The 115,343-nt window shown below is 42.4% G+C and carries 93 protein-coding genes, 1 tRNA gene and 4 pseudogenes (1 of these 98 cut by a window edge); 49 read left to right on the top strand and 49 right to left on the bottom strand.

Features of this window, described 5'->3' with window-relative positions; genetic code table 11:
* Positions 1-747: 747 nt before the first annotated feature.
* The 4 genes from OIM59_RS17810 to OIM59_RS17795 all read right to left on the bottom strand — a co-directional run bounded on the left by OIM59_RS17810 (position 748) and on the right by OIM59_RS17795 (position 3,354).
* Positions 748-1,749 (bottom strand): BF3164 family lipoprotein, encoded by a 1,002-nt coding sequence (locus OIM59_RS17810; protein WP_288854396.1) that lies wholly within the window; start codon positions 1,747-1,749, stop codon positions 748-750.
* A 71-nt stretch (positions 1,750-1,820) separates the two neighbouring features.
* Positions 1,821-2,039: an NVEALA domain-containing protein gene (locus tag OIM59_RS17805; protein WP_303897981.1), complete on the bottom strand. Its 219-nt coding sequence runs from the start codon at positions 2,037-2,039 to the stop codon at positions 1,821-1,823.
* 196 nt (positions 2,040-2,235) lie between these two features.
* The gene (locus OIM59_RS17800) at positions 2,236-3,018 is read right to left on the bottom strand and encodes a DUF1573 domain-containing protein (protein WP_288854398.1); all 783 of its coding nucleotides are present in this window, start codon (positions 3,016-3,018) and stop codon (positions 2,236-2,238) included.
* A 111-nt stretch (positions 3,019-3,129) separates the two neighbouring features.
* Entirely contained in the window at positions 3,130-3,354 is a 225-nt protein-coding gene (locus tag OIM59_RS17795) for an NVEALA domain-containing protein (protein WP_303897979.1), read from the bottom strand.
* Positions 3,355-3,528: 174 nt separating this feature from the next.
* On the opposite strand from OIM59_RS17795, the gene OIM59_RS17790 reads away from it, so the two are divergent.
* Positions 3,529-4,491, top strand: coding sequence for a hypothetical protein (locus OIM59_RS17790; RefSeq protein ID WP_303897978.1), 963 nt, complete (start codon positions 3,529-3,531; stop codon positions 4,489-4,491).
* Between the two features lie 194 nt (positions 4,492-4,685).
* On the opposite strand, the gene OIM59_RS17785 is transcribed toward OIM59_RS17790, so the two are convergent.
* Positions 4,686-5,741, bottom strand: a complete 1,056-nt coding sequence (locus tag OIM59_RS17785) for a BF3164 family lipoprotein (protein WP_303897977.1) — start codon at positions 5,739-5,741, stop codon at positions 4,686-4,688.
* Between the two features lie 299 nt (positions 5,742-6,040).
* Between OIM59_RS17785 and OIM59_RS17780 the strand changes: the two genes are divergently transcribed.
* Positions 6,041-6,733: a hypothetical protein gene (locus OIM59_RS17780; protein WP_072541448.1), complete on the top strand. Its 693-nt coding sequence runs from the start codon at positions 6,041-6,043 to the stop codon at positions 6,731-6,733.
* On the opposite strand, the gene OIM59_RS17775 is transcribed toward OIM59_RS17780, so the two are convergent.
* The 5 genes from OIM59_RS17775 to aroQ all read right to left on the bottom strand — a co-directional run bounded on the left by OIM59_RS17775 (position 6,657) and on the right by aroQ (position 10,880).
* The gene (locus OIM59_RS17775) at positions 6,657-7,886 is read right to left on the bottom strand and encodes an FtsX-like permease family protein (RefSeq protein ID WP_072541447.1); all 1,230 of its coding nucleotides are present in this window, start codon (positions 7,884-7,886) and stop codon (positions 6,657-6,659) included. The two genes, OIM59_RS17780 and OIM59_RS17775, sit on opposite strands and share 77 nt — an antisense overlap.
* Before the next feature lie 105 nt (positions 7,887-7,991).
* Positions 7,992-8,327: a 30S ribosome-binding factor RbfA gene (rbfA, locus tag OIM59_RS17770; protein WP_022053011.1), complete on the bottom strand. Its 336-nt coding sequence runs from the start codon at positions 8,325-8,327 to the stop codon at positions 7,992-7,994.
* Between the two features lie 9 nt (positions 8,328-8,336).
* Entirely contained in the window at positions 8,337-8,975 is a 639-nt protein-coding gene (locus tag OIM59_RS17765; protein WP_072541446.1) for an O-methyltransferase, read from the bottom strand.
* A gap of 2 nt (positions 8,976-8,977) precedes the next feature.
* Complete coding sequence (gene pyk / locus OIM59_RS17760; RefSeq protein WP_072541445.1) at positions 8,978-10,438, bottom strand: pyruvate kinase; 1,461 nt, start codon at positions 10,436-10,438, stop codon at positions 8,978-8,980.
* Between the two features lie 10 nt (positions 10,439-10,448).
* Positions 10,449-10,880 carry a type II 3-dehydroquinate dehydratase gene (aroQ, locus tag OIM59_RS17755; RefSeq protein WP_072541444.1) on the bottom strand — a complete coding sequence of 144 codons (432 nt, stop codon included), beginning with the start codon at positions 10,878-10,880 and terminating at the stop codon, positions 10,449-10,451.
* A 66-nt stretch (positions 10,881-10,946) separates the two neighbouring features.
* On the opposite strand from aroQ, the gene xerD reads away from it, so the two are divergent.
* The 8 genes from xerD to ndk all read left to right on the top strand — a co-directional run bounded on the left by xerD (position 10,947) and on the right by ndk (position 20,331).
* On the top strand, positions 10,947-11,861 hold the full coding sequence (gene xerD, locus OIM59_RS17750) for a site-specific tyrosine recombinase XerD (RefSeq protein WP_303897972.1): 915 nt from the start codon (positions 10,947-10,949) through the stop codon (positions 11,859-11,861).
* A 140-nt stretch (positions 11,862-12,001) separates the two neighbouring features.
* Entirely contained in the window at positions 12,002-13,678 is a 1,677-nt protein-coding gene (locus OIM59_RS17745; RefSeq protein WP_303897971.1) for a tetratricopeptide repeat protein, read from the top strand.
* 135 nt (positions 13,679-13,813) lie between these two features.
* Positions 13,814-14,833, top strand: a complete 1,020-nt coding sequence (locus tag OIM59_RS17740; protein ID WP_303897969.1) for a thioredoxin-like domain-containing protein — start codon at positions 13,814-13,816, stop codon at positions 14,831-14,833.
* A gap of 25 nt (positions 14,834-14,858) precedes the next feature.
* On the top strand, positions 14,859-16,397 hold the full coding sequence (locus tag OIM59_RS17735) for a YifB family Mg chelatase-like AAA ATPase (protein ID WP_303897967.1): 1,539 nt from the start codon (positions 14,859-14,861) through the stop codon (positions 16,395-16,397).
* A gap of 193 nt (positions 16,398-16,590) precedes the next feature.
* Positions 16,591-17,001, top strand: a complete 411-nt coding sequence (locus OIM59_RS18725) for a LytTR family transcriptional regulator DNA-binding domain-containing protein (protein WP_369695926.1) — start codon at positions 16,591-16,593, stop codon at positions 16,999-17,001.
* Positions 17,002-17,127: 126 nt separating this feature from the next.
* Positions 17,128-19,056, top strand: a complete 1,929-nt coding sequence (locus tag OIM59_RS17730; protein ID WP_303897965.1) for a tetratricopeptide repeat protein — start codon at positions 17,128-17,130, stop codon at positions 19,054-19,056.
* A gap of 51 nt (positions 19,057-19,107) precedes the next feature.
* Complete coding sequence (locus tag OIM59_RS17725) at positions 19,108-19,755, top strand: response regulator transcription factor (protein ID WP_299170829.1); 648 nt, start codon at positions 19,108-19,110, stop codon at positions 19,753-19,755.
* A gap of 99 nt (positions 19,756-19,854) precedes the next feature.
* Positions 19,855-20,331 carry a nucleoside-diphosphate kinase gene (gene ndk / locus OIM59_RS17720; RefSeq protein WP_299170828.1) on the top strand — a complete coding sequence of 159 codons (477 nt, stop codon included), beginning with the start codon at positions 19,855-19,857 and terminating at the stop codon, positions 20,329-20,331.
* Positions 20,332-20,402: 71 nt separating this feature from the next.
* Here the strand turns inward: ndk and OIM59_RS17715 are convergent, their stop codons facing one another.
* Positions 20,403-21,005 carry an SIS domain-containing protein gene (locus OIM59_RS17715; protein ID WP_072541435.1) on the bottom strand — a complete coding sequence of 201 codons (603 nt, stop codon included), beginning with the start codon at positions 21,003-21,005 and terminating at the stop codon, positions 20,403-20,405.
* 24 nt (positions 21,006-21,029) lie between these two features.
* Positions 21,030-21,563, bottom strand: a complete 534-nt coding sequence (locus tag OIM59_RS17710; RefSeq protein WP_303897962.1) for a TIGR00730 family Rossman fold protein — start codon at positions 21,561-21,563, stop codon at positions 21,030-21,032.
* A 107-nt stretch (positions 21,564-21,670) separates the two neighbouring features.
* Between OIM59_RS17710 and OIM59_RS17705 the strand changes: the two genes are divergently transcribed.
* The 6 genes from OIM59_RS17705 (at position 21,671) to OIM59_RS17680 (ending at position 29,213) form a co-directional block, all read left to right on the top strand.
* The gene (locus OIM59_RS17705) at positions 21,671-22,894 is read left to right on the top strand and encodes a pitrilysin family protein (RefSeq protein WP_303897961.1); all 1,224 of its coding nucleotides are present in this window, start codon (positions 21,671-21,673) and stop codon (positions 22,892-22,894) included.
* Positions 22,895-23,021: 127 nt separating this feature from the next.
* The gene (locus OIM59_RS17700; RefSeq protein ID WP_299170820.1) at positions 23,022-23,360 is read left to right on the top strand and encodes an AraC family transcriptional regulator; all 339 of its coding nucleotides are present in this window, start codon (positions 23,022-23,024) and stop codon (positions 23,358-23,360) included.
* Positions 23,361-23,628: 268 nt separating this feature from the next.
* Positions 23,629-24,762, top strand: a complete 1,134-nt coding sequence (locus OIM59_RS17695) for an AraC family transcriptional regulator (RefSeq protein ID WP_303897958.1) — start codon at positions 23,629-23,631, stop codon at positions 24,760-24,762.
* Positions 24,763-24,859: 97 nt separating this feature from the next.
* Positions 24,860-26,677 carry an arginine--tRNA ligase gene (gene argS / locus OIM59_RS17690; protein WP_303897956.1) on the top strand — a complete coding sequence of 606 codons (1,818 nt, stop codon included), beginning with the start codon at positions 24,860-24,862 and terminating at the stop codon, positions 26,675-26,677.
* 62 nt (positions 26,678-26,739) lie between these two features.
* Entirely contained in the window at positions 26,740-27,369 is a 630-nt protein-coding gene (locus OIM59_RS17685) for a viroplasmin family protein (protein ID WP_072541430.1), read from the top strand.
* Between the two features lie 14 nt (positions 27,370-27,383).
* Positions 27,384-29,213 carry an LTA synthase family protein gene (locus OIM59_RS17680; RefSeq protein ID WP_303897953.1) on the top strand — a complete coding sequence of 610 codons (1,830 nt, stop codon included), beginning with the start codon at positions 27,384-27,386 and terminating at the stop codon, positions 29,211-29,213.
* Between the two features lie 4 nt (positions 29,214-29,217).
* On the opposite strand, the gene OIM59_RS17675 is transcribed toward OIM59_RS17680, so the two are convergent.
* A complete protein-coding gene (locus tag OIM59_RS17675; RefSeq protein WP_303897951.1) occupies positions 29,218-29,865 on the bottom strand; it encodes a nitroreductase in 648 nt (215 codons plus the stop codon).
* 194 nt (positions 29,866-30,059) lie between these two features.
* A complete protein-coding gene (pckA, locus tag OIM59_RS17670; RefSeq protein WP_072541427.1) occupies positions 30,060-31,664 on the bottom strand; it encodes a phosphoenolpyruvate carboxykinase (ATP) in 1,605 nt (534 codons plus the stop codon).
* A gap of 290 nt (positions 31,665-31,954) precedes the next feature.
* Here pckA and upp point away from each other — a divergent pair, with 290 nt between their 5' ends.
* Together upp and OIM59_RS17660 are read left to right on the top strand one after the other, a co-directional pair.
* Positions 31,955-32,608 (top strand): uracil phosphoribosyltransferase, encoded by a 654-nt coding sequence (gene upp / locus OIM59_RS17665; RefSeq protein ID WP_072543846.1) that lies wholly within the window; start codon positions 31,955-31,957, stop codon positions 32,606-32,608.
* Between the two features lie 75 nt (positions 32,609-32,683).
* On the top strand, positions 32,684-33,484 hold the full coding sequence (locus tag OIM59_RS17660) for a hypothetical protein (RefSeq protein WP_303897948.1): 801 nt from the start codon (positions 32,684-32,686) through the stop codon (positions 33,482-33,484).
* A 127-nt stretch (positions 33,485-33,611) separates the two neighbouring features.
* Here OIM59_RS17660 and OIM59_RS17655 read toward each other — a convergent pair whose 3' ends face one another.
* Positions 33,612-34,622 (bottom strand): 2-oxoacid:ferredoxin oxidoreductase subunit beta, encoded by a 1,011-nt coding sequence (locus OIM59_RS17655; protein ID WP_288354703.1) that lies wholly within the window; start codon positions 34,620-34,622, stop codon positions 33,612-33,614.
* 33 nt (positions 34,623-34,655) lie between these two features.
* Positions 34,656-36,503, bottom strand: a complete 1,848-nt coding sequence (locus OIM59_RS17650; protein ID WP_303897946.1) for a 2-oxoacid:acceptor oxidoreductase subunit alpha — start codon at positions 36,501-36,503, stop codon at positions 34,656-34,658.
* A 512-nt stretch (positions 36,504-37,015) separates the two neighbouring features.
* Between OIM59_RS17650 and sppA the strand changes: the two genes are divergently transcribed.
* The 10 genes from sppA (at position 37,016) to OIM59_RS17600 (ending at position 46,296) form a co-directional block, all read left to right on the top strand.
* Positions 37,016-38,776 (top strand): signal peptide peptidase SppA, encoded by a 1,761-nt coding sequence (gene sppA, locus OIM59_RS17645; RefSeq protein WP_299170804.1) that lies wholly within the window; start codon positions 37,016-37,018, stop codon positions 38,774-38,776.
* A gap of 14 nt (positions 38,777-38,790) precedes the next feature.
* Positions 38,791-39,954: a tetraacyldisaccharide 4'-kinase gene (gene lpxK / locus OIM59_RS17640; RefSeq protein WP_303897943.1), complete on the top strand. Its 1,164-nt coding sequence runs from the start codon at positions 38,791-38,793 to the stop codon at positions 39,952-39,954.
* Positions 39,848-40,657 (top strand): purine-nucleoside phosphorylase, encoded by an 810-nt coding sequence (locus OIM59_RS17635; RefSeq protein ID WP_299170801.1) that lies wholly within the window; start codon positions 39,848-39,850, stop codon positions 40,655-40,657. Before lpxK ends, OIM59_RS17635 begins: the two co-directional genes overlap by 107 nt.
* Positions 40,658-40,664: 7 nt before the next feature.
* Complete coding sequence (gene thiL / locus OIM59_RS17630) at positions 40,665-41,702, top strand: thiamine-phosphate kinase (RefSeq protein ID WP_303897941.1); 1,038 nt, start codon at positions 40,665-40,667, stop codon at positions 41,700-41,702.
* Between the two features lie 201 nt (positions 41,703-41,903).
* Positions 41,904-41,976 (top strand) — tRNA-Phe (locus tag OIM59_RS17625).
* Positions 41,977-42,421: 445 nt separating this feature from the next.
* Positions 42,422-43,657, top strand: a complete 1,236-nt coding sequence (locus OIM59_RS17620) for a site-specific integrase (protein WP_303897939.1) — start codon at positions 42,422-42,424, stop codon at positions 43,655-43,657.
* A gap of 300 nt (positions 43,658-43,957) precedes the next feature.
* On the top strand, positions 43,958-44,512 hold the full coding sequence (locus tag OIM59_RS17615; protein ID WP_009037016.1) for a sigma-70 family RNA polymerase sigma factor: 555 nt from the start codon (positions 43,958-43,960) through the stop codon (positions 44,510-44,512).
* Positions 44,513-44,551: 39 nt separating this feature from the next.
* Positions 44,552-44,944 carry a hypothetical protein gene (locus OIM59_RS17610; protein WP_021929898.1) on the top strand — a complete coding sequence of 131 codons (393 nt, stop codon included), beginning with the start codon at positions 44,552-44,554 and terminating at the stop codon, positions 44,942-44,944.
* A gap of 373 nt (positions 44,945-45,317) precedes the next feature.
* A complete protein-coding gene (locus tag OIM59_RS17605; protein WP_303897936.1) occupies positions 45,318-45,935 on the top strand; it encodes a flavodoxin family protein in 618 nt (205 codons plus the stop codon).
* Positions 45,936-45,942: 7 nt separating this feature from the next.
* On the top strand, positions 45,943-46,296 hold the full coding sequence (locus OIM59_RS17600) for a winged helix-turn-helix transcriptional regulator (protein ID WP_369695925.1): 354 nt from the start codon (positions 45,943-45,945) through the stop codon (positions 46,294-46,296).
* A 75-nt stretch (positions 46,297-46,371) separates the two neighbouring features.
* Here OIM59_RS17600 and OIM59_RS17595 read toward each other — a convergent pair whose 3' ends face one another.
* From OIM59_RS17595 to OIM59_RS17575, 5 genes are all read right to left on the bottom strand, one after another.
* The gene (locus OIM59_RS17595; protein ID WP_303897934.1) at positions 46,372-47,904 is read right to left on the bottom strand and encodes an arylsulfatase; all 1,533 of its coding nucleotides are present in this window, start codon (positions 47,902-47,904) and stop codon (positions 46,372-46,374) included.
* A 3-nt stretch (positions 47,905-47,907) separates the two neighbouring features.
* The gene (locus OIM59_RS17590) at positions 47,908-48,918 is read right to left on the bottom strand and encodes a glycoside hydrolase family 43 protein (RefSeq protein WP_303898299.1); all 1,011 of its coding nucleotides are present in this window, start codon (positions 48,916-48,918) and stop codon (positions 47,908-47,910) included.
* A 157-nt stretch (positions 48,919-49,075) separates the two neighbouring features.
* Positions 49,076-50,113 carry a family 43 glycosylhydrolase gene (locus tag OIM59_RS17585; protein ID WP_303897932.1) on the bottom strand — a complete coding sequence of 346 codons (1,038 nt, stop codon included), beginning with the start codon at positions 50,111-50,113 and terminating at the stop codon, positions 49,076-49,078.
* A gap of 366 nt (positions 50,114-50,479) precedes the next feature.
* Complete coding sequence (locus tag OIM59_RS17580) at positions 50,480-51,844, bottom strand: alkyl/aryl-sulfatase (RefSeq protein WP_303897930.1); 1,365 nt, start codon at positions 51,842-51,844, stop codon at positions 50,480-50,482.
* 27 nt (positions 51,845-51,871) lie between these two features.
* Positions 51,872-52,321: a cupin domain-containing protein gene (locus OIM59_RS17575; RefSeq protein ID WP_303897928.1), complete on the bottom strand. Its 450-nt coding sequence runs from the start codon at positions 52,319-52,321 to the stop codon at positions 51,872-51,874.
* Between the two features lie 231 nt (positions 52,322-52,552).
* On the opposite strand from OIM59_RS17575, the gene OIM59_RS17570 reads away from it, so the two are divergent.
* Positions 52,553-52,915: a helix-turn-helix domain-containing protein gene (locus tag OIM59_RS17570; RefSeq protein WP_303897927.1), complete on the top strand. Its 363-nt coding sequence runs from the start codon at positions 52,553-52,555 to the stop codon at positions 52,913-52,915.
* A gap of 327 nt (positions 52,916-53,242) precedes the next feature.
* Here the strand turns inward: OIM59_RS17570 and xyl3A are convergent, their stop codons facing one another.
* The 7 genes from xyl3A to OIM59_RS17535 all read right to left on the bottom strand — a co-directional run bounded on the left by xyl3A (position 53,243) and on the right by OIM59_RS17535 (position 67,330).
* Positions 53,243-55,846, bottom strand: coding sequence for a xylan 1,4-beta-xylosidase (gene xyl3A, locus OIM59_RS17565; protein ID WP_303897926.1), 2,604 nt, complete (start codon positions 55,844-55,846; stop codon positions 53,243-53,245).
* 9 nt (positions 55,847-55,855) lie between these two features.
* Positions 55,856-58,189 (bottom strand): glycoside hydrolase family 3 N-terminal domain-containing protein, encoded by a 2,334-nt coding sequence (locus tag OIM59_RS17560; RefSeq protein ID WP_303897925.1) that lies wholly within the window; start codon positions 58,187-58,189, stop codon positions 55,856-55,858.
* 89 nt (positions 58,190-58,278) lie between these two features.
* Complete coding sequence (locus OIM59_RS17555; RefSeq protein ID WP_303897924.1) at positions 58,279-59,232, bottom strand: glycoside hydrolase family 5 protein; 954 nt, start codon at positions 59,230-59,232, stop codon at positions 58,279-58,281.
* Positions 59,233-59,401: 169 nt separating this feature from the next.
* Positions 59,402-61,030, bottom strand: a complete 1,629-nt coding sequence (locus tag OIM59_RS17550) for a cellulase family glycosylhydrolase (protein WP_303897922.1) — start codon at positions 61,028-61,030, stop codon at positions 59,402-59,404.
* A 12-nt stretch (positions 61,031-61,042) separates the two neighbouring features.
* Positions 61,043-62,389, bottom strand: coding sequence for a hypothetical protein (locus tag OIM59_RS17545; protein WP_303897921.1), 1,347 nt, complete (start codon positions 62,387-62,389; stop codon positions 61,043-61,045).
* Between the two features lie 18 nt (positions 62,390-62,407).
* On the bottom strand, positions 62,408-64,111 hold the full coding sequence (locus tag OIM59_RS17540) for a SusD/RagB family nutrient-binding outer membrane lipoprotein (protein WP_303897920.1): 1,704 nt from the start codon (positions 64,109-64,111) through the stop codon (positions 62,408-62,410).
* Between the two features lie 33 nt (positions 64,112-64,144).
* Positions 64,145-67,330, bottom strand: coding sequence for a SusC/RagA family TonB-linked outer membrane protein (locus OIM59_RS17535; protein WP_303897918.1), 3,186 nt, complete (start codon positions 67,328-67,330; stop codon positions 64,145-64,147).
* A gap of 352 nt (positions 67,331-67,682) precedes the next feature.
* Here OIM59_RS17535 and OIM59_RS17530 point away from each other — a divergent pair, with 352 nt between their 5' ends.
* From OIM59_RS17530 to OIM59_RS17495, 8 genes and pseudogenes are all read left to right on the top strand, one after another.
* Complete coding sequence (locus OIM59_RS17530) at positions 67,683-71,696, top strand: two-component regulator propeller domain-containing protein (RefSeq protein ID WP_303897916.1); 4,014 nt, start codon at positions 67,683-67,685, stop codon at positions 71,694-71,696.
* Between the two features lie 304 nt (positions 71,697-72,000).
* Positions 72,001-72,369, top strand: a complete 369-nt coding sequence (locus OIM59_RS17525; RefSeq protein WP_303895024.1) for a hypothetical protein — start codon at positions 72,001-72,003, stop codon at positions 72,367-72,369.
* A gap of 1 nt (position 72,370) precedes the next feature.
* Positions 72,371-72,715 (top strand): IS66 family insertion sequence element accessory protein TnpB, encoded by a 345-nt coding sequence (gene tnpB / locus OIM59_RS17520; protein WP_303895021.1) that lies wholly within the window; start codon positions 72,371-72,373, stop codon positions 72,713-72,715.
* An 87-nt stretch (positions 72,716-72,802) separates the two neighbouring features.
* Positions 72,803-74,560 (top strand): IS66 family transposase, encoded by a 1,758-nt coding sequence (locus OIM59_RS17515; RefSeq protein WP_303895019.1) that lies wholly within the window; start codon positions 72,803-72,805, stop codon positions 74,558-74,560.
* A 436-nt stretch (positions 74,561-74,996) separates the two neighbouring features.
* Positions 74,997-76,508 (top strand): IS1182 family transposase, encoded by a 1,512-nt coding sequence (locus OIM59_RS17510; protein ID WP_303897914.1) that lies wholly within the window; start codon positions 74,997-74,999, stop codon positions 76,506-76,508.
* Positions 76,509-76,993: 485 nt separating this feature from the next.
* Positions 76,994-77,294, top strand: a pseudogene (locus OIM59_RS17505) (IS4 family transposase); the annotation flags it as partial.
* A gap of 176 nt (positions 77,295-77,470) precedes the next feature.
* Positions 77,471-78,220 carry a TSUP family transporter gene (locus OIM59_RS17500; RefSeq protein ID WP_303897912.1) on the top strand — a complete coding sequence of 250 codons (750 nt, stop codon included), beginning with the start codon at positions 77,471-77,473 and terminating at the stop codon, positions 78,218-78,220.
* A 276-nt stretch (positions 78,221-78,496) separates the two neighbouring features.
* A complete protein-coding gene (locus tag OIM59_RS17495) occupies positions 78,497-79,714 on the top strand; it encodes an MFS transporter (RefSeq protein WP_303897911.1) in 1,218 nt (405 codons plus the stop codon).
* Positions 79,715-81,004: 1,290 nt separating this feature from the next.
* Here OIM59_RS17495 and OIM59_RS17490 read toward each other — a convergent pair.
* From OIM59_RS17490 to OIM59_RS17470, 5 genes are all read right to left on the bottom strand, one after another.
* On the bottom strand, positions 81,005-81,268 hold the full coding sequence (locus OIM59_RS17490) for a LytTR family DNA-binding domain-containing protein (RefSeq protein ID WP_303897909.1): 264 nt from the start codon (positions 81,266-81,268) through the stop codon (positions 81,005-81,007).
* A gap of 47 nt (positions 81,269-81,315) precedes the next feature.
* On the bottom strand, positions 81,316-81,723 hold the full coding sequence (locus OIM59_RS17485) for a LytTR family DNA-binding domain-containing protein (protein ID WP_303897906.1): 408 nt from the start codon (positions 81,721-81,723) through the stop codon (positions 81,316-81,318).
* Complete coding sequence (locus OIM59_RS17480; RefSeq protein ID WP_303897904.1) at positions 81,720-82,376, bottom strand: sensor histidine kinase; 657 nt, start codon at positions 82,374-82,376, stop codon at positions 81,720-81,722. The genes OIM59_RS17485 and OIM59_RS17480 overlap by 4 nt, the downstream gene beginning before the upstream one ends.
* Before the next feature lie 484 nt (positions 82,377-82,860).
* Positions 82,861-85,785 (bottom strand): TonB-dependent receptor, encoded by a 2,925-nt coding sequence (locus tag OIM59_RS17475; RefSeq protein ID WP_303897903.1) that lies wholly within the window; start codon positions 85,783-85,785, stop codon positions 82,861-82,863.
* A gap of 228 nt (positions 85,786-86,013) precedes the next feature.
* Positions 86,014-86,400: a VOC family protein gene (locus OIM59_RS17470; protein ID WP_303897901.1), complete on the bottom strand. Its 387-nt coding sequence runs from the start codon at positions 86,398-86,400 to the stop codon at positions 86,014-86,016.
* 175 nt (positions 86,401-86,575) lie between these two features.
* Here OIM59_RS17470 and OIM59_RS17465 point away from each other — a divergent pair, with 175 nt between their 5' ends.
* Positions 86,576-87,745 (top strand): IS4 family transposase, encoded by a 1,170-nt coding sequence (locus OIM59_RS17465; protein WP_303897900.1) that lies wholly within the window; start codon positions 86,576-86,578, stop codon positions 87,743-87,745.
* A 23-nt stretch (positions 87,746-87,768) separates the two neighbouring features.
* Here the strand turns inward: OIM59_RS17465 and OIM59_RS17460 are convergent.
* From OIM59_RS17460 to OIM59_RS17445, 4 genes and pseudogenes are all read right to left on the bottom strand, one after another.
* A pseudogene (locus tag OIM59_RS17460) lies at positions 87,769-88,041 on the bottom strand (polysaccharide biosynthesis C-terminal domain-containing protein); the annotation flags it as partial.
* 56 nt (positions 88,042-88,097) lie between these two features.
* Positions 88,098-88,970 (bottom strand): bifunctional hydroxymethylpyrimidine kinase/phosphomethylpyrimidine kinase, encoded by an 873-nt coding sequence (thiD, locus tag OIM59_RS17455; protein ID WP_303897899.1) that lies wholly within the window; start codon positions 88,968-88,970, stop codon positions 88,098-88,100.
* Positions 88,963-90,111, bottom strand: coding sequence for an aspartate aminotransferase family protein (locus OIM59_RS17450; RefSeq protein ID WP_303897897.1), 1,149 nt, complete (start codon positions 90,109-90,111; stop codon positions 88,963-88,965). The genes thiD and OIM59_RS17450 overlap by 8 nt, the downstream gene beginning before the upstream one ends.
* Before the next feature lie 14 nt (positions 90,112-90,125).
* The gene (locus tag OIM59_RS17445; protein WP_303897895.1) at positions 90,126-90,641 is read right to left on the bottom strand and encodes a pyridoxamine 5'-phosphate oxidase family protein; all 516 of its coding nucleotides are present in this window, start codon (positions 90,639-90,641) and stop codon (positions 90,126-90,128) included.
* 408 nt (positions 90,642-91,049) lie between these two features.
* Between OIM59_RS17445 and OIM59_RS17440 the strand changes: the two genes are divergently transcribed.
* On the top strand, positions 91,050-91,739 hold the full coding sequence (locus tag OIM59_RS17440) for a Crp/Fnr family transcriptional regulator (protein WP_303897893.1): 690 nt from the start codon (positions 91,050-91,052) through the stop codon (positions 91,737-91,739).
* 191 nt (positions 91,740-91,930) lie between these two features.
* On the opposite strand, the gene OIM59_RS17435 is transcribed toward OIM59_RS17440, so the two are convergent.
* From OIM59_RS17435 to nrfH, 5 genes and pseudogenes are all read right to left on the bottom strand, one after another.
* Positions 91,931-93,196 carry an alginate export family protein gene (locus OIM59_RS17435; protein WP_303898296.1) on the bottom strand — a complete coding sequence of 422 codons (1,266 nt, stop codon included), beginning with the start codon at positions 93,194-93,196 and terminating at the stop codon, positions 91,931-91,933.
* A 37-nt stretch (positions 93,197-93,233) separates the two neighbouring features.
* Positions 93,234-94,020: pseudogene (locus tag OIM59_RS17430) on the bottom strand (cytochrome c biogenesis protein).
* 16 nt (positions 94,021-94,036) lie between these two features.
* Positions 94,037-95,260: a cytochrome c biogenesis protein ResB gene (locus OIM59_RS17425; RefSeq protein WP_303897891.1), complete on the bottom strand. Its 1,224-nt coding sequence runs from the start codon at positions 95,258-95,260 to the stop codon at positions 94,037-94,039.
* A 5-nt stretch (positions 95,261-95,265) separates the two neighbouring features.
* A pseudogene (gene nrfA, locus OIM59_RS17420) lies at positions 95,266-96,689 on the bottom strand (ammonia-forming cytochrome c nitrite reductase).
* A gap of 66 nt (positions 96,690-96,755) precedes the next feature.
* Entirely contained in the window at positions 96,756-97,316 is a 561-nt protein-coding gene (gene nrfH, locus OIM59_RS17415) for a cytochrome c nitrite reductase small subunit (protein WP_303897890.1), read from the bottom strand.
* A 517-nt stretch (positions 97,317-97,833) separates the two neighbouring features.
* Here nrfH and OIM59_RS17410 point away from each other — a divergent pair.
* From OIM59_RS17410 to OIM59_RS17400, 3 genes are all read left to right on the top strand, one after another.
* Positions 97,834-98,142 carry a helix-turn-helix domain-containing protein gene (locus tag OIM59_RS17410; protein WP_303897888.1) on the top strand — a complete coding sequence of 103 codons (309 nt, stop codon included), beginning with the start codon at positions 97,834-97,836 and terminating at the stop codon, positions 98,140-98,142.
* Positions 98,120-98,416, top strand: coding sequence for a helix-turn-helix domain-containing protein (locus tag OIM59_RS17405; protein WP_303898293.1), 297 nt, complete (start codon positions 98,120-98,122; stop codon positions 98,414-98,416). The genes OIM59_RS17410 and OIM59_RS17405 overlap by 23 nt, the downstream gene beginning before the upstream one ends.
* Positions 98,417-98,917: 501 nt before the next feature.
* Positions 98,918-100,156, top strand: a complete 1,239-nt coding sequence (locus tag OIM59_RS17400; protein ID WP_303897886.1) for a site-specific integrase — start codon at positions 98,918-98,920, stop codon at positions 100,154-100,156.
* A gap of 467 nt (positions 100,157-100,623) precedes the next feature.
* Here OIM59_RS17400 and OIM59_RS17395 read toward each other — a convergent pair whose 3' ends face one another.
* From OIM59_RS17395 to OIM59_RS17385, 3 genes are all read right to left on the bottom strand, one after another.
* Positions 100,624-101,646: a Fic family protein gene (locus OIM59_RS17395; RefSeq protein WP_303897884.1), complete on the bottom strand. Its 1,023-nt coding sequence runs from the start codon at positions 101,644-101,646 to the stop codon at positions 100,624-100,626.
* A gap of 163 nt (positions 101,647-101,809) precedes the next feature.
* Complete coding sequence (locus OIM59_RS17390) at positions 101,810-102,115, bottom strand: helix-turn-helix domain-containing protein (RefSeq protein WP_303897882.1); 306 nt, start codon at positions 102,113-102,115, stop codon at positions 101,810-101,812.
* 40 nt (positions 102,116-102,155) lie between these two features.
* A complete protein-coding gene (locus tag OIM59_RS17385) occupies positions 102,156-102,467 on the bottom strand; it encodes a helix-turn-helix domain-containing protein (RefSeq protein WP_013618156.1) in 312 nt (103 codons plus the stop codon).
* Positions 102,468-102,929: 462 nt separating this feature from the next.
* Here OIM59_RS17385 and OIM59_RS17380 point away from each other — a divergent pair, with 462 nt between their 5' ends.
* The 7 genes from OIM59_RS17380 to OIM59_RS17350 all read left to right on the top strand — a co-directional run bounded on the left by OIM59_RS17380 (position 102,930) and on the right by OIM59_RS17350 (position 112,158).
* Positions 102,930-103,394 carry a DUF3408 domain-containing protein gene (locus OIM59_RS17380; protein ID WP_303897878.1) on the top strand — a complete coding sequence of 155 codons (465 nt, stop codon included), beginning with the start codon at positions 102,930-102,932 and terminating at the stop codon, positions 103,392-103,394.
* 229 nt (positions 103,395-103,623) lie between these two features.
* On the top strand, positions 103,624-103,998 hold the full coding sequence (gene mobC, locus OIM59_RS17375) for a plasmid mobilization relaxosome protein MobC (protein ID WP_303898290.1): 375 nt from the start codon (positions 103,624-103,626) through the stop codon (positions 103,996-103,998).
* Positions 103,995-104,924: a relaxase/mobilization nuclease domain-containing protein gene (locus OIM59_RS17370; RefSeq protein ID WP_303897876.1), complete on the top strand. Its 930-nt coding sequence runs from the start codon at positions 103,995-103,997 to the stop codon at positions 104,922-104,924. Before mobC ends, OIM59_RS17370 begins: the two co-directional genes overlap by 4 nt.
* A gap of 49 nt (positions 104,925-104,973) precedes the next feature.
* Positions 104,974-105,741 carry a hypothetical protein gene (locus tag OIM59_RS17365; RefSeq protein ID WP_303897874.1) on the top strand — a complete coding sequence of 256 codons (768 nt, stop codon included), beginning with the start codon at positions 104,974-104,976 and terminating at the stop codon, positions 105,739-105,741.
* Positions 105,742-105,745: 4 nt separating this feature from the next.
* A complete protein-coding gene (locus tag OIM59_RS17360; RefSeq protein ID WP_303897873.1) occupies positions 105,746-106,948 on the top strand; it encodes a site-specific integrase in 1,203 nt (400 codons plus the stop codon).
* Positions 106,949-107,203: 255 nt separating this feature from the next.
* Positions 107,204-108,238: a restriction endonuclease subunit M gene (locus OIM59_RS17355; protein WP_303897871.1), complete on the top strand. Its 1,035-nt coding sequence runs from the start codon at positions 107,204-107,206 to the stop codon at positions 108,236-108,238.
* Positions 108,235-112,158, top strand: coding sequence for an Eco57I restriction-modification methylase domain-containing protein (locus OIM59_RS17350; RefSeq protein WP_303897869.1), 3,924 nt, complete (start codon positions 108,235-108,237; stop codon positions 112,156-112,158). Before OIM59_RS17355 ends, OIM59_RS17350 begins: the two co-directional genes overlap by 4 nt.
* Positions 112,159-112,328: 170 nt before the next feature.
* On the opposite strand, the gene OIM59_RS17345 is transcribed toward OIM59_RS17350, so the two are convergent.
* The 4 genes from OIM59_RS17345 to OIM59_RS17330 form a co-directional block, all read right to left on the bottom strand.
* The gene (locus tag OIM59_RS17345) at positions 112,329-114,086 is read right to left on the bottom strand and encodes an IS66 family transposase (RefSeq protein ID WP_303895019.1); all 1,758 of its coding nucleotides are present in this window, start codon (positions 114,084-114,086) and stop codon (positions 112,329-112,331) included.
* Positions 114,087-114,173: 87 nt separating this feature from the next.
* Entirely contained in the window at positions 114,174-114,518 is a 345-nt protein-coding gene (gene tnpB, locus OIM59_RS17340) for an IS66 family insertion sequence element accessory protein TnpB (RefSeq protein WP_303895021.1), read from the bottom strand.
* 1 nt (position 114,519) lies between these two features.
* A complete protein-coding gene (locus tag OIM59_RS17335) occupies positions 114,520-114,888 on the bottom strand; it encodes a hypothetical protein (protein WP_303895024.1) in 369 nt (122 codons plus the stop codon).
* 178 nt (positions 114,889-115,066) lie between these two features.
* A protein-coding gene (locus OIM59_RS17330) for a bacteriophage abortive infection AbiH family protein (protein WP_303897868.1) crosses the window boundary here: on the bottom strand, positions 115,067-115,343 show its end. The gene runs 686 nt beyond the window's last position; only the last 277 of its 963 coding nucleotides appear in the window; its start codon lies off the right edge, out of view; it ends in the stop codon at positions 115,067-115,069.

Raw genomic sequence — 115,343 nt, 5'->3', positions numbered from 1 at the left:
CTTTTCTTATTTCTTAAGGTTAGTTTCTGTTATTTTAAGCGTTTTTTCTATCCACCATTCTTTTGTTGTCCAAGCAGATATATAAAATATCCAAAACACATAAACCCCCAAAATCATCTTATGTAAATATGCAGTATTGAATCATTCCGATTTCTCTTGATGTAGAAAACTATGTCTTAGGTTTTGTCCATAGCCAGTTTCATAATGAGAGAGGAGCAATCAAGATGCATACCTTTATGGATCTTAGGGGGGCATCTCGACATTTGAGAGATAGATCAATCAGCCGGACTTTTCTCTGATGAAACCATCAAGCTGACTGGGCCACTTACTTCTTAGAAGTATCCTGATTCTCTTAGACTTATTGTATATGAAGGCTTCAATACAAATACGGTTTACCGTTTTCTCGCCAACAACTTCAAGCTTGATGACTTGACCATTGCCGAATTGTAAAGGAAGATATGGCAAATTAAATTGTTCTTTAAATGGATGAGCAGCATCTGCACATAAAGACATTCTATGAAACCACCCAGAATGCGTGCACACACAGATATGGATAGCTATCTGTGACTATCTTCTGCTTATCATTACGAAGAAACACTATATGTTGAAGCCAAATCTTCATTTCATTTCAAAATAGGCGACATCAAGTATATATTTAATCAAACAGACCTCACAGCTAATACTCCGGAGGGTGATGGCCTTAGGCAGCTTAAGCTGTGGTAAAACTTCTCCGGAAGCAGTGAATTACTAAAGTTTATAAATAATAATCTTTGGATCATTCTCATAGGATATAGCATAAATCAGACCGTCTTTTTCTGAGATACAGAAGTTATACAGCTGGGATGATATCTTGTATTTGTTCAGCAGTTCTCCTTGTGTACTGAAAATATGAAATTCATTTCCATAGTTTGTCTTTCCATTTTTTTCTTCTCCTGAATAGAGACCTACTACTTTTTCCTTTGTAAATCCTGCAGCCAGATATCCGGTGGGACTAAGTTGTTTTAAATTACGTCCGTTTACAGCGTACTCGAATCCTGAAGCTTCATAACTCCATGCAGGGGTAAGTTGCTGATTGTGCAGGGTGAGAACGGATAAGGTTCCAGACATGAAGACAACACTGGCTACTGAGGTCTTGTCGCTTGACAAATATAGACGTCCGTAATTGGCTTTTGATAGGGACATGTAATCCGTGTCTTTGTTGTCACAAGTTAGATAGTTTCCAAAAGTGCTGAGACATTTCATATCCTTATCTAGTAAGGTATATTTTCTTTCGGTCCTTCCAGTAGCTATATATCCGTTCTGTATTTTGTATATTTCCAAAAAACGACTGTTTACAGGTAATTCTTTTTCGCACACTGGTGGGCATTGCCCTTTGTGATAATTTAAACTATCAATAGAGTAGACTACAAGTTTTCGCAGGAGATTATCAAATAATGCAATATACCAGTTTTGGTTTTCTCTAAAAATATCCATACTGGTTATTTGTAGGAACTCATTGGGCCCTTGTCCTTTTTTGGCAAATGAATACATTATGGAATCATGTTCTATGTCTATAACATCTATGTTAAAAGAATCAGCAAAAGATTTGTCTGTGAATAGTTGATTGCCTGCTATTTTTATTAATGAAGGTGAACCTACTTCTACTTGCAAGCTGTCTGTTGGGTATAAATATTTGGCACTTGAATATTTTTTTTTCTCTACGCATGATATGGTTAGAAATAAAACAAAAATGAAAAAAATAGGCTTCATAAATAATCAAAATATTGTTTTTATTCCCCTTTTTCCTCCTAAGAGAAAAAGGGGAATGTGGAATTTAATGTTTAATTATTTCTGTATTCAGGATAATCATTATGACTTGTTTCACAGATAGCATTTCGGTCAGCTGTACACCCTCTATTGCTTTCTCTAACAGCTAATGCTTCTACATTTTCCATGGCAATGTCTGACAGAGCGACCTCTTTCTGTGAATTATATACAGTATATCCTGCAATCAATGCAAATGCGGCTACAATGCCGGCTTTTATAGTTTTTGTTCTCATTGTTTTAACGTTTAGAATTAACATAATGATTGTTTGATTTCATGTCCAAACCTTTGATTTGTAAGTCTGTTTGATTATTAGTACCTTTGCATCGGTAACACCTCCTTTCTTCGATCGGATGGGTTTAACATGGAGTGGAATATGATATTCATTGTTTGTAGACAGGTAATTCATATCTCCACTCTTTTTTTATCTCTCACTTCCTAACAGTACCCCAAAAGTCCAAAGTAAAGGATTTCTCGGGGATATTGCCATATATCGTTATGGTTCGCCAGAAATCACCCGGTTCTTCTGCCTTGTATTCAACCGTCATCGCAGCTTTTCCTCCGGGTGGAATCTCATCCCAGTCGTATTCCGCAGTCATGCAGTCGCATGATGTTGTTGTTCCCTTTATTCTGAACACTTCATTTCCTGTGTTCTTCAGGATAATCTTCCTGCTTACAGTCATGTTTTCTCCTACCACACCATAGTGATATTCCGTAGAATCTGCCTGAATCGTGGTGACCGGCATTGAAACTGCTTCAATTCCCGCTATTTCCTTGAAGTAAAGGTCCTTTACAGGCAGATTGTGGATGGGGTTCCCTATTACCTTCACACGGTTTTCAGAGTCAACCAGAAATGTCTGGAACATTATTTCCCCGGGAAACCGGTTCAGTTTATAGAAACTGTCTTCCGTATCTATACATACAGGATGCGAAAAATTGTCGCGCCTCAAGATGTATCTCAATTCACGTACATTCTTTGTCTGGAAGAAGAATATAAATGGGACATTTCCGCCACTAAGTGAATCCACCTCATGCATGAACTCCTTCCATCTTGGTAGTTGAAGCTTGCAACTGATACATCCTACAGAGTCAACAAAAACCACTACCTTGTAGTCGGTCCTGGGAATCCTATAAGGAATCGTATCTGTTACGTAGCGCGTAAATACAGGATTTTCGGGGAAACGAATTTCCTTGCTATTCCATTCCTTAACCAAAACTTCAATATCATGTTTCTTATCATCTGTGCAAGAAAAAAGAAACAAAGAAGAAAATATGATAAAAATAAGATTTCTCATTTACAGTTTGAAATTATGATTTTAGTACGGTTAATAATCTAAACTCAAACCTTCTACTTTAAATTCAACTTTCATACCATGACAATCAATGTCACCTTCACCATAACAAAAATAATTAACCCCTTCATCATTAGCCAATGCTTCTACATTATTCAATAAAAGTTGGTCCATTTCTAATGACTTCAATTCATTACCTTGCTGCGAATCAAAACAGGCACATAATACTACTAAAATTAAAAATAATAATGCTTTCATAACTTTTCAGTTTTTTTTATTTTTGCGATAAAGTTAGGTAATAAATAATAAAAAAACGCTGAAAATTTTCTGAAGAAAATCACATTATTCTGTTTATCAGGCATTTAACTATATATAATTTCAGGAAGATTTCTAATTTGTTTCAGATTATTTTCAGAAAACAAGACTCAAATCATGAAATGGACTAAACCAAAACGTATCTTTGCATATATTATATACGCACTAATAACAATTATTGTAATCTGCGTAAATTTCAATACAAAAAAGATAAATATTACCGAAAGCGCTAAAAATGCTTTCGCAAATGCCATCAACAAGGAGAAGGATCTGTATATCTCACAGATTAACGTACAGTATCATCAAAAGAATTCTCCAAATGAAATAAGAGGTGAAGAAAAGAAAAACTGGAGTGATCAGGCCTATTTTATTGCAAAAGACTCAGAAAGAAATCATTTAGACAGTTTGTTCAGAGATGAAATGCATAAAATAAACAAATACACTAATACAGCCATTGGATATTCATACAACGGGAAAAAGTATAATTCACGCGATGAAAAGTTTATCAGTAAAGCTACACTTGTACAGGAATATAAATTTAGAAAAGACTATAACAACAAATCTGATATAATATTACAGGCTTATATATATACCCCAGCGTATGTACTTTTACTGAATAATATAAATACATATATTCTATTTGCTGTAATGCTCATTCCGATAACCTGCTACATAATCTATAATAATAGAAACAAAAAAGAAAATCTCTCAAAAGGGATAAATAATGAGGATGGAAACCTTATAAAACAAAGAAAATACCAATCAACTAAATGGATTGAGATTCATGAAGGATATTACTGGGACAATAATCACAATACTTTAAGATACAACAACACACAAGTTATTCTAAGCGGCTATAATATAAAAATTTTCCGTAAGTTTATTTCAAAGGAGGATTTCTTCTTATCACATGCTGACATATCCAAACTATATGAAAAAGTAGAAAGTGTAGAAACAAAAGATCGGGCTTATCACTTAATTAAATCACTAAAAGAATGTATCGCAATTTTGGACATCAATGTTGTATCCATTAGAGGAAAAGGTTACAAATTAGTCTTTAATTATGATTCATGCCAATAAAAGTCAGGATAACTCTATCCAACTCAGTAAATTTTCATACGAATTACAGAGCCTTATCTGATATTCTTAGAAATATCAGATAAGGCTCTTAATAAATGTTCTCCCTATGAATTGTAACAGTATACATCAAAAACTCTTATTGTAAGAAAGGCCGAAGAGAAGTTATTTATGTCTCTTTATCTTCATCTGCAATTTTATGGACATTTATATGAATACAAAGGAATATCTTTATCATTGCCTACAATATAGATATTACCTCTTATAAACTCAATACCAAAAGCTGAACATTCTGTTGACATTTTTTTCAGTGGATAGCCATCAAGGCCGAATACATAAATATTATTACCTCCGGCTGAAAGTTTCCTGCCTGATCGCAACGAATTGATACGGTCTTTGAATGGTGTACCATCAAAAATAGCATATATACATGAATCTGAAACCACCACATCATTAAAGCCTTTAATACCTTTTGGCATGGCTTCACTAGCTAAGACGGAAAACACTGGCTCACCTCCCGGACCATAATAGACCTTGTGCTCTCCGGTCTTTAGATTAAACAACTCGACAACCTCACCAAGTTGTGTTACAATTGCTAGCACACCATTCTTCGGATTATAATCCATAAAACTGCGCCATGCCTGAGATAGAGCTGGCTTATCGGAATCATCAACATCCTTTTCACTCGGTACATGGCCAACACTTTGAATGATTTTCCCATGTTGGTCAAGTACATGATAACGGTAATTGCCAGTATAATCTGTTACCAGAAATCCATCAGCAGTCTTGCAGAAGTCCAAAGTACGTATGAGTCTGTCATCCAAAGATATTTCTTCCGCGCGTTCCGCATTACAATTTGATATTCGCCAGCGTGTTATCTGACGACGGTTAGAGTCAAGAACCCAAACGGAGTCAGGAGAACAGATTCTAACGCGTTCGGCAGAAAGTATCTCTTCCGGTCCTTCTCCGCGCCTACCAAATGAAGTGACATATCTCCACTCCGGATAGGTGAATGCATGGAGAAAGCAACTGTCAGGATGCAGGTCGAGAACAACCGCAAGACTATCCATTATTTCCACCCGGTAAGGATAGCGCAAAAAAATATCGTCGCAATCTATCTCTTCTGCCACTACAAGCTTCCTATTCACTGGAAAGTCAGCATAACGCTGATACTTGTTTCCAACACTGAAACTACAATCATAAAATAAGACCGATAAAACAGCAAGAACAATATAAATAAATATGCTTTTCATAAATCCTGACATTTTTTGATATGACAAAGATAACTGTTTATTAAACCAGCCTACCTCGTCCTGCTTCAAAATCTCACCAGTTCTGCATAAAATTACAACATTAAGTCTACATAAGTCTACAGAGGTCTACATAAGTCTACAAAGCCCCGGCACATCTTCTTATATTCGCACTGGAAATTTTGATGTTTCCCACCAAGGAAACGTACGTTTTCCACAAGAGAAACGTATGTCTTCCGTGCGGGAACCATACGTTTCCGCCTGCGAAAACATAAAAAACAATTATACATATCATCAAAACCATGGAAGCACAATATGATTTTCTTCCCGTACCGGGAACAAAAAACGAAGACAAGAACCCGAAGCTTTATCCGAAACTCGTGACCAGAGGGGCTGTACCCTTCAGTGAAATCATCCGGCAGATAGCCCGTTCTTCCGGATTCAAGGAAGGCACGGTCATCGGGGTGATGGAGGAAGTGGAAAAATGGACGGCTTACTACATCGCCCGTGGGGAGTCCGTGGAAATAGGACACATGGCCTACGCCGTAGCCAACCTGAAAGCGGAAAAGGAAGTGACAGATGAAAACGGAATACACGCGCAGAACATCTGCTTCGACAAGGTGAGGTTCCGCACGGCCAAGAGTTTCAACCAGCGATGCCGCGGACAACAGCTCTCACGGGCCAAAGCCGAATGGAAGTTTCAGCAAAGTTCTGCACGCTACACGGAACAGGAACGACTGGACCTGGTCATGGAATACCTGACACAATACCCGTTCATCACACGTACAAAATACGGAGAACTGACCGGGCTACAGAAGTCGAAGGCCTGGAAAGACCTGAGCAAATGGGTAAAGGAAAAGAAACTGGACACCCAGGGAAGAGCACCCCACAAAATCTACGTGCTCCCCACCGGACAACTTATTTCGACAGCAGACGGCGGCTCAGGTAGCGCACCGGATACCACACCGACAGAAAACCTACCGCCAGCACGGTGACAAACACCAGCACCACGTCCTGCCAGTGCACGCTGACCGGATAGGCATCGACAATGAAACTGCCGGAAGCCCCCAGTGAAATCAACCCGAAGGTCTCTTGCAACCAGCAGAGCAATACGCCCAGCACGATACCTGCCACTGCACCAATGAACGATATCAGGCGCCCCTCGAAGAGAAAGATACGCACAATCTGCCGGTCGTTGGCTCCCAGATTGCGTAAGGTAGTCACATCGTCACGCTTGTCGATGATGAGCATGGACAGGGAACCGATGACATTGAAACAGGCAATCATCAGGATAAAGGTGAGAAAGAGATAGGAAATGAACTTCTCGATTTTCATGATGCGGAACGTATCGGCCTGCTGTTCGTAGCGGTCGAGCACGCGGAAACGTTCACCCAACTGTGTTCCCAGCTTACGCTTGAAGGCATCCACGTCGGTGCCCGGCTTCAGCTTCAGGTTGACGGCACTGACCTCGGTGGTGTACTGAAACAGCTTGCGGGCAAACTTCAGCGAGGTTAGGATGTAGGAACCGTCGTATTTCTCCTGATTGACGGCAAACACCAGTCCGGAAGAAAACAGGTTGCCCCCGGTGAAGGAGGCAGCCGGATTGGCCATGTTCACCTTGGCCCCACGCTTGGGGGCATACACCTCCAGCGGGTCGAGGAAACGGATACCGGTACCCAGATTGGCCAGCAACTGCACGCCGGGAATGGCATAGTCTGCCACCTCGTCGTGAAGCAGCAGGTCTCCTTTTCCAAAAAGGATGGTATCAATCGGAGTCAGCTCGGTGAAATTGTCTTCCACTCCCTTGACCACGGCCATGGCCTGCCGCCCCTGATACTGCACCAGGGCATTGTCTTCCAGCGACTCGCACACCAAGGCCACTTCGGGCATTTTCCGGATGGCCATAATGGACTTGTCCTGCCCGTCGAACACCTTTCCGGCAGCCGGCACCACCTTCAGCTCCGGGTCGAAAGCCGTAAACAGATTGGAAACCAGGTCCTGAAAACCGTTGAACACGGACAAGGTACACACCAAGGCCAGAGTGGCAAGCGCCACTCCGCATACCGAAATACCGGAAATCACATTGATGGCATTGTGTGACTTCTTGGAAAACAAATAGCGCCGGGCTATGTAAAAAGGGAAATTCACCGTTATACCTTATTTATATATTCAGATAGATAAATAAAAACCCACAGAAGCCCCGGGAACAAAGCCCTCCTCTTCTGTGAGTTCTTACTGGTCTTTTACATGTGGTTATTTCTTCAACAATTCGTCAATCTTCTCCGCGTAATCCAGCGAATCGTCCACAAAGAACTTCAGTTCCGGAATGATACGCAGCTGATGGCGCACCCGGTTGCCGAGTTCAAAGCGGATGGACTTCATGTTGGCATTGATGTTCTTCACGATTTCTTCACTTCTCTCCGAAGGGAAGACGCTCAGATATACACGCGCGTAACTCATATCGGGACTGATGCGGACAATGCTGACCGAAACCAGCACGCCCGGCATGGACTTGGTCTGCAAAAGGAAAATCTCGCTCAGTTCCTTCTGAATGAGGCGGGCAATCTTGTTTTGTCTGGTTGTTTCCATATTACTTCTTTATTTTTTACGTATGATAGTCAGACCGTCGCGCAAGGGCAGGATGACTTTCTCCACCCGTGGGTCGGCAGCCACCAGGTCGTTGAATTTCTTGATGCCGATGGTCTGCGTGTCGGTGTGGTGCGGTTCTTCGAGCACATGCCCGTCCCACAGGGTGTTGTCGGCAATGATGTAGCCGCCGGAATGCATCTTCTGCAGAATCATCTCGTAGTATTCCACATAGAAACGCTTGTTTCCGTCGACAAAGGCCAAGTCGAACACAACGTCCATATCGGGCACCATCTGCAAGGCATCTCCGATATAAAACCGGATTTTATCGGCATACGGAGAATTTTCCAGCCATGGACGGGTGAAGTCTTCCTGCTCGTCGTTGATCTCGAAAGTGTGGAGCATTGCTCCGTCTTCCAGACCTTCTGCCAGACAAAGCGCAGAATATCCGCTGTAAGTACCTATCTCAAGCACCTGCTTCGGACGTATCATCTGCACGAACATCTTCAGCATTCTTCCCTGCAAGTGGCCCGAAGCCATACGGGGACGCAGGAGTTTCACGTGCGTCGCCCGGTACAGCGCTTTCAGGTAGTCACTTTCTTCGTCGATATGCTGAAGAATGTATTCATCGAGCGCGTCTGTCTCTTTCATGATTACAAGTAACGGTTACGGTTGGGCAACACGTATTCTTCTTCGCTTTTCAGCACGTCGCCCACCTGATTGATTTCCAGGAAAGAAGTATGAGTTCCCTGTTTGCCACCGCTCAAGTAAGCCACCATTTCATTTTCGGCCAGCACACCGTCGTTAATCAGCTTGCGCAGGGCAGTGAAGTAGTATTCCTGTCCGTTGGCCTTTTCCGGCATATAGATTGCTTCCACACCGTATGACAGCGCCAGGTGACGCATGGTCTTTTCTTTGTAGCAGATGGCCAGCACCGGATATTTGCCGCGGAACGCAGCCAGGTTGCGGGCAGTCAGACCGCTGAAGCTGTCGGTAATGATGGCACGAATCGGCATCAGGTTCGTAGCACGTACCGCCTGCTTGGCCAGGAAGCTCGTCACATCGGTATTGGCCGGAGTCAAAGGAATAGGAATATCGTTTTCTTCCATCTTGTCCTTTTCTGCCTGAGCCGCAATCTTCGCCATGGTCTTCACGGCTTCTACCGGATACTTACCGTAAGCTGTTTCACCACTCAGCATCAGGGCATCGGTACGGTAGTAGATGGCATTGGCGATATCGGTTACCTCGGCACGGGTCGGACGCGGGTTGTTAATCATCGTGTGCAGCATCTGCGTAGCCACGATAACCGGCTTCTTGGCCAGGATACATTTCTTAATCAGGATACGCTGGATACCCGGGATACGTTCCTGCGGCACTTCGATACCCAGGTCGCCACGGGCTACCATCACACCGTCGGCCACTTCCAGGATTTCGTCGATGTTGTCCACACCTTCCTGGTTCTCAATCTTGGCGATAATCTTGATGTCGCTGTGGTGTGCATCCAGAATCTCACGGATGTCCAATACATCCTGACGGTTGCGCACGAAAGAGTGAGCGATGAAGTCGATGTCCTTTTCGATGGCATAAAGGATATTGTTGCGGTCTTTTTCTGTCAGAGAAGGCAGGTTGATGCGCACGCCCGGCACATTCACACTCTTGCGGCTTCCCAAAGTCGCGTCGTTGCAGACTTCACAGAAAAGCGTATCTTCGTTTTTGTCGATGACCTTCAGTTCCAGTTCGCCGTCGTCCATCAGCACGTCAGCGCCCACAGACAAATCGTGTACAAATCCCGGATAAGTCACCGAAATGCACTCATGAGTGGTTTCCTGTTCCGGATTGCCTACAATACGTACTTTTTCACCGGTCTTGAAATCAATCGGGCCTTCTGCACTGGCCGTAGTACGTACTTCCGGTCCCTTTGTATCCATCAGGATACCGATACGGTTGGAAACGGTACGCACATTATTAATCAACTTTTCGAAACCTTCACGGCTGGCATGTGCGGTGTTCATACGTACCACGTTCATACCTGCATTAAAAAGGTCTCTGATAAAATCTACTTCGCAGCGCAAGTCCGAGATGGACGCAACGATCTTTGTTTGTTTAAGCATCATAATAAATATACTATAATTTGTTGTTGTCTACTAAAAAGGATTCTACGGCCAGACGATAGGAATCCAGGCCGAATCCGCAGATAACGCCTACACAGGCACAGGAAATCATGGATTTATGACGAAACTCTTCCCGTTTGTGCACATTCGAGATGTGAACCTCCACGACTGGAGTGGTCACGGCACGGATGGCATCCTGCAAAGCGATGGAAGTATGGGTGTAGGCACCTGCATTCAGCACTATACCGTCGTATGAAAAGCCTACTTCATGAATTTTGTTGATCAGTTCCCCTTCTACATTCGACTGGTAATACGCAAACTCAATCGACGGATACCGTTCTTTCAATTTTTCCAAATAACTTTCAAAAGATTCGGCTCCATAAATGGAAGGTTCCCGTTTGCCTAACAGATTAATGTTCGGGCCATTGATTATTTGTATTTTCATCTGTTTACTTCTGCTGAACTTTTAATACTTTTGTAGAAGAATTTGGCGCAAAGATACGAAAAAGAAATGAAAAAGGCCGATAAAAAAAACATAATAATAAAGTATAAGCAATACTTGAAGCTGGAAAAGTCGCTCTCTGCCAACACCGTAGAAGCTTACCTCACGGATTTGGACAAACTGCTGGCCTTTCTGGAGCTGGAAGGCATCGACTTCACCGACGTGACACTGGAAAACCTGGAAACCTTTTCGGCCGGACTTCGCGACATCGGCATCCACCCCCGCTCGCAAGCCCGAATCCTGTCGGGCATCCGCTCTTTTTTCCGTTTTCTGGTGCTCGACGATTACATCGCACAAGACCCTTCCGAGTTATTGGAATCACCACAGATTGGCAAGCATCTGCCCGACGTGCTGAGCGTGGAAGAAATTGACAGCCTGATCGGGGCTATCGACCGCAGCTCACGCGAAGGACAGCGCAACCGGGCCATTTTGGAAACGCTCTACAGCTGCGGACTGCGTGTATCGGAACTGTGCAACCTCAGGCTTTCGGACCTGTACTTGAAAGAAAAGTTTATCCGGGTGGAAGGAAAGGGAAGCAAGCAACGGCTGGTACCGATTTCCCCACGGGCCATCCACGAACTGCAGCTCTATTTTGCCGACCGGAACCAAGGACTGATCAAACCGGGATACGAGGACTTTGTGTTCATCAGCCGGTTCGGGAAGAACATCTCGCGCATCATGGTGTTTCATATCATCAAGGAACTGGCCGCACAAACCGGCCTGAAAAAGGCCATCAGCCCCCACACTTTCCGACATTCGTTTGCCACCCATCTGCTGGAGGGAGGAGCCAACCTGCGGGCCATACAATGCATGCTCGGACATGAGAGCATCGGCACCACGGAAATCTACACCCACCTTGACCGTAGCCGCCTGCGGCAGGAAATCCTGGAACATCACCCGCGTAATTTACACAAAAATGAATAAAATCCCCATTTTTTAAGCTTTTTTCCCAATGATTCCTCAAAAAAAAGCGGACAATGATTAACACATAATAGAGTTTTTCTTATCTTTGCCCCCAAATATGAATAGAATTATTCATTTATACAAACTAAATATTTAACATCATGATTAAGAAGTTGTATTTGCCGTTAGTGGCATTGTTAGTCCTTGCTTTCTCTTCATGTAGCAAGATGGGCGAATTGTCTCCTGACTACTTCACAACCAACCCTGAAGTGTTGGAAGCTATTGGTGGTAAGGTGCCTGTAACCATTACAGGTAAATTCCCGGAAAAATACTTCAAGAAAAACGCAACCGTTGAAGTTACCCCGGTTTTGAGATGGGAAGGCGGCGAAGCTAAAGGCCAGCCGGCTACATTCCAGGGCGAAAAAGTACAAGGTAACGACCAGACTATCTCTTACAAGACTGGTGGTACTTATACTATGAAAGCCGTTTTCGACTATGTTCCTGAAATGGCTAAGTCTGAACTTTACCTGGATTTCAAAATTAAGAAAGGTAAAAAAGAATACACTATTCCTTCTGTAAAGATTGCCGACGGTGTAATCGCTACTTCAGAACTTCCGACTGTAAACTCAGCTAACGCTGCTTACGCTCCGGATGCATTCCAGCGTATCATCAAACAGGCTAAGGAAGCTCAAATCATGTTCTTGATTCAGCAAGCTAACCTGCGTGCCAGCGAACTGAAGTCAGACAGCTTGAAAGCATTCCACAAACAGGTGGTTGCTGTAGCCGGTGACACTAAGAACTACAAACTGAACAACATCGAAATTTCTGCTTACGCTTCACCTGATGGTGGTGTAGAACTGAACACTACACTGGCTGAAAACCGTCAGAACAATACTGAAAAGTATATGAACCAGCAGCTGAAGAAAGGTAAAATTGAAACTGAAGTAGATGCTAAATACACAGCTCAGGACTGGGACGGATTCCAGGAATTGGTTTCTAAATCAAACATCCAGGATAAAGACCTGATCTTGCGTGTGCTTTCTATGTACAGCGATCCTGAACAGCGCGAAACTGAAATCAAGAACATTTCTTCAGTTTACAAAACTTTGGCTGACGAAATCCTGCCGCAGTTGCGTCGTGCTCGCTTGACTGCCAACTACGATGTAATCGGACGTAGCGACGAAGAAATCAACGCTGCATTCGATACTGACGCAAAAGTATTGAGCAACGATGAATTGCTGTATGCTGCTACTCTGACTAACGATAACGCACGTAAGGAAGCTATCTACAAGAAAACTGTAGAACTGTATCCGAACGACTATCGTGCTTACAACAACCTGGGTATGATGGCTTATGCTAACGGCGACTTGGCTGCTGCTGAAAACTACTTCAAACAGGCTGCCAGCAAGAACGCTAACGCTGCTGAAGTGAACACCAACCTTGGTTTGATTGCACTGACTAAGGGTAACGTAGCTGACGCTGAAACTTACTTGAGCAAATCAACAGGTGCAAACACTGCAAACGAAGCTCTGGGTAACTTGTACATCAAACAAGGCCAGTATGACCGTGCCGTACAGGCATTCGGTGACACGAAGACAAACTCAGCTGCTTTGGCTCAGATCCTGGCTAAGGATTACAACAAAGCTAAATCTACTCTGTCTGCAGTGAAGAATCCGGACGCTTACACTAACTACCTGATGGCAATTGTAGGCGCTAGAACCAACAACGCTGACTTGGTTAAGAGCAGCATGGACAAAGTAAAACAGCAGGATGCTACTTTGGCTGCTAAAGCTCAGAACGACCGTGAATTTGCAAAATATGCAAACGAAATAAAGTAATCCGATAAATTACTGATTAAAACCGGAGTCACCCCGCGTGATTCCGGTTTTTTTATGCCTTCCCCGGAAAGAATGCGACGAACGTGCAAGATTATAAAATGAAAATTGTATTTTCGCAAAAATAAAATTCAGTTTATGAAAAAGTTATACCTGCTTCTCTTTTCCGCGTACCTCCTGTTCTGCTTGGACTCCTGCCAACAAAGCAAGGAATTTGAACTGAAAGGCGAACTAAACGGTTTTACCTCCGACATGATACTGGTCGTATTCGACGATCCAGAAGCCCGACTGGACACCATCTATCCAAGAGATGGCAAGTTCACTTATACGTTTACCCCCGATACGCTGAACCTGTTCCGTCTGGTCAATGATTCAGGAAAATCTATTCCCGTATTTGCCGACAAAGGATGGGAAGTTTCCATAAAGGGCAGCTTTGCCCGTCCGGAAATCAAAGGGAACGGTCCCAACGATGAATATCAGGAGTTCCGGCAGGCGATTCAGACACTCACCAACCCTACACAAATCAGACAACAGGCGGAAACATTTATTCAAAGCCATCCGCAATCCTACGCTTCTGCCTATATCTTGTGGCAGTATTTCAGCCAGACTGAAAATCCGGACCTGACTCTTCTGGCAAAACTCTCAGAGCCGCTCACCGGGAAAATAAAGGATTGCCGGATATTAAGTGAAGTGCTGCAAAAGATACCCGACAAAGAGAAAAGCAATCCGACCTACCTGAACTATATCTCCATAAAGAAAAGAGACGGTGAATACCTGTCATGGAGCGGCAGCAATCAGAAACAATATTCACTCCTCAACTTTTGGGCGAGCTGGAATCCGGAAAGCCTGAACCGTAAAGATTCTTTGTACGCTTTATGTCAAACCACGCTGAAAAAAAACCTCAGGGTTGTCAATTTCTCCTTGGATTACCAGAAAACGGAATGGCTGGACCATACGGAAAAAGACAGCGAACAATGGATTGAAGTCTGCGACTACAAAGGATGGGATAATCCGATTATCAAACAGCTACAAGTGCATGACCTTCCTTTCAACGTCCTGATAGACCGGAACCGGAAAATCCTAGGATGCAACCTCTATGGAAATGAGCTCAGGGATAAACTGGAAGCCTTGGCGGCGGAAGATAAGAAAACAAAATAAAACATCCTTTAAAAACCGACCTTAAATGCTAGTCAAACTCTTCGGCGCCGCAGTGCAAGGCATCGACGCCACCATTGTCACCATTGAAGTGAACTGCTCACGCGGCATAAAGTTTTATCTGGTGGGACTCCCCGATTCAGCCGTAAAGGAAAGCCATGAACGGATTGTCTCGGCCCTGCAAGTAAACGGATACAAATTCCCGACCCGCCAGATTGTGGTCAATATGGCACCGGCAGACATCCGGAAAGAAGGAGCCTCTTACGACCTGCCCTTGGCCATCGGAATCCTGGCGGCCAACGAAACCATAGCGACTGAACACCTGGCAGATTATCTGATTATTGGAGAACTGAGTCTGGACGGAAGCCTGCAACCGATTAAAGGTGCTCTTCCCATCGCTATCGCCGCACGCCAGCAAGGATTCAAAGGCCTCATTCTCCCGCAACAGAACGCATCGGAAGCAGCTGTGGTAAACAATCTGGACGTGTACGGTGCAGAAAAAATTACGGAAGTCATCGATTTTCTGAACGGCGGCCATACACTACAACCCACAGTCGTCCACACACGCGAAGAGTTTTATAAGCATCAATCCACATTCCCCTTCGACTTTGCAGAAGTGAAAGGACAGGAAAACGTGAAACGGGCTCTCGAGGTAGCCGCTGCCGGAGGCCACAACGTACTGCTCATCGGCGCCCCTGGCAGTGGAAAATCCATGATGGCCAAACGCCTGCCCAGCATCCTTCCGCCCCTTTCACTGGGAGAAAGTCTGGAAACCACCAAAATCCATTCGGTGGCCGGGAAACTGAAGAAAGGCTCCTCCCTCATTGCCACCCGCCCGTTCCGCAGTCCGCACCACACTATCTCGCAGGTAGCCATGGTAGGCGGAGGCGCCACGCCTCAGCCTGGTGAAATCAGCTTGGCCCACAACGGAGTGTTATTCCTCGATGAACTTCCCGAATTCAGCCGAAGTGTGCTGGAAGTGCTCCGTCAGCCACTCGAAGACCATCGAATCACCATCTCCCGGGCGAAATACGCCCTGGAATATCCTGCCAATTTCCAGCTGATAGCCTCTATGAATCCTTGTCCCTGCGGCTATTACAACCATCCGACACGCCCCTGTGTGTGCAGTCCGGGACAGGTGCAACGCTACTTAAACAAGATTTCAGGCCCCCTGCTCGACCGTATTGACATACAGGTAGAGATTGTCCCCGTCCCTTTCGAGGAAATAGCCAGAAACACGCCGGGAGAAAGCAGTGCCGCCATCCGCGAACGGGTAATCCGTGCCCGGCAGATACAGGCCCAACGCTTTGCCGACCAGCCCGGTATCTACAGCAACGCCCAGATGACACCGGGACTCCTGCACCGTTACGCCCAGCCTGACACTGCCGGTTTGGAACTCTTACGAAATGCCATGCACCGACTGAACCTGTCTGCCCGGGCCTACGACCGCATTCTGAAAGTATCGCGTACCATCGCCGACCTGGAAGGCTGTGCCACTATCCGCCCGGAACACTTGGCCGAAGCCATCAGCTATCGTAACCTGGACCGTGAGAACTGGGCTGGATAAACCTCCGCCAACTGCTGCCCCTCGCCCATATCCCCCAATAAGAGAAAGGACAACGGTACTACCCGAATCCTTATCAGTAGCTTCCCTATCGAGGGGGGGGACTCCTTCGTACCTCAAAATACAAATCACGGTTTCCCGTGTTTTTTCCTCTTGTCAAACCCGCTATATTTGGTGAACATACAAATCATAGCGAATGGAATCCACCCACATCCAACGATACAAAACAGCTTTGGAGCATTTAAGAAAACTGTCCGACCTGAGACTTAGAAAGCCTCTGCTCATTCACACCGTTACAGGCAACCTGCGTGTGTTACGTCCGAACGACATTGGCTACTTCCGGTATAATTCTACCCAAAAAAGTTGGGAAGTGGCACTGAGGGACGGCTCTTTCGTACGCCTCAGAGGAAATTTGCGCGCCGAAAACTTATGCAGTTACAGTGAGACCTTTGTCCAGATTCACCAATCTTATGTGATAAACTTACACTATCTACAAATAATTCAAGACCGGCACTGCCTGCTGGCTGCCCCTTTTCATTCCGTAGAAGAGCTGCAAGTCTCCCTAAAGCACAAGAAAAAGCTGCTATCGCGGTTCCACTCATTTTAATTAAAACCCTACAGCTCCCTTTTCTCCACCCCAAACAAACCTCTCCCACTTTGTCTATTTTTTATTGGCAATTTGTATATTCCCACAAAAAACCTTACTTTAGGGACATCACCAATACACAGCCCCATGAAAAAGACATTTCTTCTATTCCTGATTCTGCTAGGAATCACCACGTATCCGTATGCACAATCTGAAACCGCTACCATTGACAGTCTGAAACGGGAAATACAATCGGCCGAAAAGCAGGCACCCTCACGAGAGAAACTCACCGAACTATACCAGTCTCTGGGAGCCGAATACGAGACCCTGAACCACGATTCATCCTACCGATACCTACAGAAAGGGCTTGCCCTCTACCCCCAGCCTGCTTTCGAGGAGGAAGGTTACCTGCAACTGGTCAACTCCCTGGCCAACTACTGGTTCATGGAAGGAAAAATGGAGCAGGCCAAAGAAACGTTCAAGACAGTAGCCACGCACGCCCGCAAACTCAAGAAAAGAGCATACGACCTGGAAGGTGTCGTGGAATCTTCCATCGGTGTCTGCTACCGCAAACTGGGGATGTTCGATTCTGCCGTATATCACTACAACCGTGCCATTGACCTCTGCAAGAAAGCCGGAAAGCCAGAAGACGTGTCGTCCACATACTACAACATTGGTGTGCTCTATCACCTCCACAAGCGATATGAAGAGGCGTTGACCCAAGGGCTCCTGTCGGCTGAATATGCCCGGAAGGCCCACGACGTGCTGATGGAACTCTATGCCAACAGCCTCGTCGGAGGCAGCTACAGCAGACTGGGAAAATACGCCGAAGCCTGCCAGATTCTCAAGGCCAACATCCGCAAGGCTTTGGAAATTCAGCAGCCCCTGCTGGCCATGGGCTCCCTCTGCCCCTTACTCAGCACCTATCAGTTATGGGACAAAAAGGATTCCGTCCGGACCGTTTTACGGAAAGGAGAGGAACTCATCCGAAAGATTCCCCGGAACAGCCCGACCGCCCTTGAATTCTACAGCATACAAGCCAGCCTCTACCAATGGATAGGGGAATATCAGAAAAGTCTCCAGATACTGACCGGCAACCCGCTGATTCAGACGCAGGTGCCCTATGACAAGTTCCACACCCTCCTGGCCCGAAACTACGAAGGGCTGGGTAACTACCAGAAAGCCTACCAGTACCTACAGGACGTATGTGTGTATCAGGATTCCATCTTCAATGGAAAAATCAAGGACGAACTGTCGGAACTGAACGAAAAACTCCGGGTCAGCGACAAAGAACTGAAAATAGCCCGGCTGGAAAAGGAACAGGCACAGGAAAAGGAAATCCGTCTGCGAAACACCGCTTCTTTCAGCAGCGTCATTCTCCTGTTGCTGGTGACCATCTCCATTCTCCTCTACAAACGGAGGTTGCAGAAAAAAGAAACGGAACTGATTGCCGCCCGGCAATACATCGAGGGACTGGAGAACGAGCGCAAACGGCTGGCCAAGGACTTGCACGACGGGGTGTGCAACGACCTGCTGGGAGCCATCCTGCAAATACAGCAACAAACCTCCCCCGAAACGTTGAAAGCATCCACCCTCCACACCCTGGAAGAAATACGGAGCGGCGTACGGGCCATTTCCCACGAACTGATGCCTCCCAACTTCCAGTTCACCAACCTGAACGAAATGCTGGCCGACTACTTCTCCAAGATGCAGGAGGTTTCAGGAGTCATCATACACTACGTACCGGGAAAACAAACGGAATGGACACAAGTCCCAGAACACATCGGATACGAAATCTACCGCATCATGCAAGAGGCAATCGGCAACATCCTGAAACATGCCCATGCAAGCCTCATTCACATAGCACTGGATGAGCATGACGGCGAGCTGACCATCGACGTACAGCACGACGGACAATGGAGCCCACAGACAGAATCTCCCAAAGGAATCGGCCTGCGCACCATTCACGACCGGCTGAAAACAATCGGAGGGGACTATGAACTGATGACCAGAGAAGAAAAAATAAGCATGCACATCCGTGTGCACCTTCCAAGGAAAAATCACGGTTTTCAGTGAGATTCTTTTCAATGAATATTTTTTTCTTTGCAGTATAAAAAAATGCCCCGCATGACAAGCTCAAAAGCAAACATACTATTGGTCGACGACCATACCCTGATACTGCAAGGCATCCGACACGTCATCTCGCAAATGCCCGAAATAGACAAAGTGTATGCCGCTTCTTCAGGCACGGAAGCCTTGCTCCTGATCAACACACAACCTTTCGACCTGTATGTACTCGATGTGGAACTACCCGATACCAACGGATTCGAACTGATAGAACAAATACGGCAGAAATATCCGGAAGCCCGTATCCTGATCAATACCATGCACGAAGAGATATGGATACTGAAAAGGCTTACCAGAACACCCATCAGCGGAGCCATACTTAAATCGGCCGACATCCACGAGCTGACACTGGCCATCCAAACCATCCTGAAAGGAGGGCAATACCTCTGCAGACGGTTCCGGACAATTCTGAACCGCCTGCAAGCAGAAGAACTGCTCAAGGAACAGCTCACACTGAGAGAAATGGAAGTGCTGCAGGCCATCGCCAGAGGATACAGCACCAGAGAAATCGCCGACCTTCTCCATGTGTCAGGCAACACCATCGAATCACACCGGAAAAGCCTCATGAGCAAACTGGAAGCTAAAAATGCTGTCGACCTCGTGCTGAAAGCCATCCATCTGGGCATCATCCCTTTAGACCATAAATGATTTCTCATAAAAAAACAGGAGTTTATGAGGACACCTGTCCATTTTTCGTTATATTTGGGGCGTAAAGAAATCTTTGTATCACCTTATAATAAACGAACTATGAGTCTGGAAAGAACATTAGTCATCCTGAAACCCAGTGCTGTACAGCGTGGGCTCATCGGAGAAATCACCCATCGGTTTGAACGGAAAGGCCTGCGGCTAGCCGGCATGAAAATGATGCAGCTCACGGAAGACCTGCTCAACGAACATTACGCCCATCTGGCTGGAAAACCTTTCTTCCCCCGCGTGAAAGCGTCCATGATGGCAAGTCCCGTCATCGTATGCTGCTATGAAGGGGTCGATGCCATCCAAGTGGTGCGTTCCATGACTGGAGCCACCAACGGACGGGTAGCCGTTCCGGGCACCATACGCGGAGATTACTGCGTCAGCTCGCAGGAAAATATCGTCCACACCTCCGATTCGCCTAAAACAGCCGCCGAAGAAATTGCCCGTTTCTTCAAACCCGATGAACTGTTTGAATACGAAAGAGCCATCGTTGACTTTATCTATTATCCGGAAGAATACAAGCTCACCTGAGAAACGAGGCGCAATAAAAAACGTGACAGCACCGCTGCCACGTTTTTTATCTGATGAATTAATTTTCTGGTCTATTTGCTCAATGCACGGGAACGCTCTCCCAGATAGCCTCCATGATGACGCTTGCTGTACTCCTCGATGGTAAAGCCTGTCTTGCGCATTGTTTCCACCACCAGAATATCTCCTATCACCGTCATGACAGTGGTCGAAGTGGTAGGCGTCATTCCCAACAGGCACACCTCGTCGGGATGCCCAGTAGCCAGACAAATGTCGGCTGCCTCCGCCAACGGGCTGTCCGGGTTTCCCGTAATGACGATTTTCTTCAGCGTAGGGTCCAGGCGTGCCGCCAGGTCGGTAAGCTCCACAATCTCGCGGGTCTTCCCCGAATTGGAAATCAGCAGCAGCAAGTCATTCTTCTGCAAAATTCCCAAGTCGCCATGCTGTGCCTCACTCGGATGCAGGAACACAGCCGGTATCCCCGTAGAACAAAAGGTCGTAGCGATGTTCATGGCTATCTGCCCTGCCTTTCCCATTCCACTTGTCACCAGCTTTCCTCCTTTCTCATGCACCTGTTCCACAATCAGCTGCACCGCCTTCTCGTATCCGTCGGTCACAGGGATATTCAATACAGCCTGAGCCTCACGCTGTAACAATTCTTTAATTGATGAATTCATATAGAGTATGATTAAATGATAATTTTATTCCAACAACCGAGTCAGCTCATCGAATGTGTTTGCCACCTCGAAATAATTCTTCAAAGGACGATGGGCAAAATGCTGTTCCTCCAGCCGCTTCATAAAGCCTGAGATGTCGTTCCAGAAACCATCGATATTATAAAAGATTACCCGCTTGTCATGATACCCGATACTGCACGACGCCATTACATGGAAGACCTCATCCAACGTACCTATTCCACCGGGCAAGGCCACCATAATCTCCGCTTCCTGCACCATGATGTCTTTCCGGTCGCTCAAATTCACTGAATGGAACGTCACATCGAGCAAGTCGCTTACTCTCCCGTTCTCTTCCAGCTTGGTAGGCACCACTCCCATAATCATGGCCCCGTTTTCCTTCGCACTTTTCGCCAGGACCTCCATCAGTCCCGTATTGGAACCTCCGTAAATCAGCCATTTACGGTGCTGTCCCAGCCATGTTCCCAGTTCCTCTGCCTTCTCTATAAACACGGGAGCAATGGCATCCGACGCTGAACAAAAGACTGCAATTTTATTCATATATTAGTTTTAAATATCCTTTGGTGCAAATATCTGTATTTTTTAAGGAAAGGCAATAAGTATTTATTGTAAATTTGCGGCAAAAATAAAAATTAGACCACAGATATATGGCATATTCAACTTTCACCCTTCCCAGCGGATTGCGGATTATCCACACCACAAGCCCTACCAATGTGGCTTATTGTGGTTTTGCTGTAGATACCGGCACCCGTGACGAACTTCCGCAAGAGCAAGGAATGGCCCATTTCGTGGAGCACCTCATTTTCAAAGGAACTCATAAACGGAAGGCTTGGCACATCCTGAACCGCATGGAAAATGTGGGAGGCGACCTGAACGCATATACCAACAAGGAGGAAACCGTCATCTACAGCGCCTTTCTGAAAGAACATTTCGACCGGGCAGCAGAACTGCTGGCCGACATCGTGTTTCACAGCCTGTTTCCTTCAAATGAAATAGAAAAAGAGGTAGAAGTCATCATTGACGAGATACAAAGCTACGAGGACAGTCCTGCCGAACTCATCTTCGACGATTTCGAGGAACTGATTTTCCCTGACCATCCGCTTGGACGGAACATCCTTGGCAATCCGGAACTGCTGCGGAAGTTCACCAGCGAGGACGCACAGCATTTTGTGCACAGACACTACCAGCCGCAAAACATGGTATTCTTTGTGCAAGGCAATATCCCCTTTTCTAAAGTCATTCGCACCTTGGAAAAGGTGACAGCTGAAATCCTTCCCTGGCATGGAGAAAAACAAGTGCGCACACAGCCTGCCGCCTACCAGCCACGTCAACTGACGCTCCATAAGGACACCCATCAGGCTCACGTCATGATAGGAGGAAGAGGCTACCATGCTTACGACGAACGCCGGACAGGGCTCTACCTGCTCAACAACATCCTGGGAGGACCCGGCATGAACAGCCGCCTCAACGTTTCCTTGCGTGAGAAAAAAGGTCTGGTCTACAATGTGGAATCAAACCTCACCTCCTATACGGATACCGGCACGTTTTGCATCTACTTTGGTTGCGACCCGCACGACACAGCACATTGCATTTCGTTGGTGCACAAGGAACTCAAGAAAATCCGCGACAAAGCGCTGACAAGCTTGCAGCTCCATGCAGCCAAAAAGCAAATTATCGGACAGATAGGAGTGGCCGGCGACAACTTTGAGAACAATGCCCTCAACATGGGAAAATGCTTCCTCCACTACCAGACCTACGAGGAAAAAGAGGAGGTATTTAAACGGATTGAGAGCCTTACCACCTCCCAACTGCTCGATATAGCCAACGAAGTACTGGCTGAAAGCTATCTTTCCACATTAATCTATCAGTAAATTAAAGACCGGATAGTATATATTTTTGACCACTTAATCACTGGATACAGACAAATATTCCCAAATTCAATATTTTGTCTTTCCATAAAATTTTAAAACTTCTTACTTTCGGGGAAAAATAGGAACTATGAAAAAGAATGAAGTAATTAAAGACAGACTTGCAGAATGGATTGAACAAAAGGGTTATTTAAATGCCCGGGTTACCATCATCCAGTTAAGCAAAATCATTGGAATCAACAGAACTTATCTGTCCAATCACATCAACACCACTTATGGATTAAACTTTAATTTATGGCTTAATCATTTACGTATAGAAGAGGCCAAGTTACTCATCAAGCAATCTCCCAAGCGCAACTTGTCGGAAATAGCCCAACAGGTAGGCTTTACTGACCTGGCGCATTTCAGCAAGCAATTCAAGCTTCTCGTAGGAGTATCTCCTTCTGTATGGAGAAAAGAAGTGGAATAAATTTATAGAATGACAAGCTACTGAGCCATAGTGAGGAACTATTTTTTGACTGAATAGTTACGAAAATCTATCTAATAACTATTCATTCTGTCCTCATAGTAAAGATTGACAGAAAAGCAGGAAAAAAAGAGTTGTCAATTTATTAAATTTACCTTTGCGAAAAGAAAAATAGAGCCTTTGTCTATTTTCTGATAAGTTTAGGTGAAGAAAAAGACAATTCGACAAAGGCTTCATTGATTTCGCTATTACAAACGAAAAACAACAAGTCATGGAAAAAATCTTTTTTACTATGGAAACATTCTCCGGCATCAGCAGCTTGCTACTGGCCCTCTTTCTCCACTTCGCTGAAGTACCGAAAGGAGAAATGAGCACACGCAGCAAACACAGTCGGGTTTATATAGAAGTGGCCTACATACTGGTAGGCCTTACCTCATTGGGCATCGCATTCTCTACAGAAAGCTATCATGAAACACTGAAAGCCTTCTTTATACAAAGTTTGGCCCCTATACAAACCCTCTTGTTTCTTTGGGCCATCACTTTCCCTATATATATAGGGCACAAGCTGGAAGGCTTCCTGCGACGACAGTTGATTTATACGCTTCTACTGGCTGCCGCCAATTTAATCTATTATTTCGGCATGGACGGGCGGACAGGCACTCTTTTCTACTATATCCTCATGACCTGCTACGCCTGCCTGCTGGTGCTCTATATACGTGTGTACCTCCGTATCTCCAGACGCTGGGTACAAGTACATCCTGAGCGTATACCCTACTTGAAAAAGCGAGTATATCCGCTGCTCATCGGATTGTGTGCCATATTCGCACTCTCTGTGGCTGTAAACATCTACCCACACCTCATCAGTCAGCTGATATTCACAGGAATTTACACCATATTCTACATCGTGTTCGCCCTTCAATATCACAACTATGGTATTTTCATCGCTGATTATCCACTGCTCAAAGAACAGGTGGAAACAGAAAAATCATCTCCTTATACTTCTACTTCCTCGCCTCAGGAGAAAAAGACCCACAAATGGAATTCTGAAAAAATTGAAGAGAAGCTGAACGAATGGATGTCCGAAAAAGGCTACCTTCATCCCAGTCTGACCATCCAGGACATGAGCAAAGAAATAGGTATCAATCGTACTTATCTGTCAAACTTCATCAATGAAACCTACCAGACTAACTTTAATGGATGGATAAACGGGCTACGGATTGAAGAAGCCAAACTCCGGATGCGCAACAATCCGGACATCAGTCTGGCCGAAGTAGCCGAACAAGTGGGTTTTGCAGATCTTGCCCACTTCAGCAAACAATTCAAGATGAAGGAAGGATGTTCTCCCTCCACTTGGAAAAAAGATTCACAGAACCTACCTTCAGCGGAAGAGCCCATCCACCAATAATACAAAATACAAATAGAAGAAACACCCTGTCGGAAGAACGAAATAAATTCACTATCTTTGCGCCATTGAACGGATTATCATAAAACTACATACACGCATGAAAATAGAAGATAAACTGACGGCGTCCGTAATCAACGGCGTGAAGGAGTTGTACGGGCAGGAAGTTCCCGCCAAGATGGTACAGCTGCAGAAGACCAAGAAAGAGTTTGAAGGCCACCTCACACTGGTTGTCTTCCCTTTCCTGAAAATGTCCAAGAAAGGTCCGGAACAGACCGCACAGGAAATTGGAGAGTATCTGAAGCAGCATGAGCCTGCCATTGCCAGCTACAACGTAATCAAGGGATTCCTGAACCTGACCATCGCTTCGAGCGTATGGATTGACTTGCTGAACCGCATCCAGGCAGACAGTCAATGGGGAATCCAGAAAGCTGCCGACAATGCGCCGCTGGTGATGATTGAATATTCTTCTCCGAACACCAACAAACCGCTCCACCTGGGACACGTGCGCAACAACCTACTGGGTAACGCCCTGGCCAACATCATGGCGGCCAACGGCAACAAGGTGGTGAAAACCAACATTGTCAACGACCGCGGTATCCATATCTGCAAGTCCATGCTGGCTTGGCTGAAATATGGCAACGGCGAGACTCCGGAATCCTCCGGAAAGAAGGGTGACCACCTGATTGGCGATTACTACGTGGCGTTCGACAAGCACTACAAGGCGGAAGTGAAAGAACTGATGGCAAAGTATGAAGCGGAAGGCATGAACGAGGAAGAAGCCAAGGCCCAGGCAGAAGCCAACTCTCCGCTGATGCTGGAAGCCCGCGAAATGCTCCGCAAATGGGAAGCCAACGACCCGGAAGTACGCGCGCTCTGGAAGAAGATGAACGACTGGGTATATGCCGGCTTCGACGAGACGTACAAGATGATGGGCGTCAGCTTCGACAAGATATATTACGAATCACAGACTTACCTGGAAGGAAAGGCCAAGGTATTGGAAGGACTGGAAAAAGGACTCTTCTACCGCAAGGAAGACGGTTCTGTATGGGCTGACCTGACTCCGGAAGGACTGGACCAGAAGCTGCTGCTCCGTGCAGACGGTACTTCGGTCTACATGACACAGGACATCGGTACAGCCAAGCTGCGCTTCCAGGATTATCCCATCAACAAGATGATTTATGTGGTGGGCAACGAACAGAACTATCACTTCCAGGTGTTGTCTATCCTGCTCGACAAGCTGGGCTTCGAATGGGGCAAGGATCTGGTTCACTTCTCCTACGGTATGGTGGAACTGCCGGAAGGTAAGATGAAGAGCCGCGAAGGTACCGTAGTCGATGCGGACGACCTGATGGAAGCCATGATTGAAACGGCCAAGGAAACCAGCAGCGAACTGGGCAAACTGGACGGACTGACGAAGGAAGAGGCCGATGACATCGCCCGTATCGTGGGACTGGGTGCCTTGAAGTATTTCATCCTGAAAGTGGATGCCCGCAAGAACATGACATTCAACCCGAAGGAATCCATCGACTTCAACGGAAATACGGGACCGTTCATCCAGTACACCTACGCACGTATCCAGTCTATCCTCCGCAAGGCAGCAGAAGCCGGTATCCAGATTCCGGCTGCGATTCCGGAAGGTATCGAACTGAGCACCAAGGAAGAAGCACTGATCCAGATGCTGGCCGACTTCCCCAACGTGGTAAAACAGGCGGGGACGGACTACAACCCGTCTATCCTGGCCAACTATGCCTACGACTTGGTGAAAGAATACAACCAGTTCTATCACGATTTCAGTATTCTGCGTGAAGAGAACGAGGCTGTGAAGATTTTCCGTCTGGCACTGAGTCGGAACGTAGGAAAGATTGTCAAGCTGGCCATGGGCTTGCTGGGCATCGAAGTGCCTGAACGCATGTAATTCATTTGAAAATAGCGGGTGGCGAGGGAGCCACCCACTTTTTTTAACCTCCTTATCTTTTTATGGCGAAACAAAAATTCTATGTAGTGTGGAAGGGTGTGAATCCGGGGGTGTATGCTTCCTGGACTGAATGCCGGCTGCAAATCCAAGGATACAAAGGAGCCATCTATAAATCATTCGACACAGAAGAGGAAGCCGCACAGGCTTTTGCCACTCCGGCACACGTGTACCTGCAACGCCACCGGACTTCGGCTCCCAAAGAACCTTCCGCCAAACAGCTTCCGGAAAATTTCGACCTGAACTGCCTGGCAGTAGATGCGGCCTGCAGTGGAAACCCCGGCCCCATGGAATACCGTGGAGTGTATCTGCTTACCGGACAGGAGATTTTCCATTTCGGACCGGTGTATGGCACCAACAACATAGGAGAGTTTCTGGCCATCGTACATGGGCTGGCCCTTCTTAAACAGAAGCAGCTGGACATGCCTCTCTACTCCGACAGCCGCAACGCCCTCCTGTGGGTGAAACAGAAGAAATGCAAGACCAAACTGGAGCGCAATGCCAAGACCGAAACCCTGTTCCAGCTGATTGAACGGGCAGAGAAATGGCTGAAGGAAAACACCTACACCACTCCCTTGCGCAAATGGGAAACAGAATCATGGGGAGAAGTCCCCGCCGATTTCGGACGTAAATAATCAGACCTAGACAGATGAAAAAGAGACTTGCTTACCTGGGATGTATTTTTGCCGCTATTTTAGGCTATTTCCTGCTTCAGAAACCAGTGTTCATGCTCTACAACGGAGCTTGCGAGAAAGGGATATCCTTCGTGGACTACCTGAAAGTGCTGTATCACGGCTTTACCCTCGATGCAGCCACCACAGGCTATCTCACCGCCCTCCCCTGGCTGATTATCCTGGTGAGTATCTGGTTCCGCCGTTTCCCGCTGCGAAAGCTCCTCGTGGGCTACTATGCGCTGATTGCGCTGGCTACCACCCTCGTCTTCATCGGCGACATGGCCCTGTATCCGTTCTGGGGATTCAAGCTCGATGCCTCCATCTTCCTCTACCTAGACTCTCCGAAAAATGCCATGGCCAGTGTGTCGGTCGGTTTCATCCTGATACGGGTGCTATGTATCCTAATATTGTCGGCCCTGCTCACGTGGGGACTGTATAAAATGACGCCTGCCCAACTTCCCCAAATACCGCAGGTCCGCAAACGTCTTACGGGCAGTCTGGTCACGATTCTGCTGGGGGGTATCCTCTTCATCATCATCCGAGGCGGTGTCACCGAATCAACCAGTAACGTAGGACAGGCGTATTTCTGCGACAACGAGTTCCTGAACCACTCGGCGGTCAACCCGGATTTCAGCCTGCTGTCGTCCATCAGCAAGACGACCGATTTCGCCCAGCAGTTCAATTTCTTTGACGAGGAAAAACGGGCCAGCCTGTTCGACGGATTGTATGCCGACACCGGAGAAAACACGGTATCCCTGCTGAACACGCAACGCCCCAACGTACTGATTGTCCTGATGGAGAGCTTCGGAGGGGTGTTTGTGGAATCGCTGGGAGGTCTCCCGGATGTCAGTCCCAACCTGGAAAGGCTGAGCAAGGAGGGAGTCTTTTTCACGAACTGTTACGCCAACAGTTTCCGCACCGACCGGGGCACGGTCTGCACCTTCAGCGGCTACCAGAGTTTCCCTACCGTGTCGGTCATGAAGTCACCGGCCAAGAGCCGTACGCTGCCTTCCATTGCCGGGAAGCTGCGGGAGCAAGGTTATGCCACCGACTTTCTGTACGGGGGTGACATCAACTTTACCAACATGAAGAGCTACCTGTTAAGCAGTGGTTACCAGCATCTCACGGCCGATGTGGATTTCAGCCTGGAGGAGCGACAGAATCCATGGGGAGTGAACGATGACATCACTTTTGAATATCTCTACCAGCAGATAAAGGCACGCACAGGCAACCAGCCTTGGCACACGGCCTTTCTGACTCTCAGCAGCCACGAACCTTTCGAGGTGCCTTACCATCGCCTGAACGAGAAGATTCCCAATGCCTTCGCCTTTACGGACGACTGCCTGGGAAAATTCATCGACAAGCTCAAGGCGCTTCCACAATGGAAGAACCTGCTCATTGTCTGCCTGCCGGACCATGGCTTCTATTATCCGGAAGAGGGACTGGTGCACGACCCTCGCATCCATCACATCCCGATGCTCTGGCTGGGCGGTGCCGTAAAGCAACCCATGGTCATCGACAAGCTGATGAACCAAAGCGACATGGCCGCTACCCTGCTGGCACAAATGGGACTCAGCCACAAAGAATTCAATTTCAGCCGCAACGTGCTGGGCAAGGATTACAAATACCCCTTTGCCTACTACACCTACAACAACGGCTTTGCCTTCTGCGACAGTACCGGCGTCACCCTGATAGACAACAACTCCGGCAAGGCATTAATAGAATCCCCAGCTCCGAACGCACGACGCACAGAACTGGGGAAAGCGATTCTACAATCTTCTTACGATGATTTGGGAGCGCGATAACACATTACTCCACAAACATCACTTTCGATGCATCACGAGGCTTGGCAGCCGGCGATTCATCCGGATATCCGAAGGCAATGCAATACAACAGGTCATATCCTTCGGGAATGTTCAGACGTTTCAGGTATTCTGCGGCTCCGGGGGCGGTCTTCATGAAACGTATGGGACCACCCAGGCAGCAGGAACCGATGCCCATAGACCAGGCAGAAAGAATCATGTTCTCACCCAACAGTCCACAATCCACTTGTGAGAAATCGTAGGCGGTGTCGTTGGCAATAAACACCACCGTCGGTGCATTGCGGAACATATTCCGGAAATCAGGGTCTTCAGCCGCTTTGGGATTAGCTTTCTTGTACACCTCCGTCAGACCATTGATAAATTCCGGATTGTCTACTACCCGGATTGCCCACGACTGTTTGTTCTGTCCGTTAGGCGCATTAATACCACAGTCCAGAATCACCTGCATCGTATCCCGATTTACCGGTTGTGGCAGATACTTCCGCACGCTGCGACGTGCCATGATGGTCTCTATAACCTGATTCGTACTGTCAGCCTCGTTCTCGGCAGCCGGCTGTGATTGCTGTGTCTGACCGCCACAGCTGGAAAGACAGAGCAAGCCTGCCCCCAGCATCGAATAAATCATCTTTTTCATACGCTTTATCTTTGATTAGCTCAATCTTCAATTTCTTTCGTTCTCTTCCCCACACCAGCTGTCAGAACAGCCGTTCTTCCTCTTCTCCCGACGACAAGTTTCCCGCTAGCCCTGCCGCCATCCGACCAAATATAACAAAAAAAGCGGTTCCCCGAAGGAAACCGCTTTCATATTTAAGAATTTGTAAGTCAGAATTACAATTTCGGACCAGCAGCAACCAAAGCTTTACCAGCTTCGTTACCAGTAAACTTAGCGAAGTTCTTGATGAAGCGAGCAGCCAAGTCTTTAGCTTTTTCTTCCCACTTGCAAGCGCAGTCGTAAGTGTCACGCGGATCCAAAATCTTCGGATCAACACCCGGCAATTCAGTCGGAACAACGAAGTCGAAGTAAGGAATAGTCTTAGTCGGAGCTTTTTCGATAGAACCATCCAGGATAGCGTCGATGATACCACGAGTATCACGGATAGAAATACGTTTGCCAGTTCCGTTCCAACCAGTGTTAACCAAGTATGCTTTTGCACCAGTCATCTTCATCTTCTTAACCAATTCTTCTGCATATTTAGTCGGGTGCAATGACAAGAAAGCAGCACCGAAGCAAGCTGAGAATGTCGGAGTCGGTTCAGTGATACCACGTTCTGTACCAGCCAACTTAGCAGTAAATCCTGACAGGAAGTAGTACTGAGCCTGTTCTTCGTTCAAGATAGATACTGGAGGCAATACACCGAATGCATCAGCAGACAAGAAGATAACTTGTTTTGCGTGAGGACCTTTAGAAACCGGTTTAACGATGTTGTTGATGTGGTAGATAGGATAAGAAACACGAGTGTTTTCAGTTACGCTCTTGTCAGCGAAGTCAATCTTACCGTTAGCATCTACAGTTACGTTTTCCAGCAAAGCGTCACGTTTGATGGCGTTGTAGATATCCGGTTCAGATTCCTTATCCAAGTTGATAACCTTAGCGTAGCAACCACCTTCGTAGTTGAATACACCTTCGTTATCCCATCCGTGTTCGTCATCACCGATCAACAGACGTTTCGGGTCAGTAGACAAAGTTGTCTTACCTGTACCAGACAAACCGAAGAAGATAGCTGAGCTCTTTCCTTCTTTGTCTGTGTTAGCAGAACAGTGCATAGAAGCGATACCACGCAACGGGTTGAAGTAGTTCATCATAGAGAACATACCTTTCTTCATTTCACCACCGTACCAAGTGTTCAGGATAACCTGTTCCTTAGTAGTCAAGTTGAAGACAACTGCAGTTTCTGAGTTCAGACCCAGTTCTTTGTAGTTTTCAACTTTAGCTTTAGAAGCGTTGTAAACAACGAAGTCAGGTTCGAATGATTCCAGTTCTTCTTTAGAAGGACGGATGAACATGTTAGTTACGAAGTGAGCCTGCCATGCAACTTCCATGATGAAACGAACTTTCAAGCGAGTAGCTTCGTTTGCACCGCAGTAACCATCAACTACATACAACTTCTTGTTTGACAATTCTTTTGAAGCCAAAGCTTTCAAAGCATTCCAAGTTTCAGTAGTAACAGGTTTGTTATCGTTTTTGTATTCTTCTGAAGTCCACCATACAGTGTTTTCACTTGTAGCGTCTTTTACCAAGAATTTATCTTTAGGAGAACGACCAGTGTAGATACCAGTCATTACGTTTACTGCACCCAGTTCAGTTACCTGACCTTTTTCATAACCTTCCAGACCAGCTTTTGTTTCTTCAGCGAACAATACGTCGTAAGAAGGATTGTGTACGATTTCTACGGTTCCAGTGATACCGTACTTAGTAAGATCTAAATTTGCCATTGTTCAAATGATTAATTTGGTTATTATATCAAATGTTTATTCTTTTCTCTACCTTAGCATAAGCCTAATTTCTCTCCATTTCTGCTCTTCAACATCTCTTTGTTTTAGGCGCTACAAAAGTAGTAGTTATTTTTTATTCAAAGAATTTATTACTGAAAAAAATCCGTAATCATTTAAAGATTTATACTTGTATAACAAATTTGCCAAATCTACATTACAAATCAATTTTATTTTGTTTCTTTGCAGCCCGAAAATTTAATTATATAACCCCTAAGCACCTGAAAATGTTTATGAAAATAATCAACTTTAACCAAACCAACACCCTCTTCAACCAGTTCCTGTCTGAAATCCGTAACGTACATGTACAGGGCGATTCGCTCCGCTTCCGTCGGAACATCGAACGGGTGGGCGAAATCATGGCCTATGAAATCAGCCGTACCCTTCCCTATCATCCGGTTTCAATACAAACTCCGCTGGCCACAGCGGTAGAGAACATTCCCGCCGAACAGCCGGTGGTGGCTACCATCCTCCGTGCCGGACTCCCGCTGCATCAGGGTTTTCTCAACTACTTTGACCATGCCGAAAACGCATTCGTGTCGGCCTATCGCAAATACATCGATGAAGATAATTTCGACATTCACATCGAATACATCGCTTCGCCCCGCCTGGACGGCAAGATTCTGATTCTCACCGACCCGATGCTGGCCACCGGCAGTTCCATGGAACTGGCCTACGAGGCACTGCTCACCAAAGGGGAACCGGCACACATACACATTGCTTCGGTCATTGCCAGCCGCCAGGCCATTGAACATATCAAAAAAGTATTCCCTGCAGAAAAGACTACAGTGTGGTGTGGTGCCATTGACCCGGAACTCAACGCCCATTCGTACATCGTACCGGGACTGGGAGACGCCGGCGATTTGTGCTATGGAGAGAAAGAATAAACCGGCAGGTCCCTCAAAGACCTGCCACGCCATGACTACCGACAACTATCTTTATCATCCTTAAGACTAACAACAATGACAAATTTCAAGAAAATGTTCCATCTTTCGGAATGGTGGATGAATGCTTTAGCTTCTACTTTCGGTACCATCCTAGGTATCGTGCTGACCGTAGGAATCACCTATTGGCAGCAAATGGAGAACCAAAAAGAGATGACACGTAAAATTGCGAAAATTACACTTCACAACATTGACGTGCGCTTAAACAGCATAACCAACTGCTGTAAACAACTGATGATGAAAGATTCCGTTTACGCGAAATTACAGACATACATGCCCGATAAACTTGACGAACTACCAGAAGATTCCTTAAGACAATGCATAAACCTGTTGCTTTATGAAAATTCCAGGGCACAGGATACAAAATCTGAAGAAATCTTTTCGAGCAGTTTTGAAGTCTGGCAATTTCTGGATGACGAGAAAGTAATAGGTCGAATCAGCAACTGCTATAGTTTTCTAGATATGAGTGAAAAGCGTATTACTGAGATAGAGCAAAAACTCTCACAATACAGTTTCAAAAATACAGCCGACATGATGGCTCAATACACTGAATATGATGGATACAAAGTTGCAAAATCCTATTTAAAGAATCCAGATATAATGGCCGTTTATCTTAAATTGAATCTTTTTGTACCAGTAATCTACAATATAATGGATGCAGTGGAGGAATTAAACGAAAAGAACAAGAAAGTGCTGGGTATCAGCCAAAAAGAGCTAGACGAGTTGAGCAATTTACTGGAAGACGATACAAAAGGAAGACTATACAGAACCCAAAAAGACTCCATACAAGTCACAAAAGATAGCATTGCAACTGAATAAACCACCCCAAAGAGACGTAATCTCAAAGAGGCCGTCTCAAACCACTTTGAAACGGCCTCTTTGAGATGCTACACTTCCAGACTAGAAGCAGTGCCTTATCGGCTCCTTTTATCTTATCTCATTTCGTTTATTTAATCTCCCACGTATCGTTCGTTTCGAGCAACTCGGCAAACGTGTGGTATTTTTTCTTAGCTGAAACCTCCTCTATCTGGGCCTCCACTGCTGCATCGTAGGTCGGTGCCTCCACGTCGCGGATTACCCCCAAAGCAATCGGGAAATCCGGGCCTTCCATCAAAGCCAGCTTCAGCTGCAAGGTGTGGTCCTCACAATGGGCATCGTGCACCAGGATGTCTTTTTCCGTCACCCCGTTTTCTCCCAGCTTCACCACCTTCAGACCGAAACCCTCCTGCATCAGACCGAATTCCTTGTTCGGGCCGAACAACATCGGCTTGCCGTGCTCCAGGTAAATGGCGTTGCGCTCACGGTCTTCCTTCTTGGCCACGGCATTGTGCGTACCGTCGTTGAAGATGACACAGTTCTGCAGCACTTCCACCACCGACGTACCTTTGTGGCGGGCAGCGGCTTTCAACACTTCAATGGAAGATCCTCCATCGACTGCCGCACAACGGGCAAAGAAACGTCCGCGGGCTCCGAAGCACAGTTCTGCCGGGCGGAAAGGATCTTCCACCGTCCCGTAAGGAGAAGATTTGCTCACGAAACCACGGGCCGAAGTCGGCGAATACTGTCCCTTGGTCAATCCGTAGATACGGTTGTTCAACAACACAATGTTGATATCCACATTACGACGGATGGCGTGGATGAAATGGTTACCGCCGATGGCCAGTCCGTCGCCGTCGCCGGAAATCTGCCAGATGGTCAGATTCGGGTTGGCCACCTTGGCTCCGGTGGCAATGGCCGCTGCACGTCCGTGGATGGTGTGCATGCCATACGTATTCATGTAATAAGGCAAACGCGAAGAACATCCGATGCCGGAAATCACCGCAATTTCATGGGGCGGCACCCCCAGTTCGGCCAGAGCCTTGTGAAAAGAATTCAAGAAAGCGTGGTCGCCGCAACCCGGACACCAGCGCGGCTGTCCGAACTTATAATCTGCTGCCGTATATTTTGTTTCACTCATGGTTATTCCTCCAGAACATTTATTGATGAATCATTAAAAAAGTTGGCTGAACGCCTCTACCAGTTCCTTCACGACGAACGGCTGGCCTTTCACCTGGTTGAACTGATGCAGATGGATACCCTCCACTTTCATGCGGAGATAGCCTGCCAGCTGTCCCATGTTTTGCTCGGCCACCACAATATTCTTGTACTTCCGCAGCACTTCCGCCGTGTTTTTCGGCAAGGGATTAATCACGCGGAAATGTGCCAGCGCCGTTTTCTTGCCCATGGCATTCAACTGGTCCATGGCGGAATGCAAGTGTCCGTAAGTTCCTCCAAATCCCACAATCAGTAAATCCGCATCGGGATCACCTTCAACGGTGAGAGGAGGAAGCGAATCGGCAATCTTTTCCACCTTCTCGGCACGCAACTTAGTCATCAGGAAATGGTTCTCCGGTTCGGTTGAGATGGCTCCGGTTTCATTGCTCTTCTCCAGTCCGCCAATGCGGTGCATGAAGCCCGGCATGCCCGGAGTCGCCCAGTAACGTACCCTCGTCTGCGGGTCACGCAAGAACGGTGTCCAGGAATCCGCCATCTCCGGTTTCACGTAAGGCGGACAGATGGAAGGATACTCTTTCAGGTCGGGCAGACGCCATGCCGCCGAGCCGTTGGCAATGTAGGCATCCGTCAGCAGTACCACCGGCGTCATGTGCTCCAAAGCAATCTTGCAAGCCCAATAAGCCGCGTCAAAGCAGTCGGTCGGCGAAGAAGCCGCGATGACCGGCATCGGACTTTCACCGTTACGCCCGAACAAAACCTGCAGCAAGTCGGTCTGTTCCGATTTTGTCGGCAGTCCGGTGGAAGGTCCGCCGCGCTGCACGTCCACAATCACCAGCGGCAGTTCCGTAATCACCGCCAGGTTCATGGCCTCACTCTTCAGGCAGATACCCGGTCCGGAAGTCGTGGTCACGGCCAAAGCTCCGGCAAACGAAGCGCCTACGGCAGAAGCACAGCCGGCAATCTCATCCTCACACTGCACGGTCTTCACGCCCAGCGATTTGTGCTTGGCCAGCTCATGCAGGATGTCTGTAGCCGGAGTAATCGGATAAGAACCCAGATAGAGCTGCAAGCCCGCCTTTTCAGCCGCCGCCATCAATCCATAGGCCGTGGCCTTGTTGCCGTTGATGTCCATGTAGCGTCCCGGCTGTTTCTGTGCCTTGCTCGGCACCGTGTAGCTGATAGAGACCGATGCATGGGTGTTTTCACCAAAGTGATAGCCATCGTACAGCACCTTCACGTTGGCTTCGGCGATTTCAGGTTTCTTGGCAAATTTCTCGCGCAGGATTTTCTCGCCCACTGCGATGTCGCGATGGAACAGCCAGCACACCAGTCCCAGAGCAAACATGTTCTTGGTGCGCAGGATGGACTTGTTGTCCAGACCGCTGTCTTTCAGGCTTTCCTTGCACATAGTCGTGATAGAAGCCGATACCACCTCGTTCTTGATGCCCAGTTCGGAGAACGGATTTTCGAGCGAGAATTTCGCTTTTTCCAAATCACGTTTGGTAAACGAGTCGGAATCGATGATAATTACTGCCTGCGGCTTGCAAAACTTATATTGTGTTTTCAAGGCGGCCGGATTCATGGCCACCAGTACATCGCACTTGTCACCGGGAGTATATACCTTTCCGGAGCCGATGTGTACCTGGAAGCCAGATACTCCTGTCAACGAGCCTTGCGGGGCGCGGATGTCTGCCGGATAGTCCGGAAAAGTACTGATATCATTTCCTTCGGTTGCCGAAATATTCGAAAACATATTGCCGGCCAACTGCATTCCGTCGCCGGAGTCACCCGAAAAACGGACAACCACATCGTCCAGCTCCTTGACAATCATTTCTTCTGCCATATCGTATTCATTTAAAGTTCACAAAATCAATTTTGGCAAAATTGGGGAAGTTCCGTAAAAAAACAAAATAAATCGGAAGTTATTTTAGTCCACTCCGCAAAAAACGCAAGGACGTTTTCCCTCAAACATAAGTGCGTTTGAACCGAAACGCAAGTGCGTTTAAAGGAAAACGTCGAAGAGTTTTGGAACAAACGCAAAGAGGTTTTCTCCCCCTTTCGACCCCATCCTACGACAAAAAAAATTTCTGCAAGGGTTCGCACACAGGTTAACACAACCTAACACACTGCAAAACAATTAGTTATAAAAATTTTCACATTTTTTATATCAGACTTCCCAAAAAAGTCCCTCCCGCCCACCTAGTATATATTAATTAACTCCTCCCTTTAAAAAGCTTCGAAATTTTAAAAAAACAAGATGCCGGTAAACCGGCAAAAAGAAATTTAAGCAGCCGCATCTTTGTTTTTCTCAGGCAAAAAGAATAACTTTGTTTATCAATCCTAAAACGACTTATCATGAAAGAATTTCTTCGAAGTACCCTGGCCACCATTACGGGTGTGCTGATTTGCGGGTTCATCTTTATCATCTTGGGAGTAAGCGTACTGGCCGGCATGCTGATTTCGTCTGATACCGAGACCATCGTCCCGGCAAATTCCGTATTTACCCTCGACTTGAAAGGAACCGTAGAGGAACGGTATCAACCCAGCCCCATCGACCAGTTCTTTGAAGACCAGATTTCCACCTACGGACTGGAGGATATCCTGAACTCTATCCAGAAGGCCAAGGAAAACGACCAGATTAAGGGAATTTACCTGCACACTGGAGCACTGGCCTGTTCGGCCGCTTCCTTGCAGGCCATTCACCGGGCACTGGCCGACTTCAAAACAAGTGGCAAGTTTCTGGTAGCCTACGCCGATTCTTACACGCAGGGCGGATACTACCTGGCCAGCGTAGCCGACAAGGTCATCGTCAATCCCGTGGGCAGCTTGTCCTGGCATGGACTAGCCAGTGAAACCATGTTTTTGAAAGATTTCCTCGCCAAAATCGGTGTGAAAATGCAGATTTTCCGGGTGGGCACCTACAAATCGGCTGTGGAACCGCTCACCAGCACCGAGATGAGTCCAGCCAACCGCGAACAGACGCAGGCTTTCCTGGAGTCTACCTGGAACAGCCTCCTGAACGATGTGGCCGACTCCAGACACCTGTCGGCCGACTCCCTGAACCTGCTGGCCGACCGGAACATGGACTTGCAACCGGCAGAGACTTATGTGCGCTGCGGACTGGCCGACACGCTGATGTACCAGGATGAAGTACTCAGCTACCTGAAATCGCTCACTGGCCTGTCGGACGACGAAGACCTCCAGACTTTGAGTCTGGACGAAATGACCCGCGTCAAGCCGGCTGTCCCGAAAAGCAAGACCCGCGACGTAGTGGCAGTATATTACGCTTACGGAGAAATCGACAACGGCTCGTCGTACGACGAAGGCATCAACTCCGAGAAAGTGGCCAAAGACCTGCGCGACTTGCGCAAGGACAAGAATGTAAAAGCCGTAGTGCTCCGCGTGAACTCTCCGGGCGGAAGTGCCTACGGGTCGGAACAAATCTGGCGGGAAGTCACTTTGCTGAAAGCCGAAAAACCGGTGGTAGTATCCATGGGTGACTATGCGGCTTCCGGCGGCTACTACATCTCATGTGCCGCCAGCAAGATTGTGGCCGAACCGACCACCCTGACCGGCTCCATCGGCATCTTCGGTATGGTGCCCGACGCGTCAGAACTACTGAACGACAAACTGGGACTCCATTTCGACGGGGTCAAAACCCATAAGATGGCCGACATGGGCAGCATGAGCCGCCCGTTCAATGCGGAAGAATCGGCCCTGATGCAGCAGATGGTAAACCAGGGATATGCCCTGTTCACAAAACGCTGTGCCGAAGGACGGAACATTCCGCTGGAAGAGCTCTGCAAGATTGCGGAAGGACGCGTATGGACGGGCAGCATGGCCAAAGACCTGAAACTGGTGGACGAACTGGGCGGACTGGATACCGCCATCCAACTGGCTGCCCAACTGGGGAAAGTAAAAGACTATACACTGAAAAGTTATCCCGGCAAACAGGACTTCCTGACGGAACTGCTGAACACCCGTACCGACCGCTATATCCACAGCCAGCTGCAGGAGACCTTCGGCGATTACTACCGCAGTTTCGACTGGATACGCCACATCGGAGAATCTGACCGTCTGCAGGCCCGCCTGCCGTTTGACCTCCACATCCAATAAGCGGAGGCACGTGCATGGATGGAAAATGCAAGATATATTGGGGACTATGGCCCTTCAGTGTCCTCTACGGCATCGGGGTGAGGGTGCGGAACCTTTTGTTCGACCGGGGACTGCTCCGGCAGGAACGCTTTCCGCTGCCCGTCATCTGCATCGGTAACCTGACCGTAGGCGGCACCGGGAAAACGCCTCATACGGAATACCTCATCCGTCTACTGCACCAGTCGTTCCGGCTGGCCGTGCTGAGCCGGGGCTACAAGCGGAAATCGAAAGGCTTCGTGCTGGCCTCTCCTGCCTCCCGCATGGAAGATATCGGAGATGAGCCTTATCAGATGGCCCGCAAGTTTCCCGACATCCGTATCGCCGTGGACGGAGACCGCTGCGAAGGTATCCGCCGACTGACAGCACCGGAAGGAGCACCCGACACGGAAGTCATCCTGCTGGATGATGCCTTCCAGCATCGCTACGTACAGCCGGGACTGAGCATCCTGCTGATGGACTACCACCGTCCCGTGGAATGTGACCAGCTTCTGCCTGCCGGACGATTGCGGGAACCTGCCAGCGGCAAACAACGGGCCGACCTGCTCGTGGTGACCAAATGTCCGCCGGGCCTCAGCCTGGAAGACTGTGCACGTATCCGGCAGCGTATCCGCCCCCTTCCCCGTCAGGAAGTGTGCTTCACGACCCTGGCCTACGGGAAACTGTATCCGCTGTTTGCTGATACCCCTGCACAGCCGCTCGACACCTTGAAAGAAAAAGAAGTGCTGCTGGTCACCGGCATCGCCTCACCGGCCCCTCTGCTGGAGGAAGTCGGCCGCCACGCCGCCCGCGTCACTCCCCTGCTCTTCGGCGACCACCACAACTTTGACGTTGCCGACATGCGACAGATTGTACAACGGTTCCATCGGCTGCCCGAAGCCCGCCGCCTCATCCTGACCACCGAAAAGGATGCTTCGCGGCTCATCGGCCACCCGCAGCTAGCCGACGAACTGAAACCCTATATTTATGTGCTCCCCATAGAAGTGGAGTTCCTGCACAAAGGAGAACTAGTATTTAACCCCAAAATCATTGAGTATGTTAGAAAAAATTCAAGAAACCGCCGCCTTTCTAAAGGCGAAGATGCACACTCATCCCGAAACAGCCATCATCCTGGGCACGGGCCTGGGCAGTCTGGTGCATGAAATCACCGACAAGTATGAAATCAACTATTCGGAGATTCCGAACTTCCCGGTTTCCACCGTCGAAGGACACAGCGGCAAGCTGATTTTCGGGAAATTGGGCAACAAAGATATCATGGCCATGCAAGGACGCTTTCATTTTTACGAAGGCTATTCCATGAAGGAAGTGACTTTCCCCGTGCGTGTGATGCGTGAACTGGGCATCAAGACCTTGTTCGTATCGAACGCTGCAGGAGGCACGAACCCGGATTTCGAAATCGGTGACCTGATGATTATCACCGACCACATCAACTTCTTCCCGGAACACCCGCTCCGCGGCAAGAACATCGACTACGGCCCCCGTTTCCCGGACATGAGCGAGGCATATTCCAAGGAACTGATTGCCAAAGCCCTGAAAATTGCAGAGGAAAAGGGCATCAAAGTACAACAAGGCGTGTACATCGGTACGCAAGGACCTACGTTTGAAACCCCGTCGGAATACAAGATGTTCCGTATCCTGGGCGCAGACGCCGTAGGTATGTCTACCGTACCGGAAGTCATCGTAGCCAACCATTGCGGCATCAAGGTGTTCGGCGTATCGGTCATCACCGACTTGGGCGTGGAAGGCAAGATTGTGGAAGTATCCCACGAAGAAGTGCAGAAGGCAGCCGACGAAGCACAGCCCCGCATGACCACCATTATGAGAGAACTTATCAACAGAGCGTAAAAATACTATGCACGAAGGAAACAGAACTGAAATCTCCACCTTGGGTGAATTTGGCCTCATCAAGCACCTCACCCAAGACATCAAACTGCAAAATCCGGAAACGAAATACGGAGTGGGCGACGATGCCGCCGTATTGGAGTTTCCCGGCAAGCAGGTACTGGTCACCACCGACCTGCTGATGGAAGGCGTACACTTCGACCTGGTCTATACCCCGCTGAAGCACCTGGGATATAAATCGGCCATGGTGAACTTTTCCGATATCTACGCCATGAACGGTACACCGAAACAGATTACCGTCTCACTGGCTGTCTCCAAACGTTTCTGCATCGAAGACCTGGAAGACTTCTACGACGGACTGCGCCTGGCCTGCGAACAGCATCACGTGGACCTCGTGGGTGGCGACACCACCTCTTCTGTCACAGGTCTGGCCATCTCCATCACCTGTATCGGGGAAGCCGACAAGGACAAGGTGGTCTATCGCAACGGCGCCAAGGAAACCGACCTCATCTGTGTATCGGGTGACCTTGGAGCCGCCTACATGGGCCTGCAACTGATGGAACGCGAAAAGGCCGTGTTCCAGGGCGAAAAGGACGTACAACCCGACTTTGCCGGAAAGGAATACCTGCTGGAACGCTTCCTGAAACCGGAAGCCCGCAAGGACATCGTAGAAAGCCTGGCCAAAGCCGGAGTACAGCCCACGGCTATGATGGACATCTCCGACGGTCTGTCGTCCGAACTGATGCACATCTGCTCACAGAGTCACGCAGGTTGCCGGGTCTATGAGGAGCGTATCCCCATCGACTACCAGACAGCTGTCATGGCCGAAGAGTTCAACATGAACCTGAGCACCTGTGCCCTGAATGGCGGTGAGGACTACGAACTGCTCTTCACCGTACCATTAACGGCACACGAAACGGTGGCCCAGATGAAGGATGTCAAAATCATCGGTCACATCACCAAACCTGAACTGGGCTGTGCACTGGTCACCCGCGACGGCAACGAGCTGGAACTGAAAGCGCAAGGCTGGAATCCATTGAAAGGATAAAATTCTCTTATAACCGGGAAATAAGATCTTCCTTTTCGCTATCCGACTTTTCTTCGGGGCGAAAAGGAAGTTTTTTTGTGCATCATCCGTGTATTTTGTATACAGAAAGCCTCTTTTTACACAAAAATTGCATTTTTTCTACTGAAAAGTTTGCAGGTTCCAAAAGTTTGCGTACCTTTGCAACCGCAAACAAGAAACAATGGTGCCATAGCTCAGTTGGTAGAGCAAAGGACTGAAAATCCTTGTGTCCCCGGTTCGATTCCTGGTGGCACCACTTTTACAAAACGAAAAATCATGAAAACCGCTGAAATACAGTTATTTCAGCGGTTTTTTCTTTATGTACTGTCCGCAAAAATATGCAATTTGGTGCAATAAAAAATTGCTGATTCGGTGGCTTTTTTTGAGTCCCATGAAAAAACCACCGATATGTACCATACTTCACTTATTCTCAACGATTTGCGTGAATCATTTTCAGGGATGAAATTCTACATTTGCATACCCTACTGAATGACGGATGAAATACAACGTCTGCTAAAGGCTTTCTTATCCGATGATAATGATTGTACCTACAGGCGGATAATAGTAAGAGAAACAAAAAACGGTGGTTTTTTAGAGCCGGCAATAATAAAAGCCACCGAATTTAACATTTCTCTCCAGCCATCCGTTCCATTCAGGATTGACGAAATAACCGAATGTGCAACTTCAAAAAGAAAATGATCATGAAACAAGGAACAATGAACATTCTATTTTTCGTTCTGAAAACAAAACTGCTGAAAAATGGCGAGGCTCCAATCCTAATGAGGATTACCATCAACGGGCAATATGAAGAAATAAGAATACAGAGAAGCGTTCCATTAAAGAACTGGAATCCGGCCAAGGGATGCAGCAAAGGAAAAGACAGGGCTTCCATCGAATTGAACAACTATATTTCCGCCCTCACTACACGCGCATACGAAAAACACAAGGAACTGACCTTTGAATCAGCACTGATAACTCCAAAGGTGATATTAAAGCGTGTGTTCGGAAAGGATGAGACTGTCCGGACGTTGCTTGGAACAGTTAAAGAAGAAATTTCCTCTATGGAAAAGGTTGTTGACATAGATTATTCTCCCGTCACCATCAACCGTTATAAGAATGTGCTCAGAAAACTTGAAATGTTTGTGCCGCGTTTTTATGAGAAGGAGGATATTACATTCCATGAATTTTCCCCTGATTTCATCAAGGCTTTTGATGTTTTCCTGAAAACAGAAGCCGGACTGTGCCGCAACACAATAGTCCGCTACATGAAATGCCTGAAGAAAATCACCAATATGGCAATAGCCAAAGAATGGATGCGGAAAAACCCGTTTTACGGATATAAGATGGAACAGGACGAGACTGATCCGGTATTCCTGACAAACAACGAGCTTCAGGCTATAATGAACAGGGATTTCGATATTCCGAGGCTGGAGCTTGTCAAGGACATCTTTTTGTTTGCGTGCTTCACCGGTCTGGCGTTCGCTGATGTATCCACATTAAGACCGGAACATCTGGAGCAGGACAATAACGGTGACTGGTGGATAAGAAAAGGACGTGTAAAGCTGGAGAGAAGAAGAAAGTCAAGTTCCATAGCCAATGTTCCGCTTCTTCCTGTTCCATTGGCAATACTGAAGAAATACGAATCACATCCGATATGTCTTAAACAAGGGACATGCCTTCCTGTTGTCTGCAATCAGAAGGCAAACAGCTACCTGAAGGAGATTGCGGACTTCTGCGGCATCAAAAAAAATCTGACCACACATGCAGCTAGACATACGTTTGCTACGACCGTCACATTGGCCAACAATGTTCCATTACAGGAGGTGTCTGCCATGCTCGGACATGCATCCACAAGAATGACACAACATTATGCAAGAGTCATGGACAGGAACCTGAAGGACAACATGAATATAGTGAGGAGCAAGATGGGGTTATAGAGATAAACCTATCTTATACCTCGCATAACCGTCTGTAATAATATACAGAGACCAGGCGCTTTCAAGATGAAGCCATCCTCATTTCTTGCAGCAAAGATAGTTGTTTTTCCGAATGATCGCGCAAGGCGGCCCCTGAAGGGGCTTGGTTGCCTGTGAAAAAATCTTCCTCTTGCTGACGCAAGAGCGTATTTTTTCACGGCAAGCCTTGCAGCAATCATCGGAAAACGAACTGGGGGACGCACAAGAAATAAGAATGCCTACCCACGGGCAGGCCATGTATAACTCAATAAATGGAAGATTATGGAAGCGAACAATGTGGAAAAAAGGTTCAATGACTGGTTTACGGTGTCTTATGACAGGTTAAGAAATCTCGTTGGCAGATACGGGGCACTGGATGAGGACAATTTTCATGACACTTATCTGTTTGTAAGAAAGCAGGTGCTAAATCCGGAAAGGGAAATAACGGATTATGAAGCATACTTTATCGGATGTTACAGGAAAGCGTTCATGGCCAAGTTCAGGCTGGAAAGCAAATATGCCCATCCGGATGAATATTTCTTTCTTCGATGTGGGGAAGATGCGGATTTCCTTTCTCCGGATGACCTGAACAGCTGTGAAAAACTGGTGAAGGACATTCTTAACTTTATCAGAAGAAAGTTCTCCTATCAGGAATACAGGATGTTTACGTTGCGTTTTTATGAATCAGACTTTTCATTCAAGGCGTTGGGTGAATGTATGGGTATATCGGCAAGTGCCATTTCAGGAAAAGTAAACACAATCATGGATACAGTACGGTCAAACCGGGGATTCTCATGGAGAAGCCAGATGCTGGCAGTAGAAGGATTCATATCCTAATCAGTTAGTTTATTGTATCACCATCAAAAAAAGGAACTTATGGCACTGATAGTATATAACAAGGAGAACTCACGTCCGCAGCAGGTGGTTTATCAGGGGAAGCGGACAATCAACATGGACAGCAAGGGAACGGTTTACCTGTCAAAGACAATGTCTATAGAACTGGGGATTCTCGGTGGAGGACGGGTTAATTTCGCACACGATGAGGATACGGGAGAATGGTATATCTGCCATACGACAGACAAGGACGGGTTCACTGTATGGAAAGATAAAAGGTGTGCCAGATTCTCTGCCGGATTCATCGTCAGAAGAATCATGCTTCAGGCAAAAGTGGAAAGGAAGACCGTACAGTTTATGATTGCCAAGGCTCCCATAGAGGTGGGAGGTACAGTATATTACAAGATTCTGCTTTCCAATCCGATTTTCAAATAGGCTTGACATACATTTTACATCTTAATCAATTTACTTATTAAGAATAATAAGATGTTATTAAACGCTAATAAATGTAGGGCATTTTATATATAGATAATTTCCTAAAATATACAATGAGGTGTATTGTTGAAGTTTGTATGAGTATCTAAGTTTATTGGTGGGGACTTTATGTTATAGATAAACTGACGATTTTCTAAGTATAATAAGTTCAATATGTAGAAACAAAGCTAAAAAAGCAGATTTCCCCCCAAAAAGAAAGAATTCATATTCAACAAAATACACCTTAAAGTAACTATATTACAAATTAGTTAGTACTTGACTACTGTTGAGCTATAAACTATCTTTGCACAATCAAAATTATAATTTGAAATATATGAAAGCTTTATTGATTAACGGTAGTCCGAGACAACATGGCAATACTTATATTGCCTTAAAAGAAGTAGCCGACAGATTGGCCCAAAATGGTGTTGAATCAGAAATATATTGGATTGGCAACAAGCCTGTTCAGGGATGTATTGCTTGTAATGCATGTGTGAAAAAGGGTTTTTGTACAAGGGGAGATGAATTATATCTTGATGTACTGAACAGATTGAAAGAATCTGATGCTCTGATAGTAGGTTCGCCTACATATTTTGGAGGTCCCACAGGAAGTCTTTGCGCTTTGCTAGACCGTATATTCTATTCATGTGCAGGTGATTTGGAAAATAAAGTATGGTCTTCAGTTATTATATGTCGTCGAGCAGGAGCTTCTGCAGCATTCCAACGCTTGAACATGTATGCCGATATGCGCAACATGATTCATGCTACTTCTCAGTACTGGAATATTGCCTATGGGTGGAAGAATGGTGAAACATCTGAAGATAAAGAAGGACTTCAGACTATGAGAACACTTGCCGACAATGTAGCATGGCTGATAAAATGTGTAAAGGGACGTACTAATGAACTTCATCCACGTGAAAAATGGGAAATTTATAACTATATAAGGAAGTAACAGTTTTATGGAGGAAAAGACTTCTTGTGTAGTATTCACATTTCAAGGTAAGGAGTATATGTGTTCTCTGGAACTGACAATGGATATAATTGGCGGCAAATGGAAACCTATAATGATTTATCATTTACGGAAAGGTTCTATGCGTTCGTCTGAACTAATGAGGAAGCTCAATGGGATATCAAACAAGATGTTTACACAGACTGCCAGAGAGCTTGAGCGGGTTGGGATAATAGAACGCAAGGTCTATCCTGTTGTACCTCCACGAGTGGAATATAGCCTTACCGAACTGGGCAAATCCTCGCTGCCCTTTATTCTAGATATGGCAAAATGGGGGAAAAACATAAGTGATACGAGATTGTAGCCTTTAAGTGAATTAAAGACACTCGGTAAGTATATTGAAGAATCCCTTCTTTCTCTCACTCTTGATTCCCCAAACCTATTTTAAAGGTTCTTCTTCTACATACTCATTATAATATCCATCTACAATTTCAAAAAAATTAGACTGCATGATTGCCATTATTTCAGGATTAACTGAAGCCACATTGTTAATCTGACTAAAATCCAAAGATAAATTATACAAACCATATTTTCCAAGATTACCCAACTCGTTTCCTGTAAGGTTTCTTTCCTCACCTTTATATGGTGGTAGCATAACCCAATCACCATTTCTATATGCCAAACGTCCTTGAGCTTCAACAACAAGATCTTTTCTAGCCACATCAGATTTGCCTAGCAAAGCATCAATGTGGTTCTCACTGTCAAGATCATCCGACAAATTGATATGCAACATTTCAGCCAACGATGCCATTATATCCATGTGACAAATCAATGCATCAGATCTCAACGGTTTTATATGTCCTTTCCAATAAACAAAAAACGGTACGTGTGTTCCACCATCGAAAAGACTGTATTTTCCACCTCGCAAACCTCCAGCTGGTTTATGATCACCTACCAACTCAGGCGCTCCATCCTTATATCCATCATTAAGAACCGGACCGTTGTCGCTGGAAAATATTATGATTGTATTATCTAATATTCCTTCTTTTTCAAGATGTGAAAATAATTCACCAACGCACCAGTCAGCCTCTACTATTGCATCTCCTCTCGGTCCCATTGTGGTCTTTCCGATAAATCTTGGATGTGGAGCACGAGGCACATGCGGCTCATGCAATCCATAATATAGAAAAAAAGGTTCATTCTTATGTTCGGTAATATATGTTTTAACTTTTCCAACAAAATAATCTGCCATATCCTCGTCTTTCCATAACGCGGATTTTCCACCTTTCATATATCCAATACGAGGAATGCCATTAACTATTGAATTGTTATGTCCGTGTGCCCAATGCATTTTCAACATTTCAGGATTGGAAATTGCAGTAGGTTCACCTTCAAAATTCTTTTCATAATCAACATATATAGGATCTGACGGATCAAGACCAACAACGTTTCCGTTCTCGACATATACAGTAGGCACCCTATCATTTGTAGCGGCTATCAGACAAGAATACTGAAAACCTATTTCATTTGCCCCAGGTTTCACTGTTTTATTCCAATTCACATCACCATTTCCCATTCCCAAATGCCATTTACCGATTGCACCAGTAGCGTATCCTGCAGATTTCATCATCTTGGGTAAAGTAAACTGGCTTTCGCTGATTATCAAAGGAGCATCACCTGATAAAATTTTAGCATCCTTGTTTTTCCATGGATACATTCCAGTCATCAAGGCATATCTGCTAGGAGTAGAAGTAGCAGATGTGGCATAAGCATTGGTAAAACAGACTCCCTCATTTGCCAAACGGTCTATATTAGGAGTAATAATAGTTTTTGATCCATAAGCACTTACATCACCAAAACCTAAATCATCTGCTAAAATTATAATGACATTTGGTTGATCACATAATTCTCTACCATTATTACAAGATGATAAAGCTATCAAAGTTAAACCATAATAAAAAGATTTCTTCATAATCTACTTAAGATTTATATTTTGTTTTGTATAAGATGGATTCCTTTTTATAATCCTATTATCCTCATAAAAATCAATAGGATCAATAACCAACATTGGCTGATTAGGTTTATCTTTTACAATACCATGACAAGATAACCAATACCTGCCATCTGGACCTATAAAAACTTCATTATGGCCAACATGAATAAAAGGAGAATTTTTATCACCTTCCCAATTAAAACCATTTTTTTTACATACACTCTCTGTCATAGCACCATATATAGGATTATCTTTTGCTTTTATCCAAGGACCTTCAATAGATTTAGAAGTTGCATATCCTATCTCATATCCTCTTGTCCAACTTGAATAAAAGAGATAATATATATCATTTCTTTTTATAACATAAGCACCTTCAATTCCTATAGAGTCCCAATCGTAGTATTTTTTCACTTTTGGAATAGGGCGGCCATCGTATCCGGGTTCATTTACAAGCTTTTTGTTTTTATCGTACTCAAATTTTACTTTTCCGGGAGTTATTGCTGTTTTAGGCTCTGTAAGGAACTTTCCATTTTCAAGATCTATTTGAGCAAATCCTATACCAAACTCACGTCCTCTATTCCAAAACGCCCATACCTTACCATCTGTATCCTCAAACAATGTCAAATCATTCCCATTTGCAAGAGGTTTATTTTTAGTTACTACGGTATAAGGACCATAGATATTATCAGCTACAGCATATCCCATCCATTGACCAACATAACCATAATCAGGGTTGGAACAATTGAACGTCACATAATATAGACCTTTTATTTTATGTATTTCCGGGGCCCAAAAACGTCTATAATACCAAGAAGTTGAATCAGGAGTTTCCACTATAGTCTTTACGAATTTCCAATTCAATAAATCGTCTGATTCATAAAGTGGAACACCTGGTACAATAGCACCTTTCAAATCTTTAAGATTATTACTAACTCTAGTCGTAGCAGTCATATACCATTTTTCCCCATCTTTTAAGACTTGACAATCTCTAATTCCATTTACATCAATACCATTTGAATAGGATTACAGTAACTAAATTTATTCTGCGCAAATATATTTACAAAAAATACATTTAAAATAACAGCTAAAAAACAAATTATTCTCTTCATAACTATTAGTTATATAATTTTTAACAATTAGAACTTTATTACTAGAATTTTTGATTCTCTTCATTTCCTGGATTTGTATATTCCGGATCTAACGCTTTTACTGAAACATCACCGTCAATTATTTTCATACTTAAAGGTACTAATGTCAATCCCTGTTTGTTCATTGATGTTGCAACACTAGGATCAACTCCTTTATTCACTTCAGAAGGAGATCTGTAATCGCCGTTCAAGAAAGCTGTACACCACCATTGCCCTTCTTTGTCTTTAAAAACAGTTCCATGTCCCAAACATCTTCCTGCAAATTTTCTGTCACTATATGGACCTTCTATCTTGTCAGCTGTAGCATAATACAGATTGTACGTACCTTTTCTTAGTTCATCTTTGGACCATGCAGTGCCAAACCATACATATTTGTTTCCAAATTTTATAATCTGACATCCTTCGTGTCCCATTTTTCTATTGGCAGGATTTAATTTGACAGGTTTACCTATAAAACCCGATAAATCGTTCTTCAATTGCTGAATTTCAGCACATTTATCTATTAACCATATTTTACCGTCGTTGTCCTGGAAGATTGAAGGGTCATGGTTCTGTCCGAATTCAGTTTTCATAGGCTCCATAATAGTAGAAAATTCTGGAGTTTCCGATGTAATGATAGTAGACTGTTTAAGGTTTGAAGTATGAACTGCTACCCATGTATTGTTGATGTAATAGATTTCAGGTGCCCATAATTTTGCTTCTTTTCTTTCTTTCAAAAGTTCTTTCTGTTGTTCCAACAACTGATTATAGTATGACAGATTCTTCATGGTATACTTTTCTCCGATTTTCTGCCAGTCCTTGAGATTTGTACTTTTCCATACTGGCATTTCCATTTTGCCATTAGTATAGGTGAGGTAATAATTTTGGTCCGGACCTATAAAGATATATGGATCTCGCATCCAAACATCAGAAAGTATATGATTAGCTTTGGTTCTTGACAATTCTTCATGTTTTGGGTATTTTTGAGCAAATACTCCTATACCGGTAAATGTTAGTAATATACCGACAATAAAGGTCGTTTTTCTGATAAATGTTTTCATGTTATAGTTTTTTAAAAGCTTATAGTACAAATATAGTTGTTCACACATATTATATATATAGAATTTGTACACAGATATATAGTTTTTATACATATCAACACAATCCATAAATTTTGTAAGCATTGTATTTTCCGCCACGACAATTTTATCGGCTGTTTTTCAGCCGATAAAATAAAAATGTCCGCAAGAAAATATTTTTGTTTTAACATTCCGATTCGCTACTGTCCAATAAAAGTTGGCTAATCGGTCTTTGAAATTATTGGAATACAGTCTTTTAAACAGCATTTTAGAATGAAACGGATTTGAATTCGTAGCTTAGCGGTCAAATTGAATGCCGCTTATGAACCAAGATAAATACGTATTCGCTCAACTTACCTCCAGTTCTCCGGCAACAGTCAGATAGTAATTTCTTCCCAAGGCGGTTTCAAGGTTTTCTGCCAGTCCGCGTAATGCTTTAGCTTTAATAAGCTTATAAGATTTATTCTCTGGGGCAAGTGCCAGCAGACGGTCTGACAATTCAGCGGCCCACTGATAATCCCTATCTTTTAATGCCTGGCGTGCATTCTTTGCTAGAACTTCTATGCCACCTGCTATTTTTGCAAATCTTTCAGCCTCAGCTTTAAGAGAAAGAGGACGAAGACTGGTCGGATTACCGTCGAACCATCCCATATATCCATTGTATATATTACGTACAGCCCATTCCACTCTGCCATAATACTGAACCAAGTCAGGGTTATTCTTCATTTCTACAGGTAATTGTACATATTCCACCAGCTCATCAGGTGTCATGCCCTTGTTCATACCCTCTATTGTCTTGTTGAATACGAACTGTATTGCGTCATGATAGTTTTTCAATGCTGTTCTCACGTTTTCCTTACCCACGATAGGGCGTGTGTGTCCCTGAGCCATAATTTCAGCGTCAAAACTAATTATTTTCTCAAGAGCCTTAATCCAGTTGTTTACATCTCTGTATGCAGTACCTCTTATGGCGTAAAGGTTTGGGAATGATTTATAGAACTGGTCGCCCGGGAAAATGATTTTCTTTTCCGGATACCATACCACCAGATGGTCGGCAGTCTCACCGTCACTTCTTACTAGTTCCAGAGTTACTCCGGCAACGGTAATTGTTTCTTTAGGCTTGCTTACCCAATCAGTGATTACATCTTTTGTAAACGGTGCAAAAACAGACATTTCTTTTTGTGACATGTTTGTCTTATATGCCCCTCCCGGATAACGTGTCGGTGCTATACCATTGTTGATACGTTCTTCCGGCGATAGTTTGAACCCGCCCTGACGGTATGCGCGTGGATTGACAAATCCGGCAGCTTTTGGGAAATCATCTTCAATACCGAAGTTCTCTGCAGCCCATATACGTGATGAGTTATCCTTAAGAAACGAAGGAAGCCCTTTTGTATGATCTCCGTGTCCGTGAGTAAGTATAACTCCCTTGATAGGCTTGTCGGTTATTTTACGGAACTCTTTATAGACATTCTGTGTAATTTCCGGAATCATACCACCATCTATAAGGATTACACCGTCTGTGCCTACTATCATGGTAATGTTTGATACATCATATCCCACTGCTGTATAAACATTGTCAGCCAGTTTGATAATTTCTTCTTTAAACTCCTTATTACGCTCCAAAAGCAGTTGGGTCTGAGGAGTAACTTCCTGGGCGGAAATACTTCCTGCCATACAAAACAAAGCGAGTGCAACTAAATATTTCTTCATAATGATTGTTCTTTTAAATAATTACTACTACCATTTTACTTCTTTCTGCAATATAACAGCATCCTGAGCATCGCTTTCATCAAAAGCCACAGGCTTATACTGTATACACATCATAACCAGATCATCATTGCCGTTGTTGCGTACGGTACGTTCTCCATCCGGCGAAACTCTGATTACAGTTCCTTCACCTATCGAAAATATTTCGCCGTCAACTTGATACTCTCCTTTTCCTTTAATAAACACATATATTTCTTCATGTTTGTGATGCTTATGCAGAAAGCCAGTCTCACTTCCCGGCTTGAATACCTGAAATGAAATTTCAGTACCTTCACATGATAAATTACTTCCAATAAAGACTTTGCCCAGTATATTCATATCAGGCGAAAGAGATAGCACATATTCGTTCAATTCACTGAGATTACCTAAAGAAATAGCATTGTAGTTCTTTCCGTTTGAAATGTTCTTAATCTGTTTCATTGTCTTATTATTTATTGTTTTTACTTCTGCAAAAGTATCAGCTTTAGAATTCATTAACAATAAGGCACTTGAATATCAGACACTTGCTAAAACGTTAGTAATATTGATTATCAATGAATTATAAAAGATATGATTATATTACATTAACTATTAAAAGTTATATTAATATCAGATATTTGGTTACAATTATAAATATAGTTACTTTTGTGAAGTAATATACACTTTTAAATTATGAATAAGAAATTTAATACTGACATGGTCACCCCAAAGTGCCCTATACGCAATGTTTTGTCAAGAATATGTGATAAATGGTCTATTCTTGTATTATGTATTCTGGAACAGGAAGGCATACTCCGTTTTAATGCCTTGCAAAAGAATATTCCGGACATATCTCAGAAGATGTTGACTGTGACTCTTCGTACTCTGGAAGAAGACGGACTAGTTAAAAGAAATATTTATGCAGAAGTGCCTCCACGTGTGGAATATAATCTTACAGAACTAGGAGTGTCCTTTGTTCCTTTATTGAAGAATCTGGTAATGTGGGCCAAGGATAATATGGATGATATAGTATTTAATAGAACCTTAGCTAAATAAACTTAGAGTTTTCTATGACTGAAAGCCATATCCATATTAATCTTATATTAACGCTCTTATAGTCTAAGCAAAAAATACGGAAGCAATCAGATAATGTTTAAAATGGAAAAATCGAAAAGACAAAATATGGTGAATAATCTTTATGAGACTATAGAATTTTATACATAAAAGCATAAATAATTCAGGGTATTTACTTATATTATTTACTCTTAAAATAATAATTGTTCTTGTTTATCACACTTTTTAATCCGTTTTTCGTATAAAGACTTATAATAGGATGGTACAGAAATATAACAAATATGTATTTTCTGTACCATTCATACAAAATCACTGTAATGTAATCAAATAGTTATCCAACGTTTTTCCGTCCGAACTTCCACCAATCCAGACATTATATTCTCCCGGACAAAATAGGATACTATGCGTTTCTTCATTCCACCATTTCAAATCTTTCTTTGACAAGGTAATGTGTACATCGACTGTTTTTCCAGCAGGAACGAATACACGCTTGAAAGCACGCAGTGTCTTGACCGGACCTGTCTCATCCCCCACCTTGCTCAGGTAGACTTGCACCACTTCGTCTCCATCCCGACTACCCGTATTCGAAACCGGAACCACCAGAGAGAGATTATCCTCACTACCTACCGTCTGCTTGTTGAAAGTGGCTGTCCCGTATGTAAATGTAGTATAACTCAAGCCATATCCGAACGAAAACAGCGGACGTTCTTTCATGAAACGATAAGTTCTTCCTGCCATATTATAATCTTCAAAATCGGGCAACTGTTCGATGTTTCGGTAAAAAGTAACCGGCAATCTTCCGGCTGGATTGTAATCACCAAACAAGACATCGGCTACCGCCCGACCACCCTGCTGTCCTGAATACCAAGCCTGCAAGATAGCCTCACAAGTTTCGGTTTCAGGAACAAGTCCGACTGGTGAACCGGAACAGTTCACTAAAATCACCTTTTTTCCTGCACGATGCAAGGCAGCAAGCAAATTCCGCTGTACTTCCGGCAGTTCAATGCTGGTACGGTCTCCCTTCTTAAAGCCAGGCAAGTCAACTCCCATTTCTTCACCTTCCAGACTCGGAGAAATACCTCCCACGAAAACAACGACATCCGCATTCCGTACCGCATTGACAGATTTGGCAATATCGACTTTCTTTTTAAAGCCCATGTCAAAATTCAACTGCGCATCACTCTGCAGATATTCAAACTGCAACTCAATGTCGTACTTCTTTCCTGCTTCCACTTGTAAAGCATACGATTGCTTATTGCCGCCATGACTATTATAAAATGACATAGCTTCTTTCTGATTCACCAGTAGCCGTCCTTTCCCAAAGCTATACACCTCGAAGACAACCTCACCGGAAGCTTTGGGCACGTAAGTCGCATTGTACGTTGCAGAGAAATCCGTCAGGTTCACACCCGGTGCAAACACCGTAGCCCCTGAAGTACAGAAATTGAACGGAGTCATCACCCGTGTTTCTACATCCACTTTTCCTTCGTGGTTCACATTATTCCAATAACGGGCTGTGAATCCCGGCCGACCTTCCGACTTGCATTCACTGAACACACTCTCCAGCAAATCATCACCTACCCATGGACAGCCCTGTTCATAAATCAGTTTATCTCCTTTTCCAAGGGCAGAACGAATACCATCCAATATGGTTACCGTGTGGGCAGGTACTCCATTATAGTTTCCCCACATCATGACAGAATCTTTTGCATTCGGCCCCATTACGGCAACTGTCAAGTTTCCACGTTTCAATGGAAGTACATTGTGCTTATTGAGTAACAATGTCATCGATTCTCTGGCTACTTTCAAAGCCAAGGAATCATGTGCGGCAGAAGCCACTACAGAGAAAGGTATCTTTGTCCAGGAAACTTTGGAGGGATCGTCCATTTCTCCCAATTCAAAGCGGGCCTTTAGAACCCTCTTCACAGATTTATCAATTGCAGATTCATCAATCAGACCGTTTTGCACTCCTTTCAACAAAGACAGATAGGTTGCACCACATTCAAGGTCTGTACCACTTAATACAGCAGCAGAAGCCGCAGAAGCAGAATCTTTATGTGTTTTATGTCCTTTTTCCTCAAAAAAATCATTGATTGCCCAGCAGTCACTTAATATGATACCATCAAATCCCCACTCTTCCCTCAAAATCTGGGTCAGCAGACGTTTGTTGCCACAACACGGTTCTCCTTCAAACCGATTATAGGCGCACATCACCTCTTTCACATCTGCATCCTGTACCAGGGCTTTGAAAGCAGGCAAATAGGTTTCATATAAATCACGAAGTGGCAAATCTTCCACATCAAAAGAATGACGGTTCCACTCCGGTCCGGAATGCACGGCAAAATGTTTGGCACAAGCATGCAGTTTATCATATTTCCCGTCATTGACACCTTGCAGCCCCTTTACCACACTTACGCCCATACGTGTAGTAAGACACGGGTCTTCTCCGTAGGTTTCTATCCCGCGTCCCCAACGAGGATCTCTATAAATATTTACATTGGGAGTCCACATCGTAAGTCCTTGATACCTTTCATAACTTCCCTTCGACGCATAATATGCATTTTTAGCTCGCGCCTCATCCGACACTGCCGTAAACACCTCATAAACTAACGAGTCATTAAAAGAGGCTGCCATACCTATCGGCTGCGGAAATACCGTAGCCAATCCGGCACGTGCGACCCCATGCAGGGCTTCATTCCACCAGTTATACGGCTTTATACCTAACCGTTCTACCGGCTTCGACACATCCATCATTAAAGAAATCTTTTCTTCCAGTGTCAATTCCTGCAACAGCAGCTCTGCCCGCTGTTCGGAAGGCAAGGAAGAATCCCGAAAGTCGGGACGGGCACAACCCAGAAGCACTGGTATATACCCTGTTAAAATAAAAACGATATAAGTAACTGTTCTTTTCATTCCTTACAACTATTTATTAGGTGTATCCCAGATTTTTGTTTGAGTGCAATTCACTACAGCAGTCTGGTCACCACATTTTATTCTGAACTCCCCCTTTTCAAGACGCCATTTGCCATCGTATCCCACAAACGCAAGCTCACTGCCTCTTATCTTCATTGACACAGTTTTTGTTTCGCCTGGTTCAAGCGATATTTTCTCAAAATTTCTAAGACGAATATTATCCGGCGTACTGCTTGCCACCAAATCACTCACAAACAACAAAACAGGCTCCTTACCCGCCATATTCCCAGTGTTGGTTACATCTATACTAACTGTCAGACTATCAGAATATATAAAATTAGTTTTATCCACTTTTAAATTTGAATAGCTATAAGTTGTATAGCTTAAGCCATAACCGAACGGCCACTGCACATCCATCACAGAATCATAATTATAATTCCCATTCATCTGACCGATATTCTCACAAGGCTTATAATCATACGTAGCGATAGCATTGATATGCTTAGGATAAGTAAAAGGCATTTTTGCACTAAAATTTACATCCCCCGCCATCAGGTTCGCCAAAGCGTCACCACCGTAGTTACTCGGTAACATTACATTCACAATTCCTCGAGCCAAAGGTTCAATGTCACTAATGATACGCGGACGTCCCTGATTCAAGACAAGTACTATAGGTTTTCCTGTTTTAGCTAATGCTTTTACCAGGTTACGCTGATTTTCCGACAATGTAAGATTTGTCAGGTTTCCTGGAGTTTCACAATACGAGTTCTCTCCTATACAAGCCACAATTACATCTGCAGTCCTTGCAGCATTTACAGCTTTACCTATTTCAGGGGTATTTTCTTCCCACCAATTATCGTTCTTATATGCAGCATAAGTGACTCCTGGTTCATAAATAATATTAAACTTACCGAATTTATTACAAAATGCCTCATAAATTGTATTATAAGCTTCAGCACATTCATCAGCCTTATTTCCCTGCCAACTATAAGACCAACCTCCGTTAAGCGTTCGCATAGAGTTTGCATTGGGGCCTGTCAGAAGAATTTTTGTACCTTTTGCTAATGGCAAAATATTATTCTCATTTTTCAGTAGCACCTCTGACTCCTCGGCCGCCTGAAGAGCAACTTTTGCAAACTCTTCCGAGCCAAATTTATCATACTTTTTTATGTCCCAATAAGGATGGTCAAATAAGCCCAACCGGTATTTAAGACGCAGCACACGAGCTACTGCGTCATCAATGCGTTCCATTGACACTTCGCCTTCCTCTACCAGCTCCTTCAGGTAGGTGCAGAAACTTACTTCGTATGGCACCATTGACATGTCAATACCTGCATTGATAGCCATCTTGATCGCCTCTTTTTTCGTAGCTGCAATACGGTCACGTGTACACAAGTTATTAATATCATTCCAGTCTGTTACTACCATGCCATCCCAGTTCAAATCTTCTTTCAACCATTTGGTCAGCAGTTCATGATTTGCATGAAAAGGCATGCCATTATCCATGGCCGAATTGACCATCACAGTGAGTGCGCCATTACGAACAGCTTCCAGAAACGGAGCAAAGTGCTTTTCTCTCAAATCACTGGGCGATATAGATGAAGGAGTACGATCCTTGCCCGAAACAGGAACACCATAACCCATATAATGTTTCATACATGCAGCCACATGGTATTCATCAATATGGTTAGGATCTTCCCCCTGAAATCCGGCAACAGCTGCCTTACCCATCTCTGCATTCACATAACAATCCTCACCATAATTTTCCCACATACGTGACCACCTTGGGTCTCTCCCTAAATCCACAACAGGAGCATAAGTCCAAGGAATACATCCAGCTTTCGTTTCATACGCAGAGATTTCTGCCCCCTTCTTTGTCAGTTCACGATTAAAAGAGGCCGCCATGTTGATTCCTTGTGGAAACATTGTTCCCCCTAATGTATAGGTTGTTCCATGGATCTGGTCTACCCCATAGATACAAGGAATCCCTATTTCTTTCATCGATTTCTCCTGTATCTGCTTTATTGCTTCAGCCCATACTTCCTTGCTTTGAGCAATACTTAAAGGCACATTTAAGATAGAGCCAACCTTGTATTTACCAATCACAGTATCCAGCATTGCTTCACTCAACGTAAACTTACCCTTTTTATTGCTTGCTTCAAAATCAGTAATTACATCCACTGTTATTTCACACATTTGCCCTACTTTTTCCTCAAGCGTCATTTTATCAAGCATTTTCTCGATTTTCGCTTCAATCTCCGCATCATAGGGTATTGCTGGTGAAACTCCATTTTTTTGTCTGTCACTACAGCTACAAACGCTTAACATCAGACAAGCTGTCATACATATATTTCTTATATAACCCATAATTACAAATTGTTTTCGTTATTTATAATATCTCACATATTTAAAATTACCTATTGAAAACCTGATTATTTTTTACCATCCATTGGTACCAATATTCTTATCAGTTCTTTTCGCGGCACTCCATCAGGACTGTAAATTCCATATCCACCTTTATAATCCCAAACAGACCATGGTATATCCATTTCCCCGAACACAGATACTATATCTGAATACCACCTCAACGCATCAGCCCGAGGAGCGGTCTGATATACCCCGAATTCTCCGCAATAAAGTATAAGTCCTTTTGCATCCGCTAATTTTTTTGCTTTTTCCACAAGCGATGCCAACTTAGCTTTACTCCATTCATCCGGCCATCTTGAAGCCAACTTTCTATCCGCTTCGGCCAGGCCGGCCATCTCCTCTTTGCTGACAAGCATTCCCGGATAATGAACGTTCCCTCCGAAATTGGCAAGGTCTGTCCAGCCAGCCCTATAATGTGTCAGCAAAAACGGCTCATAAAAATGAAAACTTAACATGATGTGCTTATCTCCTTCCGGTACTTTCAGAAACGGAAAGGTTCCTACTCCCTGCCACATATTGGAGCCGATGACCAACATCCTGTCCGGTTCCTTCTTCCGGATATAACGACAAGCCTTAGCTACCAGTCCGTTCCAGTCTTCATGGTCAGGAGCTGTGGGCTCATTCATGATTTCATACGCCAGCATCGATACAGGATATTGCTTTAACTCATCACTGAGTCCCCCCCACAAGTCAAGAAAATGGTTCTGTTCTGTTTCATCAGTCCACAACTTGTTGACTTTCCCTTCTTGCCCGGCATTGAAATAATGGGAACGGATAATATGAAGATCAACTATCACTCTTAGCTCGTTTTTTAAAGCCCATCTGATTCCTTTATGAAGAAAGTTGAATGCTTTTTCATTTTTCCTGCCATCCTCATTCCATAATACAGCCTCGTCCACCGGAAGCCTGACATGATCAAACCCTTCCTTAGAAAGTTTACTGAAATCTGTTTCATTCATTCCTTTGTCTATAGGCGGACATTTATCATATCGTTGCGACAACCAATGACTGATATTCACTCCTTTTTTTATTTCAAATAGTTCCTTGCAGTTGGCGCAAGGAACTATGTTTAAAAGAAAGAATAAGACTAAAAATAATACTCTCATCTTATAACTTTTTATAGAATCATTAATAAGGATAATCCATCGCTGTCCCTGTCATGACTCCCTCAAGAACAGGTGTCTGACAAGCACCTGAATTCATCGAATCATATCTGTTGAATAATCCGAAGTATTCCGCATCAGCTTTATAGCCATAAGCTACACTAAAGAAATCATCCCACTCCAGATTATAATAACTTCCATTATCCCATACGAAAGGAACAATGCCATTCCTGCAGGCTGATGAAGTCAGATAATTCATATAGTACTTCTTTGTTTCTGCAAGATCATTCTCCACCTTACTACCCTTAGTGGAAGGAGTAGTCACCACGCCGTATTCGCCCATAACCACTCCACAGCCATTGTCTACGAATTTGGCCTTAAGCTTGCCAAACAAATCATCCACGTAGGCTTCATCTTCCGTATAATTTACGGCAGGGTTATTATTTGCCTTGTAATCCTTACCCCAGTAATGGAAAGTGTTACTTTCATAACCCGGACAATCCATATAAGCAAAAGCAGACGGACGATAAAAATGGAATTCCACACTCAATCTGTTTTCTACCACATCTTTAGGAAGAATAAATTTATCGGTCAATGCATTATCGGGGAAGCATGAATAAGCCTGCACTATCAGGTTACGATAAAAGTTCTTGCCACCGGTAGATCTTACGACATTTACAAAACATTCGTTAAACTGATTCTGCATCTGTAATTCTGCTTCCGAAGAATCCCACTCAGCGTTATGCATTTCATTTGTTCCCGAAAAAACAAGACGCTCATCATAATCACGGAATGTAGTCGCAATAAATTTCCAAAGATTGGCAAACTTGGAAAGGTTTGAATTCATGGTTTCTTCACTTTCTCCACCCTTTGCAACTGTTTCCCATTTTTCATGGTGAGTATTAAGGATGACATACATTCCGTCATTCAGACAAATATCAATCACCGCCTTCACTCTTGTTATCCACTCCTGATTGAATTCAGTCAGTTCTTCATTCACCGCATGAGGATACCAGCGGACTGGAATACGTACCGCATTGAATCCTGCATTCTTTATAGCTGTTATCATCTCAGCAGTTGTTGCGGGGTTTCCCCATGCCGTTTCTGTATCAGCTCCGTGATTAATCTGACCGTCCTCATTGAAGGCTTCCAAGCTATTACCCAGGTTCCATCCCACACTAACGTTCTTCATTAATTCCAAAGCATCACTTCGCATTCCCGACTGATTAGGTTCTACCTCTACCGTAATGTTCATCGTTTTAAATTTCAGTTCAACTTTATCCAGCACATTATCATATCGATCTTTGAGGACTCCAGTTGGCACGGTTACCGTATATTCAGTATTGGACGCAAGTGAAGATAGTCTCAGAATTAATTCTTTTCCCAATATACCAATATCTTCTACTGTAACCTCGGGTGATACCGTAATTTGGTCTTTCTTGCTTTCATCCATATAGATAAAATTGTCAAACTTCAATGTTATCTCTTTAGCCGCCATGCTTAACAACTCGCTACCGGCCTCGGGAAAGGTACTGACCAACTGTGGCGTAGCAGATACTTCAACATTACTCTCGTCGTCTTTACAAGAGCTGAATGTAACGGTGCCCATTATCAATATCAATAACAGACTCCAGTATGATATCATTTTCTTCATATCTTCCGTTTTTTATTTTAATGTTACACTATCCAAATAATACCCATGACCTGTCAGGAGAAGTCCCTTTGCATTAATCCAGTCTAATCGTTCCGGAGTGATTTCAACTTTATACACCGGATTATCTTTAAATTCAGCAGCAGACAAATCTATATCAGTATTCAGCTCTGGCATTCCCGGCAGAACCTCAGCCCAAGCATTATCTGTAAATCTCATCTTGTAATATCCCATACCGGGTTTTAAAGAGAAATATACATAAATAGTTTTACCTATATTAGCCTCTGTGAATAGGGAAGAGCCATCAGGCATAAACAGATTTGACTTCAAATCATATGCAATTCCCTGCTCCCATGAAATATATTCATGTCCTGTCCAAATGAGAAGTTCATCAGAAATCTTGATATCCACAGATTCAACTTCCTTATTCGCGCTATAGAAAAGCACTTTAGAACCATCTTTGCAGACAGCTGAAAGTTTATAAGTTCCACCTTTTATATTCGGACAAGTAACGGTTAAGGCCGTACCCTCTTCGTTGGATTTAAAATCAGCAACCTCTGTTTCGCCAATATAAATTGAAGCCACCTGGTCGAGATTTATTCCGGTAAGAGTAAAATCAGAGAGAATAGTAGCCACACCAAATCCTCCGGTAATTAATGAAGATGTTATGACAGTAGTCGTACCTCCACCATAACTGTCACCTTCGCTATCAATCATACTGATTCTATAATTCCCCACAGGTAACGTTTCAGGAAGAGCATATTCAATATAGTTACCCTTTTCATCTGAACCAGACAACACTTCTAATTCCAACTTACCTGTACCGGTTTCTGATTTGGAAGGAGAAGTTTCTTCTGCAGAAACCAACTTCTGAAGAGCCACCTTGGTAATACTCTCCAAGTTGTTTCCATACAATCTGGGGGAAGTGCCTGGAGCAGAAATCCTTCCTAACTCAGTAGTTGTAATTACAGGGTCTTCCTTCAGCGGATTGACCACAACCCCAGCCTGACGGGAAGTAGACTGGCCCGTCACAGTATTGATGGCCTTTACCGTGAGCATGTATTCGCCAGCTTCGAGAGACCAATCAAGAGATGTTCCATCTGCCACCTTGACATTATCAATGTACCATTCCACTTTGGTACAATGAGTGGGAGTAACAATGACGGTCATTGTCAAATTCTTATCCCTGTCAAAAGGTTCAAGATTCTGTATTACGCCATCAACCTTATCCTTAAAAATAGGATCCAATATCACGGGATAGTCGCTATCTGCCTTCGTATCGAAAGGTTCATCTTCCTTGCACGATGTAGTCAATAAACTTACTGCAAGAAAAGCCATCATTATATATTTCATATTTTTCATAATGCGTTCTATTTTCGATTATTGATTTACTGTTTCTTCATTCACGGGGTCTTCCACATCCCACCATACATGGTTATACCAACTGTTTGTACCACCCATTCTTTCTACAGCTGCATCATAGTTATTTTTATTGTATGACGATTCAAGAACCGGGTAGCAGAATCTTACCGGTATCTCCTGACCGTCTACCAGGTAAGTACCGAAGCCATATTCGGCAGGAGATTTCAATTTAGGATAACCGGAACGACGTACATTAGACCAGCATTCTACCGGATTCAGAAAGTGAAGAATCCAAGCCTGAGTATTTATCAGTTCTTTCTTACCCTCCGCATCTTTTGAAGAGTAATCCAGACGATTTATAAAGTTAAGGATGTCACTTTCCTGTACTTTATCAAAATCATAATTATCTGAAAGAAAACCAATTGATGCTTCTATACCTTTTCTAAAATAGTCTTCCGAACTTGAAGAGCCTACACTCCATCCTTTAAGCTTGGCCTCCGCTTTAAGAAACATGGTTTCGGCATAAGTCATTACTACTCCTGGAACATCACTCATCAGGAAGTTTGTTGCCAGTTTGGGCTCTGTCTCACGATCCACAGTATATACGATTTCAGGATCAGTCTTTGCCATTTCTTCCAGCAATTCACTGGTAAACGATCCCGGCCACGGTTCCCATGAAAAAGCTCCCGGCTTACAAGGAGAGAACGTACCACCTTTTTCTATCATCTCCTGAGTGAGGTCAATACGGTTCTCCGGGCCGGTAAGACTCATCTTTCTGTCATAATAACAACGGGTAAGCATAAAAGTACGCGGATCTTCAGTGTCATACATCTGATTGAAGAAGGTAGAACATATATATGCCGGGTTATTAGCCGGGTCATTACCATAAAGCAGTTTTGCCACAGCATTACCACGATAATCCGAATAAGACTCCATACCAAAGCTATATGGAATCTTTATATACTCTATCAAAGCGTCATCACTGCTATCTTCAAAAACTCCCCCATCAGCATACAAAGCATCCTCAAATTCTTTCTGTGCCTTCTCGGGTTCCACATCAGAGATACGCATAGCAAAGCGCATTCTCAATGAGTTAGCAAACTTTATCCATTTGACAATATCACCTTTATACATAACATCACCAGTTATTTTCTCTTTGGAAGCATCAAACTGGACTGTCGCCTCTTTCAACGCCTTAAAGAAATCGTAATAGATATCTTTCTGACGGTCGTAGCGAGGCGTAAACAACTTATCGAAATACCCCAATCCAGCCTCACTATAAGGTACATCACCATAAAGGTCGGTTAGAATAGACATAATATATACCTTATATATCTTTATGGCAGCATTTATGTTTACAAGATTTTCATTGCCCTCTGTACGTTTCTCTGCATCTACAAGATTGCCTATTATGCTTCTATATCCATTAGTCCACCAGTGAGAGAGGATACCATTGTCTATTGTGTGGCGTCCACCATAATTTGTCGTATTCCAGCATCCCATTAGTTGCTGATTGAATGAATATAGATAGCAACGATAAGTGTCTGCAATATCCAGACTTCCGTATGTCTGCAACTCAGCTGTAGTAAGCTGACTATTAGCATCAATTTTCTGGGCCTTATATTTATCTGTATTTTGTTCCTCCATATAATTGTCGCTACAAGAAGCCATAACTGTTCCGGCAACAAGAAATAGAGCTATTATTGATTTATTATATTTCATGGCTGTAAGTTTTAAGTAAGTTCTACCTCAGTTTTAGAATTTTACATTCACATTGAGACCATAGCTTCTTCTGGAAGGGAGCGAACCATATTCAAGTCCCATACCTGTACTGTTATTATAGTTTGAATCCGGGTCTATATTAGGAATATTCTTGTAGATTATAAATGGATTACGTGCTACTAATGACAAGGTAATGCTTTCAGTCACTTTTCCCAACCACTTTTCAGGCATTCTGTAACTCAATGTGATTTCGCGGCATTTTACGTACGAGTTGTCATAAACAAACATACCAGGAGCATTTCTACAAACACTCATCCAGTAATCTTCGGGGTTCACGTATATATCGTTTGGGCGATATGTACCATCACCGTTGTCAATAACTCCAGGAGCAATGAATCCTCCGGTAGGTTTCCAGTCGGGCGAACCTTTCGGTAAGCCCTGCTCTCTACGCTGTTCCTCTGATATATACCATGCCTCACGCCCTTCAAGAGTCTCAAGTGCCTTACCGGATTCATAAGCAGCACGGGCAGACATAGAATATAAATCAGCACCTACCTTTACGTCAAATACACTTGACAAAGAAATATTCTTATATGTAAATGTGGTAACAAGACCACCCGTCCAGTCCCAGGATGCATTACCAAGCACATGATTGGTCTTATCATACATAGGCATACCAGTATGAGGGTCTATAAGAATATCACCATTCTCATTGCGCTTAAAATCAGGACCTATGATAGAACCGTAATTTTCGCCTACCTTAGCAGCTACCTGTACATCAAGCCATGTAGCTTTCTCAAGTTCGAACATATCAGTTCCGTCGACCAGTTCTTTTACTTTATTCACGTTTTTAGAGAAGTTCACATTCAAGTCCCATGAGAAATCTCCAATCTGGAGAGGACGCGAATTTATTGCTATTTCTATACCTTTATTTTGAATCTCACCAGCATTGATAAGACGGTAATTATAGCCGGAAGTCCATGATGTAGCCATAGCCATAATCTGGTCTCTACTGGTCTGAGAATAATATGTAATATCAAGTCCTAAACGACTATTGAAAAACTTGGTTTCAATACCGGCTTCAAACGAATTTGTTCTTGTGGGTTTCAGATTCTCATTCGGAACTGTATTATTATTTAGATAACCTATTGTATATCCAGGATAAGAAAATCTTGATTTTGTATAGGTCAACCCCAGTTGATATGGGTTAGTGTCACTACCTACCTGCGCCCACGACATTCGTATCTTACCATACGGCAACAGACTCCTGTTTTTAATCAATTCTGAGAAGATAAAACTACCTGAGAAAGAAGGATAGACATACACATTATTATTTAGAGGCAAGGTTGATGACTGGTCTGCACGAACAGTAGCATCAAAATATATCAGATGCTTCCATCCTAAATTCACAGCTCCATAAACAGAATTCATCTGTTTTGTATAAGGATTCTGCTCTACACTGATTTCATCAAAACTGGAAATGGCCACCGCATCCTTAATCTTCATATCCTGCCCTGTTGTAATAGTAGTAAGATTATCAACTTTGAACATGTTAGCCCCAAATGTTCCATTAAAATCAAAATCCTCCCAGGTATTGTTATACAATGCAAGAATTTCAGCATTATACATTTTATTGTTGAACTCACTATTCTGAAGTCTACCAGCTTCGAATCCAGGAGTCGTAGGAGCCTGGAAATCATTAAAGCCGAATCTGTTGAACTCTGCCCCGACTGTACCCTGCAGTTTCAACTTTGGAGATATATTCCAGACAGCCTTGGCATTCATACGGAACTGATCTTTTTTAGAGTTGTTGTTACTCTTATATATTCCCCAATACGGATTTACATTATAAGGGTCCATACCGTTCCAGTTAGCATAGTTTCCATCTTCATCTTCGTAATTCTTAAGCCATGCCTGGTCATAAGTAGTAGAAAGAGTCATAAGGTTTTTCCCAATATTAGCCTTACTGTCGCCAAGGGCTGGACGATTCAGCACATCTTCATGAGTATAGTTCACGCTAAAATCAAGATCTACTTTATCAAGTGAAGTATTTGCACGAAGCGAGAAATTATCTCGGCTCATGTGAGTATTAGGCACGATATCGCGATTCCTCATATCAGTAATGGAGAATCTGACACCTGTCTTACCATTACTTGATGACACAATAGCTGAGTTTGTGGCAGTAAGCCCTGTACGAAAAAAGCCTTCAGTATTATTGGGGATAATAAGGTAAGGCCTCTCTACCCCATCAAAATATTTCAGATTATTACCACCATCAGCTTTAGGTCCCCAACTCTTATTAGTATTATAGATAGCATCCACGCTATAGAGACCATTGCTCCCCATACCATAAGTCTGCTGTATGTCATTCCACTTAGACAGCTGAGTATCTACAGTAAAAGTACCATTATATTCAATACTATATTTTTCACCTTTATCCGCTTTCTTTGTAGTAATAAGAATCACACCGTGACTGGCACGGCTACCATAAAGAGCAGATGCCGCAGGTCCTTTCAACACTGATATATTTTCAATATCATCGGGATTTACACCTGAAATACCATCACCAAGGTCAAACCCACCAGCTGTTCCTGCGCTTCCATAATTGGTATTATCCAAAGGTACCCCATCAATCACATATAATGGCTGATTATTACCGGTCATTTCTGTACTACCACGTAAAATGACACGTGTAGACCCTGAAGGACCACTGGCAGTCTGGCTTACGACCAAACCAGGAACACGTCCTGCCATTGAATTAATTACATTCGTTTCTTTTGCCTTAGTAAGAGATTCTCCTTTGACTTCTGCAACTCCGTATCCCAAAGCCTTTCTCTCTCTCTTAATACCCAAAGCCGTTACAACGACTTCATCCAATACCTGATTATCTTCTTTCAACGTAATTCTCATTGTACCAGTCGTTGCTTTTACCTCTTGCGAAGCATATCCAACATAACTAATCACAAGAATTGCACCTGGTTTTACATCTAAAGAAAAACGACCATCTAAATCCGTAATAGTTCCGTTGCTCGTACCTTTTTCCACTACAGAAGCTCCAATAATCGGACCTTCGGAATCTATTATAATACCTGAAATCTTAGCTCCTTGCTGAACCGCCCATAAATAATCAGGAGCACCTGCTTGTACATACGGAACTCCACCTAACATAGATAAGGAAAAAGCCCCACACATTAAAACTTTTCTACTTACTGTTTTCATAGATTTATGAATTTAATAAAACTTGTAGTTCTCAAACAGTCCTCATTTACCTATAAATAAACAGAGACTACCAAGAACACAGAAAACAAAGATTCTCTACACTGCAAATATAAGTACAAACTATCCACACCAAGGTCTGATATGTATTACACTATATCTTCAATTGTAGAATCAACATTTCATACCCTATTTTTGAACATAAGATACCCCTGTCTACATACTAATAAAACAAATGAATATTATCTTTGCAAATAAAAGATAACAAAACATTTCACTATTTTTGTTATATGATTAGTTTTAGTTATCAATCTTTATTTTAGACCTGATAATACCATATTAAAGATACATTTAAATGAAAGCACAGATATTCTTCATACTTTGTTTCATATTTAATATAACGACCGCAAAAGAGGAGCATTATCAATTCCGGCATCTCACAACTTCTGACGGCTTATCTGATAATGAAGTAATTGATATGCTTAAAGACAGCGAAGGCTTTCTTTGGTGTGTGACAAGTAGTGCCATAAACCGTTTCGACGGATACAATGTAAAACAATATTTTAAAGCTGAAAATGGAACTAATTTGTCCGCTTCTACCAGTCAAATCTTAATCGATAAAGATAATAATATTTGGATAGAACGTTTTGGCTATTACTTTACATACGATAGAAAAAAAGACCAGTTTGTTAACGCATACCCTTTGCTTCAAAAATACCAATTGCATAATAGTGCATATCCGCAAACCATTATTACTGACGACCACAACAATTTATGGTCATACAATGGAAAAACTATGAAAGTATATTCTTTCAGCAACCAACAATCATATACCATAAAAAATTTTCCTGAAAACATAACCTTTTTCAGTGTAAAAAAAGAAAAACTCTTTTATATCGACGGGGATAATAACCTTCATATAACAGACTTATTACATAAGCATACAAATGCTGTTATTCCGTTAAATAAAGCATTAGGTGCAGAAAAATTTTTAAGTTATAAATTTTACGTAGACAACAATCTCGACATTTGGGTATATAGTTCCAACGCAGAAGGACTTTGGCTGTTCTCTCAAAGTGCAAATAACACATGGGAATTAAGTACAATAGGAAAAAATACCCTTCTTCTAAAAAATAAGGTCATCAGTATTTGTGAAGATAATTTCCATAAGATATGGATTGGATTAGAGTATGATGGTATCAGCATTTATGATAAAGAAAAACAACAATACACCCATATCTCACAAAATCTATCCTCTTACTCATTAGGAAGCAATAAAGTATGGTGTTTCTACTATGATGATGAAAACACAATGTGGGTAGGAACAATGCGAAATGGAATATCCTACTACAACCCACACTTCTTTTCTTTCGCCAAAACCATGCTGCCTTCCACTTACGACATTTCATGCCAAGTGGAAGACCGTGAACATAATTTATGGATTGGTACAGATGGGGATGGAATTTATAAGGTAGATCCTAATGGGAATATTACGACTTTTAAAAAAGAGCAAAAAAACTCATTTAGCAACAAGATTATCTGCATGCACGTGGATGCCCAAAACAAAATATGGATTGGCACCTATCTGGATGGATTCGGTTATTACCAGAATAATTGTTTCCATCAACAACCTTTTTCCGATAAATTCCCAAGGAATCCTGTCAACAACAGTATATGGAGCATCACTGAAGATAACAAAGGAAATCTCTATTTAGGCAACTTGAAATGTGGCCTGCATATATTTAATCCTGAAACAGGATATTTTCATACATTTACTCCACAAAATTCCAATCTTTTGGATGCGCATGTAATGAATGTATTTTTCGACAAGAAGCGCTCTGTATACATGGCAACGTGCAATGGTACTCACGTCTTAAATACAGAAAATCATGAAATAAAAAGTATACGCCATAACTCCAAAAAGTCACAATTCATCCAAGATACAATCCAGAACAATGTCTACATGGATAGCCGAAACCTTTTGTGGATAGGAGGAAGAGAAGGTCTGACGGTATTCGATATGCGTCTTGATACTATTTACTATTTAAACAAAAGTCACCGACTGGAAGGAAATCTTGTACGAGGTATCACCGAAGATAACAATCAAAACATCTGGGTAGTAACTACAGACGGAGTTACTAAGATAGAGATACAAGTAGATCAGCATAGACATGGATATACATTCCATTGTCTCCCCTACGCTAAAAATGATGGATTACAAACTTCCAATTTCATACACAACTCTATTTATAAATCACAAAACGACCATATATTAATAGGAGGAAATGGAGGATATTACGATATTAATCCTAACACAAAATACTACAAAAATATATCCAGGGTCATATTTACAGAATTAAAAGTCCTGGACACAACTATTAATGTAGATTCCCTATATAGTCATCACAAAATATTAAGCCAAAATATTGAACTTACGGACAAAATAACCCTCAAATACAATCAAAATACTTTTAAATTAAGTTTCTCAACCATGGATTACGTACGTACCCATGACATTCGGTTCTCCTACCGGTTAAGTGGAACGAACAATCAATGGATTTCACTCGAAAGCAACTATATTGCTTTTAACAATATGGCTCCAGGCATATATGAGCTGGAAGTTCGAGCGACCAATTCTGGAGGACTATGGAGTAATCCCTCCACACTTCTCATCCATATCGAACCTCCTATATGGTTAAGTATTTATGCCAAGGCTTTATATTTACTTCTGATTGTCATACTATTTTCCTATGCCTGGTATCGAAAAGAGCAAAAACACAAACGAAGAATGCAATATAAGGAAATGGAGTTTGAAGCTAAAAAGCAACATGAGATAGATGAAATGAAACTAAACTTTTTTACTCATCTAAGTCATGATTTCCGTACCCCGTTATCCTTAATCATAGCTCCTTTAGAAGAGATTCTCAAGACTCATCAGAGCGAAGATATAAAACCAAACTTGAATATTATTCACAAAAATGCTTTGGCACTTCTGAATCTGGTAAACCAAATATTGGATTTCCGTAAAATTGAAATACAGGAAATGAAACTGCATCCAGAAAAAGGAGATTACATTGAGTTCATAGATAATATTATCAATCATTTCTCTGTATATGCAACTACTTACCAAATCACTCTGACCTTCGAAAAGGAGATTGACACCCTATCTATGGCCTTCGATAAAGATAAAATGCATAAGATATTTATGAATCTTCTGTCCAATGCCATAAAATATGCAGGTACTCCCGGCAAAATCACAGTAAATGTATGGACTGAAGACGAAAAAGTTTTTGCAAGTGTAGCCGACAACGGAAAAGGAATAGAAGATAGTGAGAAATGCAAGGTTTTCGATGCTTTTTACCAAATAGCAGATGATAAATCATCGTATGGAAGCGGTATAGGCCTGCACATTGTAAAAGAACTTCTCAGTTTACACCACGGAGATATACATGTAGAAGACAACCTGCCCACAGGTGCTAAATTTATATTTTATATCCCTATCACTCCTATGGTGCAAACTGTGGAAGAGGACTTTCATATCCAACCGACTGAAGCAGAAATAGTATCTTTACAATCGGATGAGAGAGTTGAAAATCTGGATAAAAACACCTTACTTATTGTGGAAGATAACCAAGATTTACGCCTATTCTTATCTGATTCTCTAAAAAAGGAATATCATGTTCTTTCTGCGGTCGACGGACTGCATGCATTATCCATTCTTAAAAAAGAGCACATTGACATGGTTATTACAGATATTATGATGCCTAATATGGATGGGATTGAACTATGCCATGCCATAAAAAGTGACATCAAAATTTCACACATACCAGTTATCATGCTGACAGCTAAAAATGACATAGAACACATCAAGAAAGGATTAACCGAAGGGGCTGATGACTATATTGCCAAACCTTTCAATCTGGATATCCTAAAACTTCGTATCAATAAAATACTTAAATGGAAACAAGAATGCCATAAGAAATTCTCAATTGCAGACATACCAGTGAGTGACATCACCTCAAGTTCATTGGACGAATCGTTCATTCAAAAAGTCATCAAGACCGTGGAAGAACACATTGAGAATCCCCAATTTTCGGTAGAGGAGTTAAGTAGCATAATCGGCATGAGTAGGAGCAACTTATACAATAAACTAATGTCTATAGCAGGATATTCTCCAAGCGAATTCATACGTATCATACGGCTCAAGAAAAGCTTGAAACTACTGGAGAGAACTCAAATGACTGTTGCCGAAGTAGCTTATAAAGTTGGATTCAATACTCCTAAGATCTTTACACACTATTTCAAGGAGGAATACAAAAAGACGCCTACAGAGTTTAGAAAAGAAAAATATATTACACCGATACATTAATAGGAATCACCTCATTGCCTATTTTTTGGGGGGAGTAATAGTTTTTGTTATAAATACTATACGGCATAATTTATATCAATTTGTTTAGCTAACCAAATATGTATATTACATTCTATCAAGACAATATTAATATCGACTATCATAAATGTTTCAATATTTTGTAGTCCTGTAGCTATCATCATACTAATATCAACGTGAGTTAAACATAAAATCAAAAGATAGTAAGGTAAGCATACTATTTTCCGCCTTGACGCACATTATTCACAACCCTACCTTTGCGCCGTAACCTTTAACAATAATGATTATGGCAAAAGAGAAAGTAAACTACCAAGAGGTATATGACCTCTACCAGTTATGCAGCGAGACCAAGGATCTTCGGGAGTTCTGTGCGGATTATGGAGTAAATTACGACAAGTTCATGAACTGGCAGCGTCACCAGCTGTGGAGTGAGAAGTTAGGTAAGGCAGTTCAGACTGAACAACCCAAGGTTGCCAAAGTCCAGATAACCGGCAAGCCTTGCAACAGTCCAACCGTGAAGATGGAAGTGAAACAGCCTGAAGGCGAACCGCCAATAAAATGGGTTAAGTTACAACTGACATCCGGCGCAACACTGTTTCTAAGAAATACCACCGTTCTTGACCTGAGTCTGTTGCTTAATAAAATGATAGGATGATATGCTTGGACTGAGTGCTAACCTGAACTATTACCTGTTCAACGGTAATGTGGATTTACGGAAAGGTATCTTCCGTCTGTGTGAGAGTATAAGGGAAGAGATATCACTCGATCCGAGTGATACATCCAATGTATATATGTTCATGTCCCGTAACCGCAAGGTCGTGAAGATACTTCATTACGAACGCGGTTTTTATGTGCTTTATGAGAAACGTCCAGTCATGGGTAGATTCAAGAAACCTGTATTTGATGAGGTCTCCAAATGCTACCGGATACAATGGTCGGATATGGCCTATCTTACGGAAAGCATAGTGGTTGACAAGATGTACGTTAGTCCGAAATATTAATATTAATACACTGATTATCAATAAAATAATATAAAAATAAACGGTAAAAAGTTTGCGTAACTGCCTGATTTTTCGTACCTTTATATCATGATTGATGAAAGAGCATACGAGTTACTTTGCTGCCAGCTGGGTCTGGCAAATGAGGAAAAGGCAGGGCTTCGCAAACAGGTAAACGAACTGATTGCGAGGCTTAAGGCTATTGAAGAATCAAACAAAGAGAACTCCAAGGCTCTGGTTGATACAATCAATGAGTTGTCCGCAACAGTCGAAAACTATCGAAAAGAAATGGAACTTATGAGAAAGCAGCTTGAGGCAAAAGACGAGGTGAACATGATGCTGGCAAATGAGGTTTCCAATCTCAGGCTTCAGCTTGAGGACAGCAGGAAACATCGTTTCGGCCGTACCTCCGAACAAAGAAGGCTGCTGAACAACCGTAACATTGACAAGTCGGCAATGGAGAAGTCCGAGTATGACGGCTCTGATAAGAAAGATGATAATAATAAGGCAGATGGTAACGGTACTGGCAGCAATACCTCTTCCGGTAACGTACCTGCACAGAACTGCAGGCCTTCAAGGAAAAAGGAAACAGCTCCCCGTGCAGAAAAGACCAGGCTGAAGGTGGATAAGGTAGTTGTTCATGAAATAGAAGATTATTACCAACTCCCGGATGGTGCAAGGCTTATGAACCGTAACGGAATGGCTGATGTGTGGGAATACAGGGTCATAGAACATGTAAGGGCTCATAATGTGGAGCATGTGTACAAGGTGGCGAGGGTAAAGCTTGCCGACGGCACTTTCACAAGCACGATGGAGCATCCGCTGAAAAACCTTGGAGGAATCTTCTCTCCTGAACTGCTTGTCCGCCTGCTTTGTCTGAAATATGACTTCAGCATGCCTGAAAATAGACAGATAAGGCTGCTTGCAAGAGAAGGTATCCATATAAGCAACACCACGCTGAACAGCTATATCCATAACGGAATCGCCAAACTAAAGGAATTTATCGGAGATGCATTCAAGGAGTTTGTACAGAGGGCAAAATACCTTATGGTTGATGAGACTACCGAACTCGTTGGAGTTGAAACACCGGAAGGTAAGGCTTACAGGAGAAAGTACTTATGGGCTTTCTTTGCAAAGCATATAAAGATGGTCTATTATCACTATAACAACGGCAGCAGGTCTTCCGATACGGCAAAGTCGTTCCTGGAATATTTTATGGGAACCATATCCACTGACGGATATACGGTTTACAGGATGTTTGACGGAGAAGCCTCAAAGGTGCTTCACATAGGATGCTGGACGCACTGCAGGAGGTTGTGGGTTGATGCCTTGCCTTCAGACAGGACGGCGATGGACATAATAAATCCTATCGGTGATATGTTCAGAAATGAAGACCTGTTCCGTATGATGAAACTCAGCGGCGAGCAGATTAAGGAAAAAAGACTTAAGCTTACGGGACCGATTCTTGAGCGTATCCATCATAAGGTGGTCATGATGATGCAGGATACCAAAATCATGGCAAACGAACTGATGAGAAAGGCCGTGAACTATACGTTAAACCAGTGGAAGTCCTTGAGAAATATCCTCAAGGACGGTTCAGCGGAAATATCCAACAATCTCTGTGAGCAAAGAATGAAACCTGTAAAGCTGCTGCTCAAGAACTGTATGAATATAGGAAGTGAGGCAGCCGCAGAAAACTCGGCATTCATCTTCTCTCTGATAGAAAGCTGCAAACTTAATGACATAGATCCTCAGGATTACCTGAAGCACTTGTTTGAATGTATTCTTCATGGTAATAACTGCGACAGGAAGGCTCTTCTGCCATGTTTTTATAAACCGGAATGTTAAAACAAAAATATTTTCTTACGGACTTTTTTATTTTATCGGCTGAAAAACAGCCGATAAAATTGTCGTGGCGGAAAATAGAATGGTTACGATAGTAAGTTGCCAGTCATTGATAACGTTCATGTCAATTGCTAATTTCTTTTCAAAGGAACAATAGCTGACAATAAATTGGCAATGTGTTCATTCTATTTTCCGCCTTGATATGCATGTTTCCCAAACATACCTTTGTACCACTTTTAAGAATAATGAGAATTATTGCTGTTCGATAAAATCGATTGAATATAAAATAAGAGGCCGTCTCAAAATGAAATATAATTTGAGATGGCCTTTTTTGTGTCTGCAAAAAAAATCGGGCAAGCCCAAACTTTGCTCAGTCAGGACTTGCCCGTCTCCCTAATTTTTCGTATCTTAGGGAATCAAGCAATATATTCCAAAGATAATGTTTAAAAACTATACCTCCAACGATAATCTGCTTTTACCTCCGTGTTTAGGCGATTTTATTCCCCAGAACGATCCGGTCCGGGTTGTTCACCGTATCATTGAACAGATCAGCCTGGAAGAACTTTACCGCAAGTACTCCGTCAAAGGCTGTCCGGCCTACCATCCCCGCATGATGCTGCAGATTCTGGTATATGCCTATCTGCGCAATATCTATTCCAGCCGCCGCATTGAGGAGTTCTGCCGCAATGACATCCGCTTCATGTGGCTGACCGGTACCAGGACGCCTGACCACAACACCATCAACCGTTTTCGCAGCAGCCGGCTGAAGGATGTACTCAAGACCGTCTTCGCCACCATCGTGAAGTTCCTCGTGGCGGAGGGCTTTGTAAGTCTGGACGTGGCCTGCACCGACGGGACGAAGATGGAGGCGAACGCCAACCGTTATACGTTCATCTGGGGCAAGTCCATCCACACCCGCATCTCCAGAATTGCGGAACAGCTTGAGGAGATATGGCGGTACGCCGAGTCCGTCACCAAGCAGGAGCTGCGCGACTCCGCTCCCGTCACTTACCAGGACATCACCCCCGAGAAGGTGGAAAGGGCGCTGGAACAGATACATGAAGCTCTGGAGGGAACGGATGCGGACCGGAAAGTGAAGGCCAAGGTCCGGCGCGTGAGGAAGGCATGGCCCGAACAGCTGAAGAAATACGAATCCCAGGGAAAGATTCTCGACGGGCGCAACAGCTACTCCAAGACAGACCCCGACGCCACGTTCATGCGGATGAAGGAGGACCACATGAGGAACGGGCAGCTCAAGCCCGGATACAACCCGCAGGTCAGTACCAACGGACAGTTCATCCTGAACTATACCCTCCACCAGTGTGCCGGTGACACCTCCACCTATCCCCTGCACATGGAAGACTTCCATTCCCTGTACGGCAGATATCCTGACGTGTCCGTCTGTGACGCCGGGTACGGAAGTGAGGAGAACTACCTGTACGCCTTCAGGCACGGCATCGAAACCTTCATAAAGTACAACTATTTCCACAAGGAACAGAAAAGGAGCTTCAGGAATGACCCGTTCCTGTCTGCCAACTTCTATTATAATGAAGAAACCGACGGCATGTACTGTCCGATGGGACAGAGGATGGAAAGACTCTCCGATGTAAAGCGGACGACAGACAACGGTTTTGTACAGACCATCTCAAGGTACAGGGCACGGAACTGCAAGGGCTGCCCGTTAAGATGCCGGTGTCACAGAAGCCGGTCGGAAAGGATTGTGCAAGTGAATCATCGGCTGAGAAAAATCAAGGAAAGGGAACGTAAGAAACTCCTCTCTGCGGAAGGTCTTAAATACCGGAGCCAGCGGCCACAGGATGTGGAAGCCGTATTTGGAAACCTCAAGAACAACAAGCACTTCAAGAGGTTCCATCTCCGTGGGCTGAAAAAGGTGGAAATTGAGTTTGGCCTGCTGGCCATAGCGCATAATCTTGCAAAAGTAGCCTCTTAGGAGGCTTCTGACCGAACGAAACGGTTTGAAACCATGAAATCTGTAGAAGGAAACTTGTAAATTCCTTTTTTGAGGAAAATCCAAACGACTTCAATCTGATATGAAACGACAGAGGCCATCTCAAATTATATTTCATTTTGAGACGGCCTCTTATTTTGTTATTCCAAGCCATATCAAAAAATAGAAAGTTGACAATCTTCTTTTTGACTCACGTCCAAAAGAGTTCCCCAATCCTTTTCCGGATGATTGAAAAGAACGTAGATATCTACATAATGCATAAGTGTAATCCTCATCATTATTACAAGACTGAAAAAACTATAGAAGCAAGTCAGTACCTTTTTCCATTACAATAAGCAACATGTTGGCTGTAGGTGTCACCCTAATCTGTATTTTGATAGCATTTCCACCTTCCTTATAAAAGTATTTCTAGGGAAAGTTCTGTTTTATCTGCTTGAATAATTTATGAGAAGCGTCTCATAAGCGATTTTAAATGGTTCAAGCAACACCTAAAATAAAGAAGCTTTAGTGTACTTCCGAGAACGCAGTAAAGATATAACTCCCACCAACAATCATTTCATACTATCTTGTGGCTATTATACAACATGATATGCAACTGGACAGATTGACATATGATATTCTAAAATTCTTGGCATTTCTTTTGTGGACAAGACTCTATTAAAGAATCTCTTTAGAAAAACTAAATTTAATAATGTTAAAGAACAAAGCGAACATCATGGATTATATTTATTTAATAATTATATTTTTTTAGCTGTCCTCTATTTTTAGTGGACACTAATTAGACAAAATAATATTGATAAGTTGTTTTATTTCCAAATTGACTACGAATAACACCGTTTCGAAACAAATTTCATCGATATAATTATAACATTCAGTTTTTATTGATTGCCACTAATCATACATTAACTTTTTTATATACATTTGCAGTCAAAATAACCCCTATTATGATGGAATACATTATTATTTGTCCTTTGGTCTTTATTGCCGGCTTTGTTGATGCAATTGCAGGTGGCGGTGGGCTAATATCATTACCTGCTTATCTAATAGCTGGTTTACCTCCTCATTATGCCATTGGAACGAATAAGTTCAGCGCCTGCATGGGAACTATTATTGTAACATATAGGTTCCTGCAGAAAGGTTTTATTAATTTACAATATGTGGTACCATCCATATTTACCGCTTTGACAGGTTCGTGGTTAGGCGCAAAGTTAGCATTAACTGTACCAACTAACATTTTTAAAAGTCTTATGCTAGTTATTATACCAGTAACAGCATTTTTTGTTATTAAAACTAAAACAATAGAAAATACCAAGCCGCCTTTTTCACCTGCAAAGTCAATTTTCTTTTCTACGGTTATAGCTCTTATTATAGGAATTTATGATGGTTTTTATGGACCTGGGACTGGAACATTTCTAATATTGTTACTGGTCTACGAAGCGAGATTAACACTGAAAGAAGCTGCAGGCACAGCTAAAGTAATCAATCTTTCAACAAATGTAGCTGCTCTTACTGTATTTTTATCAAGTAATTCAGTGATGTTTCCTTTAGCCATTGTTGCCAGTCTATTCGGTATTGCAGGTAATTACATAGGCGCAAACTATTTTATAAATAAAGGGAAAGGCATTGCTAGACCTATAATTATAATTGTTCTGATAATATTTCTGGTAAAAATTATTTATGATAGTTTTATGTAAGATGCTTGTAACAATATTTCAAATAAAATAGCGGAAATATAATAATAAAAAGTAATAAACAAAAAAATGTAGAAAAGTCAGAAAATTAAAAAAAAAGGAAGAATTGACTACGAAAATCTTCTTCACTTGACAATATGTAAATAATAATCATTAAATTTGCAGACTCTTTTTCAGACTGGTGCCTTTTGACACCCCCCAAAGTGGCTATCCTAAAATTGTATGTTTACTGAATATATCAATATTTAAAAAGAAATAAAAATAAATTGATTTATAAAAATGCTGTTTTATGGTTTAAAAGAGAACAGGTGGGTTAATGGTGCATTGCCTGCCTTGTTGATACATTGTTGTATTGGCAGTGTATATTGTTGGTCACTGTTCAAGGGTGATATAGCTTCTTATATGGGAGTTGAAGTATCTTCGATTGAAATATGCTTCATGTTGGCTATATTTTTTTTGGGTATGAGTGCTGCTTTTGGAGGTAAGTTTGTTGAGAGTAATGTAAGGTTATCTTCTTATTGTTCTACTGCATGTTTTGTATCAGGTTTGATATTGTCTGCATTTGCTGTATATAATAAGATTCCTTATCTGATTTACATTTCTTATGGTGTTATAATGGGTATTGGTTTGGGTATTGGATATATATCTCCTGTAAAGACATTGATGATATGGTTCAGTAAGTATAAGGGGTTAGCTACAGGTATTGCCATAAGTGGATTCGGTTTATCTAAGGTAATGTTTTCTCCGCTTATAGAATATTGTACTAAGCATTATGGTGTTGTCATAACTTTATTGGTTATGGCTTTTATCAGTACGTTATGTATGCTTACCGCTTCGTATCTTATAAAGAAGCCTTCTGGTTGGGTTGAGAAGAAGGAAGATATATCTTTATCCATATCTAAGATAAAGAATATAATATTTGATACCCGTTACATTATCATATGGTTAATGTTTTTCATTAATATAACTTGTGGATTGGTATTAATTTCCTTTGAGAAGAATATTATACAGGGTGTTGGTATCAGTCCCATATATATTGGTTTGATTGCTTCATTGACCGCTTTCTTCAATACATTGGGGAGATTTGGTTATGCTACGTTATCGGATTATCTGCGTCCTAAAGTCTGGATATATTGCATAATATTTTTCAGTAGTATTATAGTTACTATGAATGTGTCTATAATTTCAGGACTTAGTACATTATCTGTATTGTTGCTATTGTTTATAATCAATATGGGATATGGTGGTGGATTTTCTACTCTTCCCACATTATTGACTGATTATTTTGGTATGAAACAGATTTCTACCATACATGGGTTTGCTTTATCTGCATGGGCATGGGCTTCAGTAGCTTCATTTTTAATTACTCAGATTCTTATATATAGATTACATTGCAGTATTGAGGAAGTATGTACATATCTTTGTATATTATATTTCTTTGCAATGCTTGGTGGTATTAGTTTATTGACATTAAGAAAATACAATAAAGATATATGAAGAGCAATACTTCGGTAATTTTTTACCGATAAAATTAGATAAAAAAACAGAATTAGTGTTGGCTGGTTCAAAATTATATTAAAAGAAATCACTGAAATACTGTCAAGAATGAATCGTTAAGGAGTAAAAAAAGAGATAGGGTGCTATATTGTTTGTTTGATAAAAGTAATATAGTGATAATTATTGAAGCATCAAACTCTATTAGCCTTTTTTTGTATTATTCAAGTACTTCGAAACTTGAAATAATATAAACTGATGTAATCAACACACTAGGTTATAAGATATTACAACATTGTATTATCAGGGTATTATGTTGATATAATATTATATTACGATGTTATTGCATTATAAGGGTTTATGTTGGCATAATATTATGTTACGATGTTATTGCATTATAAGGGTATTATGTTGGCATAATATTATGTTACGATGTTATTGCATTATAAGGGTATTATGTTGGCATAATATTATGTTACGATGTTATTGTGTCGTTATGTTATTAGTGTATTGCATTATGGTAATATCACAACACAGTCGATTGTATATTGATTATCAACACATAAAAAATTATAAGACCATAAATCGTAACAAAATCACTATAAACTACATTTTATATGGCACGGACATAAGATATTATATCAGTAATTCAGGATACCATACAATATGAATTACAGTATAAAGTGTAATGCGATACCATATAGCTTTATAATATTCTACATTTAAAACCTTAACAATCTACCTAGAAACAAATATTTACCATGTTATAACAGCCCCGTCCATCATGCATACAAGTTTGTTACAAATGAACTTATACTTGCATTAAATTTCAAACAAATATGATTCTATTTTATATCCATAAATAAGCATCGAGCCACAATCCACTTTAAGTGGATTTTCTGTTCAAACGAACAGAGCAAGTTGTGTTTTTGTCCGACAGAAAGTATTCTGCCATACAAAAACCAACTTGCCCTCCCTCACGATCGTGGGATTTTCCTCCAAAGTCGGAAAATCTAAAACGGGAGAAATAATCCGGATATAAATATCAAAACTATATAAGGCCGGAAAGAGTAAAATAATAATTATTAAATGCAAGATTATCCAAAAGGAATTACTATATTTGAAAATAAAATAGAGCATAACGGCGGATTACGGGATGTTTTCCGTCGATTATATACATACTACTATCATCTTTACTTCATTCTAATAATTCTTACAAATAGGACATTTAACCCAAATTAACAAAATAGTAAATCAAGAATAACTGTTGCCTCTTAATTCTTTTACGTAATTCTAAGACTTTAGCAATACAGCATTTATATATTTCTGAAAATCATTCATATACAAATCACCTATGGGGATATAGGTCTTGGAATCGAATACTATCCTGTTATTCTCAATGACATTTATTTTCGACAGATTGACTATAAAAGAACGGTGTACACGCATAAACAGATTAGCTGGCAAGGCCTCTTCTATTTTCTTTAAGGTCAGCTGGGCCTGAACAGGTTCATCCGGACCGGCATATATTTTCACATAGTCCCTGCAACTTTCCACATATCTTATGTCATTGAAGTTTATACGCACAGTCTTATATTCTGACCTTATAAACAGATAGTCTCTGGCAGGGATAAATTCATTATCGGTTCTTCGTGGCTGAAATATCTTTCTTTCACTTTATTTACCGAGTTCAGAAAGTCACTGAAACCGAAAGGCTTCAAAATATAGTCAGCAGCATCGAGACGGAAACCTTCGTATGCATGTTCACTATAGGCTGTGGTAAAGATAACTTTTATATCTTTGTTTAAAGATCTGGCCAAATCCAGCCCATTCATATCAGGCATGTTTATATCGGTAAACAAAAGATCCACCTCATGTTCCTGTATGAACATACAAGCTTTCACTGCATTTATAAAAGAGCCTTCCAACTTCAGAAATGGAATTCTAGAAATATAATCCTCCAATTGTTTAACGGCGAGTGGTTCGTCGTCGACAGCAATGCATCTTATCATAATGGGATAGTTATAAGTACAATGTATTCTTTTTCCGTTTTGTCTATATCAAGAGTGTAATTATCGTGGTACTCAAGTTCCAGTCTTTTGATAGTATTTCTGAGGCCTATACCTTCATGCCCGTCAACTGATTTTGCATGATTTGAATTCACAATCCTACACTGAAACTTGTCACTGTTCAGAAATTGGAAATTTATACGTATATAACTCTGTTCGCAGATACTTATACCATGCTTAAAGGCGTTTTCTATAAGAGAGATGAACAATAAAGGAGGAACCATCTTGTTGTAATCTTCATGAGGAGTATTACATTCTATAATTATTTCTTCAGGAAATCTCATTCTCATCAGTTCAATATAATTCTGGATGAAACTCATCTCATAACGCAAAGGCACAAGCCTGTTTTTTGTTTCATACAGAAGATGACGCATGAGTCTGGAAAGTGAGATGATACTCTCCTTAGCAACTACAGGGTTGTGATCAACCAGTACATGAATATTGTTCAGAGTATTCATGAAGAAATGAGGGCTTATCTGCTGCTTGAGAAAATCCAGTTCGAGCTGGAGTGAAGCCTTCATACTTTCTTCATGTTCCTTAAGTTTCTTCTGCTGGATAAAATAGCTCTTGAGCAACATATTGAAAACAACAATCATAACGACAAAAAGAATCTGATTCTCATGTACCAAGTCATTCCATATATTTCTGAATATCGGACCTTTTTTACCATCGTCGGCCGGCCGTTGAAACAGTTCCTTATGGACTGGAATACGATTGCCCATCAATTGCCTGTTTATAGTCTTTGTCCAGCCAAACATATACATAGTAGCGATAAACGACAATATCAGTCCTACAGAATATAATTTACGCTTTCCCCGGTAGAAGAATCTGGGCAGTAAGAGGAAGTTATTGCACAAGAACAGCAGAAAAAAAGGAATGAAACGAATCCAGTTGGTGAGAAGTCGTTCCCACTTTATGTCTTCCTCAACATCTATCAGTGTTATTGGAATGACAACAATAAATATCCAAAATATAATGTATATATAATTTTCTATTGATATTCGTGATAAATATCTCCTTAAACTGCCTGTCATAATATATCCTGCTTATTTAATTCATATACTACATGCGGTGTCCGCCTCAAAAACCACCTTCCCTACGTGGAGGCCTATCTCCACCCATACCTGGTCCTTCACCCGGGAAGCCTCTGAAATCATCATTCATCATACTTCTTGCTTTCTTATTCCCAAAGATATTCAATCTGTATATAAAATGCACCATAAAATAGCTATTAATGCTGTTATATTGATAAACTGACCGCACAGCATCTGTAAGAGAGCGCACAATATTACTCTTGTTCTTCAATATATCATACATCTCTACACTCACAGTCGCAGCCCCTTTAAGAAAAGTTTTTGCAAGTTGGGCATTCCATACAAGTTCATCACGATTGAAACTTGAATCGGCATAACCTCTCCGGCTCTGATTGATAATATTAGTGCTCAACGACAGACTCCATGGCATATACACGGTGGTATTTGCTCCATAAGAATATACGTATGGTTGCTGGTTCTTTTCTGGCTGCAACATACTTTTCTCCCACGAATACTCAAGCGAGCCGTTAAGTCCAAATTCAAACCAGTCATTACGATATGTTAAATTAAGTCTCTGGATAAGAGAGAGATTTGTGACTTTATTTCTGTCATTCAACCTTGAAATATCGTTATACAGAAATGAGACCTGATTGTTATATCTTCCCATAGTAGATGTATTTACAGTAAATTTCTTGTTCTTTAATGCTGTATTAGAGTTGAATACACCAAATATGTTCCAGTTGCCGTTTATATTCTCGGGCATAGTTTTCGTTCCTCCTGTCTCAGCATTATACTGGGTGACATTTGTAATGCCGTCTTGCGTAAGATTCATCATCAGTGATGCCATCATCCCTCTTTGTTTATCGGCATTGTAGGTGTTGAAGAAAGCATTCATCGAATGTGTAAATGAAGGTTTAAGTCCCGGATTACCGACAAAGACTTTAAGCGGATTTGAATCATCAGTCACGGGCAAAAGGCTTTCCATTCCGGGTTGGGTGCTCCGTCCGCGATAGTTCACTTTCAATTGACTTACCTTGGAAAAACGGTAACGGAAGTCAAGAGTTGGTGAAAAATTGAAAACATTTCTTACCGTATCTGTACTATACTCACCCTTCACATAAGTAAACCGCGTGGTCTGCGGCTGGAAAAGCATGCCGGCATTCAACTGGTATCTCTCCCTCACGAAACGCAATCCTAACATTATTTCATGATTGAAGGTCTCATACTTCGCATTCTTGCTCAGTTCCGCATCGTATGTATCCTCATAATTATCCGGCAAGGGCAAGTTGATATTCCAGTCAGGAAAAAGTTTCTCAAGACTGTAAGCAGATTTCTCTGTGTCTGAATAATCATATTTGAATTCGTAACTCAACTGCAGATATGTGGCACGAGCTACAGGCTCACTATATATCAGTTGTCCTTTATAATAATACGATTTGCCTGGAGTAGTCATAAAGCGGTGCCTTATGGTACTTGAGTCCGGTACCTGAGCGAACTGATAATATCTGGTTTCTGAATCAGAGAAAACATCGCTTCCTGAGTTCCCGAATCTGTACTCACCTCTGAATGTTATGTTTCGTCCCTTATCGTTCAGTTTCCTGTTTAACTGCAATGATGCCTCACCAAAATAATTGTATGACTTACTTGTAGAAATATCGTTCGAGCCATTCACCCTGACATCCTTTAATGGATCGCTTACTGTTAACTCAGAAAAATCAAGATAATCATTCGGGCTATCAGTAATAGTGAAAGGGTCATCATCGAAAGTAGCACTTTGATTATATTCATTTGAATTGGAATTTGTCCAGAAAAATCTTGGACGGAATATTATATTGGTCATCGAATCAGGTTTCCATTCCAATCTGTACTCAGCATCAATACTTTCATTTTTATTTAATCTTGAGCTGTTTGAGTTAGAGAATGAGCTACCCGACTGGAGGAACATTTCAGAATATCCGGTAGATACAGCATCGTTTTTATCGTAGTTATAACGTATGCTACCACCCATATCTACTTTTTCTGTTTCGGTTGCAAAATTCACTCCAAAAATTTTTTTAGTACTTAATCCATTGGCCGACCCCATACGTGGTCTTCCACCACCGCCTGAGAAACCTTCGTCATTGACATTATTCATTGAGGCAATAACCGATATCTGGGTATGGTCATTGAATTTATTTATCATGGCCTTACCGGAATAGCGTTCCTCTGTAGCTCCGGCTAAGTCAATATTACCAAACCAACCATTGTTCATTCCCTTCTTTACGGTGAGGTCAATCACGGTTTCTTCTTCTCCGTCATCAATTCCTGTAATCCTTGCCAGGTCTGATTTTCTGTCGTACGACTTTACATTCTCTATCATATCTACAGGCAGATTATTCAGACCGGTTTCTACATCACCTCCGAAAAATTCTTTACCGTCCACCATAAGCTTAGTAACTGACTTTCCATTTATTGTTATATTGCCGTCATCATCAATCTCCGCACCGGGCAGTTTCTTTATAAGTTCCTCAAGCATGGCACCTTGCGGGGTACGATACGCCGATGCATTGAATATCAACGAGTCTTCTTTAACTGTAACCTGTGGAGCCTCAGCAGTTATAACAGCCTCATTAAGCATAATGGCATCGGACGACATCATTATCCTACCTATATTATATGATTGTTTTTCAGACGACAGATTCAAATCCACAAATCGTGGTTTGTATCCCACAAATGTCAGTTTCAGGATGTATTTCCCCGGAGAAACCTTTAATGAGAAACGACCATCCATGTCGGATATACAGCCGGTAATCATAGTGCTGTCCTCCTTATTCAGGAATTGCACACTTGCCTGCAGTACAGGAGAATTGTCAGCCTCATCCAGTACAGTACCCGATACAGATATCGTACTCTTGGATTGTGAAAATGCATACGCCGGTATAATAAAAATACCTATTGAAATAACCAATGATAATAAAACAATCTTTTTCATATTTTCCTTTATACTCTCTTTTATCAATAGTACAAAATTAGCCAACCTATTATAGAGTATAAAGTAAAACCGTTATACAGCAAGAGAGTACCGATATAAGGCACTCTCTTACCGACTAATCTTATGTTTACACAGAAAATGCCAGCAAGAAAAAAGAAACTATTTCTACCTGCATTCCGAAGTGTAAATATTTCAGGGGGCACCTGTTCACTTACTTATATTATAAGCCTACAAACGTTCGCAGAACTCAACTCTCTCCTTATTAGGTCCTACTATCGTAAAAAATCTAACCCCATTCTCCCAAAACTGAAGAGCATTAACACTATTGTCTGCCATTTCCACACCTAAGGATTTTACAAGGCCGAACACCTCGTCAATGTTCTTTACATCAATTGCTATATGGTTTATCGCACCCGACTGCATTGCTGCCTGTCCGTTCTGATACGTTTCAATTACAAGATTATTCAATCGCAGGAAAGCCACCTTCTCGCCATTGTTATCTGTTTCAAAGTCTGTAGTAAAACCAAGGCTATGATAAAAATCTTTTGTTGCCTGAATATCGTTTGTAGGAATTCCTATATGCTGGATTCCTGTTATGTAATCTGCAAGTTTCATTTTGTTTATATTTTTTACGGTTATTATTGTTATAAATTCTCAACACTGCTGTCCGGAGAAAATTCTCCAAAGCAGCTATTATTAATTAATACTCAACTGGTTACGAGGATAATAAATTTTTTCGATTAGAAATCATAGTTTTGCAAGAAGGTATAAACAGCCAATTCTGCAAACTATGAACAAAGGAAAAACAATATTTGCACAGGTTATGTCTCTTATAAACACATACGAATTTAAGAAGTGCGTCAACCGCTATAAGGGTGACAGACACTCCATCAAATTCACTTGCCGTGACCAGTTCATGGTAATGAGCTTTGCTCAGTTCACGGACAGGTCCGGGCTGAGAGACATAGAGACTACACTTAACCTTTGTTCTCCTGATCTTTACCGTTCTGGTATCAAGGTAATGCCCAAATCCACCTTGGCCGAAGCGAACGAAAAGAAGGATTGGCGTATCTATCAGGACTTTGCACAAGTTCTGATACGACAAGCAAAGGAAGCATATAAGGGACAGAAACTTAGACTTGACCTGGATGAAATGGTCTATGCCTTTGACAGCAGCACTATTGAGCTGTGTCTGAAGCTTTGTCCATGGGCTAAGTTTCATCATGAGAGAGGAGCAATCAAGATGCATACCTTGATGGATTTTAGGGGTTCCATCCCGACATTTGTTCATCTGACAGAAGGAGCGGTTCACGATTCCAAAATTATGGATAAGATACCTGTAGAAGCAAACTCCTACTATCTTATGGACAAAGGATATGTCAAGTTTGACTCCTTGTACCAGCATTTTCATCTTAACAATGCCTTTTTTGTAACAAGAGCAAAAGGAAATATGCTTTATAAGGTTATTGATAGTAGAGAGGTAGATCAATCTGCCGGACTTTCCTCTGATGAAACCATCAAATTGACTGGGCCACTTACTTCTCAGAAGTATCCTGATTCTCTTAGACTTGTTGTATATGAAGACTTCAGCACAAATACAGTTTACCGTTTCCTCACCAACAACTTCAAGCTTGAGGCATTGACCATTGCCGAGTTGTACAGGGAAAGATGGCAAATTGAGTTGTTCTTCAAATGGATAAAGCAGCATCTGTACATAAAGACATTCTATGGAGCCACCCAAAACGCCGTGTACACACAGATATGGATAGCTATCTGTGACTATCTTCTGCTTATCATTGCGAAGAAACATTATATGTTGAACCCAAGTCTTCATTCTATTTCAAATTCTATTGGTCAAGTTCTCTTCAAAAGAGGCGACATCAAAGATATATTTAATCAAACCGACCTCACTGCTAATGTTCCGGAGGGTGATGGTCCTAGGCAGCTTACATTGTGGTAAAGTTTCTCCGGACAGCAGTGAATGTATATATAACAAAGTAAGGCTGATATTCCTTGTGAAAGCACCGTAGCAATAGCTGCACCAGTTACACCCCAATCCAATAAGAGAATAGTCAATAAATCCAATAATATATTTATCAGAGTTGATAAAGCCAAAAACAAAAAAGGTGTTCTACTATCTCCAATAGCACGTAGAATACTTGAAAAAAGATTATAGAAGAAAGTAAATGGAATACCCAAAAATGTAATGAGCAAATATATATAAGCCTTATTCATTATCATTTCAGGAGTTTTCATCCAATTTATATATCAAGATTTCACACTCTAGATAATTAATAACATCAAACAATATATCACCTATTATTCCTGTCTTGAGAGATATTCATTCTATATCTGAGATTCTCTTTCTGTAATTTAGTATAATTCTTGTAGAATGGAAAAACCGGCCCAAAACCTGTCCCGAAAGAAAATTTTGCTCCATAACTTATGGCCTTATGAATAAAATCTTCAGATTTATCTATTGCATCAATAATATTCCATCCTCTTGCTAAATAAGTAGCAATAGATGATGCGAACATATCACCCGTTCCATTCACATTCTTTGTTTTGATTATAGGTTTAATATATTCCCTAAAATCACCATTTTGTGGACAATAAAAATAATCTGCAAGTTTATCTTTATATGGCACAGATTTTATTATCACAGAATTACCCCAAATAGAAAGTTCCTTCAAGTCGTCTAGAATCCCATGTATATTCAATTTTCGCCCGAGTAGAATCTCTGCCTCTCGCATATTAGGTGTAATGATAGTGGCTAGTGGCATCAGTTTCTTTTTATAACAAAAAATAGCTTCATCTTCAAGAAGTTGATCACCCGAGGAACTAACCATAACAGGATCTACCACCAACGGTATACCAGCATAGTTTTTTATCATCTCAGAGACTTTCAATACCAAATCTTTCGAATACAGCATTCCAGTCTTAATACAGTCAGCCCCGACATCCTCCATAAAAGACTGTATTTGAGACACTACCATATCAACAGGTATTAAACAAACATCCTTTACATGCTCTGTATCTTCATCAACAACACATGTGATAGCCCCTGCAGCGTATCCTCCACATGCAGATATTGCCTTGACATCTGCCTGTATCCCTGCAGAGCCAAGAGGTTCACTACCTGCTATAACAAAAACCCTGTAAGGGACCTTTCCTTCCTTAATCATTCTTACATCCTAATTTATCCAAACAACATACTAACTTATCAATGAAATAATCAACTTCCGACTTTGTAATACATAATGGAGGCAATATTCTCAAAATATTCCTACCAGAATATCCGGTAAAGATATGGTGATTGAACAGAAGCATCTCTCGGATCTTTGACACAGATATGGCAAACTCAACTCCTATCATTAGCCCACGTCCTCTAACATCAGTGATTAATGGCGATTCAATAGAACGCAGTTTGTGTATGAAATAATCTCCCACATTATTTGCATTTTCTATCAGATTTTCAGTTTTCATGACCTGTATCACCGACAATGCAGCAGCACACCCAAGATGATTACCGCCAAATGTAGTTCCAAGCATTCCCTTACGAGGTTTGAAAACGTCACTTATCAGAACACCTGAAAATGGAAAGCCGTTGGCTATACCTTTGGCTACAGTAATGATATCCGGTTTAATGCCACTCCATTGATGAGCAAAGAACTTTCCTGTACGCCCGTAGCCAGACTGTATTTCATCCATAATTAGAATTGCGCCATATTGTATAGTCAGCTTACGCAATTCTTTAAGAAAATCATCCTCTGGAACTCTTATTCCACCAACCCCAGAAATACCTTCTATTATTACAGCACAAACATCTCCACTACGCAATACACTTTCCACCTCAGCTATATCCATCCCTGAAAAACACACATTATCATTGCAGTTCAGAGGAGCAGTTATCAAAGGATTGTCTGTTACCTCTACAGCTGCCGATGTACGACCATGAAAAGAGTTTCTGAATGCTATTACTTTTTTCTTTCCGGTATGAAACGAGGCAAGTTTAAGGGCATTCTCATTTGCCTCGGCTCCAGAATTGACAAAAAATGCACTATAATCAGAATACCCGGAGATTTCACCCAATTCATATGCAAGCTTCTCCTGAAGTTTATTAACCACTGAGTTAGAGTAAAACATCAGATTCTGCATCTGCTCATACATACATTTTATAAGGTACGGATGAGAATGTCCTATTGATATTACAGCATGTCCGCCATAAAAATCCAAATACGAATTAGCGTTGTCATCATAAACATAACAACCAGAACCCCTAACAATATTTATAGGGAATATAGAATAAACATCAAACAAATTCATAATCTAATATTTTACTACTCCATCCTTCCATACTTCATTTCATCGCCATTCTTATCGTATTGTTTACGCTTGCCTGTTGGAGGAGCCGACAAGGTTACTTTGACTACTGCCGTACGATGAAGGCTTCTTTCAACTGCTTCCTCAAAAGCATCCATGTGTTTTGGCAGAAAGCGTTGGCTAATTAATCTCAAAGCCAGAACCTTTTCATCATTATCAGTAACAACTTCAGCTTTTCCAAATGCTATAGCCGAGCGATACTGAAGAGTGAAAGTTCCATCTTTAGGTCCAACCGTAGGTTGGCATTTTGTAACAGCAGAAAGACATACTTCTGGATTAACCGCTATAGCATCAAGTTTATCGCCTTCTGGAGCACAATGAAAATACCAAATATCATCACCATTACTGGCCAAAGATAATGGTACTCCATATGCAGTACCGTCCAGTCTTGTAAAACTAACCGTTATATATGGAGCTTTGCGCATTATTTCCAATGCCCAGTTGCTGTCCATTTCCCTACTTACTTTTCTCATAAAGTTCTAAATATGCTTAAATATTTACCTAATATTACAGGTAAGAACAACCTCTGTTCTATTACCTAGGTATAAAATATTCTATAACTATACGACAAAATTACCTTAGATGAAAAAAATACGATGTAATAAAAATGACACCATTGATATTTATTAGAGAAAATACCTGATGAAATAATCAATCCAATACATTTTCATTCTTAACCGTATGTTTTATTCAGCGAATATTTTAAATCTAAACTTTTGAAAAGCATATAATATACATACATGAAACTTCATCTATGAATAAAACACTATGTTCACATAATCCTCAGTAATCTGATAATCAGATTGGATATTAGTCCGGATAAAGTTTCATAATGTCGGCAGAAAATACTAACTTTGTACATTTTCAAAAAGAATAAGATTATGGAGACAATCGAATTTAATGACTATTATAAAGATATATTATTCTCAATACCACTATTCCGTGATTTAAATACTCATATAAAAAAGAGACTCATTCAGGAACTTGATTTTAATTTATTCAAGATTCAAAATAATGAAATAATTGCAGAACAAGGAGAAGCCTGTTCCAGGCTATACATCTTATTAAAAGGAGAATTAGAGGTCAATATTATTGATGCAAATGGCAATGAGGTTCTAATCGAAAATATTGTGGCCCCACGTGCATTTGCAACTCCTCATTTGTTTAAAGAAGACAACAGATTCCCCGCAACATTTAAAACGATTGAAGAATCTATACTTCTGACAGCTACAAAGGATTCCACATTCCGTCTCATCAGTGAATGTCCTGATATTTTAAGAAGTTTTCTTTGTGTATCCGGAAAATGTAATATATGTACAACTGTACGTTTGGATGTTTTATCCAGAAAAACAATTAGAGAACGTATCCTAGTATATCTGTTTAAAAAGCAGGCTAAAGACTCTAATATCATTAAGATGCCTCATACTTTAACGCAGCTGGCTGAATATTTGAATGTTACAAGACCTGCATTATCAACTGAATTCAATAAAATGGAAAAGGAAGGATTAATAAAAAGAATACCTAATGGTAACATAGAATTAAACTTGGCTAAAATTAAAAGGCCCATATAATATCAAGATTAATTTAGAAGACCTGACAAATAGCTCATTTACTTTTATTTCATGACTATTTGCCAGGTCTTCTATTTTCTACTTACAGTAAATTATATGTAATTTACTCAATTGAGCGTTCTGTTTAATATACATTTTATTATCGAAACTTGAATTCAGAATAATTACCACCAAAACTCATACAGGAATCGTCACTTACAAAAGATTTGTGGGTTTATATTCAGTGATATCCATCCCCAGTCTTGCCAGCTGTTATGGTTACCTCCTTTTACAACATCCATTGTTGAAGTCCCGAACATTACAGAATAGCCTAAAGACAAACTTACATCCTTCATTATCTTCCAGTCCAGCTGATAATCAATTTCAGAACCTAATGAACGTTCCAGATTTTCAAGTTTCACAGCTGTAGCAAAATAATGATAATTTATTCCCATCGATACTGAAGAAGACACCTTATAACCAACTCCAATCTGAGTATCGGAAAGCCCTGGGTTATAACCTCCAATAAAATCAGAAGCATAGAAATAATCCATTGCTCCATAAAACTTATGGTGTGTTCCATACAATGGGTTGAAAGCCTTATATGTTCCGTCAGACTTATCATTTCCACTCAAGTAATCAGTTCCAACATTTACAGACCAGCTTTTATTTATATTATATGAAGCACGTGCACTACCCATAAAAGCTGATACTGAACGTGATGATACATTCTTGCCGAACTGATAATAAAATGCACCAGATAAATCCCATTGGCCGGGAGCATATTTAATGTATGTTCCGAATGTCTGCATATATTGAGTGTCAGATTTTCTTGACTCAGCATCGCCTCCCTCCTGACCAAGATTCATTGCCATAATTGAAAACTGTAAAGGGGTTGAAGCAAAATCATAATGATACCATAAAGTCTGCATATTCTTATACAGCTTTGTCTTGCTGCTATCATAGAATGTTCCTCCTATAACATTCTCGTCATTCTGATTAAATGCAAATATACCATGAAGCTGATGCCCATTTTTTCTATATCCAATTTTCAGAGCATCGTGATAACGTCCGGCTACATTCCAGTCCAACCCTCCGAGAATACGCTCATCGTCATACGAAAGAGCCTGTCTTCCCAACTGCATAAACCAATAATCATTAAATTCAAATGCAGCCCATGCTTCATTCAATATGAAACGGCCGTTCTTATCCACCAAGGCATCCTGTCCCCATACACCTACATGCTGAGCAGAGAATTTCAGAGAAAGGCGTTGACGTTCGTATCCCAATGAAAGTCTGGCACGTTCATTTATAAAACCGGACGGCAAATCACCTTCATTACGCGGATACAATGCTCCATTACGGTATTCACCTCTTGTACGAATCTGGACCGAAACAAAAAAATTGTCTTTTTCGTTATTTTCTTCCTGTGCATAAGAGATTGATACATTTCCTATAAATAAGAATGCTATCAACATAGATAAGTTTCTTCTTCTCATAAATCATAAGGTTTAATCAGTTCATATTATAAGTATGTATACTGCTACCTTGTGCAGACGGCAAATAATTTATTCCCCACCAGCACATCTGCAGAAACACAAACGATAACAGTAAAACATACAAGGATGCTTTCCGTTTATTATGCATTCCTATCCTCATATGTATATATGTGAGATATGAACCATGTAACTGCAGCCCATGTTTCTTTTGGGTCCCATGACCAGTAATGTCCCCATGCTTCCTTTGCCCATAATGCTCCGGTCAACATACCTAGAGTCATGAATGACAATCCGACATATACCAGGTTATCACACAAGGCCATTTCTTTGACATCACCTTGATTTTTCTTTATCCATAAAAGATAAATTCCCATTATGGCCGAAGCCCCAAGCATAGCATAAGCAAACATGTATATAATGACATGAGGAGCAAACCATGGGCTTTGCAACGCAGGCATCAAAGCCTTATTGTGAATTTCAGGTTTAAGAATGTTTACACAAATGAATACTACAGACAGTATAGTACTGAATCCAAGTATCCATTTATACCTCCATCTCATATAGGTAATCAACCCAGCAAATGGCAGGAAAAAAGAATACCACAGACGGGGCTCTCCCATTGTGCGCAAAGGAGGTCTTTCCAATGAATACCACAACAAGCCTATAAATGTTCCAAAGACAAGAAGTCCTATAAAAGTAAATGTACATGCTCGTATTTTGAATTCTTTAAAAGCATTCCATGAACCTATAATCCAGAACAATACAGACGCTATGACAAAATATATAAACCAGTCCCAACTCATCATATTTCCCTATTTTCTAATTATTTTTCTTTTGGGCAGTGACAAACATACACACAGCACCAAACATCATCATTATAATTCCTACATAAACAGCCGGAAGCCAAGGATCTAAAACCAGTTCAAAAACACTTATATCACTCCAACGTCCTTTGCTTTCATCATAACTCAACTGATAAATCTTCCAGTTTTCTATATCTGCAGGTTTGTTTACTTCTATTGTTTTTTCCTGTTTTTTTCCGCTTTCTGTATATATAACTACATCTGAAGAGAAACGTCTGGGTTCTCTATCCGGCATTACCAGACTGCAAATACTATCAAGGCGAAGAGCCTGATATGGGAACAGAAAACTTCCACAGCTTACCCAACCACTTGCAGTTCGTTTCCCATCACAGGAAACAGACTTCACGTTTACAGCATAAGTGGCTCCGGTACCTGGCCATTCAACATACCTTACAGTATCTTCTCCTGATACTGATGCAGCCATTTCTATTTTGTCCAATATTTCAAACTTCCACTCTGACAGCTTACCTGAATTTACCCCATCTTCCAGCAAAAGGTGTTCAGGTTTATCATACGGTAAAGCCTTTCCTGTAGAATTATCTATCAGCATCAGTTTCGGTGGGTATTCGTCTATACTGAAGTCCTTTAGTTCTATGGCTAACGGCAATTCATGCAAATTCCCGTTAATGTCTGTAGCACGCCATTCAGTCTGACCAATACGGGTATTCATAGTCAGCCTCTTCATGTCAGCACTTCCTAAAGTAGCTGAAACTAAAGCTATAAACAACCCTAAATGATTTAGCAGAAATGGTATTCTGGCAACACGAAATGAGAACAAATATTTTATAGAAACTAGCCCCACTATTGAAGTCATCCAAATATAAACCAGAATGAAAGACCAGAAAGAAAGCATACTGTTAAATATGGAAAATCCGTCCGAAGAAACAGAAGACGGCACCTGTTTTATCATCCCCATAAGGAATGTCAGAAATACAACTGCTATCAATGATGGTACAGCTACATTATACGACATTGTCCAGCGAACAAAATATAGCTTTTTCCTTAAAATATAAAGCATTATCAAGACCACTACATACACTGTTAAAATACAGATATTAAGCGGCCAAGCAAAACTGCTCCAGTCAACAGCCCCCGTAAATAGATGCAAAATAAGACCTATGGCTATCAATCCGCCACAGGTCATTATTCCTTCTTTTATTCCCCAAGTATTCTTCCACATAAATATCAAATAATACGTCCGTTAGACTTTGCCTCTTTCAACCAACCTGGTACAGTCTTATTCATAAAACGCTCCTTTGCAGCTTTCTCTGCAGGAATATCCAGTCCGATAAATTTCTGAGCCTTTTCCTTGGTGGAAATATCAGGCATAGGTACATTGTCTGTATATCCATGTTTTGCCAATATCCTGGAAATAGACAATCTCGCCTGTAAGGCTCGGTCAAGTCCATGCGACAGGATTCTCTGTATTTCTTGAGGCGCATGGAATGCTGCTCCGTGTGATACTACTCCAAAGTCCCATCTCCAATGTGCCTCGCGCAGAAGCTTTAGAACAGGTTTCATTTCATTGTCCGTAGCTCCTTTATCCCATGCAAATTTGGCTTCAATATGTGCAGAAGCCAGTTCTTCTTCCAGACGGTTTCTTATTTCATTAGCCTTACGCTGACGTTCATAAACATTATTACGCAAAGTTTACTCACTTTCACGGTGGCAAACCTGACATGTACGGTCTATCATGGCAAGAGGACTCTGGATATGATGGTCACTGAACTTCATACCACCCTCACTCTTATACGGCATGTGGCAGTCTGCACATGATACCCCTCGCTGTCCATGAATTCCCATCTGGGATATTTCATAATCAGGATGTTGTGCCTTGATAATAGGAGCACGGCTTAAGGCATGTGTATAGTCAGAGAAATTGTTCTCATCATAGTATTGTTCTATTGTTTCCACTGTCATACCCTTGTCCCAAGGAAATGTCAGATATTTCCATCTCCTTTGAAGTAATATTCCACATGGCGCTGTGCACAGACCAAAGAACGCATTTCCTGCGGTGTTGCCTTTGTTATATCTTTCCCCTGACGTGCAAATGCTTCAATCAATGCTGGACGGCTTATATGAAGATCCATAGTCTCTGAATCGTGACAGTCTGAGCATCCTATAGGATTTACAATCTCCGAGCCAAAAGCAGCCCATTTGTTGTTATAGAATGAATCAACACCTATTTCCTGCATCATACGTGGGACATCCGGACTCTTGCATGTCCAGCAGGTAGATGGCTGAGGGCCGTCACTTTCGCTTTCCGGAGCCCCTGTACGTAATGTTGCTCGTATATCCTCTATTGCATGCATATGTCCACGCGGTGTTGAATAGTCCTTTGAGAAAGCATAACCAGCCCAAAGAATGACCATTTCAGGACGTTGTTCGAGAACGTCAACCATTACGTTTCCATTAAATTCACTCTGAAAATCAGTATTGGCTGTTTCTGTCCAAGTCTGATATTCTCTCGGGAAATCACTCTGGAACTTCTCATTCTGAGGTACAATACCCTTCATAGGATTCTTTCTGTTATTAAATATGCTTACCACTTCTGCCCTGCATTCAGACAATGCAGAAACAGCAAGTCCCAAACAAAAAACAACGGTCATTGAAACACCAAACAACAACCATCCATGCCAAGATTTAAATTGTTCATATACTATAGTTTTATTTTATTATTTCTTCATTTTCTTAAGCCATTCCGGTACGGGTGATTCAGGTAGTGGAACTATCGCATTGAGAGTGGAAGAGAGACTGTTTTTACCTCCATGAGGTACATCCCTATGGCAATCCCAACATGCTTTCCCTTTCCCAACTTCAGACATCATATAGTCTATACGTCCTGTTTCCACAAATTCAGTATTAAGTTGCTGGTGGCATCGTATACAGTTATTCATTATTACTTGTGAGCTTGCAGGATGTGCCTGTATGACCTGCGGTTCAGAACTTGTCAGAAAAGCTGCAACATGCTTCATTCCGTCCATTCCCTTAAAAGTCCATTTCTTTACAAAGTTCTCATGAGGAACGTGACAATCATTACAAGTAGCATTTCTTGAATGAGAACTGTGCATCCATGTAGCGTAATAAGGGGACATAATATGACAATTCACACAAGCCGAAGGTTCATCAGTAAGATAAGTATGCGCCCTCAACATATAAAGGGAAAATAATCCACCTCCTACTATAGTTCCAGCCATGATGGCTGTTATTATTTTCTGCCTTTTAGATAATATCATATATATACATTTTTTTGCAAAAAAACATTTTATCGAAATAATCAGTGTAAGAAATATGACACTTGCATTGTTTTTTTAAGTTATCCCTTCCATCAAAGATAAATCCCAATCCTGATTTGCCAGCCGCATTTATTCCTTTTTTCAGGAGAATTTTCTTCATGGCTTACGCCATGAAAATTCTCCTGAAAAAGAATGCGGCGGCAAACGGATTAGAATTGGAGAGAAGATTACAGGGATTAACTGCGACCGACGTGACGCATAGCCGTAAATCAAAGGCGGCTATCCTTATTTCCCATATACGACCTCATACATACAGTGGAAATTCACCTTTCTCAATAACCAAACATAGTCTGCTTATAAAATCCCGAAATAAGACAGGGATTTCAGCTCCCTCCGATCTGCATAGTCCTGTGGCTTCGCTATGACATCTGATGTCATATTATGAACTTTGATGATAATCTCTTGTATTCCACACCCTTCTATTCTATTTTTGTACCAACCACTTAAACTAATGATTATGGAGATAGTGAACATAGAAGCCGGTGCATTTATGGAAATGAACAACATATTGTTCAAGATAGAAAAACAACTAAAAGGACTGAACTCTTTCAAATCTGAACTGAATGAATGGTTGGATAATCAGGAGGTATGTATTCTTATGAATATATCAGACAGAAAACTATTGTCTCTAAGGCAGAAAGGGCTAATCCCTTTCAGTCGTATAGACAGAAAAGTATATTATAATAAAGAAGATATTCTAAACTATATGAAGAAGAACCTCAAAACACATACTAATAATGGAAATGGGACAGCTGGTATTGAATAAGGATAGTAATGAAGTCAAAAGATTTATTGAAACCATGGATAATATATCCAAAATGTTGGATGCAAACTCTGTAATCTACAGACCTATATTGGACGGGAACCGCTATGTAACAGAACAAGAGTTATCAAAGGCTCTCAAAATTACAAAAAGAACACTCATTGAATATAGAATGAATGGTAAATTGCCCTATTACAAAATAGGTGGAAAGATTCTATATAAGGAACAGGACATTATAGAAATATTGGAAAGAAACAAAGTATTAGCATTTGAATGACATTTCTTAAATCACTAATAATCAAAAACTAAACTTCATGCAAATAACTTGTAACTACTCTAAATAATTATATAAACATTTGGAGGAATAGAACCGAACACTTACCTTTGTAAAGTCAAAGGATGAGTAACGAGAATCTATCGAAAATTAGTGAATTTGGCATATGGCTGATTCAGTGGTTCGGGGATTTTTCCAAAGATATTAAAGTGTTGCAAATTAGGACTTTGAATAGTATTATTCGATTCCTGGTGGCACCACTTTGAAGAAAAGCAAAAGATAGTAAAATCCTGATTTCCAAGCGAAATCGGGATTTTTTGTTTTCCCCAGGCACGCAAAAAACGGCAAAATATTACCGTTCGAGGTGGAGCAAAAGGTGGAGATAAAAGGTGGAGCAAAAATCTCCACCGAATTAGGCTCTTTTTCACTGATTGTCAATATTTTGCATAGCAAGAAAACGGGTTCGGTTTCCTACTTTTGTACAAACTAAAAACTGTAGGAAAAATGAAAAGAAATTCATTCAATGTGCTTTTCTTCTTGAAGAAGACCAAGCTGCTAAAAAACGGAGAAGCATCCGTGTGTATGCGTATCACTGTAGATGGTACGCGAGTTGAAAACAACATCCGCAAAAGCATTGATCCGTCTCTCTGGAGTCAGGCAAAGGAATCTGCCAGAGGCAAAAGCCGCAAATCATGCGACCTGAATGCCTATATCGAAAATGCGAGAATCAAATTACATCAGATTTTTTGTGAGCTGGAAGAACAGAACCAGCCTATAACGGCACGTCTGTTACAGGAAATATTTTTCGGACAGGACAAAGAACCGGAAGCGGTACGCACCCTCATCGGTACCATACAGGAGCACAATGACCAATGCCGTTCCCTGGTCGGGAAAGACTACGCCCTGATTACCGTTCGCCGTTATGAAAGCTGCAAGCGCTATCTTGTCGAACTTATCAGACAGAAATACGGAAAGGATGATCTGCCGCTAGCGGAAGTCAACGGTGAACTGGTACGTGCCTTCGAATTTTATCTGAAGACGGAAAAGGAATGTCAGCAGAATACCGTCATCCGTTATATGAAGTGTCTGAAGAAGATTACCAATCTGGCACTGGCCAATGAATGGATAGCCAAGGATCCGTTTATCGGTATCAAGTTCCACGAAAAAGAAGTAATCCGTGAATTTCTTACCATGGACGAACTGCTGACCATCTACCACAAGGAGTTTCCTCTGGAGCGAATCACCGTAGTCCGTGATGTTTTTATTTTCGCCGCCTTTACCGGTCTGGCTTTCATCGACGTGCAACAACTTTCCTCTGAGCATATTGTAAAAGACAATAACGGCAATCTGTGGATCAGGAAGTCACGTCAGAAAACAAAGAACATGTGTAACATTCCGCTGCTGGATATTCCTTTGGAAATCCTGAGGAAATATGCAGATTATCCTGCCTGCAAAAAGAAAGGAGTATTGCTGCCTGTTCCCTGCAATCAGAAGATGAACAGCTACCTGAAAGAGATTGCCGACCTGTGCCTGATAAAGAAGAACCTGACTACACACACCGCCCGTCACTCGTACGCCACATCTGTCTGTTTGGCCAATGGAGTAAGCATAGAGAATGTAGCCAAAATGCTCGGTCACTCCAATATCAAGATGACGCAGCACTATGCAAGGGTACTCGACAGTTCCATTCTGAAAGATATGAATAATGTAAGGGATGTACTTTCAGGCAATCTTTCTCGTTAATAGCAGTTCATTCAAACAATTCATAAATTATGAATCATTCTATCATACGGATAATAAGCCGCAAATTCTGCGGTTAATTATCCGTATGAATATCTTAACAGCTTTAGCCTCAATCTCCAAATCATAAGAAACACCCATCAGTCGCCTATTTCCTCGCCGCCCATAGAAGTTAGTACAGACTCTATTGAAAGTGAAAAGGTCTGGCGGCTATGCCGTTTCGGGCAGAATCTTCCTCTTTCAGAGCGTATTCAGCCCGAAAACCTTTTCCCTTTCACGTCTGTACAATGAACGCCGACGGCAGCGGAAACAAGCGACTGACGGAAAAGTCAGAAGGAAAAGACAAAACAGCATATAGATTGGTTCAAATAGGCTCCAATTCTATATGCTGTTATTTTATAATTTGGGAAGGCTATTTTTTAGAAACACAAAAAATGGGCAGGCGGTAAACTGCGCTCCCTCCAGAAAAATCAATCGTTTTTTTCTACAACCAGCCAGTATCCGCCTTTATCCGGTCCGACACGCTTGAGTATTCCTTCTGCCTTCATCTTGGCAATATGCTTTTCCACAGCTTTAGGGGTTATGCCTATCCGCTCAGCAAGGGCAGCTGCACTTAGTGAATTGTCTTGAGATAGCAAAGCAATAATTTTCTCCCTACTTTTCACCTTTTTCTTCCTACTTTCTGTCAGTTTCTCCCCACTCTCCGAAATATCTTCAATGGATTTACGATAAGTTTCAATGTCATAAGCAAGATTCTTCACCATAGTGGCAGTCATAAAATTCCGGAATATACTTAAATCTTCATTTTCCCGGGTTTCCACCAATGCTTTGATATATTCCTCCTTATCATCCTTAAGGATTTTGGTCGGAATCAATCCAAACTCAAATTGAAGCATGTTCATTACAAGACGTGCCATTCTGCCGTTACCATCAGCCCACGGATGTATAGTCACCAAATGATAATGGGTATCAAAACTGAGCTCGTATAATTGTGCAACACTTTTGCTTGCATAATTTTTTCGTTCTTGATTCAGCCAATTGCAAAATTCCGCGAGTTTTACCGGAACTTTACTGTAATTCATATACGATTTGCCTCCAACTCCTGCCGTAACATTCAACAGGCGTAAGTCTCCCTGTGCAGATGAGAAATCCCCCAATGCAGTCTTATACTCCTGTCCGGTATTTTTCATAACAAGAGCAGAGAGACTTTTCAATAAATCAATAGTGATATCAGTATGTGCATGAGCTAGTTTTATGGCAGTCTCATAAGCGTTTTTAAGATCAAGATTCATGTTCTGCTCCGTGATACTTTTCCCTTTCAGGCTGATTCCCTGGTCGAACATGATTTGATTTTCAAGCTCAGTTATAGTCGATCCCTCGATGGCCGTGGAATGAGTAATTAGTGAATACAAATAGAACTTGTCATAATCTATCTGCTTGTCTATTTCCAATTTCCGATAAAGGGAAATCAATTTTTCAAGTTCGGTTTGCATATTATCTTCTATTTTTCACAAATATATATTTTTCTCCCTACTTCTCATTATTTTCTCCCTACTTTATTTGCTTTTCTCCCCACCTTTTGCAATAAAACAAATAGAATCTGCATCACACACCTGTTAGATAAGTGATACAGATTCCAATAGAGTGATACCGATTTTATTCATTAAGTCGGTACGCCTCCTTGTACCCTTTCATCAGTGTCTTTTCTATGTCGGAAGCCCGGTAGAGAATCTTGCCGCCTACCTGTGTGTAAGGCAGAATGCCGTTGTTGCGGTAGTCCTGCAGGGTTCTCCTGCTTACTTTCAGCAGGAATGCCACTTCCTTGTCCGTCAGCAATTCATCGCCATAGGCAGACGGTTGCCGTTTTTCCAACAACTTTTCGAGCAGGGCCAGCAGCCTGTCGAAATTCGAGTGGAATGTCTTTACCCACTCGTGGTCCTTTTCTCTGATTTCATTACTCATACGTGTTTGATATTGGTTATACATTATTCTTGAAACTCACTCAAATGGTCTTTCCTTTCCAACGGGCTTCCTTGCGTTTGTCCTCCACGTTTCCGACTACTCGCTCCACATCATCAGGACGGTAGTAAGTCCGGTTCCCGATTTTGGTAAAGGCAAGCGTTCCGTTATCCCTTAAGGTCTGCAAGGTTCTCGGACTGATACGCAACCTGCGGCAAACCTCGTGGTTGTCCATCCATTCACTTGTTTCCTTTCCGCCGTGTTCACGGCACAGGCTTTCCACCCGCTGCACGAAACGATCCAACTTGGCGGCAATCTCCTCGAAAGTCCTTTTTTCAAAGCTGATGATTTCCATTGTCTTTATTATTTTCAGTTAAACATATATTCAAAATTCCGGAACAGGACAGATCCTTTACAACCGATATTCCATCATGTATCATCGTCCTATTCTCGGTAGGAAATGGGACCGTTTTATCTTGTTTCCACTGCAAATAAAAGCAGTAGGAATCACACTGCAATGGATTTTCAGACCGGTGACGATGCGTTGCCCGGAATGACATCATGTTACATATCAAGTGCATACAATGAGCTTTCTTTATAAACGGAATCCGCTTGAATAATCCGGTATGGAAGAATCACTCCGGCAAATCATGGCAGGCAGCACTGACCGCCTAATCTATATTGTGCATAGGGTAACATAATTGTCACAGTATCTCCATTTGCTTGATTCTGTTTACTATACACATTTCCTTTGCTCACAACAACGAGTCAAGGTGCGCACCGAGACCAGTGAGTAAACCGATTAAAATCAAAATGTATGGTAACAAAAAAGAAATTGACCAAAGAAGAATGGGAGGCCATGACAGGTACGGACATGTCATTCATACTCCCGTCAGATGGCAGTATTGAAACTGCCATGGAATCATCCTTGAATGATACTGGAAATAGAGAACAGGCAAAGTCTGTAGAACAAATAGAAGTTCCATCCGAGACCCGGCAACCACCAACAGGAAGAGAGGAAGCTGTTCTCTCGTCTCAACGTCGTATAAGCAGCAGGCAGAGGAAACTATCCCTGGACGAATACCGGAAAGCTTTTCTTCAGGTCCCGAGAATCGAAGACCGCAAGCCCGTGTTTGTTAGCGGCGAGGTACGTGACAGGCTGGACGAATTTGTCCGCAGGCTGGGAGGACGCAGAATGAGCGTTTCCGGACTGCTTGAAAACATCGCCCGGCAGCATCTTGAAATCTATTCGGAAGACTTTGAGCAGTGGCGAAAGCTGTGACATTTTCCGGAATGACAGACTTGCTTACTGACTCCAGTCATTACAGTATTCAGACAGTCAGTAGCCGCCCTGGCGGAGTAACGGACAAAACTTCAGTTTTGGGAGTTAGCGAGGTTATCTTTCGGGCATCCCGAAAAACCTCGCTCCACTCCCGAAGAGTGGAGGCAATCCGCTCCCGGTGGTCGCAGATTATGAGAAAAAGAATAATCAGAAATCAAACAAAGGAAATATGAATGACAGAAAGAAAAACAGACCGAGGGGACGACCCCGGGTAAGCGGAGTGTGCAAACTCAGCAAAGCCGTTACAGTGAAATTCTCCAAGATAGACTACGAGCGGCTATGCCGACGCAGCAGACAGGCTAACCTCACGCTGGCGGAATTTCTCCGTGTATCAGCCTTTGAGACGACGATAACGGCCAGGCACTCGGCCGAGGAGACTGCCTTCATACGCAGCCTTACGGGTATGGCGAACAACCTGAACCAGCTGACCCGGCTGTCCCATCAGGCCGGATTCCACCGTACCCAAAGGACGGTGACAGAACTCCTGCAGAAACTCAAGGAGATTATAGTCCGGTACAGGCACGTAGAAAGGAGGCCGTCATGATTGGCAAGATCAAGAAAGGGAAATCCTTCGGCGGCTGTATCCGTTACGTGATGGGCAAGGACAACGCGGAAATCATCGACTCCGACGGCGTACTGCTGGAAAATATCCGGGAAATAACGGCCAGTTTCAACTACCAGAGTGAGCTTAATCCGAAGATAAAACAGCCTGTCGGGCACATCGCATTAAGCTTCAAACCGGAGGACAAGGCCTTGCTGACGGATGAATTTATGGCTAAAATAGCCCGGGAATACATGGAGTTGATGGGGATAAAAAACACTCAGTTTATTCTGGTAAGGCACCATAACACGGACAACCCGCACTGTCACTTGGTCTATAACCGCATCGGGTATGACGGCAAGGTAATCTCTTCCCAGAGCGATTACAAGCGCAATGAAATTGCCACAAAACTGCTTAAGGACAGGTACGGGTTGACATACGCCGAGGACAAGGGCAAGACTAACGTGGAGAAACTTCATGCTTCGGAGCGTGTGAAATACGAAATTTTCAATGCTGTCAAGGCAGCTTTGAAGCACTCCAAAACATGGAAAGAGTTTAATGATTACCTGCTTCGCCGGGGCATCAGGCTGGAATTTGTAAAGCGTACCAGGGAGATAAAAAGGCCGGAGGACATACAAGGGATCCGGTTCACCAAAGACGGGCAGACCTTCAAGGCTTCACAGATCAGCCGGGAGTTCAGCTTTGCCAGACTGAATGCCCGGCTGGGTTGGAAGACTTCTGAATCCCAACAGGAATCCGAACATAAGGTGCAGCAAAGGATACCGGACGAAGGTCATCTTCTCGAAAGTACGGGACCGGGACTGTTCAGTCCTACAAACTGCACCGCTCCCGAAGAGCCGTTGCCTCAGGAAGAACTTTTGCGCAGACGCCGGAAGAAGAGACAAAAAAGGAAAGGTTTCGGATTGTAGTCCGTCCTTTCCCATTCAAATTATTCATGAACATTAAAATTGCAGGAATATGAAATTGGAAGAATATATCGAGAGCATCTTCGGATGCCTGGAAAGAATCGAGAACAAAATCAACGGGTTGTCCGTTACCTTGCCGGAAGGCAACACCCCGACAGTTAATAATAAACAGGATGAGTCCGTGCTGAATGAAGTCCGGAATGGTCATGAGACATTTCGCAAATTGTTGGCTCGCGTGTACGAAGGTCTTGCCGCCATCAAGAACGATATGGTTTCCATGGACAGGAAAAACTCGTCACAGGAAAGGTTTGGACAGGTCTTGTCAGAAATACGTAATGAACAGCGGCAGAACCAGGAGAAAGTGGAAACCCTGTTTTGTGAGACCAATGACACAATCAGAAAGAATGCCGTTAAGACAAGCAACATCAACCATCATTTTAGCCTGAGCATAAAATCCCCGTACATCTTTGGAAGTTTTTCCGTGATGTTCGCGGCAATCGTGGCCCTGTCCGTGGCGCTCTATTTTTCGGCAAGAACAGATAACGAGCAGGCCGATAATGATCTGAAGTACCGTTATGTCAAGATGAAAGGAGAGGCTACCCCCGAACAACTCGTGGAACTTGAGAAACTCTTTGGACCGAACCGGGATAACGGACGGATAGAACAGATGCGTGAGGATGTGGAAGCCTACGAGGAGGCGGTACGGAGACAGGCCACCCTGACCGAGCAGGCACGGCTGAAAGAACAGGCCGCGAGAGAACTGGACAGCAAGGCGAAGTCCATCAAGGACAAGTCTATTACGGACGAACCTAAAAAGTAAGCCCATGGCCAGTGTCAAAGTGAAATTCAGACCTTCCACCATAGAGGGAAAGGAAGGAACCATCTATTATCAGATTATCCAGAACCGTGTAATCCGTCAGTTAAAGACGGATTACCGGATATTTACAGCTGAATGGAACGAAGCTGGAAGCTGTATCATTGTCGGTAGTTCGGAACGAAGCAATCTGCTTCTTTCCTTGCAGGAACGCATGGAATGGGATCTGAAGCGGCTGGACATGATTATCCGTCAACTGAATAACCGGAAAGCCGGATATACGGCAGATGATATTGTTGCTTCTTTTCAAAACAATACAGAGGGACAGTCATTTTTCAACTTCATGCAGGGTATCATAGCCCGTCTCAAACAGATGGGCAAGATACGCACGGCTGAAAATTATTCCTGTACTCTGAAAAGTTTCATGCAGTTCAAAGGAGACAGGGATATTCTGTTGTCTGAAATCGATTCGGATTTGATGCAGCTTTATGAAGCCTATCTTCATGGAAAAGGTGCCGTACGGAATACCAGTTCATTCTACGTGCGTATTCTTCGGGCGGTGTATAACCGTGCCTTGGAAAAGGAACTGGTGGAACAGCGCAATCCTTTCAGGCACGTCTATACGGGAGTGGACAAGACCGTCAAGCGTGCCGTTCCCTTATCAGCCATCAAACGTATGAAGAATCTGGATCTGTCCTTACAGCCTAATCTGGAATTTGCAAGGGACATGTTCCTGTTCAGTTTCTATACCCGTGGCATGTCGTTCATAGATATGGCTCACCTGAAAAAGAAAAATCTTCAGAACGGATTTTTATCGTATCGCAGACGAAAGACCGGGCAGCAGCTGGTTATCAGGTGGGAGAAATGTATGCAGGAGATTGTCGGCAAATATCCGGAAGACAGTCTCAGTCCTTATCTTTTGCCGGTATTAAAATATCCTTTTAAGGATACGCACAAGCATTACAGGAATGTCATGTCCGGAATAAACCGGAACCTGAAAGAAATAGCCAGACAGGTCGATATTCCCGTTCCTCTGAGTATGTACTGTGCCCGTCATTCATGGGCAAGCGCAGCCAAAGGCAAGAACATTCCGATTTCGGTTATAAGTGAAGGAATGGGACATGATTCCGAAGCGACCACACAAATTTATCTGGCTTCATTGGACAATTCCGTAGTGGACAAAGCCAATGCACAAATTCTGAAAGGTCTGTAGGATTGGAGAACGTTTAGCAAAAGCATTCATTTCTTAGACAGAGGGACTCACTCTTGCGCAAAGTTATACATTTTATTGAAAACCCTGCAATTCCGGCCGTTGGAATTTCATCCGGAAATCATTGAATTTCAACTGTTGTTTAGCAATCCTACATATAATTCATCAGCAAATCAGCCTTATAGCCTGAAATCTCCCTCTGTCTAAGAAAGACGCAGACACCGGGACTTTCTCATCCCCTTTACGCACAGAAAGAAGATGGAGAGAACAACCGGAGAAGCCGACATACAGGAGAACAGGCTGAAAGAACTTTCACCCGACTTACTGAATACCTTACTCAAAGATCATACAACGAGTAAGGAAGGAAAACAGTGTAACATATTCTGGGCTACTTCCGATTATGAACCGCTCGGCAGAGGTTATGAATACGGATCGCAGATTCTTCCGGAGCTGATAACCAGAGAGAACGGTCATGTGGTCATGCCCCGTGTTTTGAAACACAGGGATACCCAAAGCACACGTTCCCGGGAAATGGCGGAGGTATTTACTCCGTCCTGGATATGTAATGCCCAGAACAACCTTATTGACGAGGCTTGGTTTGGCAGAAAGGATGTATTTAACCATGAAGTGACATATCAAGACGGTACACATTCATGGGAAATCAATCCGGATAAGATTGCTTTTCCTGAAGGCAGGACATGGAAAGACTATGTACGGGAAAACCGGTTGGAAATCACCTGTGGAGAAGCTCCTTATCTGGTAAGCAGGTATGATACGACTACCGGAACATTCATTCCCGTGGAGAAACGTATCGGCCTGCTTGACCGTAAGCTCCGTATTGTCAGTGAGAATACTGCTACAACGCGTGAATGGCTGGAGGCAGCCAAGGATGCTTACAGAAGCATCTATGCCTATGAATGGCAGGGTGACAGTCTTCTTCTTGCCCGTGAAGCCCTTCTTTTATCCTTCATCGAATATTACCGGAACAAGTTCGGTAAAGATCCGCAAATTAAATCCATCAACCATATAGCCTATATCATCTCCTGGAATGTATGGCAGATGGACGGACTGAAAGGTGTTGTTCCGGACAGTTGCGGAGAACGTGTGCGGATGGAACCAAGTCTGTTCGGTACGATTGAAAGACGTGAGCCGTGCGAGGGCTGTCTGAAAAATGACCTGACCAAGCACAACGGAATTTACTGCATTATTAAGGACTGGTGGGCTACAGACAAGGCAACTGGCAAAAAGGGGAAACGAATCCGATTTATCGACCTCATAAATGAAGAAGCATGAGATTCACATCGTCCCTGAAACTAAAACTGATCTATGTGTTCCGTATCAATGATACGGCGCACCATGGATGCCTGAAGATTGGCGAGGCAACCTGTGAGGATGAAAACGTGTTCGGTCTGTCTCCTAACAGCAAGGCGCTCAATGAAGCGGCAAGAAAGCGTATCAACCAGTACACACAGACGGCAGGCATCGCATACGATCTGCTTTATACGGAACTGACTGTTTACAACCGTGGCGGACTCCGTTCATTCAACGACAAAGAGGTACACAATGTTCTGGAACGCTCCGGTATCAAAAAGAAAGTCTTCGATACAGTCAACAAAGCCAATGAATGGTTCATCACCGATCTGGAAACCGTCAAGCGTGCCATTGCGGCTGTCAAGGAAGGTCGGAGCTCCCTTTCATCAGCGGAAGTTACCCGTGAATATTCCCCGATTGTATTCCGGCCGGAACAGCAGGAAGCCATCAGCAAGACCAAGAAACAGTTTAAGAAAGGCAACCAGATGCTTTGGAATGCAAAGATGCGTTTCGGAAAGACCCTTTCTGCTCTGCAAGTTGTCAAGGATATGGAGTTTCAGCGTACCCTGATTCTGACTCATCGCCCTGTGGTGGATGCCGGATGGTTTGAGGATTTCGGTAAGATATTTTACGACCACAAGGATTTTGCATACGGTTCCAAGAACAACGGAGAAAGTTACAGCAGTCTTGAATGGCGGGCAGAAAGCCACGGATTGCATTATGTTTATTTTGCATCCATGCAGGATTTGCGTGGCTCTGAACTTGTGGGTGGCAACTTCGACAAAAACAACGAAGTATTTGCTACCGATTGGGACCTGATTATCGTTGATGAAGCGCACGAAGGCACCCAGACCGAACTGGGTAAAGCGGTTATGGGAGAGCTGGTCAAGGAACAGACCAAAGTATTGCGCCTGTCAGGTACTCCATTCAACCTGCTGGATGATTTCAAAGAGGATGAAATATATACATGGGACTATGTGATGGAACAGCGGGCCAAGACGAACTGGGACGAACTCCATTTTGGTGACCCCAATCCGTATGCCTCACTGCCTACACTCAATATCTATACCTACGATTTGGGACGGCTGCTTCATGAATTTGTAGATGAAGATGTCGCCTTTAACTTCAGGGAATTCTTCCGGGTCAATGAGGCTGGCGGTTTCTGTCATGAAAAAGATGTGCGGGCTTTTCTGAATCTTCTTACCAAGGAGGACAAGGACAGCCTTTATCCATATGCCAACGAGGAATATAGGAATATTTTCCGCCATACCCTTTGGATGGTGTCCGGCGTGAAGGAAGCAAGGGCATTGAGTGCCATGCTCCAGACACATCCGGTGTTCCAGCATTTCAAGGTGGTCAATGTAGCCGGTGACGGTGATCAGGATGAAGAAAGCCGTGATGCCCTGGAAGCTGTGGAACAGGCTATCGGAAAAGATCCGGATGCCACACGGACCATTACCCTTTCTTGCGGACGGTTGACGACCGGAGTAAGTGTAAAGGCATGGACTGCCGTATTCATGCTGTCCGGTTCCTATAATACAGCCGCATCCAGTTATATGCAGACCATCTTCCGCGTACAGACACCGGCCACCATCAATGGACGGATAAAGGAGCAGTGCTACGTTTTTGATTTTGCCCCTGACCGTACCCTGAAAGTGATTGCCGAAACAGCCAAAATATCGTCCAAAGCCGGAAAAACTTCACAAAGCGACCGTAAGGCTATGGGTGAGTTTATCAATTTCTGTCCCATCATATCCATTGATGGCTCACAGATGAACCGCTTTGATGTACCCCGTATGTTGGAACAGTTGAAACGGGTATATGTGGAACGTGTCGTCCGTAACGGGTTTGAGAACAACAGCCTGTATAATGATGAACTGATGAAGCTGGATGATCTGGAACTGCAGGAGTTCGATGACCTGAAAAAGATTATCGGCCAGACCAAAGCCATGCCCAAGACCAACCAGGTGGACATCAACAGTCAGGGACTGAACAATGAGGAATACGAGGAAAAGGAGAAGCTGGAAAAGAAACCCAAGAAGGAACTTACGGAGGAAGAACTGAAACGGCTGGAAGAACTGAAAAAGAAAACCAAGAACAGAGAAGCGGCAATTTCCATACTCCGTGGCATATCCATCCGTATGCCCCTGTTGATTTATGGTGCGGAACTGAGTGATGAGAATCAGGAAATCACGATTGATAATTTCGCCTCACTCATTGACCCGCAGTCATGGGAAGAGTTCATGCCCAAGGGAGTGACCAAGCAGAAATTCAACAGCTTCAAAAAATACTATGATCCGGAAATATTCTGTGCCGCCGGAAAACGAATCCGCGCGATGGCCCGTGCTGCGGACAAACTGAGTATTGAGGAACGAATCGAACGTATTACGGATATTTTCAGCACTTTTCGCAATCCGGACAAGGAAACCGTGCTTACTCCGTGGCGTGTAGTAAACATGCACCTCGGCGACTGTCTGGGAGGCTATAACTTCTATGACGCGGAGTATCAGAATGTGATTTCTGAACCACGGTTTATAGACAAAGGAGAAGTTACCGCAGAAGTATTTTCTCCTGAATCCCGTATTCTGGAAATCAATTCCAAATCCGGACTTTATCCGCTTTATATGGCATACGGCATTTACCGGGCAAGGGTAAGGGCTTCTCTTTTTTCTGTAGAAACAGTAGAGGAGCAGCAAGCTGTATGGAACAAGGTAATAGCGGAGAACATCTTTGTTATCTGCAAGACACCGATGGCAAAGAGTATTACTAAACGTACGCTTGTTGGATTCCGTAAAGCTAAAGTAAATACAAGATATTTTGAAGATTTAATCAACCAGATTAAGAACAAGCCGGAAAACTTTATAGCCAAAGTTGCCAAAGGTCGTTCTTATTGGAAAGCCATAGATAATGACAATATGAAATTCAATGCGATAGTGGGAAATCCACCATATCAAATTATGGATGGAGGTGCTGGCGTCAGTGCAAAACCTGTTTATAACTTATTTGTTGAAATAGCTAAACTCATAAATCCAACATACATTTCTATGATTATGCCTTCTAGATGGTTTGCGGGAGGTAAAGGGTTGGACTCATTTAGAGCGAATATGTTGTCTGATAAACGAATTCGTTATATTTTCGATTATATAAATGCAAAGGATTGTTTCCCAACATCAAGTATTGGTGGAGGTGTAAATTACATATTATGGGATGCTAATCACCATGGAGATTGTTCGATTACAACTGTCCAAGGATTATTACGTGATACTGTATCACGCCCATTAGATCAGTTTGCAGTATTCATCCGCTATAATCCAGCTATCCATATAATTCAGAAATGTCAATCAGATAAAACCTTTGCCTCCATAGTAAGCACACGTAATCCATTTGGCTTATCATCAAATATTAGAGGCGATAAATCTGGAGATCTTCGTTTAATATCAAGCGAAGGGGTATCATGGCTTCCTAAAACTGCTGTTTTAGCTTCAAATCAACTACTTTCTAAATACAAGATTCTTATGAGCAAAGTAACAGCAGAGCATGCTGGTGAGCCTGATAAAAACGGCCAATTCAGAATCGTTTCAAGGACAGAAATTATAGGGCCAAATGATGTTTGTACAGATTCCTATTTGATTATTGGTGCTTCGGAAGATAAGTCTATTGTTGAAAATGAATATAAATATATTCAAACTCGTTTTGCCAGATTTTTATTAATGCTGGCAGTATCTTCTATAAATCTTTCTCCTGATAAGTTTAAGTTTATTCCATTGCAAGATTTTACAGGAAGATCTGATATTAATTGGAATGATAATATTTCTGATATAGACAAACAGTTGTATATCAAGTATGATTTATCAACAGAAGAAATAGCTTTTATAGAAAAAATGATAAAAACAATGCAATAGCGGTGAACAAATCAGAAAGATCTATTGTATTCTTTGTTCTCAAAAAACGCTAAACAATAAAATTGATAAATAGAAGTCTATTAGTAACCATTCTATTTTCCGCCACGACAATTTTATCGGCTGTTTTTCAGCCGATAAAATAAAAAAGTCCGTAAGAAAATATTTTTGTTTTAACATTCCGGTTTATAAAAACATGGCAGAAGAGCCTTCCTGTCGCAGTTATTACCATGAAGAATACATTCAAACAAGTGCTTCAGGTAATCCTGAGGATCTATGTCATTAAGTTTGCAGCTTTCTATCAGAGAGAAGATGAATGCCGAGTTTTCTGCGGCTGCCTCACTTCCTATATTCATACAGTTCTTGAGCAGCAGCTTTACAGGTTTCATTCTTTGCTCACAGAGATTGTTGGATATTTCCGCTGAACCGTCCTTGAGGATATTTCTCAAGGACTTCCACTGGTTTAACGTATAGTTCACGGCCTTTCTCATCAGTTCGTTTGCCATGATTTTGGTATCCTGCATCATCATGACCACCTTATGATGGATACGCTCAAGAATCGGTCCCGTAAGCTTAAGTCTTTTTTCCTTAATCTGCTCGCCGCTGAGTTTCATCATACGGAACAGGTCTTCATTTCTGAACATATCACCGATAGGATTTATTATGTCCATCGCCGTCCTGTCTGAAGGCAAGGCATCAACCCACAACCTCCTGCAGTGCGTCCAGCATCCTATGTGAAGCACCTTTGAGGCTTCTCCGTCAAACATCCTGTAAACCGTATATCCGTCAGTGGATATGGTTCCCATAAAATATTCCAGGAACGACTTTGCCGTATCGGAAGACCTGCTGCCGTTGTTATAGTGATAATAGACCATCTTTATATGCTTTGCAAAGAAAGCCCATAAGTACTTTCTCCTGTAAGCCTTACCTTCCGGTGTTTCAACTCCAACGAGTTCGGTAGTCTCATCAACCATAAGGTATTTTGCCCTCTGTACAAACTCCTTGAATGCATCTCCGATAAATTCCTTTAGTTTGGCGATTCCGTTATGGATATAGCTGTTCAGCGTGGTGTTGCTTATATGGATACCTTCTCTTGCAAGCAGCCTTATCTGTCTATTTTCAGGCATGCTGAAGTCATATTTCAGACAAAGCAGGCGGACAAGCAGTTCAGGAGAGAAGATTCCTCCAAGGTTTTTCAGCGGATGCTCCATCGTGCTTGTGAAAGTGCCGTCGGCAAGCTTTACCCTCGCCACCTTGTACACATGCTCCACATTATGAGCCCTTACATGTTCTATGACCCTGTATTCCCACACATCAGCCATTCCGTTACGGTTCATAAGCCTTGCACCATCCGGGAGTTGGTAATAATCTTCTATTTCATGAACAACTACCTTATCCACCTTCAGCCTGGTCTTTTCTGCACGGGGAGCTGTTTCCTTTTTCCTTGAAGGCCTGCAGTTCTGTGCAGGTACGTTACCGGAAGAGGTATTGCTGCCAGTACCGTTACCATCTGCCTTATTATTATCATCTTTCTTATCAGAGCCGTCATACTCGGACTTCTCCATTGCCGACTTGTCAATGTTACGGTTGTTCAGCAGCCTTCTTTGTTCGGAGGTACGGCCGAAACGATGTTTCCTGCTGTCCTCAAGCTGAAGCCTGAGATTGGAAACCTCATTTGCCAGCATCATGTTCACCTCGTCTTTTGCCTCAAGCTGCTTTCTCATAAGTTCCATTTCTTTTCGATAGTTTTCGACTGTTGCGGACAACTCATTGATTGTATCAACCAGAGCCTTGGAGTTCTCTTTGTTTGATTCTTCAATAGCCTTAAGCCTCGCAATCAGTTCGTTTACCTGTTTGCGAAGCCCTGCCTTTTCCTCATTTGCCAGACCCAGCTGGCAGCAAAGTAACTCGTATGCTCTTTCATCAATCATGATATAAAGGTACGAAAAATCAGGCAGTTACGCAAACTTTTTACCGTTTATTTTTATATTATTTTATTGATAATCAGTGTATTAATATTAATATTTCGGACTAACGTACATCTTGTCAACCACTATGCTTTCCGTAAGATAGGCCATATCCGACCATTGTATCCGGTAGCATTTGGAGACCTCATCAAATACAGGTTTCTTGAATCTACCCATGACTGGACGTTTCTCATAAAGCACATAAAAACCGCGTTCGTAATGAAGTATCTTCACGACCTTGCGGTTACGGGACATGAACATATATACATTGGATGTATCACTCGGATCGAGTGATATCTCTTCCCTTATACTCTCACACAGACGGAAGATACCTTTCCGTAAATCCACATTACCGTTGAACAGGTAATAGTTCAGGTTAGCACTCAGTCCAAGCATATCATCCTATCATTTTATTAAGCAACAGACTCAGGTCAAGAACGGTGGTATTTCTTAGAAACAGTGTTGCGCCGGATGTCAGTTGTAACTTAACCCATTTTATTGGCGGTTCGCCTTCAGGCTGTTTCACTTCCATCTTCACGGTTGGACTGTTGCAAGGCTTGCCGGTTATCTGGACTTTGGCAACCTTGGGTTGTTCAGTCTGAACTGCCTTACCTAACTTCTCACTCCACAGCTGGTGACGCTGCCAGTTCATGAACTTGTCGTAATTTACTCCATAATCCGCACAGAACTCCCGAAGATCCTTGGTCTCGCTGCATAACTGGTAGAGGTCATATACCTCTTGGTAGTTTACTTTCTCTTTTGCCATAATCATTATTGTTAAAGGTTACGGCGCAAAGGTAGGGTTGTGAATAATGTGCGTCAAGGCGGAAAATAGTATGCTTACAGTCTATTAATATCAATAATAGACTTCTGCTTATCATGAGAAGAATGAAAGTCCTGATATCATTTTATTATTATAATGAGGTGTTATTTAATTCCCATATTTAATAATCAAACAGTTGCAATTGTTTATGCGTGATGCAAATTAAATCCTCTAATTTTACTAAAGAATATTGAGTTATTCCTATATTAGTAATTATCTCTACAATTCTTTTTTTATCTGAGTCTGAGTACCAACTAAACTCCCAAGATACATCTTTTGAATTTATTATTGAATTAATATGTTTGATATAAGGTACATCAATCTCAGATAAAGAAAGACCCCATACATGGATTCTTTTGATGTTTTGAATCTTTTTCCAAAAAGAAGCATTCTTTCTA

It is taken from the genome of Bacteroides mediterraneensis (genome assembly GCF_025993685.1).
Classification (GTDB): Bacteria; Bacteroidota; Bacteroidia; order Bacteroidales; family Bacteroidaceae; genus Phocaeicola; species Phocaeicola mediterraneensis_A.
The sequence above is the reverse complement of the archived record's forward strand: the minus strand, read 5'-3'. Positions and strand labels throughout refer to the sequence as shown.

Excerpts from the sequence above, each read along its gene's own strand:
- OIM59_RS17530 (WP_303897916.1), top strand. The coding sequence starts at position 67,683 with ATGAAAGCACAGATATTCTTCATACTTTGTTTCATATTTAATATAACG.
- OIM59_RS17765 (WP_072541446.1), bottom strand. The coding sequence starts at position 8,975 with ATGAAAGAGACAGACGCGCTCGATGAATACATTCTTCAGCATATCGAC.
- OIM59_RS17515 (WP_303895019.1), top strand. The coding sequence starts at position 72,803 with ATGATTGATGAAAGAGCATACGAGTTACTTTGCTGCCAGCTGGGTCTG.
- xyl3A (WP_303897926.1), bottom strand. The coding sequence starts at position 55,846 with ATGAAAAGAACAGTTACTTATATCGTTTTTATTTTAACAGGGTATATA.
- OIM59_RS17470 (WP_303897901.1), bottom strand. The coding sequence starts at position 86,400 with ATGAAACTTGCAGATTACATAACAGGAATCCAGCATATAGGAATTCCT.
- OIM59_RS17395 (WP_303897884.1), bottom strand. The coding sequence starts at position 101,646 with ATGCAAACCGAACTTGAAAAATTGATTTCCCTTTATCGGAAATTGGAA.
- OIM59_RS17380 (WP_303897878.1), top strand. The coding sequence starts at position 102,930 with ATGGTAACAAAAAAGAAATTGACCAAAGAAGAATGGGAGGCCATGACA.
- rbfA (WP_022053011.1), bottom strand. The coding sequence starts at position 8,327 with ATGGAAACAACCAGACAAAACAAGATTGCCCGCCTCATTCAGAAGGAA.
- OIM59_RS17700 (WP_299170820.1), top strand. The coding sequence starts at position 23,022 with ATGAAAAAGAATGAAGTAATTAAAGACAGACTTGCAGAATGGATTGAA.
- OIM59_RS17535 (WP_303897918.1), bottom strand. The coding sequence starts at position 67,330 with ATGAAAACAGTAAGTAGAAAAGTTTTAATGTGTGGGGCTTTTTCCTTA.
- OIM59_RS17350 (WP_303897869.1), top strand. The coding sequence starts at position 108,235 with ATGAGATTCACATCGTCCCTGAAACTAAAACTGATCTATGTGTTCCGT.
- OIM59_RS17785 (WP_303897977.1), bottom strand. The coding sequence starts at position 5,741 with ATGAAAAGCATATTTATTTATATTGTTCTTGCTGTTTTATCGGTCTTA.
- OIM59_RS17335 (WP_303895024.1), bottom strand. The coding sequence starts at position 114,888 with ATGGCAAAAGAGAAAGTAAACTACCAAGAGGTATATGACCTCTACCAG.
- xerD (WP_303897972.1), top strand. The coding sequence starts at position 10,947 with ATGAAAAAGGCCGATAAAAAAAACATAATAATAAAGTATAAGCAATAC.
- OIM59_RS17605 (WP_303897936.1), top strand. The coding sequence starts at position 45,318 with ATGAAAGCTTTATTGATTAACGGTAGTCCGAGACAACATGGCAATACT.
- OIM59_RS17810 (WP_288854396.1), bottom strand. The coding sequence starts at position 1,749 with ATGAAGCCTATTTTTTTCATTTTTGTTTTATTTCTAACCATATCATGC.
- OIM59_RS17465 (WP_303897900.1), top strand. The coding sequence starts at position 86,576 with ATGAACAAAGGAAAAACAATATTTGCACAGGTTATGTCTCTTATAAAC.
- OIM59_RS17390 (WP_303897882.1), bottom strand. The coding sequence starts at position 102,115 with ATGAGTAATGAAATCAGAGAAAAGGACCACGAGTGGGTAAAGACATTC.
- sppA (WP_299170804.1), top strand. The coding sequence starts at position 37,016 with ATGAAAGAATTTCTTCGAAGTACCCTGGCCACCATTACGGGTGTGCTG.
- OIM59_RS17600 (WP_369695925.1), top strand. The coding sequence starts at position 45,943 with ATGGAGGAAAAGACTTCTTGTGTAGTATTCACATTTCAAGGTAAGGAG.
- OIM59_RS17705 (WP_303897961.1), top strand. The coding sequence starts at position 21,671 with ATGGCATATTCAACTTTCACCCTTCCCAGCGGATTGCGGATTATCCAC.
- OIM59_RS17410 (WP_303897888.1), top strand. The coding sequence starts at position 97,834 with ATGGAGATAGTGAACATAGAAGCCGGTGCATTTATGGAAATGAACAAC.
- OIM59_RS17575 (WP_303897928.1), bottom strand. The coding sequence starts at position 52,321 with ATGAAACAGATTAAGAACATTTCAAACGGAAAGAACTACAATGCTATT.
- aroQ (WP_072541444.1), bottom strand. The coding sequence starts at position 10,880 with ATGAAAATACAAATAATCAATGGCCCGAACATTAATCTGTTAGGCAAA.
- OIM59_RS18725 (WP_369695926.1), top strand. The coding sequence starts at position 16,591 with ATGGAATCCACCCACATCCAACGATACAAAACAGCTTTGGAGCATTTA.
- OIM59_RS17400 (WP_303897886.1), top strand. The coding sequence starts at position 98,918 with ATGAAAAGAAATTCATTCAATGTGCTTTTCTTCTTGAAGAAGACCAAG.
- OIM59_RS17525 (WP_303895024.1), top strand. The coding sequence starts at position 72,001 with ATGGCAAAAGAGAAAGTAAACTACCAAGAGGTATATGACCTCTACCAG.
- OIM59_RS17570 (WP_303897927.1), top strand. The coding sequence starts at position 52,553 with ATGAATAAGAAATTTAATACTGACATGGTCACCCCAAAGTGCCCTATA.
- pyk (WP_072541445.1), bottom strand. The coding sequence starts at position 10,438 with ATGATGCTTAAACAAACAAAGATCGTTGCGTCCATCTCGGACTTGCGC.
- OIM59_RS17440 (WP_303897893.1), top strand. The coding sequence starts at position 91,050 with ATGGAGACAATCGAATTTAATGACTATTATAAAGATATATTATTCTCA.
- OIM59_RS17510 (WP_303897914.1), top strand. The coding sequence starts at position 74,997 with ATGTTTAAAAACTATACCTCCAACGATAATCTGCTTTTACCTCCGTGT.
- OIM59_RS17545 (WP_303897921.1), bottom strand. The coding sequence starts at position 62,389 with ATGAAAAATATGAAATATATAATGATGGCTTTTCTTGCAGTAAGTTTA.
- OIM59_RS17495 (WP_303897911.1), top strand. The coding sequence starts at position 78,497 with ATGCTGTTTTATGGTTTAAAAGAGAACAGGTGGGTTAATGGTGCATTG.
- lpxK (WP_303897943.1), top strand. The coding sequence starts at position 38,791 with ATGGATGGAAAATGCAAGATATATTGGGGACTATGGCCCTTCAGTGTC.
- OIM59_RS17480 (WP_303897904.1), bottom strand. The coding sequence starts at position 82,376 with ATGATTGTTGTTTTCAATATGTTGCTCAAGAGCTATTTTATCCAGCAG.
- OIM59_RS17725 (WP_299170829.1), top strand. The coding sequence starts at position 19,108 with ATGACAAGCTCAAAAGCAAACATACTATTGGTCGACGACCATACCCTG.
- OIM59_RS17435 (WP_303898296.1), bottom strand. The coding sequence starts at position 93,196 with ATGTTGATAGCATTCTTATTTATAGGAAATGTATCAATCTCTTATGCA.
- OIM59_RS17555 (WP_303897924.1), bottom strand. The coding sequence starts at position 59,232 with ATGAATGAAACAGATTTCAGTAAACTTTCTAAGGAAGGGTTTGATCAT.
- OIM59_RS17345 (WP_303895019.1), bottom strand. The coding sequence starts at position 114,086 with ATGATTGATGAAAGAGCATACGAGTTACTTTGCTGCCAGCTGGGTCTG.
- OIM59_RS17425 (WP_303897891.1), bottom strand. The coding sequence starts at position 95,260 with ATGTGGAAGAATACTTGGGGAATAAAAGAAGGAATAATGACCTGTGGC.
- OIM59_RS17580 (WP_303897930.1), bottom strand. The coding sequence starts at position 51,844 with ATGAAGAAATATTTAGTTGCACTCGCTTTGTTTTGTATGGCAGGAAGT.
- OIM59_RS17660 (WP_303897948.1), top strand. The coding sequence starts at position 32,684 with ATGACAAATTTCAAGAAAATGTTCCATCTTTCGGAATGGTGGATGAAT.
- OIM59_RS17560 (WP_303897925.1), bottom strand. The coding sequence starts at position 58,189 with ATGACAGCTTGTCTGATGTTAAGCGTTTGTAGCTGTAGTGACAGACAA.
- argS (WP_303897956.1), top strand. The coding sequence starts at position 24,860 with ATGAAAATAGAAGATAAACTGACGGCGTCCGTAATCAACGGCGTGAAG.
- OIM59_RS17790 (WP_303897978.1), top strand. The coding sequence starts at position 3,529 with ATGAAATGGACTAAACCAAAACGTATCTTTGCATATATTATATACGCA.
- OIM59_RS17635 (WP_299170801.1), top strand. The coding sequence starts at position 39,848 with ATGTTAGAAAAAATTCAAGAAACCGCCGCCTTTCTAAAGGCGAAGATG.
- OIM59_RS17655 (WP_288354703.1), bottom strand. The coding sequence starts at position 34,622 with ATGAGTGAAACAAAATATACGGCAGCAGATTATAAGTTCGGACAGCCG.
- pckA (WP_072541427.1), bottom strand. The coding sequence starts at position 31,664 with ATGGCAAATTTAGATCTTACTAAGTACGGTATCACTGGAACCGTAGAA.
- OIM59_RS17355 (WP_303897871.1), top strand. The coding sequence starts at position 107,204 with ATGGAGAGAACAACCGGAGAAGCCGACATACAGGAGAACAGGCTGAAA.
- OIM59_RS17620 (WP_303897939.1), top strand. The coding sequence starts at position 42,422 with ATGAAACAAGGAACAATGAACATTCTATTTTTCGTTCTGAAAACAAAA.
- OIM59_RS17610 (WP_021929898.1), top strand. The coding sequence starts at position 44,552 with ATGGCACTGATAGTATATAACAAGGAGAACTCACGTCCGCAGCAGGTG.
- OIM59_RS17805 (WP_303897981.1), bottom strand. The coding sequence starts at position 2,039 with ATGAGAACAAAAACTATAAAAGCCGGCATTGTAGCCGCATTTGCATTG.
- OIM59_RS17585 (WP_303897932.1), bottom strand. The coding sequence starts at position 50,113 with ATGAAAACATTTATCAGAAAAACGACCTTTATTGTCGGTATATTACTA.
- OIM59_RS17385 (WP_013618156.1), bottom strand. The coding sequence starts at position 102,467 with ATGGAAATCATCAGCTTTGAAAAAAGGACTTTCGAGGAGATTGCCGCC.
- OIM59_RS17710 (WP_303897962.1), bottom strand. The coding sequence starts at position 21,563 with ATGAATAAAATTGCAGTCTTTTGTTCAGCGTCGGATGCCATTGCTCCC.
- OIM59_RS17780 (WP_072541448.1), top strand. The coding sequence starts at position 6,041 with ATGGAAGCACAATATGATTTTCTTCCCGTACCGGGAACAAAAAACGAA.
- OIM59_RS17595 (WP_303897934.1), bottom strand. The coding sequence starts at position 47,904 with ATGAAGAAATCTTTTTATTATGGTTTAACTTTGATAGCTTTATCATCT.
- OIM59_RS17675 (WP_303897951.1), bottom strand. The coding sequence starts at position 29,865 with ATGAAAAAGATGATTTATTCGATGCTGGGGGCAGGCTTGCTCTGTCTT.
- thiD (WP_303897899.1), bottom strand. The coding sequence starts at position 88,970 with ATGATTAAGGAAGGAAAGGTCCCTTACAGGGTTTTTGTTATAGCAGGT.
- thiL (WP_303897941.1), top strand. The coding sequence starts at position 40,665 with ATGCACGAAGGAAACAGAACTGAAATCTCCACCTTGGGTGAATTTGGC.
- OIM59_RS17735 (WP_303897967.1), top strand. The coding sequence starts at position 14,859 with ATGCTAGTCAAACTCTTCGGCGCCGCAGTGCAAGGCATCGACGCCACC.
- OIM59_RS17550 (WP_303897922.1), bottom strand. The coding sequence starts at position 61,030 with ATGAAGAAAATGATATCATACTGGAGTCTGTTATTGATATTGATAATG.
- tnpB (WP_303895021.1), bottom strand. The coding sequence starts at position 114,518 with ATGCTTGGACTGAGTGCTAACCTGAACTATTACCTGTTCAACGGTAAT.
- OIM59_RS17615 (WP_009037016.1), top strand. The coding sequence starts at position 43,958 with ATGGAAGCGAACAATGTGGAAAAAAGGTTCAATGACTGGTTTACGGTG.
- OIM59_RS17795 (WP_303897979.1), bottom strand. The coding sequence starts at position 3,354 with ATGAAAGCATTATTATTTTTAATTTTAGTAGTATTATGTGCCTGTTTT.
- OIM59_RS17360 (WP_303897873.1), top strand. The coding sequence starts at position 105,746 with ATGGCCAGTGTCAAAGTGAAATTCAGACCTTCCACCATAGAGGGAAAG.
- OIM59_RS17500 (WP_303897912.1), top strand. The coding sequence starts at position 77,471 with ATGATGGAATACATTATTATTTGTCCTTTGGTCTTTATTGCCGGCTTT.
- OIM59_RS17475 (WP_303897903.1), bottom strand. The coding sequence starts at position 85,785 with ATGAAAAAGATTGTTTTATTATCATTGGTTATTTCAATAGGTATTTTT.
- OIM59_RS17450 (WP_303897897.1), bottom strand. The coding sequence starts at position 90,111 with ATGAATTTGTTTGATGTTTATTCTATATTCCCTATAAATATTGTTAGG.
- OIM59_RS17445 (WP_303897895.1), bottom strand. The coding sequence starts at position 90,641 with ATGAGAAAAGTAAGTAGGGAAATGGACAGCAACTGGGCATTGGAAATA.
- ndk (WP_299170828.1), top strand. The coding sequence starts at position 19,855 with ATGAGTCTGGAAAGAACATTAGTCATCCTGAAACCCAGTGCTGTACAG.
- upp (WP_072543846.1), top strand. The coding sequence starts at position 31,955 with ATGAAAATAATCAACTTTAACCAAACCAACACCCTCTTCAACCAGTTC.
- tnpB (WP_303895021.1), top strand. The coding sequence starts at position 72,371 with ATGCTTGGACTGAGTGCTAACCTGAACTATTACCTGTTCAACGGTAAT.
- OIM59_RS17680 (WP_303897953.1), top strand. The coding sequence starts at position 27,384 with ATGAAAAAGAGACTTGCTTACCTGGGATGTATTTTTGCCGCTATTTTA.
- OIM59_RS17485 (WP_303897906.1), bottom strand. The coding sequence starts at position 81,723 with ATGATAAGATGCATTGCTGTCGACGACGAACCACTCGCCGTTAAACAA.
- OIM59_RS17695 (WP_303897958.1), top strand. The coding sequence starts at position 23,629 with ATGGAAAAAATCTTTTTTACTATGGAAACATTCTCCGGCATCAGCAGC.
- OIM59_RS17715 (WP_072541435.1), bottom strand. The coding sequence starts at position 21,005 with ATGAATTCATCAATTAAAGAATTGTTACAGCGTGAGGCTCAGGCTGTA.
- OIM59_RS17365 (WP_303897874.1), top strand. The coding sequence starts at position 104,974 with ATGAAATTGGAAGAATATATCGAGAGCATCTTCGGATGCCTGGAAAGA.
- OIM59_RS17370 (WP_303897876.1), top strand. The coding sequence starts at position 103,995 with ATGATTGGCAAGATCAAGAAAGGGAAATCCTTCGGCGGCTGTATCCGT.
- mobC (WP_303898290.1), top strand. The coding sequence starts at position 103,624 with ATGAATGACAGAAAGAAAAACAGACCGAGGGGACGACCCCGGGTAAGC.
- OIM59_RS17405 (WP_303898293.1), top strand. The coding sequence starts at position 98,120 with ATGGGACAGCTGGTATTGAATAAGGATAGTAATGAAGTCAAAAGATTT.
- OIM59_RS17745 (WP_303897971.1), top strand. The coding sequence starts at position 12,002 with ATGATTAAGAAGTTGTATTTGCCGTTAGTGGCATTGTTAGTCCTTGCT.
- OIM59_RS17740 (WP_303897969.1), top strand. The coding sequence starts at position 13,814 with ATGAAAAAGTTATACCTGCTTCTCTTTTCCGCGTACCTCCTGTTCTGC.
- OIM59_RS17730 (WP_303897965.1), top strand. The coding sequence starts at position 17,128 with ATGAAAAAGACATTTCTTCTATTCCTGATTCTGCTAGGAATCACCACG.
- OIM59_RS17650 (WP_303897946.1), bottom strand. The coding sequence starts at position 36,503 with ATGGCAGAAGAAATGATTGTCAAGGAGCTGGACGATGTGGTTGTCCGT.
- OIM59_RS17540 (WP_303897920.1), bottom strand. The coding sequence starts at position 64,111 with ATGAAATATAATAAATCAATAATAGCTCTATTTCTTGTTGCCGGAACA.
- OIM59_RS17685 (WP_072541430.1), top strand. The coding sequence starts at position 26,740 with ATGGCGAAACAAAAATTCTATGTAGTGTGGAAGGGTGTGAATCCGGGG.
- nrfH (WP_303897890.1), bottom strand. The coding sequence starts at position 97,316 with ATGATATTATCTAAAAGGCAGAAAATAATAACAGCCATCATGGCTGGA.